Source organism: Bacillus sp. PS95, assembly GCF_037963565.1.
Taxonomy (GTDB): domain Bacteria; phylum Bacillota; class Bacilli; order Bacillales; family Bacillaceae; genus Bacillus; species Bacillus subtilis.
This window is the reverse complement of the sequence record NZ_CP150160.1, coordinates 165,001-280,343: the sequence shown is the minus strand read 5'-3', so window position 1 is coordinate 280,343 and position 115,343 is coordinate 165,001. Positions and strand designations below refer to the sequence as shown.

At 44.0% G+C, this 115,343-nt stretch carries 102 protein-coding genes, 11 tRNA genes, 8 rRNA genes and 8 pseudogenes (2 of these 129 only partly in view); 40 read left to right on the top strand and 89 right to left on the bottom strand.

Annotated features, from left to right (window positions below; genetic code table 11):
- From mphK to glnK, 9 genes are all read right to left on the bottom strand, one after another.
- Nucleotides 1–201, bottom strand: partial view of a macrolide 2'-phosphotransferase MphK gene (gene mphK, locus NSQ12_RS01585; protein ID WP_088467501.1) — the 5' end (the start) only. It extends 720 nt beyond the left edge of the window; 201 of the gene's 921 nt are visible here — the first part of the coding sequence; the start codon lies at nucleotides 199–201; the stop codon falls past the left edge of the window.
- A 278-nt stretch (nucleotides 202–479) separates the two neighbouring features.
- Nucleotides 480–2,012, bottom strand: a complete 1,533-nt coding sequence (gene garD / locus NSQ12_RS01580; protein ID WP_144500908.1) for a galactarate dehydratase — start codon at nucleotides 2,010–2,012, stop codon at nucleotides 480–482.
- A 90-nt stretch (nucleotides 2,013–2,102) separates the two neighbouring features.
- Complete coding sequence (locus tag NSQ12_RS01575) at nucleotides 2,103–2,804, bottom strand: FadR/GntR family transcriptional regulator (RefSeq protein WP_003246338.1); 702 nt, start codon at nucleotides 2,802–2,804, stop codon at nucleotides 2,103–2,105.
- Between the two features lie 69 nt (nucleotides 2,805–2,873).
- The gene (gene gudD, locus NSQ12_RS01570) at nucleotides 2,874–4,241 is read right to left on the bottom strand and encodes a glucarate dehydratase (protein WP_003234816.1); all 1,368 of its coding nucleotides are present in this window, start codon (nucleotides 4,239–4,241) and stop codon (nucleotides 2,874–2,876) included.
- A 36-nt stretch (nucleotides 4,242–4,277) separates the two neighbouring features.
- The gene (gudP, locus tag NSQ12_RS01565) at nucleotides 4,278–5,645 is read right to left on the bottom strand and encodes a glucarate transporter GudP (RefSeq protein ID WP_339175726.1); all 1,368 of its coding nucleotides are present in this window, start codon (nucleotides 5,643–5,645) and stop codon (nucleotides 4,278–4,280) included.
- Between the two features lie 84 nt (nucleotides 5,646–5,729).
- A complete protein-coding gene (gene gucD / locus NSQ12_RS01560) occupies nucleotides 5,730–7,196 on the bottom strand; it encodes an alpha-ketoglutaric semialdehyde dehydrogenase GucD (protein WP_088467500.1) in 1,467 nt (488 codons plus the stop codon).
- Nucleotides 7,197–7,225: 29 nt separating this feature from the next.
- Complete coding sequence (gene kdgD, locus NSQ12_RS01555; protein ID WP_003246372.1) at nucleotides 7,226–8,152, bottom strand: 5-dehydro-4-deoxyglucarate dehydratase; 927 nt, start codon at nucleotides 8,150–8,152, stop codon at nucleotides 7,226–7,228.
- 227 nt (nucleotides 8,153–8,379) lie between these two features.
- Entirely contained in the window at nucleotides 8,380–9,324 is a 945-nt protein-coding gene (gene glnL, locus NSQ12_RS01550) for a glutamine utilization two-component system response regulator GlnL (protein WP_080528873.1), read from the bottom strand.
- Nucleotides 9,325–9,334: 10 nt separating this feature from the next.
- A complete protein-coding gene (gene glnK / locus NSQ12_RS01545) occupies nucleotides 9,335–10,567 on the bottom strand; it encodes a two-component system sensor histidine kinase GlnK (protein WP_153940022.1) in 1,233 nt (410 codons plus the stop codon).
- Between the two features lie 301 nt (nucleotides 10,568–10,868).
- On the opposite strand from glnK, the gene NSQ12_RS01540 reads away from it, so the two are divergent.
- The 4 genes from NSQ12_RS01540 to mmuP all read left to right on the top strand — a co-directional run bounded on the left by NSQ12_RS01540 (nucleotide 10,869) and on the right by mmuP (nucleotide 15,914).
- Nucleotides 10,869–11,852, top strand: a complete 984-nt coding sequence (locus NSQ12_RS01540; RefSeq protein ID WP_014475676.1) for a glutaminase — start codon at nucleotides 10,869–10,871, stop codon at nucleotides 11,850–11,852.
- 22 nt (nucleotides 11,853–11,874) lie between these two features.
- On the top strand, nucleotides 11,875–13,311 hold the full coding sequence (locus tag NSQ12_RS01535) for an alanine/glycine:cation symporter family protein (protein ID WP_003234831.1): 1,437 nt from the start codon (nucleotides 11,875–11,877) through the stop codon (nucleotides 13,309–13,311).
- Nucleotides 13,312–13,434: 123 nt separating this feature from the next.
- Nucleotides 13,435–14,382, top strand: a complete 948-nt coding sequence (gene mmuM / locus NSQ12_RS01530; RefSeq protein ID WP_339175723.1) for a homocysteine S-methyltransferase — start codon at nucleotides 13,435–13,437, stop codon at nucleotides 14,380–14,382.
- A 119-nt stretch (nucleotides 14,383–14,501) separates the two neighbouring features.
- Nucleotides 14,502–15,914 carry an S-methylmethionine permease gene (gene mmuP / locus NSQ12_RS01525; RefSeq protein WP_015715174.1) on the top strand — a complete coding sequence of 471 codons (1,413 nt, stop codon included), beginning with the start codon at nucleotides 14,502–14,504 and terminating at the stop codon, nucleotides 15,912–15,914.
- 36 nt (nucleotides 15,915–15,950) lie between these two features.
- Here mmuP and NSQ12_RS01520 read toward each other — a convergent pair whose 3' ends face one another.
- From NSQ12_RS01520 to gamR, 3 genes are all read right to left on the bottom strand, one after another.
- The gene (locus NSQ12_RS01520; protein WP_019712566.1) at nucleotides 15,951–17,021 is read right to left on the bottom strand and encodes a branched-chain amino acid aminotransferase; all 1,071 of its coding nucleotides are present in this window, start codon (nucleotides 17,019–17,021) and stop codon (nucleotides 15,951–15,953) included.
- Nucleotides 17,022–17,230: 209 nt separating this feature from the next.
- Entirely contained in the window at nucleotides 17,231–17,506 is a 276-nt protein-coding gene (locus tag NSQ12_RS01515; protein ID WP_038428307.1) for a DUF1648 domain-containing protein, read from the bottom strand.
- A 33-nt stretch (nucleotides 17,507–17,539) separates the two neighbouring features.
- Nucleotides 17,540–18,247, bottom strand: a complete 708-nt coding sequence (gene gamR, locus NSQ12_RS01510) for a transcriptional regulator GamR (RefSeq protein WP_003234841.1) — start codon at nucleotides 18,245–18,247, stop codon at nucleotides 17,540–17,542.
- A gap of 218 nt (nucleotides 18,248–18,465) precedes the next feature.
- On the opposite strand from gamR, the gene nagB reads away from it, so the two are divergent.
- From nagB to gltP, 3 genes are all read left to right on the top strand, one after another.
- The gene (nagB, locus tag NSQ12_RS01505) at nucleotides 18,466–19,215 is read left to right on the top strand and encodes a glucosamine-6-phosphate deaminase (protein WP_339175720.1); all 750 of its coding nucleotides are present in this window, start codon (nucleotides 18,466–18,468) and stop codon (nucleotides 19,213–19,215) included.
- 20 nt (nucleotides 19,216–19,235) lie between these two features.
- A complete protein-coding gene (ptsG, locus tag NSQ12_RS01500) occupies nucleotides 19,236–21,131 on the top strand; it encodes a glucose-specific PTS transporter subunit IIBC (protein WP_173613872.1) in 1,896 nt (631 codons plus the stop codon).
- 144 nt (nucleotides 21,132–21,275) lie between these two features.
- Entirely contained in the window at nucleotides 21,276–22,520 is a 1,245-nt protein-coding gene (gltP, locus tag NSQ12_RS01495) for a glutamate-aspartate/proton symporter GltP (protein WP_014478694.1), read from the top strand.
- A 35-nt stretch (nucleotides 22,521–22,555) separates the two neighbouring features.
- Here gltP and NSQ12_RS01490 read toward each other — a convergent pair whose 3' ends face one another.
- From NSQ12_RS01490 to purT, 11 genes and pseudogenes are all read right to left on the bottom strand, one after another.
- Nucleotides 22,556–23,524 carry a rhodanese-related sulfurtransferase gene (locus tag NSQ12_RS01490; RefSeq protein ID WP_003246287.1) on the bottom strand — a complete coding sequence of 323 codons (969 nt, stop codon included), beginning with the start codon at nucleotides 23,522–23,524 and terminating at the stop codon, nucleotides 22,556–22,558.
- 199 nt (nucleotides 23,525–23,723) lie between these two features.
- Complete coding sequence (locus tag NSQ12_RS01485; RefSeq protein WP_003246240.1) at nucleotides 23,724–24,611, bottom strand: AraC family transcriptional regulator; 888 nt, start codon at nucleotides 24,609–24,611, stop codon at nucleotides 23,724–23,726.
- Nucleotides 24,612–24,718: 107 nt separating this feature from the next.
- Nucleotides 24,719–26,058: pseudogene (locus NSQ12_RS01480) on the bottom strand (erythromycin esterase family protein).
- A 105-nt stretch (nucleotides 26,059–26,163) separates the two neighbouring features.
- Nucleotides 26,164–26,442 (bottom strand): hypothetical protein, encoded by a 279-nt coding sequence (locus tag NSQ12_RS01475; RefSeq protein ID WP_339175717.1) that lies wholly within the window; start codon nucleotides 26,440–26,442, stop codon nucleotides 26,164–26,166.
- Between the two features lie 54 nt (nucleotides 26,443–26,496).
- Nucleotides 26,497–27,288: a phosphatidylserine decarboxylase gene (locus tag NSQ12_RS01470; protein WP_080528866.1), complete on the bottom strand. Its 792-nt coding sequence runs from the start codon at nucleotides 27,286–27,288 to the stop codon at nucleotides 26,497–26,499.
- The gene (locus NSQ12_RS01465; RefSeq protein WP_003234861.1) at nucleotides 27,281–27,769 is read right to left on the bottom strand and encodes a DedA family protein; all 489 of its coding nucleotides are present in this window, start codon (nucleotides 27,767–27,769) and stop codon (nucleotides 27,281–27,283) included. The genes NSQ12_RS01470 and NSQ12_RS01465 overlap by 8 nt, the downstream gene beginning before the upstream one ends.
- Entirely contained in the window at nucleotides 27,760–28,293 is a 534-nt protein-coding gene (gene pssA, locus NSQ12_RS01460) for a CDP-diacylglycerol--serine O-phosphatidyltransferase (protein WP_009966430.1), read from the bottom strand. Before pssA ends, NSQ12_RS01465 begins: the two co-directional genes overlap by 10 nt.
- A 195-nt stretch (nucleotides 28,294–28,488) precedes the next feature.
- Nucleotides 28,489–29,379 (bottom strand): enantioselective carboxylesterase CesB, encoded by an 891-nt coding sequence (gene cesB / locus NSQ12_RS01455; RefSeq protein ID WP_046160009.1) that lies wholly within the window; start codon nucleotides 29,377–29,379, stop codon nucleotides 28,489–28,491.
- Between the two features lie 165 nt (nucleotides 29,380–29,544).
- Nucleotides 29,545–29,943 carry a YbfJ family protein gene (locus NSQ12_RS01450; protein WP_038428303.1) on the bottom strand — a complete coding sequence of 133 codons (399 nt, stop codon included), beginning with the start codon at nucleotides 29,941–29,943 and terminating at the stop codon, nucleotides 29,545–29,547.
- Nucleotides 29,906–30,847 carry an extracellular metalloprotease Mpr gene (mpr, locus tag NSQ12_RS01445; RefSeq protein WP_046160008.1) on the bottom strand — a complete coding sequence of 314 codons (942 nt, stop codon included), beginning with the start codon at nucleotides 30,845–30,847 and terminating at the stop codon, nucleotides 29,906–29,908. Before mpr ends, NSQ12_RS01450 begins: the two co-directional genes overlap by 38 nt.
- Before the next feature lie 143 nt (nucleotides 30,848–30,990).
- Nucleotides 30,991–32,160: a phosphoribosylglycinamide formyltransferase 2 gene (gene purT / locus NSQ12_RS01440; RefSeq protein WP_256683523.1), complete on the bottom strand. Its 1,170-nt coding sequence runs from the start codon at nucleotides 32,158–32,160 to the stop codon at nucleotides 30,991–30,993.
- 215 nt (nucleotides 32,161–32,375) lie between these two features.
- On the opposite strand from purT, the gene NSQ12_RS01435 reads away from it, so the two are divergent.
- A complete protein-coding gene (locus NSQ12_RS01435) occupies nucleotides 32,376–33,203 on the top strand; it encodes an AraC family transcriptional regulator (protein WP_003246321.1) in 828 nt (275 codons plus the stop codon).
- A complete protein-coding gene (locus NSQ12_RS01430; RefSeq protein ID WP_339175713.1) occupies nucleotides 33,200–34,120 on the top strand; it encodes a DMT family transporter in 921 nt (306 codons plus the stop codon). The genes NSQ12_RS01435 and NSQ12_RS01430 overlap by 4 nt, the downstream gene beginning before the upstream one ends.
- A 256-nt stretch (nucleotides 34,121–34,376) precedes the next feature.
- Here the strand turns inward: NSQ12_RS01430 and NSQ12_RS01425 are convergent, their stop codons facing one another.
- From NSQ12_RS01425 to NSQ12_RS01415, 3 genes are all read right to left on the bottom strand, one after another.
- Nucleotides 34,377–35,627, bottom strand: coding sequence for an MFS transporter (locus NSQ12_RS01425; protein ID WP_087614845.1), 1,251 nt, complete (start codon nucleotides 35,625–35,627; stop codon nucleotides 34,377–34,379).
- A complete protein-coding gene (locus NSQ12_RS01420) occupies nucleotides 35,624–36,541 on the bottom strand; it encodes a helix-turn-helix domain-containing GNAT family N-acetyltransferase (RefSeq protein ID WP_089172442.1) in 918 nt (305 codons plus the stop codon). Before NSQ12_RS01420 ends, NSQ12_RS01425 begins: the two co-directional genes overlap by 4 nt.
- A gap of 91 nt (nucleotides 36,542–36,632) precedes the next feature.
- Nucleotides 36,633–36,881, bottom strand: coding sequence for a YbeF family protein (locus NSQ12_RS01415; protein WP_003234879.1), 249 nt, complete (start codon nucleotides 36,879–36,881; stop codon nucleotides 36,633–36,635).
- 296 nt (nucleotides 36,882–37,177) lie between these two features.
- On the opposite strand from NSQ12_RS01415, the gene glpT reads away from it, so the two are divergent.
- Both glpT and NSQ12_RS01405 read left to right on the top strand, forming a co-directional pair.
- Entirely contained in the window at nucleotides 37,178–38,512 is a 1,335-nt protein-coding gene (gene glpT / locus NSQ12_RS01410) for a glycerol-3-phosphate transporter (protein WP_003246460.1), read from the top strand.
- A gap of 98 nt (nucleotides 38,513–38,610) precedes the next feature.
- Entirely contained in the window at nucleotides 38,611–39,492 is an 882-nt protein-coding gene (locus tag NSQ12_RS01405) for a glycerophosphodiester phosphodiesterase (RefSeq protein ID WP_089172441.1), read from the top strand.
- Nucleotides 39,493–39,538: 46 nt separating this feature from the next.
- Here NSQ12_RS01405 and NSQ12_RS01400 read toward each other — a convergent pair whose 3' ends face one another.
- On the bottom strand, nucleotides 39,539–41,158 hold the full coding sequence (locus NSQ12_RS01400; RefSeq protein WP_003246447.1) for an APC family permease: 1,620 nt from the start codon (nucleotides 41,156–41,158) through the stop codon (nucleotides 39,539–39,541).
- A 267-nt stretch (nucleotides 41,159–41,425) separates the two neighbouring features.
- Between NSQ12_RS01400 and NSQ12_RS01395 the strand changes: the two genes are divergently transcribed.
- Nucleotides 41,426–41,686: a hypothetical protein gene (locus NSQ12_RS01395; RefSeq protein ID WP_003234883.1), complete on the top strand. Its 261-nt coding sequence runs from the start codon at nucleotides 41,426–41,428 to the stop codon at nucleotides 41,684–41,686.
- Between the two features lie 40 nt (nucleotides 41,687–41,726).
- Here NSQ12_RS01395 and cypC read toward each other — a convergent pair whose 3' ends face one another.
- Entirely contained in the window at nucleotides 41,727–42,980 is a 1,254-nt protein-coding gene (cypC, locus tag NSQ12_RS01390; protein ID WP_326145564.1) for a fatty-acid peroxygenase, read from the bottom strand.
- 172 nt (nucleotides 42,981–43,152) lie between these two features.
- Here cypC and blaOXA point away from each other — a divergent pair, with 172 nt between their 5' ends.
- Nucleotides 43,153–43,956: a class D beta-lactamase gene (gene blaOXA, locus NSQ12_RS01385; protein WP_339175710.1), complete on the top strand. Its 804-nt coding sequence runs from the start codon at nucleotides 43,153–43,155 to the stop codon at nucleotides 43,954–43,956.
- Nucleotides 43,957–43,982: 26 nt separating this feature from the next.
- Here blaOXA and NSQ12_RS01380 read toward each other — a convergent pair whose 3' ends face one another.
- The 4 genes from NSQ12_RS01380 to NSQ12_RS01365 form a co-directional block, all read right to left on the bottom strand.
- Nucleotides 43,983–44,174 (bottom strand): DUF5370 family protein, encoded by a 192-nt coding sequence (locus NSQ12_RS01380; RefSeq protein WP_003234886.1) that lies wholly within the window; start codon nucleotides 44,172–44,174, stop codon nucleotides 43,983–43,985.
- A gap of 16 nt (nucleotides 44,175–44,190) precedes the next feature.
- Entirely contained in the window at nucleotides 44,191–44,439 is a 249-nt protein-coding gene (csgA, locus tag NSQ12_RS01375; RefSeq protein WP_003234887.1) for a sigma-G-dependent sporulation-specific acid-soluble spore protein CsgA, read from the bottom strand.
- A 111-nt stretch (nucleotides 44,440–44,550) separates the two neighbouring features.
- Complete coding sequence (locus tag NSQ12_RS01370; RefSeq protein WP_015252942.1) at nucleotides 44,551–45,939, bottom strand: amino acid permease; 1,389 nt, start codon at nucleotides 45,937–45,939, stop codon at nucleotides 44,551–44,553.
- A 308-nt stretch (nucleotides 45,940–46,247) separates the two neighbouring features.
- The gene (locus NSQ12_RS01365) at nucleotides 46,248–47,432 is read right to left on the bottom strand and encodes a DUF4885 domain-containing protein (RefSeq protein WP_230488394.1); all 1,185 of its coding nucleotides are present in this window, start codon (nucleotides 47,430–47,432) and stop codon (nucleotides 46,248–46,250) included.
- A 131-nt stretch (nucleotides 47,433–47,563) separates the two neighbouring features.
- Between NSQ12_RS01365 and NSQ12_RS01360 the strand changes: the two genes are divergently transcribed.
- A complete protein-coding gene (locus NSQ12_RS01360; protein ID WP_167407800.1) occupies nucleotides 47,564–48,421 on the top strand; it encodes a hypothetical protein in 858 nt (285 codons plus the stop codon).
- Nucleotides 48,422–48,506: 85 nt separating this feature from the next.
- Nucleotides 48,507–49,277, top strand: coding sequence for a protein kinase (locus NSQ12_RS01355; protein ID WP_129133851.1), 771 nt, complete (start codon nucleotides 48,507–48,509; stop codon nucleotides 49,275–49,277).
- Here NSQ12_RS01355 and NSQ12_RS01350 read toward each other — a convergent pair.
- The 4 genes and pseudogenes from NSQ12_RS01350 to NSQ12_RS01335 form a co-directional block, all read right to left on the bottom strand.
- Nucleotides 49,262–49,521 (bottom strand): annotated as a pseudogene (locus tag NSQ12_RS01350) (hypothetical protein). The gene NSQ12_RS01355 and the pseudogene NSQ12_RS01350 sit on opposite strands and share 16 nt — an antisense overlap.
- A gap of 58 nt (nucleotides 49,522–49,579) precedes the next feature.
- Nucleotides 49,580–50,566 carry a two-component system sensor histidine kinase YbdK gene (gene ybdK / locus NSQ12_RS01345; protein WP_186437843.1) on the bottom strand — a complete coding sequence of 329 codons (987 nt, stop codon included), beginning with the start codon at nucleotides 50,564–50,566 and terminating at the stop codon, nucleotides 49,580–49,582.
- Entirely contained in the window at nucleotides 50,563–51,234 is a 672-nt protein-coding gene (gene ybdJ / locus NSQ12_RS01340; protein WP_003234895.1) for a two-component system response regulator YbdJ, read from the bottom strand. The genes ybdK and ybdJ overlap by 4 nt, the downstream gene beginning before the upstream one ends.
- A 1-nt stretch (nucleotide 51,235) precedes the next feature.
- Complete coding sequence (locus NSQ12_RS01335) at nucleotides 51,236–52,213, bottom strand: alpha/beta hydrolase (protein WP_087614230.1); 978 nt, start codon at nucleotides 52,211–52,213, stop codon at nucleotides 51,236–51,238.
- 131 nt (nucleotides 52,214–52,344) lie between these two features.
- Here NSQ12_RS01335 and NSQ12_RS01330 point away from each other — a divergent pair.
- A pseudogene (locus NSQ12_RS01330) lies at nucleotides 52,345–52,491 on the top strand (MerR family DNA-binding transcriptional regulator); the annotation flags it as partial.
- Between the two features lie 106 nt (nucleotides 52,492–52,597).
- Here the strand turns inward: NSQ12_RS01330 and NSQ12_RS01325 are convergent.
- The 10 genes from NSQ12_RS01325 to adaA all read right to left on the bottom strand — a co-directional run bounded on the left by NSQ12_RS01325 (nucleotide 52,598) and on the right by adaA (nucleotide 62,423).
- Nucleotides 52,598–52,951, bottom strand: coding sequence for a hypothetical protein (locus NSQ12_RS01325; protein ID WP_029317260.1), 354 nt, complete (start codon nucleotides 52,949–52,951; stop codon nucleotides 52,598–52,600).
- Between the two features lie 207 nt (nucleotides 52,952–53,158).
- On the bottom strand, nucleotides 53,159–54,331 hold the full coding sequence (locus NSQ12_RS01320) for an MFS transporter (RefSeq protein ID WP_339175703.1): 1,173 nt from the start codon (nucleotides 54,329–54,331) through the stop codon (nucleotides 53,159–53,161).
- 126 nt (nucleotides 54,332–54,457) lie between these two features.
- Nucleotides 54,458–54,760, bottom strand: coding sequence for a metalloregulator ArsR/SmtB family transcription factor (locus NSQ12_RS01315; protein ID WP_003234907.1), 303 nt, complete (start codon nucleotides 54,758–54,760; stop codon nucleotides 54,458–54,460).
- Nucleotides 54,761–55,222: 462 nt separating this feature from the next.
- On the bottom strand, nucleotides 55,223–55,585 hold the full coding sequence (locus tag NSQ12_RS01310) for a DUF2294 domain-containing protein (protein ID WP_015715144.1): 363 nt from the start codon (nucleotides 55,583–55,585) through the stop codon (nucleotides 55,223–55,225).
- A gap of 57 nt (nucleotides 55,586–55,642) precedes the next feature.
- Nucleotides 55,643–55,933 carry a DUF6407 family protein gene (locus NSQ12_RS01305; protein WP_015252954.1) on the bottom strand — a complete coding sequence of 97 codons (291 nt, stop codon included), beginning with the start codon at nucleotides 55,931–55,933 and terminating at the stop codon, nucleotides 55,643–55,645.
- Between the two features lie 63 nt (nucleotides 55,934–55,996).
- Nucleotides 55,997–56,524, bottom strand: a complete 528-nt coding sequence (locus NSQ12_RS01300; RefSeq protein ID WP_087614228.1) for a carbonic anhydrase — start codon at nucleotides 56,522–56,524, stop codon at nucleotides 55,997–55,999.
- Nucleotides 56,525–56,600: 76 nt separating this feature from the next.
- Complete coding sequence (locus NSQ12_RS01295) at nucleotides 56,601–59,213, bottom strand: YbcC family protein (RefSeq protein WP_339175700.1); 2,613 nt, start codon at nucleotides 59,211–59,213, stop codon at nucleotides 56,601–56,603.
- 14 nt (nucleotides 59,214–59,227) lie between these two features.
- Entirely contained in the window at nucleotides 59,228–60,745 is a 1,518-nt protein-coding gene (locus tag NSQ12_RS01290) for an NADH dehydrogenase subunit 5 (RefSeq protein ID WP_198879016.1), read from the bottom strand.
- Nucleotides 60,746–61,261: 516 nt separating this feature from the next.
- The gene (gene adaB / locus NSQ12_RS01285) at nucleotides 61,262–61,801 is read right to left on the bottom strand and encodes a methylated-DNA--[protein]-cysteine S-methyltransferase (RefSeq protein ID WP_029317265.1); all 540 of its coding nucleotides are present in this window, start codon (nucleotides 61,799–61,801) and stop codon (nucleotides 61,262–61,264) included.
- Nucleotides 61,788–62,423 (bottom strand): bifunctional transcriptional activator/DNA repair enzyme AdaA, encoded by a 636-nt coding sequence (gene adaA, locus NSQ12_RS01280; protein ID WP_339175697.1) that lies wholly within the window; start codon nucleotides 62,421–62,423, stop codon nucleotides 61,788–61,790. Before adaA ends, adaB begins: the two co-directional genes overlap by 14 nt.
- A gap of 272 nt (nucleotides 62,424–62,695) precedes the next feature.
- Between adaA and alkA the strand changes: the two genes are divergently transcribed.
- Nucleotides 62,696–63,607: a DNA-3-methyladenine glycosidase II gene (gene alkA, locus NSQ12_RS01275; protein ID WP_339175695.1), complete on the top strand. Its 912-nt coding sequence runs from the start codon at nucleotides 62,696–62,698 to the stop codon at nucleotides 63,605–63,607.
- A 280-nt stretch (nucleotides 63,608–63,887) separates the two neighbouring features.
- Here the strand turns inward: alkA and NSQ12_RS01270 are convergent, their stop codons facing one another.
- The 12 genes from NSQ12_RS01270 to NSQ12_RS01215 form a co-directional block, all read right to left on the bottom strand.
- The gene (locus tag NSQ12_RS01270) at nucleotides 63,888–64,028 is read right to left on the bottom strand and encodes a hypothetical protein (RefSeq protein WP_129092894.1); all 141 of its coding nucleotides are present in this window, start codon (nucleotides 64,026–64,028) and stop codon (nucleotides 63,888–63,890) included.
- Nucleotides 64,029–64,074: 46 nt separating this feature from the next.
- Complete coding sequence (gene glmS / locus NSQ12_RS01265; protein WP_015252962.1) at nucleotides 64,075–65,877, bottom strand: glutamine--fructose-6-phosphate transaminase (isomerizing); 1,803 nt, start codon at nucleotides 65,875–65,877, stop codon at nucleotides 64,075–64,077.
- A gap of 433 nt (nucleotides 65,878–66,310) precedes the next feature.
- On the bottom strand, nucleotides 66,311–67,657 hold the full coding sequence (glmM, locus tag NSQ12_RS01260) for a phosphoglucosamine mutase (protein ID WP_198879015.1): 1,347 nt from the start codon (nucleotides 67,655–67,657) through the stop codon (nucleotides 66,311–66,313).
- Between the two features lie 18 nt (nucleotides 67,658–67,675).
- Nucleotides 67,676–69,130 (bottom strand): CdaA regulatory protein CdaR, encoded by a 1,455-nt coding sequence (cdaR, locus tag NSQ12_RS01255; protein ID WP_024571951.1) that lies wholly within the window; start codon nucleotides 69,128–69,130, stop codon nucleotides 67,676–67,678.
- Nucleotides 69,123–69,944, bottom strand: coding sequence for a diadenylate cyclase CdaA (gene cdaA, locus NSQ12_RS01250; RefSeq protein WP_003223651.1), 822 nt, complete (start codon nucleotides 69,942–69,944; stop codon nucleotides 69,123–69,125). Before cdaA ends, cdaR begins: the two co-directional genes overlap by 8 nt.
- A 160-nt stretch (nucleotides 69,945–70,104) precedes the next feature.
- Complete coding sequence (rsiW, locus tag NSQ12_RS01245) at nucleotides 70,105–70,731, bottom strand: anti-sigma-W factor RsiW (RefSeq protein ID WP_038428286.1); 627 nt, start codon at nucleotides 70,729–70,731, stop codon at nucleotides 70,105–70,107.
- Between the two features lie 13 nt (nucleotides 70,732–70,744).
- Complete coding sequence (sigW, locus tag NSQ12_RS01240) at nucleotides 70,745–71,308, bottom strand: RNA polymerase sigma factor SigW (protein WP_014478649.1); 564 nt, start codon at nucleotides 71,306–71,308, stop codon at nucleotides 70,745–70,747.
- Between the two features lie 230 nt (nucleotides 71,309–71,538).
- A tRNA-Gln gene (locus NSQ12_RS01235) sits at nucleotides 71,539–71,610 on the bottom strand.
- Between the two features lie 4 nt (nucleotides 71,611–71,614).
- Nucleotides 71,615–71,699 (bottom strand) — tRNA-Tyr (locus tag NSQ12_RS01230).
- 22 nt (nucleotides 71,700–71,721) lie between these two features.
- Nucleotides 71,722–71,794, bottom strand: a tRNA-Thr gene (locus NSQ12_RS01225).
- Nucleotides 71,795–71,798: 4 nt separating this feature from the next.
- Nucleotides 71,799–71,874, bottom strand: a tRNA-Val gene (locus NSQ12_RS01220).
- A 3-nt stretch (nucleotides 71,875–71,877) separates the two neighbouring features.
- Nucleotides 71,878–71,952, bottom strand: a tRNA-Glu gene (locus NSQ12_RS01215).
- Between the two features lie 179 nt (nucleotides 71,953–72,131).
- Here NSQ12_RS01215 and NSQ12_RS01210 point away from each other — a divergent pair.
- From NSQ12_RS01210 to NSQ12_RS01150, 13 genes are all read left to right on the top strand, one after another.
- Nucleotides 72,132–72,587: a DUF523 domain-containing protein gene (locus NSQ12_RS01210; RefSeq protein ID WP_003234960.1), complete on the top strand. Its 456-nt coding sequence runs from the start codon at nucleotides 72,132–72,134 to the stop codon at nucleotides 72,585–72,587.
- 12 nt (nucleotides 72,588–72,599) lie between these two features.
- Nucleotides 72,600–73,082 carry a GNAT family protein gene (locus tag NSQ12_RS01205; protein ID WP_014475628.1) on the top strand — a complete coding sequence of 161 codons (483 nt, stop codon included), beginning with the start codon at nucleotides 72,600–72,602 and terminating at the stop codon, nucleotides 73,080–73,082.
- A gap of 109 nt (nucleotides 73,083–73,191) precedes the next feature.
- Nucleotides 73,192–74,106: an N-acetylmuramic acid 6-phosphate etherase gene (murQ, locus tag NSQ12_RS01200; protein ID WP_017694928.1), complete on the top strand. Its 915-nt coding sequence runs from the start codon at nucleotides 73,192–73,194 to the stop codon at nucleotides 74,104–74,106.
- A gap of 16 nt (nucleotides 74,107–74,122) precedes the next feature.
- Entirely contained in the window at nucleotides 74,123–74,974 is an 852-nt protein-coding gene (locus tag NSQ12_RS01195; RefSeq protein ID WP_015252968.1) for a MurR/RpiR family transcriptional regulator, read from the top strand.
- Between the two features lie 25 nt (nucleotides 74,975–74,999).
- Entirely contained in the window at nucleotides 75,000–76,367 is a 1,368-nt protein-coding gene (locus tag NSQ12_RS01190; RefSeq protein ID WP_003234968.1) for a PTS transporter subunit EIIC, read from the top strand.
- 56 nt (nucleotides 76,368–76,423) lie between these two features.
- The gene (gene amiE, locus NSQ12_RS01185; protein ID WP_163138463.1) at nucleotides 76,424–77,749 is read left to right on the top strand and encodes an N-acetylmuramoyl-L-alanine amidase; all 1,326 of its coding nucleotides are present in this window, start codon (nucleotides 76,424–76,426) and stop codon (nucleotides 77,747–77,749) included.
- A 27-nt stretch (nucleotides 77,750–77,776) separates the two neighbouring features.
- Nucleotides 77,777–79,705, top strand: a complete 1,929-nt coding sequence (gene nagZ / locus NSQ12_RS01180) for a beta-N-acetylhexosaminidase (RefSeq protein WP_163138464.1) — start codon at nucleotides 77,777–77,779, stop codon at nucleotides 79,703–79,705.
- Nucleotides 79,706–79,718: 13 nt separating this feature from the next.
- Nucleotides 79,719–80,963: an exo-beta-N-acetylmuramidase NamZ domain-containing protein gene (locus NSQ12_RS01175; protein ID WP_120027719.1), complete on the top strand. Its 1,245-nt coding sequence runs from the start codon at nucleotides 79,719–79,721 to the stop codon at nucleotides 80,961–80,963.
- A gap of 190 nt (nucleotides 80,964–81,153) precedes the next feature.
- Nucleotides 81,154–82,743: a bacillibactin transport transcriptional regulator Btr gene (gene btr / locus NSQ12_RS01170; protein WP_163138465.1), complete on the top strand. Its 1,590-nt coding sequence runs from the start codon at nucleotides 81,154–81,156 to the stop codon at nucleotides 82,741–82,743.
- Between the two features lie 90 nt (nucleotides 82,744–82,833).
- Nucleotides 82,834–83,787, top strand: coding sequence for an iron ABC transporter substrate-binding protein FeuA (feuA, locus tag NSQ12_RS01165; protein WP_015252974.1), 954 nt, complete (start codon nucleotides 82,834–82,836; stop codon nucleotides 83,785–83,787).
- A gap of 18 nt (nucleotides 83,788–83,805) precedes the next feature.
- The gene (locus tag NSQ12_RS01160) at nucleotides 83,806–84,810 is read left to right on the top strand and encodes an iron ABC transporter permease (RefSeq protein ID WP_043858238.1); all 1,005 of its coding nucleotides are present in this window, start codon (nucleotides 83,806–83,808) and stop codon (nucleotides 84,808–84,810) included.
- A complete protein-coding gene (gene feuC, locus NSQ12_RS01155; RefSeq protein WP_003234980.1) occupies nucleotides 84,803–85,813 on the top strand; it encodes an iron ABC transporter permease FeuC in 1,011 nt (336 codons plus the stop codon). Before NSQ12_RS01160 ends, feuC begins: the two co-directional genes overlap by 8 nt.
- Nucleotides 85,810–86,562 (top strand): alpha/beta hydrolase, encoded by a 753-nt coding sequence (locus tag NSQ12_RS01150; RefSeq protein WP_163138466.1) that lies wholly within the window; start codon nucleotides 85,810–85,812, stop codon nucleotides 86,560–86,562. Before feuC ends, NSQ12_RS01150 begins: the two co-directional genes overlap by 4 nt.
- Nucleotides 86,563–86,571: 9 nt before the next feature.
- Here the strand turns inward: NSQ12_RS01150 and NSQ12_RS01145 are convergent, their stop codons facing one another.
- Nucleotides 86,572–87,492 (bottom strand): bile acid:sodium symporter family protein, encoded by a 921-nt coding sequence (locus tag NSQ12_RS01145; RefSeq protein WP_010886390.1) that lies wholly within the window; start codon nucleotides 87,490–87,492, stop codon nucleotides 86,572–86,574.
- A 145-nt stretch (nucleotides 87,493–87,637) separates the two neighbouring features.
- On the bottom strand, nucleotides 87,638–89,074 hold the full coding sequence (locus NSQ12_RS01140; RefSeq protein ID WP_163138467.1) for a SulP family inorganic anion transporter: 1,437 nt from the start codon (nucleotides 89,072–89,074) through the stop codon (nucleotides 87,638–87,640).
- A gap of 307 nt (nucleotides 89,075–89,381) precedes the next feature.
- Here NSQ12_RS01140 and NSQ12_RS01135 point away from each other — a divergent pair.
- Nucleotides 89,382–89,807 (top strand): annotated as a pseudogene (locus NSQ12_RS01135) (MFS transporter); the annotation flags it as partial.
- Between the two features lie 37 nt (nucleotides 89,808–89,844).
- Here the strand turns inward: NSQ12_RS01135 and rrf (NSQ12_RS01130) are convergent.
- The 10 genes from rrf (NSQ12_RS01130) to NSQ12_RS01085 form a co-directional block, all read right to left on the bottom strand.
- Nucleotides 89,845–89,960 (bottom strand): 5S ribosomal RNA (rrf, locus tag NSQ12_RS01130).
- Between the two features lie 55 nt (nucleotides 89,961–90,015).
- A 23S ribosomal RNA gene (locus NSQ12_RS01125) occupies nucleotides 90,016–92,943 on the bottom strand.
- A 170-nt stretch (nucleotides 92,944–93,113) separates the two neighbouring features.
- Nucleotides 93,114–94,663 (bottom strand): 16S ribosomal RNA (locus NSQ12_RS01120).
- Nucleotides 94,664–94,851: 188 nt separating this feature from the next.
- Nucleotides 94,852–94,967, bottom strand: a 5S ribosomal RNA gene (rrf, locus tag NSQ12_RS01115).
- 55 nt (nucleotides 94,968–95,022) lie between these two features.
- Nucleotides 95,023–97,950: ribosomal RNA gene (locus tag NSQ12_RS01110) — 23S ribosomal RNA — on the bottom strand.
- A gap of 170 nt (nucleotides 97,951–98,120) precedes the next feature.
- Nucleotides 98,121–99,670, bottom strand: a 16S ribosomal RNA gene (locus NSQ12_RS01105).
- Together the 16S, 23S and 5S rRNA genes with 4 tRNA genes alongside form the textbook arrangement of a ribosomal RNA operon.
- A 171-nt stretch (nucleotides 99,671–99,841) precedes the next feature.
- Nucleotides 99,842–99,917, bottom strand: a tRNA-Ala gene (locus tag NSQ12_RS01100).
- An 8-nt stretch (nucleotides 99,918–99,925) separates the two neighbouring features.
- Nucleotides 99,926–100,002 (bottom strand) — tRNA-Pro (locus tag NSQ12_RS01095).
- Between the two features lie 27 nt (nucleotides 100,003–100,029).
- A tRNA-Arg gene (locus NSQ12_RS01090) sits at nucleotides 100,030–100,106 on the bottom strand.
- A 31-nt stretch (nucleotides 100,107–100,137) separates the two neighbouring features.
- Nucleotides 100,138–100,212: transfer RNA gene (locus NSQ12_RS01085), tRNA-Gly, on the bottom strand.
- Nucleotides 100,213–100,609: 397 nt separating this feature from the next.
- Here NSQ12_RS01085 and NSQ12_RS01080 point away from each other — a divergent pair.
- Nucleotides 100,610–100,825 (top strand): annotated as a pseudogene (locus NSQ12_RS01080) (carboxymuconolactone decarboxylase family protein); the annotation flags it as partial.
- Between the two features lie 310 nt (nucleotides 100,826–101,135).
- On the opposite strand, the gene NSQ12_RS01075 reads toward NSQ12_RS01080, so the two are convergent.
- On the bottom strand, nucleotides 101,136–101,492 hold the full coding sequence (locus tag NSQ12_RS01075) for a hypothetical protein (RefSeq protein ID WP_029318131.1): 357 nt from the start codon (nucleotides 101,490–101,492) through the stop codon (nucleotides 101,136–101,138).
- 692 nt (nucleotides 101,493–102,184) lie between these two features.
- Between NSQ12_RS01075 and NSQ12_RS01070 the strand changes: the two are divergent.
- Both NSQ12_RS01070 and NSQ12_RS01065 read left to right on the top strand, forming a co-directional pair.
- A pseudogene (locus tag NSQ12_RS01070) lies at nucleotides 102,185–103,898 on the top strand (T7SS effector LXG polymorphic toxin).
- 5 nt (nucleotides 103,899–103,903) lie between these two features.
- Nucleotides 103,904–104,188: a hypothetical protein gene (locus tag NSQ12_RS01065; protein ID WP_033885405.1), complete on the top strand. Its 285-nt coding sequence runs from the start codon at nucleotides 103,904–103,906 to the stop codon at nucleotides 104,186–104,188.
- A gap of 612 nt (nucleotides 104,189–104,800) precedes the next feature.
- On the opposite strand, the pseudogene NSQ12_RS01060 reads toward NSQ12_RS01065, so the two are convergent.
- Together NSQ12_RS01060 and NSQ12_RS01055 are read right to left on the bottom strand one after the other, a co-directional pair.
- Nucleotides 104,801–105,088 (bottom strand): annotated as a pseudogene (locus tag NSQ12_RS01060) (phage portal protein); the annotation flags it as partial.
- Nucleotides 105,058–105,198, bottom strand: coding sequence for a phage terminase small subunit-related protein (locus tag NSQ12_RS01055; protein ID WP_080265386.1), 141 nt, complete (start codon nucleotides 105,196–105,198; stop codon nucleotides 105,058–105,060). The gene NSQ12_RS01055 and the pseudogene NSQ12_RS01060, both read right to left, overlap by 31 nt.
- 182 nt (nucleotides 105,199–105,380) lie before the next feature.
- Between NSQ12_RS01055 and yosA the strand changes: the two genes are divergently transcribed.
- On the top strand, nucleotides 105,381–105,500 hold the full coding sequence (gene yosA, locus NSQ12_RS01050) for a YhzE/YjcZ family sporulation protein YosA (protein ID WP_004399362.1): 120 nt from the start codon (nucleotides 105,381–105,383) through the stop codon (nucleotides 105,498–105,500).
- Nucleotides 105,501–105,590: 90 nt separating this feature from the next.
- Here the strand turns inward: yosA and NSQ12_RS01045 are convergent, their stop codons facing one another.
- The 12 genes and pseudogenes from NSQ12_RS01045 to NSQ12_RS00990 all read right to left on the bottom strand — a co-directional run bounded on the left by NSQ12_RS01045 (nucleotide 105,591) and on the right by NSQ12_RS00990 (nucleotide 111,682).
- The gene (locus NSQ12_RS01045) at nucleotides 105,591–105,842 is read right to left on the bottom strand and encodes a hypothetical protein (protein ID WP_339175684.1); all 252 of its coding nucleotides are present in this window, start codon (nucleotides 105,840–105,842) and stop codon (nucleotides 105,591–105,593) included.
- Nucleotides 105,843–106,034: 192 nt separating this feature from the next.
- Nucleotides 106,035–106,475 carry a hypothetical protein gene (locus NSQ12_RS01040; protein WP_339175682.1) on the bottom strand — a complete coding sequence of 147 codons (441 nt, stop codon included), beginning with the start codon at nucleotides 106,473–106,475 and terminating at the stop codon, nucleotides 106,035–106,037.
- A 45-nt stretch (nucleotides 106,476–106,520) separates the two neighbouring features.
- Nucleotides 106,521–107,546, bottom strand: a complete 1,026-nt coding sequence (locus tag NSQ12_RS01035; protein ID WP_339175681.1) for a DNA cytosine methyltransferase — start codon at nucleotides 107,544–107,546, stop codon at nucleotides 106,521–106,523.
- Between the two features lie 10 nt (nucleotides 107,547–107,556).
- Nucleotides 107,557–108,078, bottom strand: coding sequence for a ParB N-terminal domain-containing protein (locus tag NSQ12_RS01030; protein WP_339175680.1), 522 nt, complete (start codon nucleotides 108,076–108,078; stop codon nucleotides 107,557–107,559).
- 28 nt (nucleotides 108,079–108,106) lie between these two features.
- The gene (locus NSQ12_RS01025; protein ID WP_116316732.1) at nucleotides 108,107–108,628 is read right to left on the bottom strand and encodes a hypothetical protein; all 522 of its coding nucleotides are present in this window, start codon (nucleotides 108,626–108,628) and stop codon (nucleotides 108,107–108,109) included.
- A gap of 248 nt (nucleotides 108,629–108,876) precedes the next feature.
- Complete coding sequence (locus NSQ12_RS01020; RefSeq protein WP_339175678.1) at nucleotides 108,877–109,383, bottom strand: hypothetical protein; 507 nt, start codon at nucleotides 109,381–109,383, stop codon at nucleotides 108,877–108,879.
- 261 nt (nucleotides 109,384–109,644) lie between these two features.
- A complete protein-coding gene (locus NSQ12_RS01015) occupies nucleotides 109,645–109,812 on the bottom strand; it encodes a hypothetical protein (protein WP_033885256.1) in 168 nt (55 codons plus the stop codon).
- A gap of 190 nt (nucleotides 109,813–110,002) precedes the next feature.
- Entirely contained in the window at nucleotides 110,003–110,362 is a 360-nt protein-coding gene (locus NSQ12_RS01010) for an ArpU family phage packaging/lysis transcriptional regulator (RefSeq protein ID WP_339175676.1), read from the bottom strand.
- A 102-nt stretch (nucleotides 110,363–110,464) separates the two neighbouring features.
- Nucleotides 110,465–110,650: a hypothetical protein gene (locus NSQ12_RS01005; RefSeq protein WP_033885259.1), complete on the bottom strand. Its 186-nt coding sequence runs from the start codon at nucleotides 110,648–110,650 to the stop codon at nucleotides 110,465–110,467.
- On the bottom strand, nucleotides 110,640–110,936 hold the full coding sequence (locus tag NSQ12_RS01000; RefSeq protein WP_250621302.1) for a hypothetical protein: 297 nt from the start codon (nucleotides 110,934–110,936) through the stop codon (nucleotides 110,640–110,642). The genes NSQ12_RS01005 and NSQ12_RS01000 overlap by 11 nt, the downstream gene beginning before the upstream one ends.
- Before the next feature lie 293 nt (nucleotides 110,937–111,229).
- Nucleotides 111,230–111,420 (bottom strand): annotated as a pseudogene (locus NSQ12_RS00995) (helix-turn-helix domain-containing protein).
- Nucleotides 111,421–111,451: 31 nt separating this feature from the next.
- A complete protein-coding gene (locus NSQ12_RS00990; RefSeq protein WP_033885261.1) occupies nucleotides 111,452–111,682 on the bottom strand; it encodes a helix-turn-helix transcriptional regulator in 231 nt (76 codons plus the stop codon).
- A 165-nt stretch (nucleotides 111,683–111,847) separates the two neighbouring features.
- Between NSQ12_RS00990 and NSQ12_RS00985 the strand changes: the two genes are divergently transcribed.
- The 5 genes from NSQ12_RS00985 (at nucleotide 111,848) to NSQ12_RS00965 (ending at nucleotide 114,867) form a co-directional block, all read left to right on the top strand.
- A complete protein-coding gene (locus NSQ12_RS00985) occupies nucleotides 111,848–112,174 on the top strand; it encodes a helix-turn-helix transcriptional regulator (RefSeq protein WP_033885262.1) in 327 nt (108 codons plus the stop codon).
- Between the two features lie 226 nt (nucleotides 112,175–112,400).
- Nucleotides 112,401–113,066 (top strand): hypothetical protein, encoded by a 666-nt coding sequence (locus NSQ12_RS00980; protein WP_033885265.1) that lies wholly within the window; start codon nucleotides 112,401–112,403, stop codon nucleotides 113,064–113,066.
- Nucleotides 113,067–113,152: 86 nt separating this feature from the next.
- On the top strand, nucleotides 113,153–113,413 hold the full coding sequence (locus NSQ12_RS00975; RefSeq protein WP_247471117.1) for an ImmA/IrrE family metallo-endopeptidase: 261 nt from the start codon (nucleotides 113,153–113,155) through the stop codon (nucleotides 113,411–113,413).
- A gap of 270 nt (nucleotides 113,414–113,683) precedes the next feature.
- Nucleotides 113,684–114,118: a hypothetical protein gene (locus NSQ12_RS00970; protein WP_339175672.1), complete on the top strand. Its 435-nt coding sequence runs from the start codon at nucleotides 113,684–113,686 to the stop codon at nucleotides 114,116–114,118.
- A gap of 32 nt (nucleotides 114,119–114,150) precedes the next feature.
- The gene (locus tag NSQ12_RS00965; protein ID WP_339175670.1) at nucleotides 114,151–114,867 is read left to right on the top strand and encodes a site-specific integrase; all 717 of its coding nucleotides are present in this window, start codon (nucleotides 114,151–114,153) and stop codon (nucleotides 114,865–114,867) included.
- Nucleotides 114,868–114,971: 104 nt separating this feature from the next.
- Here the strand turns inward: NSQ12_RS00965 and NSQ12_RS00960 are convergent.
- The 4 genes from NSQ12_RS00960 to NSQ12_RS00945 form a co-directional block, all read right to left on the bottom strand.
- Nucleotides 114,972–115,044, bottom strand: a tRNA-Thr gene (locus tag NSQ12_RS00960).
- 2 nt (nucleotides 115,045–115,046) lie between these two features.
- Nucleotides 115,047–115,121, bottom strand: a tRNA-Asn gene (locus NSQ12_RS00955).
- 45 nt (nucleotides 115,122–115,166) lie between these two features.
- Nucleotides 115,167–115,282 (bottom strand): 5S ribosomal RNA (rrf, locus tag NSQ12_RS00950).
- Nucleotides 115,283–115,337: 55 nt separating this feature from the next.
- Nucleotides 115,338–115,343 (bottom strand): 23S ribosomal RNA (locus NSQ12_RS00945) (it continues 2,922 nt past the right edge of the window).

Here is a 115,343-nt window from a genome sequence, read left to right as displayed (position 1 = left end):
TGCAGATGCTCTTTCCACAACATCACTTCGCCGCGGTTTTCGCAGCACCCATGGCATACCTGTGTCGTCCTTGGCAAATACAACTTGAAAGTCCATTCCGGTTTCATTCAATTGCGCGTTCTCAGAATGAACCGTCAAACCTTGGCTGCGTGCAAGCCCGACAATCTCCGTGATCATCTGTTTTTCGGTAAGGTTTGTCATCCCATTTCCCCTTTCTCATGCTCCGCCCTGAAGGAGAGAGAGGGGATGTTTGGGGGCAGAAAAAAGAAGGCAGGCATCGCCACCCTCTTTTTTAATAACCATATAAGGGCTCATACATAGGCGGATTCATCCCGATTCTCCCGCATTCAGGCGAGAGTTGCTCACTATTGAATTCGTGTCACTCGGAATCTAATGAATGCCATGCTGTAACCCCTCCGTTTCCTATACGTTAATTGTATTTTACATCATATTCCATCTAATCGCTATAAAAAAATGAATCAAGTCACTGGAGCAGGATTAAACAAGCACAAATCATTATGAAGGCCCCAACGGTCTGCCCACGTTTGTTTTCGGCCGCTTGCCACATCCAAAATCGTTCTGAAGATTTCCCAGCCTACGTCTTCGATACTGGCCTCTCCTGTCGCGATTTGGCCGGCATTGATATCGATTAAATCAGCCCAATGCTCTGATAAGGAATGCCGCGTCGATACTTTCAGCACCGGCGCAGCAGCCAGGCCGTATGGTGTTCCCCTTCCTGTCGTAAACACCTGCAGATTCATGCCCGCAGCCAGCTGCAGGGTGCCGCACACAAAATCGCTTGCCGGTGTCGCCGCGAACAGCAGGCCTTTTTGCTTTGCTCTTTCACCAGGGCCGAGCACGCCGGAGATGGGGCTTGTGCCTGATTTCGCTACCGAACCTAACGCTTTTTCCACCACATTGGATAATCCGCCTTTTTTATTGCCTGGTGACGGGTTTGCGCTACGGTCTGCGTCTCCCCGCCGAAGATAGCTGTCATACCACTTCATCTCTTTGATCAGCGATTGTCCGACCTCTTCACTGACAGTCCGCGGCGTTAATAAATGAATGGCATCCCGCACCTCTGTCACTTCAGAAAACAAAACCGTTGCACCTGCGCGAACCAATAAATCAGCCGCATACCCCACGGCAGGGTTCGCCGTCACGCCGGAAAACGCATCACTGCCGCCGCATTGCAGGCCGATTACCAGATCCGAAACAGGGCATGACACCCGGGTTCTGCTGTTCAGCCTGATTAACCGTTCCTCCGCCATTTCCAAAATGGATTGGATCATCGCCGCAAAACCTCGGTGATCCTGGAGCGATAGAATGTCATCATCATTTTCGGAGGCAATTCTTTCCGGGAGGAGCTTTTCACATCCCAATCCGATGACCATTACTTCTCCGCCGAAGTTCGGATGCTTCGCAAGATTTTGAATCGTGCGGATCGGAATGACAGCGTCGGGCGCATTGATCGCCACGCCGCATCCGTATTGATGATGCAGCGGCACAACGTCATCGACATTTGGGTATTTCGGCAGCAGCTCTTCTTTTATTCGTTTGACTGCATAATCCAAAACGCCAACAACACATTGAACACTTGTCGTGATGCCGAGAATATTTTTTGTCCCCGCACTGCCATCCGCATTTCGATATCCTTCAAACGTATAGCCTTCAAGAGACGGCCGCGGCTGCGGCACCCTGTTTGCGAGAGGAAGATCGTCTAACGCCGGAGGAGCGGGCATTCTCACGAGGGCTTCCCGTATCCAGCTCCCGCGTTTGATCGTCTCATCAGCAAATCCGATCACCTCTCCGTAACGCACGATCTCGTCCCCTTGATTGAGATCGGTGAGGGCCACCTTATGGCCTTGAGGAACATCCTCTTCAAGTACGAGCCCGCATGAGAAAACAGTGCCCTTTGGCAGCCCTCCATCATTTACAATAATCGCGGTGTTATCTATTTCATGCACTTTGATGTAAAGGGGGGCTTGGTTCTTCCTGAGGTTCATCGCCATATGAAAATCACTCCTCATATTTTAGTAAGCGTTTTCTAAATTGGTTTAAAAAAACCGCAGCTCTTACGTTTCAACTGCGGTTGCTCACCATTATTTTTCATCCATTCCTTTTAGAATTTTGTCACGGACAAATTTCAGATGCTCATACATGTGGTAATGTGCTTTGTACGGATCTCTTTTGGCAAGGGCGTCGTAGATTTTTTTGTGATATTCGACCGTTACATCTCTCTCCCTGTACGGAATTTGGCTGTCAATTTTCGCATGGGTGATCAGCAGGGACTGAATCATCCCTTCAACGACGGGGTTATTGGCGCTTAACGCAATAATTCGATGGAACTCTTTATCCGCTTCACCATAATGATTGTCAGTGCTGTTGGCAATATCGTCGATCGTCTTCTGCAAACGCTGAAGCTCTTCCTCATTGATTTTTTCCGCGGCAATTGTCACGAGCCCGAGTTCTAGCGCCATCCGCGCTTCAATGATAGCCGGAAGATTATCAGTGGCCAAAGCAAGCATGACGGAAAATGGCTGCATGCCGATTTTATCGTTGAAATATGTGCCCCCTCGTGTTTTTCTCGTAATGACGCCCAGCGTTTCAAGTGAACTGAGTGCTTCCCGTAGCACCGGCCTGCTGACATGCAAAATGTCCATCAGTTCCATTTCTGTCGGCAATTTGTCTCCGGCCCTCAACTGTCCGCTCGATAATAAATGGACAATCCGTTCGATGACCTGCTTGGCTAATGTTTTCCGATTGACTGTATCGACTTTCAAATCCTCTAAACCTTCGTACACGAACAACTCTCCCTTCAGTTGTTCAATTGTAAGACAAAATAGCGGATATGACAATATTTACAATCAAACTTATCGCACAAGACACGGGCGCTTCCGGTCAAATTCCCAGTTGCTGATCAGGAACTGCATTGGGATCGCGTCATTCCGTGCGCCTAAATTCATTTTCCGATAGATCTCATGCGCTTTTTCCACTTGTTCCATATCAATATCGACGCCTAGTCCAGGCTTATCCGGCACCTTGACACAGCCAGAAGAAATCTCAAAAGGCTGTTTCGTTAATCGCTGCCCGTCCTGCCAGATCCAATGGGTATCAATCGCCGTGATCCGCCCCGGAGCCGCTGCTGCCACATGGGTAAACATCGCAAGGGAAATATCAAAGTGGTTGTTGGAGTGCGAGCCCCATGTCAAACCCCAATCATGGCACATTTGCGCAACCCGCACCGACCCTTGCATCGTCCAAAAATGCGGATCAGCCAGCGGTATATCGACCGCGTGGAGCTGAATCGCGTGACCCATTTCCCGCCAGTCAGTCGCAATCATATTTGTCGCAGTCGGAAGCCCTGTCGCGCGGCGGAATTCAGCCATTACTTCACGAGCGGAGTAGCCATTCTCATCCCCGCATGGATCTTCCGCATACGCGAGCACATCTTGCTTTCCTTTGCATAATGCAATAGCTTCCTCTAATGACCATGCCCCGTTCGGATCAAGAGTGATCCTTGCCTCTGGAAAACGTTTCGATAATGCGGTAACAGCTTCGATTTCCTCTTCTCCCCGCAGCACCCCGCCTTTCAATTTGAAATCCTGAAAGCCATAGCGCTCCTGTGCGGATTCGGCAAGACGCACAATGGCCTCCGGCGTCAGCGCTTCCTCATGGCGCAGACGGAACCACGCACAATCTGACTGCTCATCGCTTTGATACGGCAAGGTCGTCCGATTTCGGTCGCCGATGTAAAAGAGGTAACCGAGCATTTTTACTTCATCACGCTGCTTCCCTTCGCCCAGCAAAGCCGCGACCGGTTCCTGAAGAAACTTTCCAAGCAAATCCAACAAAGCCGCTTCCAGTGCGGTGACGGCGTGCACAGTGGTGCGCAAATCAAACGTCTGGTTTCCTCGCCCTCCCCTGTCCTGATCGCCAAACTGCTTTCTGACCGTTTGCAATATCGCCTGGTACGCACCGATAGATTTTCCGACAACAAGCGGCTCTGACAGCTCCAGTGTGCGGCGAATATGCTCTCCGCCAGGCACCTCGCCGACTCCCTGATTTCCGCTGCTGTCTGTTAAGATTACGATATTCCGGGTAAAAAACGGGCTGTGTGCTCCGCTTAGATTCAGCAGCATGCTGTCATGTCCCGCAACAGGAATCACCTTCATTTCAGAAATTGAGGGAATATTCGATCTTTTTTCTTTTTGAACCTGCTCTTGTATCGGTGAACTCATGCATTTTCCTCCCTTTATAAAGCGCTTTCATAAATATTAGACAGGCAACGATTGATCGGGGTCTTGTTCTTGTTTCTTTAACACGACCCGTTTGATCGGCCCGACCAGCAGCAAATAGCTGAGGATCGCCGCAATCGCGTTAGCGCCGACAAACACAAGCGCGCCATTGAAAGATCCAGTGGCATTGACAATGTATCCGATAATAATCGGTGTTGTAATTGAGGCAATATTCCCGAAAGTGTTGAACAAACCGCCGCTTAATCCTGCACATTCTTTCGGAGACGTGTCCGACACGACAGCCCAACCCAATGCGCCGAAGCCTTTTCCGAAAAACGCGAGCGACATAATGACAACGACGAGCCATGCTGAATCTGTGTAGTTACAGACAATCATACTGCAAGACAGCAGCATGCCGGCAATGATTGGCACTTTTCTAGCAAAGGTAAGTGAACGGCCTTTTTTGAGCAAGATGTCTGACACAATGCCCCCAAGCACGCCGCCGGCAAATCCGCACAGCGCCGGCAGGGAAGCGACAAACCCAGCTTCAAGAATAGACATGCCGCGGGCCTGAACCAAATATACCGGAAACCATGTGAGAAAGAAATAGGTGAGAGTCGTAATACAGTATTGCGCGATGTACACGCCAATCAGCATGCGGTTCGTTAACAGCTGTTTGATATACGGCCATTTCGATTCTGTTTCTTGTTTGCTTTTACTGTCATCCATGGAAATCAGCCCGCCGCCCTGTTCGATGTACGCAAGCTCAGCTTCATTAACCTTTGGGTGTTTTTTCGGTTCATACACCGTTTTTAGCCAGATGACAGCCAGAAGAATGCCCGCAATACCCATAACAACGAAGACGGAATGCCAGCCGAAAGAGTGGGTAAGCCAGCCCATTAAAGGAGAAAAAATGACGATTGCGAAGTATTGTGCTGAATTAAAAAAGGCTGAAGCTGTCCCGCGCTCGGAGCTTGGAAACCATGAGGCAACAACTCTGCCGTTTCCGGGAAATGAAGGCGCTTCTGATAAACCAACCAGAAAACGCTGTGCAAACAGCAGGATAATCGCTGTGCCGGCGGAGAAAAAGCCAATCGCCCCTTGCAGCAGCGTAAAAAACGACCAGAAAAAGATGCTTAACGCAATGATAGTCTTTGAACCAAAACGGTCCAGCAGCCAGCCGCCCGGAAGCTGTCCGATGACATAGGCCCAGCCAAAGGCAGAAAAGACATATCCCATGGCGACCGAGTCCAATCCCAAATCATGCTGGACGGAATCTCCGGTGATGGAAAGCGTCGCTCGATCCGCGTAGTTAATAGAGGTCACAAGAAACAGCATAAACACGATGAACCAGCGCACGGACGTTTTTTTGCCCGCCGGTGTAACATTCGCAAAGTCTTTTTTCATAGTATCTTCTCCTTTTCAAAGTAGAGAATCATATGCTGGCTGTGATAAAGCCGGGAAAGAGACGCATGCCTCTTTCCAGCACCATTACGGCTTCACAAAAACGGTTTTAATCGCTGTGAAAAAGTCCTTCGCTGCCTCACCCTGTTCTCGGGAGTGGGAGCTCGACTGCTTCATGCCGCCAAAAGGCGCCTGCAGCTCAACACCTGCGCTTTCTGCATTGATCCTAACCAGTCCGGCATCGATTTCATCAATGAAAGAAAGCATTAGGCCGATGTTTTCCGTGAAAATGGATGCACTTAAACCGAACTTCACATCATTGGCGATGTTCAGCGCCTCCTCCATCGAGTCCACCTTGATCAAGGCGATCACCGGACCGAAAATTTCCTCCTGGGCAATTGTCATCTCAGATGTCACATTGTCAAAGATGGCAGGCTGAACATAATAGCCGTTTTGATACTTTCCGTTCTCCAGCTTTTCTCCTCCTATTAAAAGGGAAGCCCCCTCCTGTTTGCCTTTCTCAATGTATGACAGGCAGTTATCAAGCTGATTCTTGCTGGCAATCGGTCCCATCCAGACATCCTCTTTTAAGCTGTCTCCGATTGTAATATCTTTTGTGCGGTGGAGCAGGTTTTCTTTAAAGCGCTCGTAAATTCCGCTTTGTACGATGACACGGCTTGTCGCGGTGCATTTCTGGCCGGTTGAACGGAAGGCCCCCGTTATGACAGCTTCGGCCGCAGCTTCAAGGTCAGCGTCATCAGCTACGATAACAGGGTTTTTGCCGCCCATCTCAAGCTGGTACTTAGCTCCCCTCGCTAAAGCGGCTTGCCCGATGATTTTTCCGACTTGATTTGAACCGGTAAACGTAACGGCGTTTACACCGTCATGCTCAGCAAGCCCCTGCCCGACAACAGAACCCGGGCCTGTCACCAAATTGATGACCCCTGCCGGGAGCCCCGCTTCCTCAAAGCAGGCAATGATCTTTGCGCATGTCACAGCTGTTTCTGTCGCCGGTTTGATGACAACGGTATTGCCGTATACCAATGCCGGCGCCATTTTCCAAATCGGAATCGCCACTGGGAAGTTCCACGGAGAAATCACGCCGACCACACCGAGCGGAACACGGGTGGTAAACATGAGCGCGTCTTTGTCAGTAGACGGAATGACGTCACCCGTTTTTCGCATGCCCTCTCCGGCGTAATAGCGCAGAATGGCAATCCCCCGGGCTGTTTCTCCCTTCGCTTCCGGCAATGTTTTACCCATTTCACGCGTTGCACAGGCGGCGATTTCCTCCAAGCGCTGCTCCATGATATCCGCTGTTTTGTATAAGTATTGGCCGCGCTCGGCACCCGTCAGCTTTCTCCAAGCCGTTTTGGCTTCATTGGCGGCGGCGACGGCACGTTCCACATCTTCAGCTGTTGAATTCTGTACATATCCGACAATATCATTCACATCGGCAGGGTTTTCGACCTTGACCATATCGCCTGATTGAGACTTAACCCACTCTCCGTTAATAAAGTTGAGGTACGTGTTTTGTTCCGTGATCACAGACATGCCCATTGCCCCTTTCGTGTTTTTTCTGGTCAAACCGTCGCGGCTTTTTTCGGAAAACGGTCAGCCGCCTGCTTCAAAATTGCTTCCAATTGCTGATAATGATCTTTTTCAACCGGGCCGACAGGCGGTCTGGCTGTATTCCTTACATTCAAACCCATGATTTCCATACCGGCTTTAATCAAGGATACGGCGTAGCCTTTTCGTTGTTTGCGAATGTCGTTGATCGGCAGAATCACATGCCGATAGAGTTCCTTCACAAGCTCGTCATTTCCATTTTTCAATGCATCATAGAACATTCGCGAAATATGCGGGATATAATTTGAAATCGCTGAAGAGTAAGAGTGGAACCCGATCGGCAGATAAGCCGGCATCGTCACTTCAGCCATCGGCATTCCGTTGAGCCATCCCAAGCGGTCGCCGATCGTATAGACGAGGTTGATATTCAAATCCATATTTCCTACCCCGTCTTTGACACCGACAAGCTGTTCACATTCGGTCAGACGTTTGATCTGTTCAACAGAGAGAACGGCGTTATCGCGCTGATAAAGAATCGCGTTCAAGTCAGTGCTTTCAATAATCGTTTTCGCATACTGGTACAGCCCCTCCTGTTCGCCATGCACCAAATACGGAGGCAGGATCAAGTAGCCGTCGGCGCCTTTTTTCTCCGACAGCTGCGCCCAATCAAGCGCTGTGCTGAGGTTGCCGCCCACCCCCGTGTAGACCGGCACCTTTCCTCCGGCTGCCGAGACTGCGACTTCCACCATTTGCTCATATTCCTTCTGGCTGAGAGATTGGAATTCACCAGACCCACAAGCGATAAATATCGCTTCCAAGCCCTCATTCAGCAAAAACTCAATGTTTTGAAAAAGAGCTTCTTCCTCCAGTTTTCCTTGTGTGTTAAAAGGAGCAACCGGAAAACCTAAAATTCCAGCGGGTGCTTTTCTGATACGGCTCATCAACATAACCTCCTGTTATTTGTGTATACAGCCTCTATCTGTAAGCGCTTTTATTAATTTTTCTTTCACATCCGCTCCTTCCCCATATATCCTTTTGTTTAATCGTATGACAAATAAACAATAAGTCAATATCTTTATTTTCTGATATTTTATAAAAAAGCGGTAAATCACTGTCCGGCCGGGATTCTGCGCAGCAAAAAAACAGCCTGGTCAGCCGGCTGTTTGGTTTATATCCTTCTTTGTTTCATCGTCTCATGCAAAAGCTTTGCTTCCAAAAAAAACACGTGGATGAATTTTTTCATATTTATTCTAGCAGGTGCAAGGGGTTTTGCATCCTTGGATTGGAGTTCTTTCATTTTCTGGCTGACAACCGGAAAATCAAAGAATTTCGATGCATAGGTTTCAAATTTTGGATTCGAAAAATCAGTTGTGCCCAATGAAGCAAAATGGTGCAGCGAATGGATAATCGCTCTGCGGATACGCTGCTCCGAGGCTTTCATTTCGCGATTGACTTCCGTCTGTGAGGCTCCTGTCCCCAGCTTCCGTACCGCTACTTGGGTGAATATTTGTTTTAGCGAAGGGCTTTGTTTTTCGTGCGGCTCGGATTGCTCGTGTTCTGCTAAATACTGCAGGACCGCCATGAGATCATGTGCGCCGCCTTCTCCCATCATGCCCAGCTCGGACAACAGGAATGTTCCTGCCTCTTTTAAACCGCTGTCACTCTTCTGCTGGGGACGCGCTTTCCGTTCAGTCCGATTGACAAGCCGGCTTAGAGAATGCTGAATGGCTCCAATCGAGTGTTCAAGCTCGATCCGCTCCTTCACCTTTTGGAGAACCGTGACAATTTCAATGCGGTTAATCGGCTTATGGATAAAATATTCGATGCCGAGCGAGTACGCTTCCCCGACCATTTCCTTCGCCTCCACTTGAGAGATCATTACGATTTTGCCGGAGTACGTATTCTGGATCTGACGAATCGTCTCAATGCCGTCTCTTCCGGGCATTAACAGATCGATTAATAAAATATCAATCTGCTTAAATTGCAGCATATGCCCTTCCACTTGGCTTCCGTCGTCTGCTTCACCAGCAGCTTCCCCGAGATCTTCGTCCTCAATGATCTGCCTTAAAATTGACCGCATCGCACGGTCATCATCTGCAATAAAAAAACGCATAGCTTTTGGTTCACCCTTTCTGAATCAAATGCCGGACAGGCAGCCTGATGGCAAACACCACTCCCCGCTGCTGATTATCAAACGTGATATCCCCTTCTAGCTCTGTCACGATTTCCTTTACGTAGGAAAGTCCGATACCCGTAGAAGGCGTGCCAAATTCGTCATATTTTGAAGTAAAGCCCGGGTCAAACACAATGTCTCCGATTTTCTCGGAAATCCCGGGGCCATTGTCTTCCACCTGGAATTCTACCATACTCTCATTTGGCTTACGGAGCCTCAGGCTGACCATTCCCTCTTCATCCATAGCCTCTACCGCATTTGCTGTTAGATTATTAATGATCGAAAGCACGATAAATACGTGATATTCGTCATGCTCTCCCTCGATCGAGCAGTAAAAATCAATCTGCTTCCCTAGTGCTTCAGCGTACTTTTCATTCATTCGAATCACGAGCTGCAGCAAATCAGAAGCCCTCATATAATCTCTCAAACTCTCATTCGAAATCAGTTTTGAAAGCCCTGCGAATATCCGCTGGTTGTCCTTTTTCACTTCATGAATCTCTCCGGCCAGTCTCAGGATTCTGCCGCTCAGCTGAACATCCTTGCCCTTCATTTCCCGATAGAGCTGATACGAATCGTTTGTCACTTTCTCTGTCGTTTTCAATGTCTTTTTTAGGTGCACCGTTTCTTCATATAAATTGGAAACGATCATCAGCATGTGCTCGTGCTGCTGCCTTGTCTGTTTTTCTCTCGATTGTGTTTCATATAGCTTCAGCACACTATAAAAGCTCATCACAATAAATGTGTGAGAAATCGCAATCACCGCAATGTCAGTGTTTTTCTCAGGCGTGACAACCGTATGAAAAATGAGAAATTGCACAGCCAGCTCGACACAATCTGACACAACTTCAATCATAAACCCAATGAAACCGAGCATAATCGGCCGTTCACGGAAACGATTGGCCTTTAATATGGAAAACAGACAGGCGTAAGTCATATAAAAGAAAAAGCCAGACGCTTGATCATACAGAATCGGAGTCAGTCCATTGTGTCCTCCGCCCCATAATTCCAGAAAGACGCGGAAAATGAAAACAGCCGCTCCAGTCAGAAAACCCGGCAGCACAGCGGGCACATGCCGCAACAATGATAAAAAGAAGAAAAAAACCGGTGCCCCAAAGCTGACCCGGAATTCTTCATTGAGGGGATAAAATTTCAGTTCACCGGCCAGCGGCACCGTAATCAGCATGAGAGCCAGTATATATCCGTCTTTTTCAATAAACCGTTCAAGTTTTATGTTGATCACATCCTCGCTTTTTATTTTGGGGAATCGGGAGAAAACCTGCAAATTGCTTTTGACCCAGAACATGAGGTTTTTATAAATCTTACTGCTTATTTTCAAAATGTTTTTGTCGTATTTTGTATGATTCTGTAGTCTCCATTATACAGTAATTATACCTTCCGCTATTATGAAAGCGTTTAACGCCCCTTTAGCCTTCGTTTTGATACACCTCAGTCCTTTAAGAAAAAAATCAGTGAGGAGGAATTCGATGAAAGAATTGATAAAAGAGCACCAGAAAGACATAAATCCGGCGTTACAGCTTCATGATTGGGTTGAATACTATCGCCCTTTTGCCGCCAATGGACAAAGCGCAAACTATATCCCCGCATTAGGAAAAGTCAATGATTCACAGCTCGGCATCTGTGTATTGGAGCCTGATGGAACGATGATACACGCCGGCGACTGGAACGTCTCTTTTACCCTGCAAAGCATTTCAAAAGTGATTAGCTTTATTGCCGCCTGCATGAGCCGCGGCATTCCCTATGTGCTTGACCGCGTAGATGTCGAGCCGACAGGTGACGCCTTTAATTCAATCATTCGGCTCGAAATCAACAAGCCGGGAAAGCCCTTCAATCCCATGATCAACGCGGGTGCCCTCACCATCGCTTCGATCCTTCCCGGAGAATCGGCATACGAAAAGCTCGAGTTTCTTTACTCGGTGATGGAAACTTTGATAGGAAAACGGCCGAGAATTCATGAGGAAGTATTCCGTTCTGAATGGGAAACCGCCCACCGCAACAGAGCGCTGGCCTACTATTTAAAAGAAACAAACTTTTTAGAAGCTGAAGTAGAAGAAACACTTGAGGTGTACTTGAAGCAATGCGCTATGGAGAGCACCACAGAAGATATTGCGTTGATCGGCCTGATCCTTGCTCATGACGGGTATCATCCGATTCGACGCGAGCAGGTGATTCCAAAAGATGTGGCAAAATTAGCCAAGGCATTAATGCTGACGTGCGGCATGTACAACGCTTCAGGCAAATATGCGGCGTTTGTCGGCGTGCCGGCCAAAAGCGGCGTCTCCGGTGGCATCATGGCGCTGGTGCCTCCAAGCGCCAGAAGAGAACAGCCTTTTCAATCCGGATGCGGCATCGGCATTTACGGGCCTGCCATTGATGAATACGGCAACAGCCTCACTGGCGGTATGCTGCTGAAGCATATGGCGCAGGAATGGGAGCTCAGCATTTTTTAAATATGAAAAAAGAGGTGATTGTATGCAGCAAATCCTGGAACATATCGTCGGTATTGCAAATGATCTTTTGTGGTCAAAGCTATTAATTGTTTTGCTCCTTTCTCTGGGAATCTATTTTACGTTCAGGCTTAAGTTTTTACAGGTTCGCATGCTGAAAGAAATGGTCAGGGTATTAAGAGAAGGTGCTGCTTCCCGGTCAAAAAACAGCATTTCTCCGTTTCAAGCCTTTTGCATCAGCATGGCGGCCCGTGTCGGAACGGGAAATATTACGGGCATTGCCATCGCCATTGCACTCGGCGGGCCCGGTGCAATCTTCTGGATGTGGATTATCGCCATTATCGGATCAGCATCCAGCTTTGTGGAAAGCACACTGGCTCAGATTTATAAAGTAAAAGATGTAAACGGCTTCCGCGGCGGGCCGGCGTATTACATGGAAAAAGGGCTGAACAAAAGGTGGATGGGCGCGCTGTTCGCTGTGTTAATCACCTTATCGTTCGGTATCGTCTTCAACTCGGTTCAATCCAATACAGTCAGCCTTGCCTTTGAAAACGCGTTTGGCACAAACCGCCTGACATTGGGACTCATTTTAATTGCTGTATTCGGCACGATTATTTTTGGCGGAGTCAAGCGCATTGCAAAGCTGGCTGAATCCATTGTCGTCGTATTGGCTGTCCTGTATATCGGAGTTGCGTTTTTCGTCATTTTCACCAACATTACGCAGCTGCCAAGTGTGCTTGCGCTAATCGTGAAAAATGCGTTTGGCTTTGACCAGGCCGCCGGCGGGGCTTTGGGCGCGGCACTCATGCAAGGCGTCAGACGGGGAATCTTTTCAAACGAAGCGGGAATGGGAAGCGCACCGAATGCCGCTGCCACCGCCACAACAAGCCATCCCGTCAAACAGGGGCTGATCCAAGCTTTTGGTGTACTGACAGATACACTGGTCATTTGTACAAGCACCGCCTTTATCATCCTGTTTTCGGATGCCTATCATACTCCGGGTCTGAGCGGAATCGCCTTGACACAAGCCTCCCTCAGCTCCCATGTCGGATCATGGGCATCAGGCTTTCTCGCCATTCTGATTTTGTTATTCGGATTCTGTGCTTTAATCGGAAACTATTATTATGGCGAAACCAATATCGGCTTTTTGAACAAAAGCAAAAAACTGATTTTTGTCTACCGTATCGGCGTGCTGGCAATGATCGTGTTTGGCTGTGTTGCCAAAGTCCAGCTCGTCTGGGATCTTGCTGATTTGTTCATGGGTTTGATGGTCGTCGTGAATTTAATCGCTATTTTCTTACTATCAAAGGTTGTTTTTACGGCGCTGAAAGACTATACACGCCAGAAAAAAGCAGGCAAGGATCCGGTCTTTTATAAAGATGTGCTCAAAAACCACAATGGCATTGAGTGCTGGCCGGTTTCAGACACAAAGACTGACACGCACAACAAACAAATATCATAAGAAAAGGGTGTTCAGACATATGGGCTGAACACCTTTCTCTTTTTGCGTTTATTGACAAACACGTAAGCCTCCATTACGATTTTCATATCTTTTTCAAAAAAATCTGAAAGAAAGGTACATTCTATGAATCCTATCCAACACATACTAGATACATACCCGCTTATTGTTCTAGACGGCGCCATGGCGACCGAGCTTGAACGCAAGGGCTGTGATTTGAACGACAGTCTGTGGTCAGCAAAAATCCTGATGGAAGAGCCGGAGCTGATTAAACAAGTTCATACTGATTATTTTGCGGCAGGTGCCGATTGTGCAATCACCGCCAGCTATCAGTCTACATTTGAAGGCTTTGCCGCACGCGGGCTGAGCGAAGCGGAAGCACGCCGGCTCATCGAGTTGTCCGTCAGCATCGCAGCTGAAGCACGTGATGAATTTTGGTCGCTTAAAGAGAACAGTTTGAATCGGCCAAAACCCATCATTGCGGCTTCTATAGGCCCTTATGGCGCTTATCTTGCAGACGGGTCTGAGTATCGCGGCAACTACGCAATATCAGAAGATGAACTGATTGAATTTCATCGCCCCCGGATGAAGGCGCTGATTGAAGCCGGAGCTGATGTATTGGCATGCGAAACGATTCCGTGTCTGACTGAAGCCAAAGCGATTGTTCGGCTGTTGAAGGAATTTCCTGAAACGTATGCATGGATCAGCTTCAGTGCTAAAGACGGCCTGCATATCAGTGACGGAACACCTGCATCTGATTGCGCATCATGGCTTGATGAACACCACCAAATTGCAGCACTCGGCATCAACTGCACGCCGCTTCAGCATATCCCTTCCTTGATAGAGGAGTTAAAAAAGAACACGTCAAAACCGATCATTGTCTACCCGAATTCAGGTGAGCAATATGATCCGGAAACAAAAACGTGGAACGGCGCAGCATGCGCAGAATCTTACGGGGCGAGCGCCCGCACCTGGCATGAAAAAGGAGCGAGGCTGATTGGCGGCTGCTGCCGGACAAAACCCGAAAATATTCAAGAAATTGCGGCTTGGGCCCGCTCTTTAAAAACAACTTGACTTATCGGAATAGTTTGTATATTCTAACTTAAAGCCGGTTCGCCGGAGTCTCGTGTCACTTTCTGACATGAGATTTTTTATTAGGAGGAAATAAATCGCTGATAGAAAGTTGGAAAAAGATGAACTCTGCCCACAACAAGAATGAGACAACCTTTCAGAGAAGTATGAAAAGCCGGCACCTCTTTATGCTTTCCTTGGGAGGTGTCATCGGAACCGGGCTGTTTTTAAGCTCAGGTTATACCATTCAGCAAGCAGGCCCGGCCGGAACGATACTCGCCTACTTAGTCGGGGCCGGCATCGTCTATCTGGTCATGCTATGCCTCGGTGAGCTGTCAGTCGCCATGCCTGTGACCGGCGCCTTTCACACCTATGCAGCCAAATACATAGGGCCGGGCACCGGATTTACGGTTGCTTGGCTGTACTGGCTGACATGGACCGTGGCATTGGGATCAGAATTCACAGCAGCCGGCCTGTTAATGCAGCGCTGGTTCCCCCATACATCGGTTTGGATGTGGAGTGCCGTCTTTGCGCTGTTCATTTTCTTGCTTAACGCATTTTCGGTCAAGTTTTTCGCTGAATCAGAATTTTGGTTTTCCAGCATCAAAGTATTAGCCATTGTATTATTTATTCTTTTAGGCGGCTCTGCCATGTTCGGCATCATCCCGATCAAAGGCGGAGAAGCCGCACCGATGCTGTCCAACTTCACCGCGGAAGGCGGGCTTTTTCCAAATGGATTTGTCCCGATTTTGATGACGATGCTGTCCGTTAATTTTGCCTTTTCGGGAACGGAACTAATCGGAATCGCAGCCGGTGAAAGCGTTGATCCTGACAAGACGATACCAAAAGCGATTAAAACAACGGTCTGGCGTCTCTCACTCTTCTTTGTCGGAACAATTTTTGTGCTGTCAGGGCTGATTCCGATTCAAGATGCAGGTGTCATCAAAAGCCCGTTTGTCGCTGTTTTTGACAGAGTTGGTGTACCATACGCAGCCGATATCATGAACTTTGTTATCCTGACAGCGATCCTGTCAGCGGCTAATTCCGGACTCTACGCTTCTTCCCGGATGCTGTGGTCTTTATCAAAAGAAAAAACGCTTCATCCGACATTTGCAAAGCTGACGTCAAAAGGAACCCCTTTTAACGCGCTGGTGTTCAGCATGATCGGCGGCATTCTGTCGTTGCTGTCCAGCGTATTTGCGCCAGACACTGTATACGTTGTGCTCGTGTCGATTTCCGGTTTTGCCGTCGTTGTCGTGTGGATGGGAATCGCTGCTTCTCAATTCATGTTCAGAAAACGTTATATCGAAGCGGGAAACAAGGTTACTGATTTGAAATACAGAACCCCTTTGTATCCGTTCGTGCCGATTGCAGCGTTCCTGTTATGCCTGGCTTCCGTTGTTGGCATTGCCTTTGATCCGAATCAAAGAATCGCACTCTATTGCGGCGTTCCATTTATGGCCATTTGCTATGCAATATATTATGTAAAAAACCGCAAAAGCGAGCCGGCTGCTGATATGACTTATTCAAAATAAAAAGAACCTGCCTTCAGGCAGGTTCTTTTTCGATTTTCACACTTCCACTGTCCAGTTAAACGGCCCTTTCACCTTGCCAAGCTGAATATCTGTTATCGTTTCATACAGCTTTTTCGAGAGGTCCCCGATTTGCCCGTCTCCTACAATCACCGTTTTTCCATGAATGTTGAGTTCACCGACAGGCGTAACGACGGCTGCCGTGCCTGTGCCGAAGACCTCTGTCAATTCTCCGCGTGCAGAGGCCGCATACACCTCATCAATCGATATTCTCTCTTCACGAACCGGAATGCCCCAGCTTCGAATCAATTCAATCGCAGACGCGCGTGTCACCCCGCTTAAAATGCTTCCGCTTAAAGCAGGTGTGACAGCTTCCCCGTTTATGACGAAAAAGATGTTCATGCTTCCCACTTCTTCCACATATTTCTTTTCGATGGCGTCCAGCCACAGTACCTGGTCATAGCCCAGTTCATTCGCTTTCCGCTGTGCCTGAAGACTGGCGGCATAGTTTCCAGCCGTTTTTGCAAACCCGACTCCTCCGTTGACCGCCCGCACATACTCATCTTCGACATAGATTCTAACCGGCTTCAGCTGATCGTCGCCATAATAGGAGCCGACAGGCGAAAGCACGATCATAAATGTATAGCTCCTGGATGCCTTCACACCGAGACTCGGTTCTGTGGCAATGACAAAAGGACGAATATACAGTGACGTTCCTTTTTTCTTTGGAACCCAATCTTTCTCCAGCTCAACTAATTGTGTCAATGCCTCAAGCACCAGCTCTTCGTCTAAAGGGGGCATGCTCATGCGCTCACACGATCTGTTCAGCCGTTTGATATTTTGATCCGGACGGAACAGGAGCACCCTGCCATCCTCTGTTCTGTATGCTTTTAATCCTTCAAAAACAGCCTGGCCGTAATGAAAAACAGATGAAGACGGATCGAGCGTAAGCGGTGCGTACGGTGCAATTCTTGGATGATGCCATCCAATTCCCTCTTCGTAGTCCATCACAAACATATAATCTGTAAAATATTGTCCAAACCCCAAGGAAGACGGGTCGGGCTTTTCCTTATAATATACAGTTTTTTCTCGTTCAATAAGCTTATTCAATCTAATCAGCACACCTTTCATATAATTGTTTAAATATTCAGTCTTTTTAAGGCTGCAAAAAACATACAGCCCTTCCTTTCATGATACGCCGCTCCACACCGATAAATTTCAGAATATTCTTTAGGATCATCAGCTATTATACACCACATTCATTGTCAGATGAAGCTGAAATTAAAGAAAAACAGCCAGTTTTATTCTGGCTGTTTGATTTAGACCGCTAAACAAAGGACGACAATGTGGCAAATCAGCAAAATATACACTGCGAATACAAATTGCCAATTGATCTTCCACGCCCATGCAAACACCACCATCAAAATAGGCAGCATCACAGTCCCCGCCAGCTTGTTAACCGTCAGATCCGGACTGTTCGCAACATCATAATGAATCGGCATCTGCGTCGGCAGAAAAGGGTAAAATACAATTGAAAGGATGAATGCAGCAATCACTGCTCCCCACAGCACTTTTCCATTCGTAAATAAAAACATAGAACCACCATTCCCTTCTTAAAACACATTGCTTTATGAATGATATGACTGTTCTACGGTGAATTTCGTTCGGTCTCCCCGGGTAATAATTTGCGCATATTCCACCACTTCTTCATTTTTATCATAGGTAAGGGATTCTGATAAAAACGCAGGCGCTCCGACATTGGTTAATAAGTGGCCGCTGATCGTTTCATCGGTTAAAATCGGTTCGATCGATTCCGTGCCCCTGCTGATTTCAATATTGTATTTTGTCCTTAACAACTCAAACAGCGAGCCGGTGCATTCCTCCTGCGCCAGCCCCGGTGCCGCCTTCCAGGGAATATATGAGGTATGATACTGCAAAGGTTCCCCCTCGGCGTATCTGACTCTGACAAGCTTGTTGACAGGTTCATTCTCTTTCATTTTCAAAAGCTCGGCAATGGAGTGATCGGCAGGAATCACCACAAGCTCAAGCACTTTTGATTCAGAACGAAGGCCTCTCATTTGTTCTGCAAAGCTCGTAATCTTATGCGGAATCGGCGTTTGTATTTTTGCCGCCGATACAAATGTCCCTTTTCCTTGAATTCTTTTAATATATCCCTCAAGCTCCAGCTGCTGAAGGGCCAGTCTCACAGTTGTTCTGCTGACATCATATTGTTCGCAAAACTCACTCTCCGTCGGCAGCTGATCATTCGCCTGATATTTGCCCGATTTAATCAACTCAATGATTTTAAACTTGATCACAGAATATAAAGCTGTCATTTCATTCTCCCCATTCTGTATGCAATCCGTTCTTTTTCATTGAGACCATAATACCATTTGCCATCCCAATATGAAAGATTTGTATCCTTCTTTTATAACAAATTTTCAGAAATTAATATTGACAGTTTGATAAGGGCGGTGCTAAATTCGTAATGACAAGTATCATAAATTGGTCATAACAAATATGGTGCTTGTCTATCTCTTTGAGGGGGTGTCACATGAAGATTCTAATCGCCGAGCACTACGAAGAACTCTGTAAGTTAAGCGCTGCCATTATTAAAGAACAAATACAAGCTAAGAAAGATACCGTTCTCGGCCTGGCAACAGGAAGCACACCGGTCGGCTTGTATAAGCAGTTGATTTCAGACTATCAGGCAGGCGAAATTGATTTTTCAAAGGTTACTACATTTAATTTGGATGAATACGCTGGTCTCTCTCCATCTCATCCGCAAAGTTATAACCACTTTATGCATGAGCATCTATTTCAGCATATCAATATGCAGCCTGATCATATTCATATCCCGCAAGGAGACAACCCGCAGCTTGAGGCGGAATGCAAAGTATACGAGGATCTCATCCGCCAGGCGGGAGGCATTGATGTCCAAATTCTCGGCATCGGCGCCAATGGCCATATCGGTTTTAATGAACCGGGATCTGATTTTGAAGACCGGACACGTGTTGTGAAGCTCTCGGAAAGCACGATACAGGCAAATGCCAGATTCTTCGGCGGTGATCCGGTGCTGGTGCCGAGACTCGCGATTTCAATGGGCATTAAAACCATCATGGAATTCAGCAAACATATTGTGCTTTTAGCAAGCGGCGAGGAAAAAGCAGACGCCATTCAAAAGATGGCTGAAGGTCCTGTCACGACAGAAGTACCAGCCTCCATTCTTCAAAAACACAATCATGTAACCGTTATCGCCGATTATAAAGCAGCTCAAAAATTAAAGAGTGCACCATGCTCATAAAACAATAAAAGGAGACTGTCATGTTTAAAAAGGCATTTCAAATTCTGCAGCAGCTTGGCCGCGCGTTGATGACTCCGGTTGCCGTCCTGCCGGCAGCAGGTCTTTTGCTCCGTTTCGGAGACAAGGATTTACTGAACATCCCTATTATAAAGGATGCAGGCGGCGTTGTATTCGATAATCTCCCGCTGATTTTCGCCGTAGGGGTCGCGATCGGATTAGCCGGCGGAGAAGGTGTAGCCGGACTTGCCGCTGTCATCGGATACTTAATTTTAACCGTCACCCTCGACAATATGGGAAAATTACTCGGCCTTCAGCCTCCGTATGAAGGAGCCGAGCACCTGATTGATATGGGGGTTTTCGGAGGAATCATCATCGGGCTTCTCGCCGCCTATTTATATAAGCGATTTTCATCAATCGAGCTGCATCCGGTCCTTGGATTTTTCTCTGGAAAACGCTTTGTCCCGATTATTACTTCCGTCAGTTCATTGGTGATCGGCGTCATTTTCTCATTCGTTTGGCCGCTGATCCAAAACGGAATTAACGCAGCCAGCAGTTTAATTGCCGATTCAACAGTCGGCCTGTTCTTTTATGCAACGATCTATCGTTTGCTGATTCCTTTTGGCCTGCATCATATTTTTTATACGCCTTTCTATTTTATGATGGGAGAATACACAGACCCATCAACAGGCAACACCGTAACCGGAGACCTGACAAGGTTTTTCGCGGGAGACCCGACAGCCGGGCGCTTTATGATGGGGGATTTCCCTTACATGATTTTCTGTCTGCCGGCAGTTGCTCTTGCCATTATCCATACCGCGCGTCCGGAAAAGAAAAAAATGATCTCCGGCGTGATGATTTCTGCGGCGCTCACATCTATGCTGACCGGAATTACAGAGCCGGTTGAGTTTTCTTTCTTGTTCGTTGCGCCCGTGCTCTATTTGATTAACTCTATTCTTGCCGGCGTCATCTTTGTCGTTTGTGATTTATTCCATGTCCGCCACGGCTATACGTTCTCAGGCGGCGGAATTGACTACGTCTTGAACTACGGACTGTCTACAAACGGCTGGGTTGTCATTCCTGTCGGGATCGTGTTTGCTTTCATTTATTATTATTTGTTCCGATTTGCGATTCTGAAATGGAATTTGAAAACGCCCGGCCGTGAGACAGATGAAGACGGTCAGAATGAGGAGAAAGCTCCAGTTGCAAAAGACCAGCTTGCCTTTCACGTGCTGCAGGCCTTGGGCGGACAGCAAAATATCGCTAACCTGGATGCATGTATCACAAGGCTTCGTGTGACCGTCCATCAGCCAAGCCAAGTCAGCAAGGATGAATTAAAACGGCTTGGTGCAGTAGGTGTGCTGGAGGTCAACAACAACTTCCAAGCAATATTCGGAACCAAGTCCGATGCCTTAAAAGACGACATCAAAACAATCATGGCCGGAGGCGTCCCTGCCACCGCCGCCGCGCTGGACACGGTAACTGACAAACCGCAGAAGCCCGATTTCGGTGAGACCTTTATTTATCCGATTAAAGGAGAAACAGTCTCTTTAGGGGATGTGCCTGATCAAGTCTTTTCAGAAAAAATGATGGGCGAAGGATTTGCGATTATACCATCAGAAGGAAAAGTCGTTGCACCTGCGGACGGCGAGATCGTCTCGATTTTTCCGACAAAACACGCCATCGGCTTTATGAGCGCCGGCGGTACTGAAATCCTGATTCATGTCGGCGTTGATACCGTCAAACTGAATGGGGAAGGCTTTGAAGCACATGTCACAAGCGGACAAGCCGTCAAACAAGGCGAACTGCTTCTCACCTTTGATCTCGATTACATCAAGCAGCATGCCGCTTCAGCCATAACACCAGTTATTTTCACAAATACCTCTGAAGAAGATCTAAAGCACATTCAAATGAAGTAAAAAAGTCCCCCCTGCTGCGGGAGACTTTTTCGCCAACATAATGAAAGCGCTGTCAAAATAAAATAACTTGAAAAAAGGTGTTTGCATTTGAATCACGAATGATATGAATATGCCTACATTCTATCGTTCTAAAGGGGGATTCATTTGAAAAAATTAATCGCGTTTCAAATTTTAATCGCTTTGGCTGTCGGCGCGGTGATCGGCCACTTTTTTCCTGATTTCGGGATGGCACTGAGGCCTGTTGGAGATGGATTTATCCGCCTGATTAAAATGATTGTTGTGCCGATTGTATTTTCTACCATTGTCATTGGAGCCGCAGGAAGCGGAAGCATGAAAAAAATGGGCAGTCTCGGCATCAAGACGATCATTTGGTTCGAAGTGATTACAACGTTGGTATTAGGGCTTGGACTTTTATTAGCGAATGTCTTAAAACCAGGTGTCGGGCTTGACCTCTCCCATTTGGCAAAAAAAGATATTCATGAACTTTCCGGCTACACAGACAAAGTTGTTGATTTCAAGCAAATGGTTTTGGATATTATCCCTACAAACATTATTGATGTCATGGCCAGAAATGATTTGCTTGCCGTTATTTTCTTCGCCATTTTATTTGGTGTCGCCGCAGCTGGTATCGGCAAAGCTTCTGAACCAGTAATGAAGTTTTTTGAATCTACAGCTCAGATTATGTTCAAGCTCACGCAAATCGTCATGGTCACTGCTCCTATCGGCGTGTTAGCCCTGATGGCAGCTTCTGTGGGCCAATATGGCATTGAACTCCTCCTCCCTATGTTTAAGCTGGTTGGCACCGTATTCCTTGGCCTGTTCCTGATCCTCTTTGTCCTCTTTCCGCTTGTCGGTCTCATCTTTCAGATTAAGTATTTCGAAGTATTGAAAATGATATGGGATCTGTTTTTAATTGCATTTTCCACCACCAGCACTGAAACCATTCTCCCTCAGCTGATGGATAGAATGGAGAAATACGGCTGTCCCAAACGAGTGGTATCATTTGTCGTTCCCTCCGGCTTGTCATTGAACTGTGACGGCTCCAGCTTATATTTATCGGTTTCTTGTATCTTTCTCGCACAGGCCTTTCAAGTAGACATGACATTGTCCCAGCAGCTGCTCATGATGCTTGTGCTTGTGATGACCAGTAAAGGCATTGCAGCTGTACCCTCAGGATCGCTTGTAGTTCTTCTGGCGACTGCCAATGCTGTAGGACTGCCGGCTGAAGGCGTTGCCATTATCGCGGGTGTTGACCGCGTCATGGACATGGCGAGAACGGGCGTGAACGTACCGGGACATGCGATCGCCTGTATCGTGGTATCAAAATGGGAAAAGGCCTTCCGCCAAAAAGAATGGGTTTCCGCAAACAGCCAAACTGAAAGCATATAGAAAAAAAGAACACCTCAATACGAGGTGTTCTTTTTTTATTCAGCAGCAGCGTGATCTTCTGTTTCAATCGCTGCCAGTCTTGCGTTTACTTCTTCTTCTGTCATATTATGCTCTTTCACATACAGGTTTCTTGGGTTCGTGCGGCATTCGTGGCTGCAGCTGCGCATATATTTATACTCATTTTCCGGTGTGCATATCATTTTTTTATTGCAAGATGGATTTGCGCAGTTCACATAACGCTCACACGGTTCTCCTGTAAAGTAGTCCTTGCCGACAATCACATGCTCGACACGGTTGACAGGCACGCTGATTCTTTCATCAAATACGTAACACTGGCCGTCCCAAAGCTTGCCTTGCACCTCTGGATCTTTTCCGTATGTCACGATTCCGCCGTCAAGCTGTGCTACATCTTCAAAGCCTTGCTTCACCAGCCATCCTGAGAACTTTTCACAGCGTACGCCGCCTGTACAGTACGTTAAAATCTTTTTGCCTTCAAGCATATCTTTGTGTTCTTCGATCCATTCAGGTAATTCGCGGAAGGCTTCGATGTCAGGACGGACCGCACCTCTGAAATGGCCAAGGTCATACTCGTAATCATTACGCGCGTCGATGACAATTGTGTTTGGATCCTGCATCTTCTCATAAAATTCTGCAGGCTTCAAATGCTGGCCTGTTGTTTCGTTCGGATCGACATCATCTTCAAGACGAAGCGTTACAAGCTCTTTTTTATGGCGGACGAAGATTTTTTTGAAGGCATGGCCTTCTGCTTCATCAATTTTAAATACCATGTCCGCAAAACGAGGATCAGCTTTCATCGTTTCCATATATTTTTCAGTCTGTTCAACCGTACCTGATACCGTACCGTTAATTCCTTCAGAAGAAACAAGGATACGGCCTAACAAACCAAGCTCCTTACAAAAAGCCAGATGCTGCTCTCTAAACGCCTCTGGATCTTCAATCGGAACATATTTATAGTAAAGTAATACTCTGTATTGTTTTTCCATGTTTTAAACACCCTGTTCAATTATAGTTAGTTGCTATGCACACTCTTACTATATCATACAGGAAAATGCCGCAAAGATGAACAGATCCGCCCAGACTGATAAAAATAACCAAGCTCTTACAAACCTAAGCAGCACAAGGGTTTATTAAAAACAAATAGTATTTTCCATTAACTTACTAGTAAAAGTAGTTGTCTGAAAACTATTTTTGTAGTTCCTCTTCAAAAGATAAATTTACCGGTTCATCTAAAAGTTCTCCCGGCATTTCAAGGTTTGTTGAAGGAACGCTCTCATCTACCTCTTCAAAAACAACATGATCCATCCACACCTGACCCGGCCCAGATAATTGAACGCCAAAAGATATCACAGCGCTATTTTCTGGGACATCTAAAACGATAGCATAATGATTCCAATTGGTTGTTCCGGTAATAGGTCTGTTGCTCATATTATCAAATTGGAGAACATCATCAGCAGCACTGTCAACCCGCATCCAAAGTGAGGCAAAATGCTGCACCCCCTTTGTTTTGATAAAACTTGATAGACGAAGCCTTTTTCCTAGATAGCGATCTGCTTTGAATTGCTGCATCATCGTCGCAAATTCACCGATATCCTGCACCATCGTTGACTTTAAATACCCTGAAGCTTTTCCCTGATGTACATTTTCCCGGTCAATCCCCATTTCGAATTGGAACGGATGGCTCCCGCTCAATACCCAGCCTTTCATTTTTTTCTCCATGTAAGATTCCTCCTTTTTTGAAGTAAAGCGTTTCATAAATGTTCGGTATGCTCCTGGCGGCATGTGATACATCTTTTTGAACGTCCTCGTAAATGCTTCTTGAGATTCAAACTGATAATACAAAGCAATATCGATAATACGATGATCTGTATAAAGCAAAGCTGCCGCCGCATTCGCAAGACGTCTTAACCGAATATAAGAAGCAACCGACATGCCGACTTCTTTTTGAAAAATCCGATGAAAATGGAATTTTGAAAAGCTTGAAACGTTAACAATATCCTCGTTTGATATTTGCTCATGTAAATGTGATTCAATCCAATTGATTGTTTTCTGGACAGCTTTTTCATAATACATTGCACGCTCCAATCTCCTTTCTGTTTTAGAATAATGGATCACGGATTATATGTTTTGATTATTTTTGCGATATGTAAAAATCCCCTGTTTACCACAGGGGACACCGCTCACTTGATAATGACTGACGGCGTGATATGCTCCAGCCAAATGACACCATCATATTGTTCCTTCAGGATCATCTGCTCTTCCATGTACCCCAATAGAGCGCAGTCCGCGGGGTATACATCCACGAAGTGCCTTTCTTGTTTTTTGTATGGAGAAAATCAACAAAAACAGCCGGTCGGTCCGCCGCTTTCAGCAAAGCTTCAATGCTCCCAGACGGCGGCGGGCTTGTAACCGGCTTAACAGTCTTATTATCGGAGCTATCAAGACTCGCACCTGAGTAAGCATAAATGCCAATCGTATATGTTTGTTTTTTCAGCCGCTCCGGCAAATAATCACCCATGTTAGGGCCGTTTAGCTGTACCCAGTCCTTTATCATCTTCGTATTCTGTTTGCGTAGATGGTAATAGTGGCCCCAGACAATGATTTTCTTTTTCGGATAAAGGGTGTCGGCTACCCACTGAAATTGTTCAGCCATCATGCGGTCTCTCATAAAGAATGAAAAATTCTCAATATTCTCCGGATACTCCTCTAGTTTTTCTTTCATTTCTTCCAGCATATATGTTTCCATTACGTCAATTCTCAGCTGAAGAGAATGCATAAACATCTCATAAGCTTTCGGCTCTTTTGGAAGGTTTTCTTTTAGCTCTGAAGCATGTGTTTTAGTGAACTTGATCAGCTTCTGATAGATTTTCACAAGCTTTTCCTTCTTTTGCGAAAATTCATCAAACGTATTGCTGTCTGTCACTAATGTTGAAAAATCATTTTCTGATTGGGAGAGCAACTCTGCTTTCTCAGGGTCCACCGCTTTTACCCAATGAGTCGCAGCATCATTGAATGAATTCTTCATGCTTTGAATATCAAAACCGGTAAGGATCAGCGGATCGCCTTTCTCTTTTTGCTCTTTCATGTAATCAAACAATTCAACGACATCTTCTGTGTGCCATACAGCGTAAATGGAGTTTTTCATCGTGCTTTTAGGGGTTAATTGGTCCATATTAAGGTAGGATGCATTTGTATCAGGAAAGCCAGACTCAAATGCCAATACATCGTATCCCAGCTCTTCGTGGAGATATTTGATCATTCTGACCTTTGTGGCGTTGATTTCACCAGCGCCGTGTGTCGTTTCCCCTAACTGAACGATTCGTTTTCCTTTCAGCACCTTCTTCAGAAAGTGAAGGTCTTTGTTTGAAGCATTGGAAGCATCCAGTGGCTGTGCATGTCGTTCAATCCATGAATCCCAATATTTTTCTTCAGAAGCAGCACGTGCCGAGACTGAAAAAGAAGAAAACGCCAGACAGACAATCAGCAGCGGCAGAGTCATTCTCACTATCATTCGTTTCAATTCTATCTCTCCTTTTCTGCTAGGTTCTCTAGTCATTACGAGATAGATATAGAAAAAGATTCCTTTTTTCACCAACAAAAAAAAGCTTCTCTGTTGAAAGAAGCTTTAGCTGGATTCTCTCATCACCTGATGAAAGTAAAACCGATACGTATTTCGTAAAAATGTCTCAACCGGAAGCTGCACATCCGCTTGGTATTTGCTGATGATGAATGGAAACCGCTCGATTCCTTTTTCGCGCAAATTGTTCGCTTGTTCATCATCTATTTCCTTCTCTTGCAAAACCGCTTCAACGATCGGCCAGCACACTTCTCGCACTTGCCGCAGGACGGCTTCATCTCCGGTGTTCTGATAATCTGTAATCCAGCTGATGATTTGTTTCTCCATAAGTCTCACCTTTCTTCAAAAAAAGAGGCGCTGCGTTTATGCAAGCTCCTCTTTTTACTCTTCATAACCTATCAGTTCTCCGACTTGGACTTCTTGGCCTTCTGCTAAATGGGCGGACGGCTGGAACGCGTCTTTTTCAAAAATCAAAATGACCGTTGAGCCAAATGAAAAGTATCCCAGCTCTTCGCCGATCTCCAATTCAGTACGGGTATTCGTCTGCACGATAGAATTAATATTCATCGCGCCGACAGGAATCATCAGGAGATTTCGGCTGCCGCTATTCAGCTCGTACACAAACCGGTAATTTTTCGACAGCACATCTTTCCCGTATTTTAAGCCTAGTTGATTTACCGGGTATGAGCGATTTCCAAGCTCGGCCAGCTTTTGATACCTGCAGCTGATCGGAGAATGGAAACGGTGATAATGCCTCGGGCTTAGATACAGCACGACGAAGTAACCGCCATTGTATTGATGGTCTGCGCTTTTACAGCCGGTCAGCTCAGCGAATGAGTAATCTTTTCCCTTCACCGTAAAGGTTTGATTCGGGTTGATGATTCCTACCGTCTGAACTACACCATCAACAGGGCTGACCACCGCATGCGCCTCTTTTGACACAGGGCGCCGCTCCAGATTTATTTGTCGAATGAACAATTCGGACAGCGATCCGTAATCAGCAGCCGTACCGTCCACATCATCCCAATTCAGCCGAAAATGTTTTGAGAAAAGCGGAATGACCGGTTTGCTGATTTTCGACTCGCAAAATCCTTTAATCAGATAGGATGACAAACGATGATTCGTCAGCTCTATCAATGATCGATACAGAATCTTTACAGCCGTATTAAACATGAATAATCCCTATAACCCTTCCGATTGTAATAAAAACAAAGCACCATAAAAAGGCGCCGATTGCAGCAAACGCAACATACGTTTTCAGATCCATTTTGCCGATCCCCGAAAAGTAGCACGTCACATGTCTGACGCCGGGAATAAAATAACCTAAAATAAGAGAATATGGACCGTATTTCTTCATCCATTTTTCCACTTTCATCATTCTTTTTTCTTTTAAGCCGACCCACTTGCCGTACTTGTCAATAAACGGGCGTCCGGCTTTTCTGCCAATCATGTAGCTGATCAGCATACCTAACAAAGCCCCGACAAAACTAATCAATATCGAAAGCTCATAATTCAATACATCGGTATGCGTGAAATAGCCAACAACGGTCATCATCACTTCATCTGGAATCGGCAATCCTACAATTCCTAATACCAGCATCAAAAAAATAGCGAGATAACCGTAATCCGCTATGAGCTGCTGAACTAATTCCATCTCCCAGACTCCAGGTTTTCTGCCGCATGTTTTTTAAAATGAGGGAATTTTATTTTACTCACCATCAAATATGAGAGTCCGCAAGTGCCGATTGCCAGAAGGATCGGGTTATAGGTGAAGCTTAAAATAACGAGACACATGCCCGCAAACGGAATCGGCATACCGATAAACGTCGGGAGCTTGCTTTGTTCAATGTTAAATTTAGAGAGGCGAAGCATTCCGCAAATGCTGTACGTCAATGCGCATAAGATCCCGATAAATGGCAGGGTATACAACGCGACACTGTAAGCAAGCATAGAAGGAGCCACCCCAAACGTAACCAGATCGGCAAACGAATCCAGTTCTCTCCCCATATCAGAAACGGCATTCAGCTTACGAGCAGCCATCCCGTCAAAGAAATCAAGGAACATGCCTGTAAAAATAAAAAGCACTGCTGAATGAATGTTGTGATATAGCAAGGAATGAATCGCCAGCAATCCGCAAATGAAGTTTCCTATCGTAATCATACAGGGGATGTAATTCACAGTGTAACCAAACCTCCAATTGTAAAACCATCTATATTATTTGACGATAGTGATCGAATAGCGTTACAGGAAAAATTTTTCTCCAATAAGCATGATAACATAGAATGCTCACAAAAAAAGCAGCATTCAAATTCTATTATTATACAACATTTGTTACCTTTTGAAAAATGAATGCCAATCTTTTCATGTTCCTTACTATTTTATTCCCCCGCATAAAAAGGACAAGACGCGTTGATTGACGTACTCTGACTGCTCCAGAGATAACAGATGTCCGGCGTTCTTTACGATTTCAGCCTGAATTCCCGGCACCAATACCGAAGCCCGCTCAAAGGCCATTTGCTGATGGTACATGGCCTCGTGCTCACCGAACATCAGCAGTACCGGGACTTGTATCGATTTCAATTCCTGGTCTGTGAACACGTACGGAAAGCCGTTTTCTGTCGGCTTCAGGCTCCTTTGCTCATCCTGCCATTCCACGCCCGCCACAATTTGTCTTTGCAGTAAAGGATGCAGATCATAACTGTCGCCTGTGATCCACTTGATATATGATTCAGCTCCTCTTGCCCCTGTAAGCTCTGCAGCGTATTTATAGACATCCGGATGAAATGAAATAAACGCTTCAGCGGGACTCATAACAACCGCCCGCTCTACTCTTTCAGGCGCGCGGAGTAAGAAATTCACGATATGGGACCCGCCAAGCGAAAGGCCGGCCAGGTGTGCCGTCTCAAGTCCAAGAGAATCAAAGACATCTTTCATCCATTCTGCAAAATCAGCTCTCGTTTCCATGGCTGATGATGGTATACTTTTATTTTTGTCTCCTATTATATCGACCGCATATGTACGAAATTGACTGCTCCACGCTGCGATATTCGGATACCACATCGCAGAGCTGAAAAGGCCTCCGTGAAGCAAAATGAGCGAAGGTGCGTCCTTTGGCCCACTTGCAATGATATGTGTTTTTCCAAAACGAGTAGAAACATAGAATGCTTCCGACTCAATCGGCCACAAAGAAAGGCTTTGATCATATGCCTGGTAAAAGCGCAGACCACTTTCAACCGCGGCAAACTGCATTGAATCTTGTATCATCTTCTTCTTTTTCCTCCGGGTATGATTGATATAAAGGATAACGCCCCTTTTGTCTCGTAAGAAAAAATACCTATTTCTTATTATCTCACATAATAAATTTCCAGTATATAGTTTGGTTTCCTGCAATAAATAAAAAAGGCAGTTCCCTTAAAATCAAGGAAACTGCTATTCTTTGAAGACTAATGGAATGGCATGATCTTTCATATCCTCTGTTAACGAGATGTGATGGGTTACTGATGTTTCACCCTTCGTCAACGCGACTGAGTAATCGCCTTTTCTGCCGGTATCCCATTTGATATCTCCGTTTTTGTCTGTTTTACCGAGTATCTCGCCAATCTCTGTACTCGGCTCCTCATCTGAAGAGGGCGCTTTGACAATCGTCACTTGAACCCCTTCGACCGGCAGCCCCTTAGCATCCTCCACATGAAGAGTGACAGGAATAGTCGTTTCTTTTTGAGAAGAATGCGTCTGCGAACTGCACCCGCATAAAAACAAAATAGACATGAATATGGCTAATTTGCTGTATTTATTGATTTGCCCAATATTGAATATTGTTGAATACATCGTTCGTCACCCTTGTTCCCAAGTTATATGACGATCCTCCGTTCGTGTGAATGGCAATAGCTGTCTGCCCTGTATCACTGTAGTTTCGATAAACAGGCGAGCCGCTTTGGCAGCCGTACGTATCGGTTGTATAGGTCAGCTTATACGTTTCAGCGGAGCGAATCGGCTTTGTATCAGACCACATCGTGCCAAAGGTTTTGTCACACGGGAATCCTGTCACTGACGAGGAAAGGCCCACGGGACTGCTGCTGTTTGTAGTCCGGTAGCCGTACCAGCCAACCGTGTTTCCAGGAGAACCGTTTAATTTAATAGCTCCGTAATCATAATTAGTGTCTTTGCTTTCCGTCCATCCTTTGACGGAGTAAAACATCGTGCCTGAATAAGTACCGTACGGATATGACGAACCATTGCGGCCCGGCGCGGCAGTTATCGTCGAAGCCCATCCATGATCCTGGCTGTACACACAATGTCCAGCCGTGACGACTGTATTTGGATTGACTAAAAATCCGGTACATCCATAAGTGCTTGAAGTGTTGGGATACTTGATTGACAGTTGAACGGTTGCTCTATATGGAAAAGATGTCGTGCTGGAGATTCTGGTGCGTTCATCAGTTCCGATAATGCTCGAAGGCTGTAAGGTTTGAATATTTTTCTCCAGTTCCGTTTGGCCGCCGTATAACGATTTACTTGCTTTTCCGGTTCCCTCATAAGGGGCGGAAACCTGTTCTGCTTTTGACGTTTGGTTTTTCGGGGCATCAGCTTCTTTACCAGTATTCGATACAGAAGTTTGCGGGTTCTCTGCCGCTTTTGCCGGTACGCCAAAAGAAACCGCTGCTGCCAAAGCCAAACACAAAACCGTTAAGTAAGCGAACCATTGTTTTCTGAATCTTGGAACTAATTTCATTTTGTCATCTCCCTCCTTTAGTGTCAACCACCCGTATCGATGGAAGACTTTTACATTATAATCAGGTTTCTGATTCTTATGATAAAACTTTTACGGAGAAAGAAAAAAACAGGCCTTGTCCCATGACAAGACCTGTTCAAACTCTATTTTAAAATTAGCTGGTCCAACGCTTTCTTTGCATTCTCTCTTGCCGTTTCAACTGAATCAGCAGCAGAAAGCGCAACTGCCATACGACGTCCGGCTTTTGTTATCGGCTTTCCAAAGACGCGCACTTGAGTCTTTGGGACTGCCAGTGCGTTTTCCAATCCTTCAACAGTGTAATCCGCTAATTCTTCCGGCGCTTTGAGGGGCCTGCTGGCGCCAGGAGAAAGCTGTGTGATTTCTGTAATCGGAAAGCCGAGAATCGCCCGGACATGCAGCGCAAATTCTGACAAATTTTGCGTCACCAGCGTGACAAGACCCGTATCATGCGGACGAGGAGATACCTCACTGAAATATACCCTATCTTTCGCAAGGAACAGCTCAACACCAAACAGGCCGTATCCGCCAAGCTCATCCGTGATCGTTTTCGCAATATGCTTCGCTTCTTCTATTTGCTGCTCTGTCATATCATGCGGCTGCCACGATTCGATATAATCCCCGTCCTTTTGCACATGACCGATCGGCTCACAAAATGCCGTACCGTTAACCGCACGTACGGTTAAGAGTGTGATTTCTGATTCGAAAGGGATAAACTCCTCAACGATCACGCGGCCGTTTTTCACCCGTCCGCCTTCCATCGCCGTCTCCCAGCAGCTCTCTAAATCCGCTTCAGAGCGGCACACACTTTGGCCTTTTCCAGAAGAACTCATCAATGGTTTAACGACACAAGGAAAACCGATCTGAGCTGCCGCTTGTATAAATTCATCATATGTATTCGCAAATTCATAGCCAGCTGTCGCAAGTCCAAGCGTTTCCGCCGCAAGTCGTCTGATGCCTTCCCGATCCATCGTCAGCTTGGCCGCACGGGCATTCGGGATAACGTGAAATCCTTCCTCTTCAAGCTTCAGCAATTCATCCGTCGCAATCGCCTCAACCTCAGGCACAATCAAATCCGGATTTTCTTTCTCAATGATGGTTCTGATCTGCTCTGGGTCCAGCATATCAACGACATAACTGTTATGCGCGACCTGCATCGCCGGAGCATGCTCGTAACTGTCAACTGCCACCGTCTGTACCCCAAGACGCTGGGCTTCAATCACTACCTCTTTACCTAATTCACCTGAACCTAACAATAAAACCTTCTTTGATTGATACATCTTTGCCCCTCCTATCTGTTCCAAACCATTATAACTGAAATATTTGAAAAATAAATTTTTATTAAAAAAGATAAAATTATTATTGAGGGTTAAAATCTTTTAAATTCTTAAACGAAAGCAGACAAATAACGGTCTGCTTTCTCTATTCCTAAACAGCAACATCATACAAGAAATCCCCCAAAATCATGCTACACTTAATCCAAGACCACCACACCGACAGGAGGCATCCCATGCAAAACGAAACCCGCACACTGCAGCTTGACCCACACCTTCATATAGAAGCCTACCGCTTCAAGGGAATTATGCAGAAGTTCCCGAACCACTTTCACGATTATTATGTGATTGGATTTATTGAAAAAGGGCAACGGTATCTGGCCTGTCAGGATCAAGAATATATCATCAATCCAGGTGATCTTCTCCTCTTTAACCCCCGTGACACGCATAGCTGTGAACAGATTGACGGCCGGACGCTTGATTATCGGTGTATCAATGTCATGCCGGATATCATGGAGAAGGCGGTGAAAGAGATTACTGGCTCCGGGCATCTCCCTTATTTCTCCCAGCATGTGTTATTCCGCCATGAGCTGACAGCCAGCCTGCAGGAATTGCATATTTTGATATCCGAGGAAAAACAAGCTTTGCGTAAGGAGGAGCTGTTTCTTCATCTATTAGAGGAGCTGATCCGCCATTATTCAGATGTCACGTTCCTTAGCAGCGTTCCAGAACCATCAGACGAAGTCAAAATGGTTTGTGAATTTTTAGAAGAGCATTATGCCGAAAATGTTACACTCAATGATTTGAGTGAATTAACAGGCTGGAGCAAGTATCATTTATTGCGTTCATTTACAAAACAAAAAGGCATTACCCCTAATAGCTACATGGAAACAATCCGGATTAATCAAGCCAAAAAACTCCTTGAACAAGGGGTAAGGCCGATTGATGCGGCATTTCAGACAGGATTCAGCGATCAGAGCCATATGACGAAGTTTTTTAAACGGCAGGTGGGGCTGACGCCGAAGCAATACATGAAGATTTTTGAAAAGGAGCTTCACAGATGAACATACAAAGAGAAACTTCGGGGCATATCGCAGCCATTGTGACCATTCTGATTTGGGGGACGACCTTTATTTCGACAAAAGTTCTGCTGGCTGACTTCTCTCCAATGGAAATATTATTTTATCGGTTTTTGATGGGCTTTATCGCTCTTATCCTCGTCCGTCCCAACATGATTCCGTTCAGAAATTGGCGGCAGGAGCTGTTGTTTGCCGGAGCTGGTTTATTTGGCGTAACCTTATACTTTCTATTAGAAAATATAGCTCTCACCTATACATACGCCTCCAATGTCGGCATGATCGTGTCCATTATACCGATGATCACTGCGGTTTTGGCCCATTTTCTGCTCGAAGGCGAAAAATTGCGTCTGACTTTTTTGATTGGATTTATCTCGGCACTGATCGGGCTTTTATTGATTACGTTTAACGGCAATGTGGTACTGCGTCTAAATCCGCTCGGAGACATCATGGCAGCCGGGGCTGCTCTCGTGTTTGGCGGATACTCGATATTCATGAAAAAATTAAGCGCCTACGAATACCACATCATCGAGCTGACACAGAGAGTATTTTTGTATGGTTTATTGTTTATGGTTCCCGCTTTATTTTTGTTCGACTTCCATTTTGACCTAAGCCGATTTTCATCTGCTTCAAATATACTCAACATGCTTTTCTTAGGGATTGGCGCTTCTGCCCTGTGCTTCGCCACTTGGAATTATTCAGTTGGCGTGCTCGGAGCCGTCAAATCCAGTGCGTATATTTACATGGTCCCGGTTATCACGATCGCCGCTTCTGTCCTGATTCTGCACGAAAACATGACATGGATCGCTCTTCTAGGAGGCGCGCTTACACTTTTAGGCCTCTACATTTCAGAGCTGAAACCGAAAGCGAAGCTGATGGAGAATGGATGTAAAATGGATGCTTAATGTCTAAATTACAGTTTATGGGTAGACGACAGACATCTCACGCTGCGTTACAAATCAACTATTATAAAAATATGTTAAATAGTCTCAACTTCCCAATAGATGTTTGAGGTTTTACGCTTATAATCGTTCAGAACGCTTCAAACAAAAATCCGAAAACGCCCGCATAGTCGGTATGATCGACTTCGTATTAGAACAAAAATACAAAAAAAGCATCTCTGAATAATCCCAAATCAGAGATGCTTATCCTCTGCTCTCATCACTTCTCTACCACAGCCGCACTGTCACGCGTAACCGCAGCTGGCTCCCTCAGCATCATATTCATTACGCTCGCAAGCACGAGCATTCCAATCGACAAATAAAAAGCCAGTGTATACTCACCCGTTACCGTATAGATGACGCCGGGCACATACGCACCTAGTGCCGATCCGATCTGATGGGCGAGTGACAGCCAGCCAATCATGAGGCCGATCGAGTAGTTTTGAAAGTACTGGGTGGCGAGCATTTGAGTCGGTGCTACCGTTGCAAAGTCCACTAATCCAAACAGAATCGCAAAGGCTAAAAGCAAGTAGGGCTCGTGGCTGTAAATAAGAATCACGATCGACAGCGCCCGCACCGCATATAAAAAGCACAGGATTTTCCGGCTGCTCCACCGGTCCGCTACAATTCCGGACAGCAAGATGCCAGCAATATTAAAGCCTGCCAGCAGACTGACAGCAGCACTCGTGACTGTCGTTGAAAAGCCATGATCATGAGAAAACGGAATCAAATGGGTATCCATCAGCCCCACGGTCGTAAATCCACAGATCAAAAACGGAAAAATCAAGAACCAGAATTGCCTCATACGAAACATCCCGGCCACTGAAAGAGCTGTTGTTTTGGGTGCTGTTTCTTTTTCTGATGCAGCCAGTCCGCCTATCGGCTCTGTATTCTTTTCTGAAGGATTGTTCCGAAGCATCAGCAGCGCAGCCGGAAAGACAATCACGATTAACAGCAGTCCCAACACCACAACCGTCAGCTTCCAGCTAAACCAATGGATCAACATGAGTGAGCCGGGAACGAGAAGCATTTGCCCCGCGCCAAAGCCTGCTTCCATGATCCCAAAGGCTAGTCCCCGCTTTTTGCTGAACCAATTGACGACCAATACACTTGCCGCCACATTCGACGCTCCTCCCACTCCAAGCGAGACACCCAGCCCATAAAGCAAAAACAGCTGCCAAGGCGAAGTCACAAGGTATGTTAAGAAAATGCTGACTCCTGTCAGTAACGCACTCCATGCCAAAACAGCCCGGGCACCCCATTTGTCCACAAGCCGACCGATCACAGGCTGTGATATGCCATAAACAATAAAACTCATCGTCGAAATCAGCGAGATGGTGCTTCTATCCATTGAAAATTGCCGTTCCCACGGCTCCACAAACGCACCAAACGACAGCCGCACCCCCTGAACCGCCAATAAGATCAAAAAGGTGACGGAGACGATGATCCACGCATAATGCAGTCTTTTCATGACAGCTCCAAATCCCACCGTTCTTCTGTCAGCTGCTGTCCCCATAATGGCGCTTCTTGTTTTACTTCACTTATCCTGAATCCAAATTTTTCATAGAGCGGACGAGCCTCAGCCATGGTGCTCACCGTCCAAAGGAAAATGCGGTCAAACTTCATGTCTTGGCAGTATGCAATCAGATGCTCCAGCAATTGCGTGCCGAGCCCCCTGCCCCGAAAATCCGCATCAACCAGAAACCATCTGAGCTGGACTGTCTTTTCATCGTGCTTGACCAACCCGACAGAGCCGGCAAATTTCCCGCCGCTTTCCGCAATCCATATTTTTTCGATGTCAGCGTCAAATGTCTCCTGAAGATAAGCTAAAAACGTGTCATCCCAACCGTGAGCCTCCGCGTAAAATTGTCTTTGTTTCTCAATAAGGAGTTGAAGATCCTCCGAAAGAAAATAATCTCTAATCGATATCTCTGATGCTCTGGCAGAAAGCGACTGTGAAAGGATCGCTTCAATCTCTGCCATCGCCTCGGCAAGCTTGTGCTGCTCCTTTTGGTTGATTTCCTTCAGCATCAGTTCTACTTGTTCGTTGGCTTTCTCCTCCAGCTTTTTATAAATCGTTTTTCCTGTTTCTGTGACAAAAATGTAATGGTGGCGGGCGTCATCTTTGCTCCTCTGTTTATAAATCAAATCTTCTTTTTCAAACTGCTTCACAATCCTGCTGACATATCCCCGGTCAAGCCCCAGCTTATCCTGAAGAGCTTTTGCCGTACAATTAGGCGTATTATAAATCTCAAATAAAATCCGTGTTTCTGTTAAGGAAAACGGGCTGTCGTAAATGTGCTCATTAAGGAAACCAAGGACGTTTGTATAAAATCGATTGAACTTTCTGAATTTTAACCCGACAGATGATTCTCTTGTTTTCAAATCAATCCCCACTTTCTAATATCGTTGACTAAAGCAATTATAATCACATATAGTTGCTTTAGTCAACGATATGTTAGAAAGTGAGGTCTTTTTAATTTCCTGATTCCTTCCTTTTCCTTACCACAATCAATGTGATATAGGATAAAGCCAGAGAAACCAAGCTATAGACAACAGCCCATCCCAAAAATGATTGATTAAAAATGGTAAAGGTGAGCACAAGAGAAATCACCAAACTAAGCATTGGCATCAGATACGGGTTTTTACAAATACAGGTCCCGACAATCGATAGCAGCATAATTCCTAACGGTAAAATAAAGAATGCGATATCTAATTCATCCACCTTTAAACAGCCTCCCTCCAGATTTTTATGTTACTAGTAAAAAAATATAATTGCATTTAGTAAAAGGATAATATTTACTTCCCTAAGGCCCAATTTGAAAATTACCCGTTTACATTCGCTCCGGACTATGATAATTTAAGAAAGCGCTATCATGATAAGTTAATAGCTTGGATGGAGATGAGGAGAGCCAGGAATCCAACCCCTTTTGACAAGGGGTGTTTTCTGGCTCTATTTATTTTTTGGGAAAGGAGGCACGCCACACATCCAGCACAAACAGCAAAGGGGGATAATTATTAATGCTTAATATATTTAAACCGGCTCCTCATATTGAGAGACTGGATGATTCAAAGATGGATGCGGCATACAAACGGCTCAGGCTGCAAGTATTCATTGGTATTTTCATTGGCTACGCAGGCTACTACCTGCTGCGGAAAAACTTTGCCTTTGCCATTCCTTATCTGCAGGAACAGGGATTTTCGAAAACAGAACTGGGTTTGGTGCTGGCCGCTGTGTCCATTGCGTACGGCTTCAGCAAATTCATCATGGGAATGGTGTCAGACCGCTGTAATCCGAGATATTTTCTGGCAACAGGCCTATTTTTATCAGCAATCGTTAATATTCTATTCGTTTCAATGCCTTGGGTGACTTCGAGCGTCACCATCATGTTTATTTTTATGTTTATCAATGGATGGTTTCAAGGAATGGGCTGGCCGCCATGCGGCAGGACGATGGCCCATTGGTTCTCCATAAGTGAACGCGGCACAAAAATGTCAATCTGGAATGTCGCCCATAACATAGGCGGCGGTATTCTTGCTCCGCTTGTCACTCTTGGGATCGCGATGTTCGTCACTTGGAAAAGCGTGTTTTTCTTCCCTGCCATCATCGCCATTATCATTTCATTTTTAATTGTTTTATTGGTTCGTGATACGCCTCAATCCTGCGGACTCCCGCCAATTGAAGAGTATCGGAATGACTATCCAAAACACGCTTTTAAAAATCAGGAAAAAGAATTAACAACAAAAGAAATTCTTTTTCAATATGTGTTGAACAACAAATTTCTTTGGTACATCGCTTTTGCCAATGTATTTGTTTATTTCGTGCGATACGGCGTGGTTGACTGGGCGCCTACTTACTTAACAGAAGCCAAAGGCTTTTCTCCTGAAGACTCACGCTGGTCGTATTTTCTTTACGAATACGCAGGCATACCGGGAACGATCTTGTGCGGCTGGATCAGTGACCGATTCTTCAAAAGCCGCCGGGCACCGGCAGGCGTTTTGTTTATGGCGGGTGTTTTCATTGCCGTATTGGTGTACTGGCTGAATCCGGCCGGCAATCCGCTCGTAGACAATATTGCCCTGATCAGCATTGGCTTCTTAATCTACGGACCTGTTATGCTGATCGGCCTGCAAGCGATCGATCTAGCACCGAAAAAAGCAGCCGGAACTGCAGCCGGTTTGACCGGATTTTTCGGATACATCGGCGGATCCGCCTTCGCAAACGCCATTATGGGCTTTGTCGTGGACCGTTTTAACTGGAACGGCGGCTTTATCATGCTGATCTCATCCTGCATTCTTGCCATCGTCTTCTTGGCTTTGACGTGGAATACAGGAAAACGGGCAGAGCATGTTTAAGAAAGACACATAAAAGATTAATAGTTTTCCAACACGCCGTTTACATCCGTTTTTTAATATGAAAGACAGGTAGTGCTTATCTATAAGGAGGAGAAATCATGAGAAAAAATAAAATACTGGCCTTGTTTGTTCTGTCGCTGGGCTTACTCTTATTTATGGTAACGCCAGTGTCGGCAGCGTCAAAAGGAAACCTGCTGTCACCTGACCGTATCCTGACCGTCGCGCACAGAGGGGCTTCTGGATATGTGCCTGAGCACACGATTCTGTCTTACGAAACCGCTCAGAAAATGAAGGCTGATTATATTGAATTGGATCTGCAAATGACAAAAGACGGGAAATTGATTGTCATGCATGACGAAAAACTGGACCGCACCACAAACGGAACGGGCTGGGTGAAAGACCATACGCTCGCAGACATTAAGAAGCTTGACGCCGGTTCTTGGTTTAATGAAGCCTATCCGGAAAAAGCAAAGCCGCAGTACGTCAGCCTTAAAGTTCCTACATTAGAAGAGGTATTAGACCGTTTCGGAAAGCACGCGAACTACTACATTGAAACAAAATCGCCTGACACCTACCCAGGTATGGAAGAAAAACTGATCGCTTCTTTGCAGAAACATAAATTACTAGGGAAGCATTCTAAGCCAGGCCAGGTGATCATTCAATCGTTCAGCAAAGAAAGCCTGGTAAAAGTCCATCAATTACAGCCAAACCTGCCGACCGTTCAATTGCTGGAAGCCAAACAAATGGCGTCAATGACAGATGCTGCCCTGGAAGAAATCAAAACATACGCTGTCGGTGCGGGCCCGGATTATAAAGCTTTAAATCAAGAAAACGTCCGTATGATCCGCAGCCACGGCCTCCTGCTTCATCCTTACACAGTCAATAATGAAGCTGATATGCATCGCCTGCTTGATTGGGGCGTAACAGGAGTGTTCACCAACTATCCTGATCTTTTCCACAAAGTAAAAAAGGGTTATTAAAAGCAAAAAACCTTGCGACAACTATCGCAAGGTTTTCTTATTTATTTTATTCTTTTCCGGCAGCAGCTTCTGACTGTCCATTAAGCAGCTGAGAATTTATCTCTTTCGCATCCTTTAAGTATTCTGTCTGGTAGCCGCTCTTCAGCGCCCACACATAGAATACAAGTGATACCATCGCAATCAGAACCATATCCCAGCCATAATGAATGACATTCAGGCCGCCGAATTTATCACTGCCCAAATAAGAAATGACCATCATGGCCAGCAGATAAAACACCATCCAGACGCCGGCTTTAAAGTTCCGGCCAAACCCTTTCCATTTCGCCTTCGCCTGATAATAGAAATAAATCGGAAGACCGATCAGGATAATAAACAGAACCTGCCCTGTTAACGGCCAGCGCGCCCAATACAGCACCAGTGACGCAAAGATAAATCCAAGCGGCGCAATCACGTTTAAGCCTTTTAAACGAAGAGGCCTGTACAGGTCTTTCCCCGTCCGTCTCAATGTCATAACTGTGATCGGGCCGGTGATATAAGAAATTAACGTAGCAACGGAAATAATTTCCGCTAATACGCCCCACCCTCTGAACAGGAACAAAAAGATGAACGACACAATCAAGTTAAAGAACATTGCTTGTCGCGGAACGCCGTAAATCGGATGAAGCTTCCCGAATATACTCGGCATGTATTTGTTTTTTTCCATTCCGTAAATCATTCGGGACGTTGTCGCCGTATACGTAATCCCCGTTCCAGACGGTGATACAAATGCATCTGCATATAACACAATAACTAGCCAGTTAATATTCAGCGCAATCGCCAGATCAGCAAAAGGAGAATTAAAATTCAGATGGCTCCAGCCGTGAGCAATATCAGAAGGATTCACAGCTCCAATGAAGGCGATCTGCAGCAGGACATAAATCACTGTCGCAACGAAAAGAGAGCCAACAACCGCAATCGGGATTGATTTCCCCGGATTTTTTGCTTCACCCGCCATATTAATCGGGCTTTGGAAACCGTTAAACGCAAAAACGATACCAGAAGTGGCAACCGCCGTCAGCACACTTGCCCAGCCATTCGGCGCAATGCTTTGACCGCCAGTAAAGTTTTCTCCGTGGAATCCGACAAACAGCAAAGCTCCAATCGTAAGACCCGGAATAATAATTTTAAAAATCGTAATTAATGAATTCGCTTTCGAAAATAGATTGACTGTCCAATAGTTCAGCAGAAAATAAATGAGAAGCAATACAGAGGCAAATGCTAGTCCTTCCCCAGTCAGCGTTCCATTCTTCACCAAACCGCTTGTCCATTTCGCCCATTCCCATGGCCAAGAACTCATATATTGAACGGAGGCCACCGCTTCAACCGGAATGACGGACACAATCGCAATCCAGTTGGCCCAGCCCGCAATAAAACCGATAAACGAACCGTGTGAATATTGCGTATATTTTACCATTCCCCCCGCTTCAGGGAACATAGAACCTAGTTCACTATAAGAAAGAGCAATAAATAAAATGACGACCATTCCAATAACCCATGAAATAATAGCAGCTGGTCCTGCTATTTGAGCCGCACGCCAAGCCCCGAACAGCCAGCCTGAACCGATCATCGACCCGAGCCCGACCATCATGAGGGAAAACGTTCCCATTCTTCGATGCAATTGATTCATATCGTAAACACCTTTCATGTATGATGACATTCTCTTACTAATTATATTATTATTCTGATTACTTTACTTTGTCAATATTTATCGAATTTTGACTGAAACGATAATAAGTCAATGTATATTACCTTCCAATACAGGAATGAAGTCACTAGTTTCTTCTTAAATGGAATTTACTGTGAATTCCAATGATAAAAACACAATAGGTTTAGCTATTTCCAAAACGGGAATGATACAGGAAACACTATTCTTAAAATAGAAAGGAGTATCACCATGAAACAAAAGCTGTTACTTTCAGGTCTCGCTGTTTCAACTGTCGGCATCACTTCTTATCTATTAAAAGACCCGTCAAATCGCCAAAAGGCAAGAGAATTCATTCACAGCATGAAGATGAAAATAACAAAACAGCCAGACATGGAAACGTTCCCAGTTGATAAAGCCGGCCACCCTGACCCGCAAGATATCGAGGACAACAAAATGGTTTCAGAAGGCTCCATGTATCCCGTCCAATACTACGATGAAAAAAAGAAGTAATCAAAAAGCTCTCTTCGATAAAGGAAGAGAGCTTTTTAATTTACCTTTTTCGTCTAATTCCGCTCATTACAAAGCCGCTTTCAGGCAATGACGGCATTCTGGCGAGACTGTAATGCAGTGATTGTTCCGGAACATCGTATTCAATCTGATGGACGAGGAAATCCAGGCTCGCTTTCATGACTTCAATTGTAATGCCTTCCCCTGGACAGCGGTGGCCTTTCTCGACGTGCCCCCCGCCTTGAGGAATCATATCAAACGGATTTTCTTCCCGCTCCGCAAATCGTTCCGGCCGGAATTCATCGGGATGATCCCATAGACGAGGGTCGTGGTTCGTTCCATATAAATCAAGCAGCACCGATGTGCCCTTTTTAAACTCACAGTTATTCCATACAAAATCTTTTTTGACAAGCGCCCCTAAAAACGGGCCGAACGGATAATATCTGCGGACCTCCTGCACAAACATTTCTCTTTCCCGGCTGTTTCCAGACCGCAGCCATTCCTTATACTTCGGATGCTCATGAAGCGCCAAAGCTGAAAACACCAGAAAGTAAGAAATGGCGACAATAGGCCGCAGTACATTAATCAGCTCAATGGCTGCCATGCGGGAATCCAGCTGGCTTCCATCTTCTTGTGTGTGAAAAGCCATTTCATGCAGCGCTGTTCCGGGAGTCGTTTTCAGCAAGCCGGCACGAGCATCTTCAATCATGACTTCAATCCACTCTTCCGCACGCGGCCTTGCTCTTCTTCCCTTCCAATGCCGCGGTCCCACAGCACCGAACGCGTCGACCATGTCAATGAAGTCATCCGCTCTCTCTTTGACTTCCGTTTCCTTCAACGGAACACCTGCCCAATAGCACGCTACCCGGCACAGGATTTCTTTTGCTTCTTCAAATAACACAACCTCATCTGCCTTCTCCCATCTTGTGACTGCTGCTCTCCACTCCTCTGTCATCAACTCAGCCAAACGTTTTTGATGCGGCGGTGTCATTAATGATAGAAAAAGCATCTTCCGATGGATATGCGCGCTGCCATCCATTCCCTGAATCGCATTAACACCAAACAGCGATTTCTGCACCCGCTTAGGCAAAGCGTTCTGCCGCTGGAATCGATCCGTATCATAAAACACCTTCGCCGCCTCAGCGCCAGTCATGCAAATAAAGTTTTTTCCCAACAAACGGGCCTGAAACAGATCTGAATTGTAGCGCTCTGTTCTGTTTTTAATAAATAAATACCCTTCCTTCAGCAGTGTCAGACTGTTATCGAGACTTTTGTCATGTGGAATCTGCTCATTCATCCGCTTACCCTGCCTTCCTTTTTACCCTCTATTTTCACGTTATCTTCCGACTATAAACCCAGTAACAGTATTTGTTTACAAAACCAAATTTAAGCGCTTTTTGATTATTTTTTAAAGGAAGAACAAACGAAAGAGAGAAAAGGTAGTTAATCAAAACAAAGGGGAGAACAAAATGAAAAAATGGATATATGTTGTGCTTGTGCTGAGTATTGCAGGAATCGGCGGCTTCTCCGTCCACGCAGCATCATCTGCTCATGAAAAACACTTGAATGTCAGCAGAATGAATGTCGATGACGAATTCATGGATACGGATGGAACCTTCATTCTTCACGATTTACAAAAGGATCAGACATTTGTCTATAACAGAAAACGGGCAAATCAAAGACAAACTCCGCAATCCACCTTTAAAGTCGTGAACGCTTTAATCGGTTTGCAGGTCAAAGCTGTAAGAGATGAATACGATGTTAAACGATGGGACGGGGTCAAGCGTGAATTCGAATCATGGAACCGCGACCATACGCTTGGCTCGGCCATGCGCGAATCCGCAATCTGGTATTATCAGGCATTAGCGAGAGATATCGGCGAGGAAAGAATGAAAACATGGCTTCATACTCTATCTTACGGCAACGAGGATATCAGCGGGGGAATCGACCAGTTTTGGCTGCAAAGCTCGCTCACAATATCTCCGCTGGAACAAGAAACTTTTTTGGAGAAACTGGCTAACGAGGAGCTTCCATTTGACAAGCCGGTAATGAAAACCGTCAAGCGCATGATGATTCAAGAGGAAGGCGATCATTACACGCTCTACGGGAAAACCGGAACTCGCCTGACAGATATGGGATTAGGATGGTTTGTCGGATTCATCAAAACAGAGCATGGCTCTTATGTCTTTGTCACCAATGTCGATGATTCCGGCACAAAAGCCAAAAACATCACCGTGGATATCCTTAAAAAGTATGGCCTGATCACATCCTAAATAAAAGAGCCCTGCACGGCAGGGCTCTAAATCTCATGCTCAAAACAATAATGATTCACAAGCTCTTCAATCAAATCATGATCGGGATATTCCCCGTTAAATTCAAATTCGATTTCTTCCACAAATTCTCCTTGATGGTACACATGGATGGCTCCGTTTTGACGGACAACGCTAAACTCCGGCTGAAATGTATATCCGCTTCGTTCAATTGCTCCCATTTCTTACCCGCCTTTCTCAAAGCAGTAATTCATACACCTCGTTTAATTCCTTGGCCCGTTTTTGATCCTGTTCATTCTGGGCATACTTAATTTCTTTTTCTAATACATGGTTCAAAAAAGACATTTCATTATCATCTAAGTCTTTTACAAATTCCTCTTCATTTGCATAACGCTTCGCCAGCATCTTCTTGCAAATACGCTGGCAGACTTCATTTTCTAGATGATTCGAAAGTGATTCGCGCAAATAACCGAGTGTAACATCCATTTTATGAACACCTTTCCTTCTGCTATCTTTACCCTATAGCTTGCTAAAATAGGGAAAATCCATACGCGAAAAATAAAAAAAGAGACATCCGTGAATGTCTCTTTTTTATCGTTATTCAGCTGCTTGTTCGCTTTTTGTCAAATTGGCCTGCGTGCGTTTGCCAATCCCAAACACATAATAACTAATGACCACAAGCGCTAAGAAAATTACGCCTACAATCAGAGAGATACGAGTATCATCGTTAAACCACATGCCAACCAGAACCATCAGCAAGAAAGCAATCGTCAAATAGTTAGTAAAAGGAGCAAACGGCATTTTGAATGGATGTTTATCTAATGCAGCACCCTTCGCTTTTCTGAATCCGATATGGCTGATCAAAATGATAAACCAAGGAATCATCCCTGGGAGCACGCTTGCGCTGTATACATAGACAAAGATCTTCGGCGGCGCGATATAGTTCAGTACAACACCGACAGCCAAACCGATCAGCACCGCAATTGTGCCATACAGCGGCACACCATTGCGTGAAATCTTCTTAAAGAATTTCGGTGCTTGTCCATTGACACCCAGTGTATACAGCATGCGGCCCGCGCTGAAAATACCGCTGTTACAGCCGGACATTGCCGCAGTAATCACGACAAAGTTAATAATGCCGGCCGCTGCCGTAATCCCGATTTTCGAGAACGTAGACACAAACGGACTTCCGAGTGAGTTGAGCTCATCCCAAGGATACACCGTCACGATCACAAAAATAGCGCCAATGTAGAAAATCAAAATACGCCAGATAATACTTTGAATCGCATTTCTTAGCGTGTTTTGCGGATCCTTTGCTTCACCCGCTGTAATCCCGATCAGCTCAACTCCTTGATAGGCCGCAATGACAAGAGACAGTGCAAAGAAGAAACCTGAGAAACCTCCTGCAAAGAAGCCCCCGTGAGACCACAGGTTCGACAAACCGATCGCATCTCCGCCATTGCCAAAACCGAAGAAAATAATTCCGATTCCCGCAATAATCATCAAGATAATCGTCACGATTTTAATCATCGCAAACCAAAACTCAAATTCCCCAAACGACTTAACAGAAATTAAATTCGCCGCACCAAGAATCACCATTGCCACGATACCAGGTATCCAAGCAGGCAAATCCGGGAACCAATACTTCATATAAGAACCGACAGCGATAATTTCTGACATGCCGACGATAATCCACTGGAACCAGTTGCTCCATGCTGTTATATAACCTGCCATCGGATGAATATATTGATGGCCGAACGTCGCAAAAGAGCCTGTGCTCGGCTCGACATACAGCATTTCACCCATCGCACGCATAATAAAAAAGATAAAAATTCCGCATATTGCATAAGCCAGAAGGACAGATGGGCCAGTCCATGAAATCGTGCTGGCAGAACCCATAAACAAGCCAACACCGATTGTACCGCCCAAGGCGATCATCTGAATATGGCGCGCGCCCAGGCCCCTCTTTAATTCTTTATTTGCCACTCCTCTTCCTCCTCCTAACATAAATGAGAAAACAGCAGACCTGCTTGCCTTCACATGAATCAGCGATAACAATCAGAAAATTCAAACTTAAAATTGTTATATAATCTCCTAAATTACTTATTTCATCATAATAAATTTCTCTGGAAAATACAATTGTTTTTTTCAGGTAAACACCTTTGTTCAGAGTTTTGAATCGTTCACTTCTTTTAAAATCTTTTATATAAAAATAATAAAATTATTTGAATATTGAAATTAATACACCCCTTAGATTCTCATAAAAAATAAGCTGTTCTACATGAACAGCTTACCTAATAATTCACACCCGTTTGACGCTTTAATGCTTCAAGCCACCCGGTATCTCCGGTCCCATAGCTCTTCCTTTGTCCCACATCTCTCAGAGATCCATTGCTGTAATCAATTGATAGGATGAATTCCGGAATGGCATTATACCCGGCTTCCGCGATTTTACTGAGCTCTGAACGATAGTAAGATATAGCATAAGAAGCCGTTTGTTTCTGCACTGGATCTTTTTCAAGTTCTTCTTTATAGACGTCTAATAAGTCACGTCCATCAGGCCTGACATACCGCCCATCAATCACTTCTAAATCCTTTAAATGGTAGCCTGTAACTTCGTACATCTCACGAGCAGCCTGATACTTTTGATAGGCCTCTTCGGAAAATTGTGCTGAATCACTGCTTTGGCTTTTCATGATGTGCAAAAATAGTTCTTTGCTGTTGTCTCCAGATTGCAGCACTTGCTCAATTTGCTTGATCAGATCCTGATCGTCTGTCCCGCTCACCCGCACCTGATAGTCAATCGGTGTGATTGTAAACGTCAGCTCTGTCCCCTCTGGAATATAAATATGGTTTCGATTCAACAGCACTTGCAGCTGCTGGTTAACCTGTCCCCGCTGATACACCTTTTCATTCTCAGCTTCCACTTCCCCATGAAATGTGACATTCCGAAACGCAGCATCCTGAAGGTTATAGTTTTGCGCCTTCCCTTTGAATAACCATTCTGTTTCATTATCGTAAGCGGCCTGTCTTTCTGCAGCTGACAGATCACTTCTGAAATAAGGAGACTTTGAATTTTGGTACTTATCCTTAATATAGCCTAATGGATCAGACTTTGTTTTATTAATCGCATTCATCCTGCTGTATTTTTCATCTAGTATTTTGATTCTGATATCACTCTCAGATTCATAGGGGTTTTGGGATTGAATCACTGTTTCTTCCCCTGTGTCTGTCACTGTTCGATCATTCGCTGATTGATACACTTTGCTGAACGCCCCGCTGTTTCCCGACACGCTGGTTTTAGAATAATTGAACTGATTGATTCCCCCAGTTGAAGATTGTGACTTAAGCCTGCTGTATGCCTTTTCCAGAACTGCCGCTGGATTTTCAGTCGCATTCTCCCGTTTGGCAGGCGCATTCTTGCTCAATATGTTCTGTGCCATCAGCTGAGTGCGGATAAATTGCCGATTCAGACGCATTGAATTCCCTCCCGAGTATTCTCTCTTATTCTTTTTTATCGGCAAAGATAATGTATATATTAACCTCAAAAAACATTTATTTACACCTAAATCGTTATTATGTATGATGGAAATAAAAGGAGGTTGTTTGCATGGTGAAAAAATGGCTTATTCCATTCGCTGTTATGCTGTCTGTCTTATTCACCTTTACGTATTCGGCATCAGCTGTTGGAGTCACTGCTATCACAGGAAACAATTCATTTGATACCGCAATGCCGATCGGTTATTGGAAATATAAAAATATCGATACAACAATACTGGAAGCTGGTCAAGATGAAGCCTATTTCACTTTTACGGCTAATAAGGGAGAAAAAGTATACGTGAGGAGTACATACCAGAGCGCGTATACAGGGATGAAAATTGAAATTTATGATAAGAATAGAATACCTGTTTCTCAAGGGACAGAAGTCATTAACCCTAATACGTTTTCTTCTTTTATTTATGCAAATGCAGACGCCCAAAACACGACAGATACCTTTTATGTGAAAGTGTCACGAGGCACCTATACTGGAAACATGTACTTTACGCTTTCAATTGAAGACCGAATCAAATCAGGCAGCGGAACGTTCCAATTCAGCGGCGTTGCTGAAAATAAAGGAAATACAAGCCTTAGCCCCTCAGGTTCTGACTCCAGCGTGATCAAGGTTGATTTAACAAACCAATCTGGGATACCGCGTGATGCCATTGTAACCAGAGTTCAGACAACCGCCACTCAAACACCAAGCCAGGGAAATACACGCCACCTGATCATGACGAGCGAAAACAACGAATGGCGCCGTGCTCTTGTAAACAGCTCGACTTCAGGGTCTTATGATATCTCTTTGTCAGATCAACTCAGTGTGGCAAAGGTATGGAGTTTTAAATATAATACATTAGCGACAGCCAGATCGGCGATGAGCAACGTAAAAACAAAAATAGATTATGAATACGACGTGACAAAGCAGTTTTAACTTATACCGAGCCGGTTATCCGGCTCTTTTTTATTCTCAGTCTAGAAGGTAAACTATAGTCAGTACAACCAAGGGAAGTGCAGACATGGCATTAAAGCTTCTAAAAAAACTGCTTTTTGACCGCCCTCTAAAGAACGGCGTTATCTTAAATCATCAATACAAAATCGAAGAGTGCCTCGGTATGGGAGGCTACGGTTTGGTTTATTTGTGCACCGATATCCTAACTCAAACACCTTATGTCTTAAAACAGCTTCGGCCGACAAAAGCGAAAAAGGAAAAAGAAAAAGTCCGGTTCCAGCAGGAAATAAAACTTCTCAAAAGCATTCACCACCCGCAAATTCCGGGCTTCATAGATGAGTTCATCATAGACGGACAGGCTTATTATGTCATGCAGTTCATTGAGGGAGAGAATATAGAAGAATTATTATTTTTTCGAAAACAGCCGTTCACAGAGCTTATGGCGTTACAACTGATTTCGCAGCTGCTTGAGATTATAGAATACCTGCATGATCGCCTTATCTTCCACAGCGACATCAGGACGCCTAATATCATCATCAATGACGGCAGGCTCTGCCTCCTCGATTTCGGCCTTGCCAAACAATTGACTCCTGAAGAAATGGAGGAAATAAAGGTACGAAAACAGGATGACTTCTTCGATCTCGGAGAAACGCTGTTATTCCTGCTGTACTCTCAATATAAAGGAAAAAAGAAGAAAAACGGCACTTGGCTGGAGGAATTAACACTGACAAAGGAAGTAACCCTGCTGCTGAAAAGATTATTGGGCATTGAGGAAGAGTATCAGCACACCGCTTCCATTCGCGAGGATCTAAACCGGGCCATTCAATCGGTCACATAAAAAAACCCTTGTCCCAAAAGCGGAACAAGAACTTTTTTGGATTAACTGCTGCTGTAGCTCCGGCGTTTGTAACGATGACTGCCGCCATAACGGTCGTAGTGTCTTCTTTTGCCCGAGCTGCTGTAGCTGCGATAATGTCTGCGCCGGCTGCTGCTGTAATGCCGGTGTCTGCGATATCGGTCACTAGAACTGCTTGAGAGGTACTTAATCGTTTTGATGATTTTTTTAAACATATGCTGTTCACCCCATTTCTTTCTCCCTATTATATAAATTTTATAGGAGAAAGAAAAACATCAGCGGGGTCACTCTTTTGAAAACAAGAACCCCGTTCCGCTATCATTTGTATGCAGCTCATAAGTAATCGCAAGCAGCCTGCATGTATCCTCAATAATCTTTAACCCAAGTCCCTCACTGCTCTCATTCCGATCAAATCCAATACCGTCATCACGAATAAAAACATTGTCATGTTCAATCGTGACTTCCATCTTTTCAGCTTTTGAATGCTTTAACGTAATTTGAAAAATATTATCAAACAGCCTTTGCATCCATAACGCGTTGCTCATCCATATCACATCTTGATCTGCCGCCTTATAGTGCAGCTCAATCCCACTCATACTGTATAAATAATCCCACTTTTTCACCGCTGTTTCTAATAGCTCGTTTAGACGCACTTCTTCATTTACAATATAAGAGCTTTCCAGCGTCTCAGCGGAATATAGATTGAATTCATTGGTTAATTCCGAGATATATTCGATTTGCTGATACAATGATTCGAATACAGCCTGACCATGACATTGGTCTTCCAAATAAAATAACTGCAGCCTGAGAGCCGTTAAAGGTGTATTAATGTCATGCCGCAGTTTTTGCAAAAGCTCCTTTTTGATTTCCTCTTGCTGTCTCAGCTCCAGTTCACGATATGTCGTCCGTTCAATTAACAAATTGACCGACTTGATCAGTTCCCCGATTTCATCAGCACGCTTCACTTCAATTTTATCGGGCACCCTTTGATCACTCGCCAAATGCCGAATGGTTTGATTTAATAGATTGATTTTATGCAACAGAGAATGAATCGACTTTGAAAATAAAAAAGCTAACAATAAGAGTGATATCAAAAATACAACGATCATTGCCGGGTACGCAAACGACCTGTGAAAGGGCATACCATGATTCATCGGTTTAAACATGCTGTCATAAATCACCGACATCAAAACACTTACCGCCAGCAATAGCATTGGAACACTAATGACGGCCGTAAACAATAACAACTGATATTTTGTCTTAAGCTTCATTTCTTCACAACGGTATTCAGCCGATACCCTTCTCCATATATATTTTCAATCATCTCACCCGCTTGATCATTGATTTTAGCTCTAATTTTTTTAATATGCACATTGACAATATTCGGGTTTCTATCTTCGAGTTGCCATAGATATTCAAAGAAATGTTCCTTTGTCAGGATACTGTCTCTATTTTCATATAAATAAAAGAAAATTTTCCGCTCAATCGCAGTAAATAATACCTCATCATGCAGGCTTTCATTGAACACTTTTTTCGTTACCGCATCAATATACAAATGTTTGATTTGCGTAAAGGTCCCATAATGATGCTCAAGCATATTCCGCATTCTTAATAGCAGCTCTCTCGGATCAAAGGGCTTTACCATATAATCCTCGCCGATCTGCAAACCTTGAAGCTTGCTGTCCATGTCATTGCGGGCTGAGAGAAAAATAACCGGAATGCCCAGCCCCAGCTTTTTGATTTTTGCAGACATTTGATACCCGTCTTCACCCGGCAGCATCACATCCATAATGACCAAATCCACCTTCTGAATCACCGAAAGCACATCCGCTCCATCTGTTTTCCATATCACACGATATCCCTCACGCTGCAAAATCTTTTGCAGCAAATCACCAATCATCACATCGTCCTCAACGATTAAAATACGATAACCCTTCATCCTAGCGAACCTTTCTCATAAACTCCATGGAAAGTTTATATATTTGATCAGGCTGATATAAATAAATACTGTGTGTTCCCCTCAGTTCCTTTATATCGGCAGTATTGAATTGAGCCGCAAACGCTTCATAGTCTTTTCGGTTTTGTATAGCATACTTTGAATGTCTATTTTGGTCAGAGACCGCATCTAAAATCAAGACGGGAGTTTCCTTTGGCGCCGGCAGATTCACAGATTTGCTGCCGTTTTGGTAAGACTGTAAAAGCTCATGCTCCATATCTGCATTAAAAAATTGCTTAAAGTTAATGGCTTTATAGATTTCTTTTTCTTCATCAGTTAAAAACGACTGCCGAATCACCTCAGGATTATATACAGCGGAAGGCATAAACCGATGAAAACCAATCGAGGTTAACAGGTGGAACCCTCTCACTTTCAATCTGTCAACTCCGCTCAATTTATACGTGACGTACTGCTGGGGCAATCCAATATCCATCGCAATAATGGCCTTGATTTCCTTAGGATATTTCTGTGCCCAATACATCGCTTCAATCCCGGATATCGAATGAGGCATTAAAATATAAGGAGGCTTATTTCCGCTTTTCATAAGCGCTTTCCTCGTCTGTTCCAATACTGTATCAATATCTCTGTCATCGTGAGACACTTCACTGTATCCATAACCTGCCCGATCTACAACAGCAATCTTATTTTCTTTTGAAAACTTGCTGTACAGCCCCTTCATTTCATAAGCAGGCGCAGCAATCCCCGAACCGGACATAAACACAAACGTATCCTTCCCGCTTCCCTCTTGATACACATTCATCTTTTTCCCGTCAACATCGACTACTGTGCCTTTACCTTTCAGCAGTGCCGCCTCCTTATTTAGCTGGAAATGGTGATAAATAAATACCGAGACGCATACAAGCAAAACCAAAGCAGCCAAGCTGACAAAAACAATTTTCAGGACTTTCCATAATGTTTTCATATGATGCTCCTTTCACCGTGATACTGAAAGGATACGGTATGAAAATAAATAACTGATTAACTTTGGAACAGTTTTATTTTCACATTTAACTTTGCCCTTACGGAAAGGTGTACATTTGGAGCATAGAGGTGATCACTCGGCTATCGATCGGCGAATTTTCAAAGATATGCAAAGTATCAACAAAAACACTGCGATACTATGATGAAATCGGACTCATCCACCCAGAAGACATTAATCCTGAAATCGGAAGGTCTATCCGCAAAGTCCGAGAATTTCTTATACGCAGCCTTCTCCAACCGAGAACGACATTGAGAAGGCTACCGCTTATATCAATCTTTCACAAAACATAATTCAGGGGTATTTAATCTATTTATTCCTATTTATTCACACAACAAAGTCACCACAAAGCTTTTTCTCTTCTTCCTGCTCGATAAACAGATAATTTTCAGGACGGCCCAAAACAGAAAAAAGTGCCAAAAGCAACTTCCAACCTCGAAGCGGACTTCCGCATCTAAACTTCAACACTTCTCCTTCCGCTAAAGTAAACCTCAAAGTTGGGCTTGTACACCAAGCAATCTTCACTTGAATAACATGCTCACCAGGCGGTAAATCAATTCGCAGCCTTCCTCCATCTTTGATAGTTCCCATCTCAGCCCCATCAATTAGCACTGAATACTCTCTCATTTTGTTGATGTACTGCGATGTCCTGCTCATTTCAATGTACGTCTTTTGATTCACGATGACACATCCTCAAAGTAATGATCTTACAGGCGAGAAGCGCTAGAACCCTTCTGCCATACCGTTATTTCCCTTCCTAGTATATTATAACTTGCTGTGCTTCTGCTCTCCGTCGGCAAAAATCCCTTTCAGCTTCAGTGTGCCTTCTACTTGAGCCTATAAAAAAACACCCGCTTGTATAACGAGCGGATGTTAGATCTTTCGAAATTATTGATTGATATCTTTTAGCGCTTGTTTCGGTTGCGAATTGAAAATCAGCAATGATGCAATAATGGCAATCATAACCCCTAACGCACCAACCCAGGTAATCGAGGCCAATGATACGTTTTCCACAAAAACCCCTCCTATTCCTGCGCCGACCGCCATGGCGAATTGCATCATTGACTGATTCATGCTAAGCAAAACACCAGACATTTCCGGTTCTATTGTAGCCAGGTGAAATTGCTGTGTCGGACCGGTGGACCATGCGGCAAACGACCATAATATGAGAATCACCAACACTCCGATATAGGAATGAGTAACAAGTGACAGAAGAATCAGTGTGACGATATGCAACGTCATCCCGCCAACGAGTGTAAAGGGCACTCCCCATTTATCGGTGCTAAATCCCCCAAACTTTGATCCAACTAAACTGGCAATTCCAAATATAAGCAAAACACCGCTAAGCAACTTGCCATTTATACCTGAGATGTTCAAGAGATACGGTGACAAATAAGTGTAAGCAACAGAATATCCCCCGAGCCAGAAGAAAGTGATTGATAATCCCATAGCCACTTTCCGTTTTTTGAAAAGAGCAAGCTGTTGAAGCAAAGGCACAGGCTTATCCCCTTCAGTATGCGGAAGAGTAAAGAAAATAACGACCATTGCGATCAATCCCAACAAAGCAATTGCTCCAAATACAGACTTCCAGCCTAATGCTACTGCTATCATTCTTCCAAGCGGAACACCAATGATTAAAGAAGCGGTAAATCCCATCACGACCGTAGCAATGGCACTTCCCTGCTTCCCTTCCGATGCAATCTTAGCGGCAATCGTTAATGCGGTGACAACCACCACACCTGCTCCCATCGCCATAATGATCCGCGCTGCAATAAACCATCCATAACCAGGCAGTACAAAAGCCAGGACATTACCGAACACAAACAAACCTAGGGCATACATCATCAATTTGCGTCTATCCATACTTGCTGTCAACGCCATAAGTACGGGTGTAGAAAGAGCATATACAAGTGAGAAAATGGTAATAAGCTGGCCCGCGGCAGCTAAAGTGATCCCGAGAGTATGAGCAATTTGATCCAAAATTCCGGAAATGATGTACTCTGAGGTTCCAACTAAAAAGCTGACAATGGCTAAAATATAAATTTTCCAAGTGTTAGACATAAAACATTCACTCCTTAATTATTAATAAACATATCACGAATTATCGATATGTTATTATAAAAAATAAACACATCGTAATATGTCGATATGTATGGTGTAAAAATAAACATCTTTTGATGTTTATTTTTATATCTCTGTTTTAAGAAAGTCAGCAAGTTTCCCAATGGCTTCTTCATCTCTTTTGTAATATGTGTACTTTCCAATACGCTCCGCCTTAATCAAGCCGGCTCTTAAAAGGATGGTAAGATATTGAGAAGCTGTCGATTGCGTCATTTTCAATTTGTCTGTTATTTGACTGACACATACCCCGATTGTGTTCATATCAATCCCTTCATGGGGTGCAAAATGACGATCGGGCTCCTTCAGCCATTGTAAAATTTGCAGCCTTGATTCATTTGATAAGGCTTTGAATACTTCAATTGGTTCCATATGGATTATTATATCGTTATATTCCGATATGTCAATCCGTTTTTTGGATATATTTAATTAAAGCTAATTCCGTGAAATGAAACTGAAGACAGCATATCAATTTTGTTCACCTCTTAAATTTATCATCAAGCTTTACGAAATTGGTCTCATAATCATGTCACTAAACACTTGGGGAAACCCGGCAGGTGACAAGGATGTTTTCAATTAAAATGAATTTAATATTGTTCAAGTGACTAATCACCAGCATCAAATTCATGTATTTAAAATAGATGTAAAAAAACATCCGCTCATAACAACAGCGGATGTTAGATCTTTCGACAGGAATAACAAGTCAGTGTACTATGAATTGACATCTCTTTATGTCCGCTTAGGTTATGAATAAAAAATATTACAACTTATGAATAACCATAATGCCTTCAGCCCTCTGCTGGCTTGAATATCAGTGATCATAAAACATTTACATTAAAGATTTTTCTCTAGATCATTACATAATTTAAATACCATCACTCGTTCACCTGTCCGGGAGCTTAAATCAGTATGAAAACTTTTCACTTTTTCTCCGGTTATTTTTAAGATAATATCCTTAAGGCCTTCTATACCTGATTCGACTAACTCCGAACGAGTTTGTTTGATAGATAACATACCCTCTTTTGATCCACAAACTACATATTCGGCTGGTGTTAAAATCCCTTTTAAATTGACGATGATCATGTCCCGCAGTATATCAGTCTTAACAGATACAGACCCCCGTCCAAGATAATCCTTCTCCCATTGAGTGATGGACTTACTGATCTCTGATTCAATAGAACCCTTAGACTTTTTCATATCTAATACATCTCCTGAGCAAAAAAATTGGCATATTCTATTTGTGATTTCGTCTCATTAATATTCTCTTACAACATATCCTTCATATACACCTTCAATATCCAAATCAGTTTTACCGTTTCTTGTGACCACTATCATTTTGGATAACATATTTTCTTCCATCATAGAGTGGACATGCAAAAATCGAACATTTCCTGAATGGGTTTCCTCAACTTCTTCATAAGACTTTAGATGATAAAAATCAATTGCTTTTCTAATTAGTTTTTTCATACATTCCATATTTTCACGATCAAACGAGTTCATGTCCTCTATTGTTTTCGTGACAAAATCAGTTAAATTAGCGCTCATACAATCTCCTTAGAACTGCTTTCTCCATATATGGATGCGTTTAGAAGTTAAACCTGCATTTCATCATGACAAGCAATGATCAGGTAAGGCTTGAACTGTTTTAACATCAGGAACCTCCACGATTGAGGGTTTTCCATCCTTATGATGAACGAATAAACCTCTAACTTTAACATATGACGGCACTAGGGGATGATGTCGAATCATATCAACACTTTTTTCAATGGTGTCACTGCTATTTTCATTTAGCCATTCATCGACCGTACCACCTAAAAATTCAGGCTTGCAATTTTGAAAGAGATAATCCAATGTTTGTATTTTATCTTTCATTGTTTCAAGTTGAGTTAGTCCATTACCTGCGGAAGTCTTCTTATCTTTTGTTCCTACTACAAAAATCTCCTCAACATCTTCCTGGTAAATCGCAAAAATAACAGACCTCATGATTTCTCCATAAGGATGTGAAATACCGGCACCATAGCTTTGTATAGTCAACATATTCTCTGCAGAAGTGTTAGTCGCTTCTTGTAAAATAGGCTCCAAACCGTTTTCAATATCCGTCAAAAATAATACTTTTTTATTTTGGTTTACATTCATACAGCACACCTCTTCCTTATGTTTATCATTTTTATTTTGAATAACAAATCCATTTGATAAATGTTTAGATTCATCATTACCAGCTTTCCCAACATCCTTCTGGATCAATATTAGCCAGTCGGACCCATCCATTTTGAACTTTTTGCAGAAATGCTGAGTCATGATTTAATAACCGTTCTACATATTCTCTAGGTGCTTGGATGAGTATCAATAAACGAAGAGGAGAATGATAGGCCTCGTGATCTGATTCCATGACGGATTGCCAAGGCAGTCCGGCTAACAAGTCGCTTGCATTCCCCTGCATAACGCCGAGACCTGCAGTAACGGTTTGAGTTGCTTTATTTCCGCTGCCATAATAATGAGGTGCTACCGTTGATGCGTAATATTGTAAATTAATCCATTGGGCTACAGTTCCAGGTCCTGCAATAATATTTGCTAGGAGTTCACCGCTTTCATCCTGCTTCCAATCATAATTATGGAGAAAGGCTCTGCCTTCCAAATCACAATCCTGAGTTAGTTCACGTTTACCGATAATAAAGGCGGCATTACGAGCCAGTCCCCATTCCGGACGTATCTCACTCCAATCTTCCGCAAATCGGTTTGCCTCAGCCTTCGGATTTTTTAGCTTCGATTGGAAATTCGGTAATTGGGCTAGACGTTCTGCGTTTACATGATGTCTCACTTTCGGCATAACGGCTTCAATTTGTTCAAATGCTTCTTGTGCAGCTTCGGAAAGCTCTGGTACATAAAGCCAATGTAATTCATCCACCGTTGTATTATGTTCAGCTGCCGCAAAAACCGTATCCTCAGGGATTTTAATTCCTTCAGTTAAAAGAACTTCTCGTACCTCTGATAGATTACATAAAGCAGCTAAAACTCTTGCATTGAATCCACCGGCCGCTCCACCGCAGGCACCACAATCAAGGGCTGCAGAATAAGGATTATTAGTACTTTGACTGCCATGCCCGCAAATCACGACCAATGGTGCGATGTTCTCTGTTAACCCCATCATTTTTAATGCTTGGCGAGCATAGTTCACTTTTTCTTCATCAGTAAAACCCACAGGTATTTCTGCCTCTGTAGCATCATGATGAAGCGAGAGTTTTGTATCAGGTTTGCGCAACCAAGCCTCACGGAGATTACGAATGAAACGACCCGCCTTTCTTGGCACAAAGCTACGGGCTGCCATTTGCAGAGTAAGCCAAGGTCCGCTTAGCTCAGGCAGTAGTAAGCTCGAAAGCGCATTCTGCTTCATCGTTTTAAAGGTATGGCTTAAAGAATGAATTGCTTGCTTCCGTTGATTGTATTTTTTGAATACATCCTCATCTGCGAACTCTTTTATTTTATTTTGCGGTTTTTGTATGATCGGCAAGGAAGCATGACTGTGTTTACTGCCAAGTTCACAAGTTGCAATCGGCACCCCGAAGAAACCAGCAATACCAATCGTTTCAAACGGGCCTTCTTTTTCTAGTTGACGACGAAAAGGTTCTGATCGTACATCGATGCAGAATGCTAATTGAGCTAATGCAGATTTTTTACGGCCGGTTTCACGTTGTTTCGAGATAATCTTCTGGCTTAATCGATCAGTGTACGTTTGTTCCCAAGCTTCTAACCAAAGTTTCTTGCGAAGTTTCTCATCAAAGCTGTAGGCAAATGATAAATATTCGTTTTGTTCAATGGCCGTCATCTGTGACCATTCTTCTAATGTAAGCCCACCCCAATGAATCCAAGCTGCTATAAGGGGAGCAATTGAAATTGTTTTCTTAGATCGTTCATTCAAAGGTAAGTATGGCTTTATAAGAGCCCACTCCATGGATATTCGAACCGCTAAGTATTCTGTTAGGAGTGCATGTTCGTGGCTCGATTGCTGGGAGCGCCAAAGCATCATCCCTGCCCATCCAGGTAATGAAAGTAAATGACCTTCAAGATAAGTCTGGATTTCTGACTCTGGGATTTCTAGTGCGAATAAAGCTTCTTGTAAACCCAAATGTGCCTCTTTCGGCCAACCCTTTACCCTATCTCGCTGCTTTTTGCTAAGTGCTGGATCATATTGAATGAGATGCTGCCAAGCACGATAGAAACCTTCCTCACGATTAGGCATTGTCCAGCCTGCTTGAGAGTCATCAAGATATAATTTACTCCACTTAATGACATGATGATCTAGTATATTGACTAGCCTTTCACCATCTTGATTCTCTATATGCGAACTTAGTGGCTGCATAAACACATTCTCGATATGATTCAATCCACTACATTCACCTACTAATTTCTCCAGCTCATGTGATGATAAAAGGTCGGAAGGCAGGGGATCTAACTTTAATGCAGCATGACAAAATCGCTCTGCCACGTCCCGTGGGATGTGATAGGAATGTGAATCAAGCCAACGCTGCAGCCCCATTTCCACAAAATCTTCATCAATCTCACCTTTATTCTTTGCTGAACGGATCATAGACGCACTAGGGTATATATCAACATCGCGAGTGTTTTTCAACCAACTTGCAACCTGATCAAAAGGTTGGTTTTCAAGTCCCATCCACGGATTACGTGCAGCAAATGTAGAAATAGGCCAAAGTGGCGCAATCACTCGGCTGGCAGATGTAATGAAAACGTTAAGATCCCTTTCTTGAACATCAATATCTGTATCTATCTTTTTTACATTATCTTTCGTTAATACGGATGTAATGCCCATCTCAGATTAGCTCCTTATGAAATATATTGTTTAAGGTAGTCTGGGTGACTCTCTACTGACTTTGGTTTTGCTTCACCTAATCGAACTAACCAAAGATAGAGTACCGCGAAAAAAACGGAAGAACGATGACGAGCAACCCACGTACCTAAAGCACTGCCAAATAGTAAGAGACATACGACAATCATGACAGCTGACATTGGAGGTTGAACACTTTGAAAAATGGTTGTATGCAGCCACTTATAGAAAAGGTGATGAATGATAAAATATACGAGGGCTGCTCCTCCTAAAACAGTTAAGCCGGCAATTCGGCCAATTCGGCCCTCTCCAAAAGCGACAAGCTGAGTCCAAGAAACGGACAATGACCACCCTAAGATCAGCGCACTGATTAAGTGATACCCGTCCCCAGGAGCAGTGAGCCAAAAAGCAACACCTATAACTAAGGATAAAATCCGACCAGCCATGGCCCATAAATAGGATGTTCTTTCATTAGTGCGAGCCGATACTTCATGACGCCCTACTGCTGAACCAGCTTGTAGAAACAACGTAGCTTTGAATAAACCATGTAAAATAAGATGAATAATGGCTGCTATATAGGCGCCTAATGCACACTGAATGAGCATAAACCCCATTTGTCCAATCGTGGAGCCTACTAACTGGCGTTTATAATCAACCTGGACTAAACTAATTCCAGTTCCAATCAATACAGAAATGCCAGCAAGCAGAAGTAAGATAATCGAAGCGATACCACCATGAAATAGAGGTGAAAATCGAGTTAGTATTATTCCTCCAGCATTTACTAAACCTGCATGCATAATTGCAGAAACTGGGGTTGGAGCAACAATAGACTCAACCAACCATCTTTGGAACGGCCATTGAGCTGCAGGAATGATCACCGCCAGTACAATCAATAGCTGAATCCCTGTTCTCTCCCATTCTCCCAGCCCAGCTAAACTTTCATTTGTTACAACCAATAATAACTGCCATTGACCTGTGGCATGAAAAAGCCACATCATCGCAAAAAACAAAGAAAACCAACTTAACAAAAATAACCGGCCAGAAATTTTGGCTGCTTCACTAGCCACTTGCCAAGCACTGTTTAACCTTATAAGTAAGGTTAAACCAACAAGAGTTGCTCCCCAAAATAGAACCATCAAACGGAGATCACCACTTAACCATGTCATTGAAGCAGCTCCTGTTGTGAAAGTAAAAAGCGTAAAATATTTTCGATAAGATCGATCCCCCATTAAGTAACGTACAGAAAAACGCTGAATGATGAATCCAATTGCAAGAACAAAGAAAGTCATTAAACAAGCTAAGGAATCTAAGTGCCAAGGGCCAACATTTCCACTCACACCACTATTGGCAAGAATCAGTAAGGAAACCAAAAGTGGTAAAGCCAAGATCCCAATATGAATGCGAACAAAACTCAAGGGTACTCGCGGATGTAAAAACAATAGTCCACTAATCCCAGAAGTCATAAGCATAATAAAAAATAATGTTAATAATGATGACAAACTCAGCGAAACTAACATTCTAAATTCTCCCTTTTTTAAAACTCATTATTGGTCAAAAGACCTTTCAATCAGATCATATTTGTCTATTATTTATTTCAATTTTTATTTATCTCTATTTTTTTCCAACAAAAAAGCCGACAACTTCAAAATTTCAATGATTATGTTAGATCATTGAATCCTGAAAATTGTCGGCTTCACTTCAACTAACTTCAGCGAAGTTTTTTGAAGTGCTACCTTATTATTGGTCTTTACTTTATGCTATGTTTTCATTTCCTTTAATATAGTCCTGATTATCAAATAAATCGACTCATGTTCTTCCTTTTTTATTAGGATACTTTTTCATCCTATCAATATTTAAAATTAAATATGAAAAGAATGCTAAAGGCCTACATATTTTAAAAGGAAAAATAAACATCTGCATCGATTATTAAGTTACGTATAAGATATGCTAAATTTTAAAAGTTGTCAAGTTTATCAGTAAACTGGTCTTTACTTTCCTCTAAAAGAATCCAACCCATTATAGATGATTCACTTTCAATGAGGAACATCCATTTCAGATGAAGCTCGCTTTTCCAGATCGAGGAGCAGTGTCTTCATTTCGAATCCGCCCCGAAAGCCAGTTAATGAGCCATTCTTTCCTATTACACGATGGCACGGTACAGTAATTAATACCGGATTAGCCCCAATAGCCGCACCTACAGCACGAACAGCTGCTGGTTTATTTATATCATTTGCAATGTCGGAATAGGATTTCGTCTGTCCATAAGGAATTTCACAAAGTGCATTCCAGACGGCTAGCTGAAATTGCGTACCGGCGTACTCAACTGGAACAGTAAAGTTTTTCCGCTTTCCTTCTAGATATTGAGTGATTTCAACGGCATAGGGTTCAAGCTTATCATCATCTTCAACAAGAAGACTTCCCGGAAAGCGTTTCCTAGCCCATTCGAACAATTCCTCGATTGGTTTGTTCTGTGAACCTACAAACACAAGCCCCTTTAAAGTTGAAGCAATATAAAAATTCCAATTCTTGAACATTAGTAAAGACCAATAAAGGGTTGGTTTATTTGTTTCCATTGTACGTTTCCTCCATTTTACTCATTTGACGAAATTGTGCTGGTGTCTGTCCAGTTTTCTTTTTAAATAAAGTAATAAAATAAGGCGCGTTAGCTATACCCACACATATAGCGATATCTCCAATCGCTTTATTTGTCTGAATCAAATACTTTTTAGCCGTGTGTACTCTAACTTGTTGTATATACTCAACCAGCGTAATACCTTTAATCTTTTTAAATGTTCGATGCATATGATACGGACTCCCATGACAAATATCTGCTAACGATTCTAGCGTTAATTTTTCTGTGAAATTTTTATCAATGTATTCAGTAATTAAATCAACCCATTCGCTATCAGGCATTTTTTCATTAGTGGGCTTGCATCGTTTACAAGGGCGAAAATTTGCGCGGAGAGCTTGTTCTGCGTTTGGAAAAATACATACATTTTCTTTTTTCGGAACACGAGATTTACAGGATGGTTTACAGAATACCCCTGTCGACTTTACAGCGTAGAAAAATTGATTATTATACGCTGCATCATTATTTATAATTGCTTGCCACTTTTCATCTGTTATCATTTCTGCATCATTCGAAATTCTATGCTCATGGCTCTCTTTATGTCCGTTATTGATACTATCCGGCATTTATCTCACCTCTCCTTACAATGCTCATCTAATTCAGTTTGAATTGAATCCCAATTTAAATTTTCGACACGCGTTTTTTATATCTTGGGCCATTTTTATCTACTCCCGTTTAGCATTCTTGATAACTACACTATAACCTCATAAATAGAAAAAAATAAGGTGGTTAGAATGTAATAGCAAGATAACAAAATGAGTAAAGATGATTATGTGATAAACTAATTTCAACCAGCGTGAGTTTTCTTATAATTATTTAAGATAAGGAGAAAGAAAAAGTGGCATGGCATGAAGTCAATGATGTTATCGTCATTACATTACCTGAAATATTCGACATGAATGCGAACCTAGGCTACCTAACCAGGGAAAAAAATGAATGCATGTATGAAATAGAGAACAATATCATTACAAAAGTTATAGCCATTGGGAAAATTCGGTCCTTAGTGCAGGTAAGCGTAATCAATAATAAACAAATGATTGTTCAATTCCTAAACGATTCTAGACCTGTTGAGCAGTGGAAACGGGAAGAGATTGTAAAATATATTCATGAATGGTTTGATCTTGATAACGATTTAACTCCATTTTATGAAATGGCAAAAGCAGATCCATTACTTAAAATGCCTGCCCGAAAATTTTATGGGTTGCGAGTGATCGGCATTCCCGATTTATTTGAAGCTTTATGTTGGGGAGTTTTAGGGCAACAAATTAACTTAGCCTTCGCGTACTCCTTAAAGAAGCAATTTGTAGAAGCATTTGGCGATTCTATTGAATGGAATGGTAAAAAGTATTGGGTGTTCCCACCGTACGAGCGAATTGCACGGTTAACCCCTACCGACCTGGCAGATATTAAAATGACGGTGAAAAAAAGTGAATATATCATTGGAATAGCCAGATTAATGGCAAGTGGAGAATTATCGAGGAAAAAATTAATGAAAATGAACTTTAAAGATGCTGAAAAAAACTTAATTAAAATACGAGGAATCGGTCCTTGGACAGCCAATTATGTTCTAATGCGCTGCCTTAGGTTCCCGACAGCTTTTCCAATCGATGATGTGGGTCTAATTCGTTCGATAAAAATATTACGTAATATGAATCGAAAGCCTACGAAAGATGAAATCTTAGAAATATCGTTTTCATGGAAAAAATGGGAGTCATACGCTACCTTTTATTTATGGCGTGTCCTTTACTGAATCATTTCAACTTAAACCGGAATGTACTCAATAAAAAAAGGATGAACTTTAAAACCTAATCTCACAAGTACATTGTAAGTGCGACTTCTAGAATTCTTTTGCCTTTATTAATTGACAATAAAAAAACACGTTATCATTCCAATAGGCTCTTCGATTTTCGGATTTCTAGCATGCTAAATTCCAACTGCTATCAAAAGCGTATCTTAATGAGGAACTGCTCTCTTATATCTGTATTAACATTAGAAAACTCAGTTAGGCAAAAGCAGTTTCTCTCCAAGTCTTAATGACTTTTAACCTCGTTAACCGACCTAATGTGGAAACATCTTAAATCTATAGCCATGGCCGATAGATAGTCGAGTCCTGTACCATCACCTTCTTTAATCCATTTTTCCACTGTAGACGTTCTTTCTCTTTTGGACATAAAAACACCCCTTTAGACAATCTTATCCAAAGGGGTTAAACATTTATTACTCCACAGTAACACTCTTCGCAAGGTTACGCGGTTTATCAACATCACAGCCGCGATGCAGTGCAGCATAGTAAGCGATCAGCTGCAATGGAACAACAGATACCAACGGAGCAAGCGCTGGGTTTACTTCCGGCAGTACGAATCTGTCATCCGCATCGTCTAGGCCTTTCAGTGAGATGATGCATGTGTTTGCTCCGCGAGCGGCAACTTCTTTGACGTTTCCGCGGATGCTTAGGTTTACGTGCTCTTGAGTTGCCAGTGCGAATACTGGTGTTCCTTGTTCGATCAAGGCAATCGTTCCGTGCTTTAGCTCACCGCCGGCAAAACCTTCTGCCTGGATGTAAGAAATCTCTTTCAGCTTCAGTGCGCCTTCGACACATACGAAGTAGTCAAGGCCGCGTCCGATGAAGAAAGCGTTTCTGGATACAGTCAGGTATTCACGGGCGATCATTTCCATTTCGTCTTTCTGGTCGCATAGAGCTTCCATTGCGTTTGCAGCGATACCGAGTTCTTTGACGAGGTCAAATCCGATATCGATGCCGTTTTTGTCAGCAGCCACAGAAGCAAGAACCGCAAGAACTGCAATTTGTGCAGTGTATGCTTTCGTTGACGCAACAGCGATCTCAGGGCCTGCATGAAGCAGCAATGTATAGTCAGCTTCACGAGAAAGCGTTGATCCAGGTACGTTTGTGATTGTCAGGGCTTTGTGTCCGAGTGCTTTGACTTGAACGAGAACCGCGCGGCTGTCTGCTGTTTCTCCGCTTTGAGAAAGGAAAATGAAGAGCGGTTTCTTAGACAGAAGCGGCATGTTGTAGGAGAATTCACTCGCTACATGCACTTCAACCGGCACGTTTGCCCACATTTCAATATATTGTTTACCGACAAGTCCTGCATGGTAGCTTGTTCCGCAGCCAATGATATAGATGCGGTCCGCTTCCGCTACAGCGGCAGCGATATCGCCAGGCACAGACAGCTTGCCGTTTTCATCTTGATACGTTTGGATGATTTTGCGCATAACAACAGGCTGCTCATCCGTTTCTTTCAACATGTAGTGAGGGTACGTGCCTTTTTCGATATCACTGGCATCAAGCTCAGCAATATAAGACGCACGTGTAATCACGTCACCATCAAGGTTTTTGATGACAACTTGGTCATCAGTGACGATAACCATTTCTTTATCCATCAGCTCTACGTATTCGTTGGTTACTTGAAGCATCGCCATTGCATCAGATGCTACGACGTTGAATGTATCTCCAAGACCTACTAATAGAGGGCTTTTGTTTTTCGCTACAAAAATCGTTTCTCTGTTGTCGTTATCGAATAAAGCAATTGCATAAGAGCCTTTTAACAGTGTAAGTGTTTTGCGGAACGCTTCTTCTGTCTCAAGTCCTCCATTGACGAATTGCTCGATTACTTGAACGACTACTTCTGTATCGGTGTCACTTTTGAGCTCTACATCTTGCAAATACTCTTGCTTCAGCTGAACATAGTTCTCGATCACGCCGTTATGAACAAGTGTAAAGCGTCCCAGTGCGCTTTGATGCGGGTGAGCGTTCAGATAGCTTGGTTCGCCGTGTGTAGCCCAGCGAGTATGCCCAATTCCGGCTTTCGCTTCTACATTGGCATCCACAACTTCACGAAGATCTGCAATGCGTCCTTTTTCTTTGAACACATGGATTCCCTGTTCGTTGGCAACAGCAATACCAGCAGAGTCATAACCGCGATACTCAAGCTTCTCTAACCCTTTTAATAAAATTTCCTTCGCATCAAGCTGACCGATATAACCTACGATTCCACACATATTTTTCTTCCTCCTAAGATTGTAAAAGGAGACGAAGAAAGTCAAATTTCAAGGGGACTTTCAATCGTCCCCTCCTACATGTTTTTTGGAAGATCATGTGATTTCTCTTTGTTCAAGGAGTCACCCCCTTGGTTTGAAGAAATCCTTACGGCTGTGATCTGCACACTCAGCCGGGAGGCATCCGCCGAAAATTCGATAACCTCCATCCTCGTCAACTAAGCCTTTTTCCGGGCGCTTAGTTCGGGCGCTATAATTATAGGTAAAGCAATAATCCCGTCTTCTTTTCCTATTGAGAAAATAAGAACAAGACAAGCTTGATTTTACAACATGTGGCATAAACGGTCAATTGTTTTTTAAACAACTTTGCCGTATGTCTCACAATTATCTTATGTAAACCTCGCTTGTCTTGTTCACTCTCTGATAATAGACTTCGTTACTCTAATCCCATTTCTGACCGGACGACTTCAACAATGCGATTGACATACTCATCGCACAGCTCTTTCGTCTTCGCTTCAGCCATGACACGGACGAGCGGTTCAGTTCCTGAAGGGCGCACCAAAATCCGGCCGTCGCCGTTCATTTCTTTTTCAACTTCAGAAATAACTGCTTTTACTGTTTCATTTTCTTCAACTTTATATTTATCAGTCACTCTCACATTGACTAACAGCTGCGGGAACTTCTGCATTTCAGCTGCAAGCTCTGACAGCGGCTTGCCTGTGGCTTTCAAAGTGTTCATCAGCATAATAGCAGACAATAATCCGTCCCCTGTCGTGTTGTAATCAAGGAAAATAAGATGTCCTGACTGCTCTCCGCCGACGTTGTAGCCGTCTTTTTTCATTGCTTCTACTACGTAGCGGTCGCCGACAGCTGTCTGTACGCTTTTGATGCCTTCTTTTTCGAGCGCCTTATAGAAGCCGAGGTTGCTCATCACGGTTGAAACCAAAGTATCATCCTTTAAACGGCCCTCTGATTTCAGGTGTTTTGAGCATATGTACATGATTTGGTCGCCGTCTACAATATTTCCTTTTTCATCTACAGCAATCAGGCGGTCGCCGTCACCGTCGAACGCAAGACCGAGATCCGCGTTTTTCTCTTTGACAAACGCGCTGAGCGCTTCGGGATGAGTCGAACCGACGCCGTCATTAATGTTTAATCCGTTCGGGGAAGTCCCCATTGTAGAAACATCTGCATCTAAATCAGCAAACAGGTGTGTCGCCAAGGATGACGTTGCGCCATGGGCACAGTCCAATGCCACATGAATGCCTGTGAAATCTTCATCAGCTGTCTGTTTTAAGAATTGCAGATATTTTTGTCCGCCTTCAAAATAATCGTTTACAAGTCCAAGGTCTGCTCCGACAGGTCTTGGCAGCTTATCCTCAGGTTCGTCCATCAGGCGCTCAATTTCAGCCTCTTGTTCATCAGAAAGCTTAAATCCATCTCCCCCAAAGAATTTGATGCCGTTATCCTGCACCGGGTTATGAGAAGCGGAAATCATGACGCCCGCCTCTGCATCCATCGCTTTTGTCAAATAAGATACACCTGGTGTAGAAATGACACCCAGGCGCATGACTTCTGCGCCAATGGATAAAAGTCCGGCGACAAGGGCTCCCTCCAGCATATGGCCGGAGATGCGTGTATCGCGGCCTATCAGCACCTTTGGACGTTGTTTGTCTTTTGTCAGCACATAACCGCCGAAACGTCCGACTTTAAAGGCCAGCTCAGGTGTAAGCTCACTATTGGCGACACCTCTTACACCGTCTGTTCCAAAATACTTGCCCATTTTATAATCGCTCCTTTTTTATTCCGATGAGGATTGTGAATTCGCAGTGGATTCATCCTCATCCTGATCTTGGTTTTGATCTTTATTTTCGTCTTGGTTTTGATCGTTGTTGTTTTTATCAGTGTTCTTTGTATCTTCTTGCTGATTGTTCTTTTGATCATTTGTTTGTTTATCTGTGTCATCCTGGTTCCCTGATGTATTGCTGCTGTTATCATTCGTTGATGTATTGCTTTTCTTAGACGTCAGCTTGATTTTGGCGTTTTTCCGCCCCAAGGACCAAGTTACATTCTGTGGCCCGTTCACTTCAAGCTTCACGCTATGCTCCCCGTCCTCTAAATCTGAAACATTCACATACAATTCAATATCTGATTTTTTCAGTTTATTTATATTCGTGGGAGAGCCTTTAGCCGTTACATCTATCGCTTGTGATTCAGGATCAAGAAATTCAATGTTTTGTGAGCTGCTCAGCCCTACAGTCTTGATAGGGACATTCTCGAACTTCTGATCCGCTTCACTGTCGACTTCTATATGCAAAGTCACCTTTGACGGTGAGATTTTTTTGACACCGTCAGGAAGCGGAATATCTGCCTCGATATCGGAATCCTTGTTAATTTTACTTAAATCTAAGCTGACGCCGTCAATAAATTCAAGAGAATCCAACACATCCTGTGAGCCGTAAACCGTTACCTCACTGGGGCTGGATTCAATATTCGCTATGCTGACACCGTCAGGAAGGCTTCCTGTCCGTTCAATTTTAAAGGGCACTTTTTTACTCGGGCTTGTCACCGGAACCGTAATCTTGATGACCGAGGGCTCCACGTCGACAGGAAGCGCGTTTCCGTCTTTATCATAGACAGTCACTTTCGCTTCCTTTTCAATCGTTTCATCTGCGTTTTCCAAATTCACTGAAGCTTTTACAAGAGAAATATTATCGATGACATTTTTCGATCCGGTAATCTGCACATTTTTCGGACTGACAATCGGCTGCTCCGGAGAATAGCCTTTTTTCATCTTGCTTTTGTTGTAGTACTCCACTTCTACGGGAAAACTTTTGGTCGTCCGTTCCTGAATGGTCACTGTCGTAACAGACGGATTAATTGAGATTGTCAGCCCATCCGACACGTTTTTGGCCTTAAGCTCAACCTTATGTGTGCCGGTTTTCAAATGTTCCATATCAGCATATATTTCAAAGTTTTTGGTCTGCCGAGCCTTTTTCACGGCGCTTGTCGAGCCTTTTATCGTGACATTAACCGTTTGCGGAACACCCGTCACGACGTAATTTTCATCATCATAATACGCTTTAACCGGAATATCAGTCAGAGTTGCTTCATCAGTTGTTGATGTCGGAAAGAAAGATTCACCCGGTTTTTTGGGAGTCGGTGCTTGGTTGCTGTTAACCGCCACATAAAGCAAGAGCGCGAAAAGCAGAGCAATGATTTTCACAGCCCAGCGGTTGTTTAAGAATTTATCCATTTTTCTTGCCCCTCCAATACCAGCGGTTAGAAGAAGTGTCTCTGGTGTTTTTCTTAAACTCGGCTTCAAGCATTTCTTTCAGCGCTTCTTCTGTAAGCTCTCTGTGAAGGTCGCCGTTCTTTGCCACACTGACGCCGCCGGTCTCTTCAGACACAATAATCGTCAAACTGTCTGTTACTTCACTGATACCGACAGCCGCTCTGTGCCGCGTGCCCAGTTCTTTTGAAATAAACGGGCTCTCAGAAAGCGGCAGATAACAGGCGGCCGCGGCAATTTCATTATTTTTCATAATCACCGCACCGTCATGAAGCGGGGTGTTTGGGATAAAAATATTGATCAGCAGCTCAGAGCTGACTTTGGCATTTAGTGGTATGCCAGTCTCAATATAATCCCCCATTCCAGTATCCCGCTCAATGGTCAGCAGGGCGCCTATACGGCGTTTCGCCATATAATTGATTGCTTTTGTAATGGCCTCAATCGTTTTCTGCTGCGCTTCTTCAACAGGCGTGCCGCTCCTCGAAAAAAAGCGGCCGCGGCCTAACTGTTCAAGCGCTCTTCTCAGCTCAGGCTGAAAAATAATAATAATTGCTAAAAATCCCCATGTTATCGCTTGGTCCATCAGCCATTGAAGTGTGCTGAGGCCCAAATATTGGCTGGCCATACGAACAAGCACGATGACTACAATTCCTTTTAACAGCTGAACCGCTTTCGTGCCGCGTATCACCATAATCAATTTATATATCACATACCAAACAAGGAGAATATCAACGGCATTGCCGAGGTACTGCAAAAAAGGGATATCCTCAAAAGCCATTTCCTCGTCCTCCAAGATTTCAGTCATTTCGTATTTTGTGTTTTACGTGTTACGCATATGTACTTTACATAGCGAGCCCATTATACCACATTTCGATTTAGCAAGTGAAATGTGCCAGCCCTCTCAGCCCGCAAAAAAAGAGCAAAGCGGCTAACGCGCTTTACTCTTCTCCCTTCGGACTGAATGCATCGAGTACACTTTTCCCCGCAGACTTCATCTTGTACCATGTCCAATCGAATAATTGATTGATTTCTTCAATCTGACCGGTGACTTGTCCAGCAGAGGCCATATACTTTTCGCCGTTTACGACGGTTACATCCCCGTCTATTTTGCCTTTAATAATCAGCTTGCCGTTTTTAACAGTGACATCACCTTTGACCGTCTCACCTTCTGGCACGGTCACAGTATGGTTATGAACCACAAGATTCGGCTGCTTGGACACGCTGAAATTGTGGTCATTATGCCAGCTGTTAAAAAAACCCCCGCCCATCAAAATGATGAATACCGCAGCAGCTGCGATAACGGGATGGGATCTGAACCATCTTTTTACAGAAGCTCTTTTCTTCTCCTTAGGCAATTTTGCCATGACATTAGCGGTAAAATCCGCGGGGGCTTCGACATGCGATGTGCTCCGTACGAGCGCTATGGATTTCTCCATCTCGTAAAAATGCTTTCTGCATTTCTCGCATGTCTCCAGATGTTTATTTAATACGTGTTCATCTTTTGGAAGGATATCTCCATCAAGATGCATATGCATAAGCTGCACAATTTGTTCAGGACAGCTCATTTCATCACCCCACTTAAAGATCCCTTAATTGTTTTCTAAGAGCCTCTCTGCCTCTGTGAATCCGCGTTTTCACAGTCCCCACAGGAATATTTAGAATCTCCCCGATTTCAATTAATGAGAGTTCGTCAATATACTTTAATACGATGACTGTTCTGTATTTGTCAGGAAGCTTTAAAATTTTCTGCTGTATCGTGTTTGAGAGCTCCAGCGACACAACTGCATCTTCAGGCAAAACACCATCTGCGGCGATTTGAGAATACATGGTCAAGCCTTCCGTACCAGCCACCTCTGCATCGAGGTAATAATCCGGCTTCTTTTTGCGAATGCGGTCAATGGTCAAATTGGTCGCGATTCGATAAAGCCAAGTTGAAAATTTCCGGTTAATATCAAAACTGTCGATATTAACGTACGCTCTGATGAAAGCTTCCTGTGCAATATCCTCCGCCTCATGCACATTGCCAAGCATACGGTAGCAAAGCTGATAAATTTTATCTTTATAAATATCTACGATGTCCGCAAATGCATTCTGGTCGCCTTTTTTGACTTGTTTAATTCTTTTTTTAATCATCATTTCCATATTTATCTAACCTCTGCCTTCACCGGTCTGTATGTATACGAGCTTCGTTTCAAAAGGTTTCAATTTTTTTATAAAATAAGTTTATCAAATTTTTGGCAGGGTGTAGATGGTAATTCGTGAATAAACTACCTTAACATATTTTTAAAATTATTATACAGACTGAACAGTTAGAAGTTGGAATGATTTTTCCGAAAAGAAAAAAGACACCTTTTGATCAAAGGTGTCTGTGACTGGGCTAGCTGGATTCGAACCAACGCATGACGGAGTCAAAGTCCGTTGCCTTACCGCTTGGCTATAGCCCAATAATGGTGGAGGGGGGCAGATTCGAACTGCCGAACCCTGAGGGAGCGGATTTACAGTCCGCCGCGTTTAGCCACTTCGCTACCCCTCCACATAAAATTTTGAAAAAACAGTGCCGGCAAGAGGACTTGAACCCCCAACCTACTGATTACAAGTCAGTTGCTCTACCAATTGAGCTACACCGGCAAGATGGTGGAGGATGACGGGCTCGAACCGCCGACCCTCTGCTTGTAAGGCAGATGCTCTCCCAGCTGAGCTAATCCTCCAAATGGTGACCCGTACGGGATTCGAACCCGTGTTACCGCCGTGAAAGGGCGGTGTCTTAACCGCTTGACCAACGGGCCGTTGTGTTCTCGTCGAGCTGACAAAAGTTATTATATACAGGTCACCCCCTGTTTGTAAAGAGAAAAATTAAATTTTTTATTTTCAAACTTTTTAACTCCTTTTTTAACTGAAAAAGCCTCCCAACTAAAGCCATTTATTTTATGATAGAGACAAGCAAAGCAAGAGAGGAGAAACCAATATGATACTAGTCAGTTCTTGCCTTGGAGGCATTGAATGCAGATATAACGGCTCTCACGCAGCGTCGGAGAAAATCAGAAAACTAGTCGATGAAAAGAAAGCAGTCATGGCTTGCCCTGAACTTCTCGGCGGCTTCTCTACCCCACGCGAACCCGCAGAAATCATAGGAGGCACTGGCGAGGATGTCCTCAATGGAACAGCGAAAATCGTGACAGCTTCAGGAGAAGACGTCACAGAACTATATATGGAAGGCGCCGCGAAAACATTGGCTTACGCAAAAGAAATCAACGCTTCTGCCGTCATATTAAAAGAAAACAGTCCATCTTGCGGAAGCGGTTTTATCTATAACGGCACATTCTCTGGCAAAAAAATCACCGGCAGCGGAGTAACCGCCGCACTGTTAAAACAAGCGGGCTACCGCGTCATTTCGGAAAACGAGCTTAACGACATATTGTAAGGAGGCCACCCCATGACTCAAGACATTTCTTTATCCTTCTATAAGCCTGAACACTTGCCCGAGCTCCAATCATTCACGCTCACCAACGATGACAAACGCTTTACCTCCCTCCCGAAAGAGGTGCTGTCTCAGGCTCTGGGCATACAGGACCGATACCCGGTTGTCATCTTAAAAGACGACCTTCCAGTCGGTTTTTTCATTTTACATGCATCAAAAGAAACGCTTGCTTCCTATTCTAACAATCCATTTGCTTTACTGCTCAGCTCCCTGTCTTTAAACGCTGTGCATCACGGAAAAGGCTATGCGAAAAAAGCCATGCTTTTGCTTCCCGCTTTTGTGAGCGGATATTTTCCATGGTGCGACGAAATCATCTTGGCCGTCAATCATCTGAACATACGCGCAAAACACCTTTATATGAAAAGCGGGTTCCTTGATAAAGGACGGCGAAGAATCGGGCCGCTTGGAGAACAGTTGATCCTTCATCATTTCTTATAGTCTTAAGTGAAATAAAATTTCAAAAATTTAAAAACATAGTTGAAATATCATAACAGAAATGAATATACTGAATATTGAGATATATCATTTTAAAACAGGGGGCATCCTCATGTCAGAACCATTAAACCTTCACCGTCTCACAACGGAATCACGCAATAGCCAAACAGTTGAAATCCACAAAGCAAACACTCTCGGCATCCTTAAAATGATCAACAACGAAGATATGAAAGTCGCTGCAGCCGTTCAGGAGGTTCTCCCCGACATCAAAACAGCTGTAGACTGCGCATATGAATCGTTTCAAAATGGAGGCCGGCTCATATATACAGGCGCCGGCACAAGCGGCAGACTCGGCGTCATGGATGCTGTTGAATGTCCTCCCACCTACAGCGTAAGCCCAGATCAGGTCATCGGAATCATGGCTGGAGGCCCCGAAGCCTTTTTACAGGCAGCAGAGGGCATTGAAGACAGTGAAGAAGCAGGAGCTGAAGATTTAAGAAACATACAGCTCACTTCAAATGACACCGTCATTGCCATCGCAGCAAGCGGCCGCACACCCTACGCCGCAGGCGCCCTAAGATACGCCCGCAAAGTCGGAGCACACACCATCGCCCTTACTTGCAATGAAAATTCCGCCATCAGCAAGGATGCGGATCACAGCATTGAGGTTGTCGTCGGACCTGAGGCCATTACAGGATCAACACGTATGAAAGCCGCAACCGCTCATAAAATGATTCTAAACATGATATCTACCGCTGTAATGGTCAAAATCGGCAAGGTTTACGAAAACTTGATGGTAGACGTCAACGTCAGCAACAAAAAACTAAAAGAACGCGCCATCAGCATCATCCAAAGCCTTACAAACGCTTCATACGACACAGCCAGATACACTCTGGAACAAGCCGATCATCACGTTAAAACAGCAATCGTCATGCTCAAAACAAGCACAGATCAGAAACAAGCAAAGACATTACTCGATGAAGCAAACGGTTTCATTGACAAAGCAATCGAACATTACCATCCATGATAAGGAGAGAACTAGAATGGCCACAGGCGGTTTAGCGATCATCCAATCAATGAAGCATAAGCTCCCTCCATCCGAGCGCAAACTTGCAGATTATATCCTAGCCCATCCCCACAAAGCAATCGAAAGCACGGTCAACGAAATCAGCGCCTTAGCCAATTCAAGTGACGCTGCCGTCATCAGGCTCTGCAAATCACTCGGTTTAAAAGGATTTCAAGATTTAAAAATGAGAGTAGCGGGCGATCTGGCAAAGCCTACTTTTCAGGGCTACCGGGATATTGTTCCCCACGAGCCGCTGCCCTCCATTTCCGAAAAAACGGCCGGCAATGCCATTCAAGCCATTCAGGATACTTCAGACCTGATGGACTACAAAGAGCTTGAGCGAGCGGTTTCTCTGCTTCTCAAAGCTCATACCGTGCATTTTATCGGCCTCGGGGCTTCCGGCATTGTCGCCAAGGACGCCCAGCAAAAGTGGCTTCGCATTCATAAACAAGCAACCGCGTTTACAGACACTCATCTTGTGGCATCTTTAATCGCAAATGCAGATAAAGACGACATCGTATTCGCCATTTCGTTTTCAGGAGAGACACAGGAAATCATTGAACTGTTTGCCATGGCTAAGGAAAAAGGCATCACAACGATCAGCCTCACACAATTCAGTCAGACATCCGTCTCCGCACTGGCTGATGTCCCTTTGTATACAGCCCATTCCAATGAAGCCTTGATTCGAAGTGCAGCCACTTCCTCCCGCCTCGCCCAGCTTTTTATAATTGATGTTTTGTTTTTAGGCATGGCGGCTGAGCAGTATGAAACGACAACCGGTTATATCGATAAAACGAGAGCAGCCATACAATCTATGAGAATAAAATAAGGCATCTTGAAGGGGAGGGGTTTTAATGAGCAAAGAAAATAACTACCATCATCTCGCACAGAAAATCCTTGAGCTATGCGGAGGAAAATCCAATATTTCTTCATATACGCATTGCATGACACGCCTGCGCATTACGCCTTACGATGAAAGCAAAGCGGATGCTCAGGCTTTAAGAAAGCTTGACGGCGTATTGGGGGTCGTTGAAGCTGAAACCTTACAAATTATCCTCGGCACAGGAGTCGTCAATCATGTTACAGCTGCTTTCTCAAAGCTCGTGTCAGCAGAAGAAGGTGCCGATGTCAAAGAAGCAGCCGCCAAAAAGAAAGCCGATATCAATCGGAAAAATGCCACTCCTTTTAAACTTTTCTTACGTAAAATTGCCAGCATTTTTATCCCTCTTATTCCCGCTCTAGTCGCTTCCGGTTTAATTACTGGGATTACCAAAGCAATTATTCAAGCAGGCTGGCTCTCTGCAGACTCACAAATTGCGATTATCCTGACAGTCATCGGATCAGGGCTGTTCACTTATCTCGGCATTCTCGTCGGTATTAACGCTTCGAAAGAATTTGGCGGGACACCCGCACTTGGGGCTTTGGCCGGGATCTTGATTATCAATCCGGAGATCGCAAAAATCAGTTTATTTGGAGAAGAGCTTCTCCCGGGCAGGGGAGGTCTGATCGGCGTCCTTTTCGCAGCCATATTCATTGCTTACACCGAACAATTTATTCGCCGTTTTATCCCTCAATCACTCGATATCATTGTCACACCCACCGTTTCACTGTTAATCACCGGAATCGTAACGTATGTCGTATTTATGCCTTTAGGCGGATTCATTTCTGATGCCATTACATCCGGCCTTCTGTCCATCCTGGACATCGGCGGCATCGCTGCAGGCTTTATTCTGGGCGCAACCTTCCTTCCTCTCGTCGTAACCGGACTGCATCAAGGCTTGACGCCTGTGCACATGGAACTGATCAATTCAATTGGCAATGATCCTCTGCTCCCTATTTTGGCTATGGGAGGTGCAGGACAGGTAGGCGCGGCCTTTGCCGTTTTCGTGAAGACGAAAAAAACAACACTGAGGAAAGCAATCGCCGGCGGGCTTCCATCGGGACTGCTCGGCATTGGTGAACCGCTTATTTTCGGAGTCACGCTGCCGCTTGGCCGTCCGTTTTTAACAGCATGTTTAGGAGCTGGAATCGGCGGCGCCTTTCAAGCTTATTTTCAAGTAGCCACCATTGCGATTGGTGTCTCCGGACTGCCGCTTTCTTTTCTAGTCCTGCCTTCGCAAATCATCCTGTATATCGTTGGGCTCTTTATTTCCTACGCGGCCGGTTTTTTATTGACCTATGCATTCGGATATAAAGATGAAATGGCTTCTCAGTTCGATTAAATTGTTTCTGTTTTAGGGATAGTAAACGGGATAGAAGCACAGAAAGGGGCTAGCCTGTGAAAACAAAGACACTGTTCATATTCAGTGCCATTTTAACCCTATCGATATTTGCGCCAAATGAAACCTTCGCACAAACAGCAGACAACTTGATTGAGCCGAAAATCATAAATGCAGAAACTGCACAATTCTCGACGAAGAAGCTAAGGAAGGTAGATCAGATGATAGAACGGGATATTGCAGCAGGATTTCCAGGCGCCGTTCTTGTGGTGGTGAAGGATGGACGCATCATAAAAAAAGCAGCATACGGCTACAGTAAAAAGTACGAAGGATCAGAACTGCTGCGCCGTCCGGCCAAAATGAAAACCCGCACGATGTTTGACTTAGCCTCAAATACAAAAATGTACGCAACAAATTTTGCATTGCAGCGCTTAGTCAGCCAAGGAAAACTTGACGTCTATGAAAAAGTTTCTGCATATTTGCCGGGTTTCAAGGATCAGCCGGGTAACCTCATAAAAGGAAAAGACAAGATACGTGTCATTGATGTCCTCCAGCACCAATCAGGGCTCCCATCAAGCTTTTACTTTTACACGCCGGAAAAAGCCGGCAAGTACTATTCCCAAGAACGGGACAAAACGATTGAATATTTGACGAAAATTCCGCTCGATTATCAAACCGGGACAAAACACGTATACAGTGACATTGGATATATGCTACTTGGGTGTATTGTCGAAAAACTCACTGGCAAACCGCTTGATGTCTACACGGAGCAAGAGCTCTACAAACCGCTCAGGCTGAAGCATACCTTGTACAATCCGCTGCAAAAGGGCTTTAAACCGAAACAGTTCGCAGCTACTGAACGAATGGGCAATACACGTGACGGCGTTATTCAATTCCCTAACATCCGCACAAACACGCTGCAAGGAGAGGTGCATGACGAAAAAGCGTTTTACTCAATGGATGGCGTGTCTGGGCATGCCGGATTGTTCTCAAATGCAGATGATATGGCCATACTGCTGCAAGTCATGTTAAACAAAGGTTCATACCGAAACATTTCTTTATTTGATCAGAAAACAGCCGACCTGTTTACAGCACCTTCAGTAACAGACCCGACATTCGCTCTTGGCTGGAGGCGGAACGGAAGTAAAAGCATGGAATGGATGTTTGGCCCTCATGCCAGCAAAAATGCTTACGGGCATACCGGCTGGACGGGGACAGTTACAATTATTGATCCAGCATACAATTTAGGCATCGCATTGTTAACAAATAAAAAGCATACACCAGTTATTGATCCGGAAGAAAATCCAAACGTCTTTGAGGGTGATCAATTTGCAACAGGCAGTTATGGAAATGTCATAACTGCGATTTATGAAGCGATGGAGTGAATGATTAGACGATAGGAGGAAGTTTCTATGAGACCTGTCTTTCCGCTTATCCTTTCAGCCGTTCTCTTTCTTTCATGCTTTTTCGGGGCCAGACAGACAGAAGCCTCTGCATCCAAACGTGCAATCGATGCCAATCAGATTGTCAATCGTATGTCGTTAGATGAAAAACTCGGCCAGATGCTGATGCCTGATTTTAGAAATTGGCAAAAGGAAGGCGAGTCCTCTCCGCAAGCCCTTACAGAAATGAATGATGAAGTCGCCAGCCTCGTCAAGAAATATCAATTCGGAGGCATCATCCTTTTTGCAGAAAATGTAAAAACAACAAAACAAACTGTCCAACTGACAGACGATTACCAAAAGGCAAGTCCAAAAATCCCGCTCATGCTGAGTATTGATCAGGAAGGCGGCATTGTAACGAGGTTAGGGGAGGGCACTAATTTCCCAGGGAATATGGCGCTGGGCGCAGCCAGAAGCAGAATCAATGCGTATCAGACCGGCAGCATTATCGGGAAAGAGCTCTCTGCCTTAGGCATCAATACAGATTTCAGCCCTGTCGTGGACATTAACAATAATCCCGATAATCCTGTAATCGGCGTACGGTCATTCAGCTCCAATCGAGAACTGACATCACGTCTCGGTTTATACACGATGAAAGGGTTGCAGCGGCAGGATATCGCGTCTGCCCTCAAACATTTCCCGGGACATGGAGACACGGACGTTGACAGCCATTATGGACTGCCGCTCGTTTCCCATGGCCAAGAACGGCTTCGTGAGGTCGAACTTTATCCTTTTCAAAAAGCAATTGATGCTGGTGCTGATATGGTGATGACAGCCCATGTTCAATTCCCTGCCTTCGACGACACCACATACAAAAGCAAACTCGATGGATCGGACATTCTGGTTCCAGCTACACTTTCGCAAAAAGTGATGACAGGTCTTCTTCGTCAGGAAATGGGCTTTAATGGGGTCATCGTTACCGATGCGCTCAATATGAAGGCAATTGCAGATCATTTCGGACAGGAAGAGGCTGTGGTCATGGCCGTAAAAGCTGGTGTCGATATTGCATTAATGCCAGCCTCAGTCACTTCAATGAAAGAAGAACAGAAATTCGCACGTGTTATTCAAGCTTTGAAAGAAGCCGTGAAAAACGGGGATATTCCTGAACAACAAATCAACAAATCAGTTGAAAGAATCATTTCCCTGAAAATAAAACGCGGCATGTATCCAGCACGAAACAGCGACAGTACAAAAGAAAAAATAGCCAAAGCCAAAAAAATCGTAGGAAGCAAGCAACACCTGAAAGCAGAGAAAAAAATAGCTGAAAAAGCAGTGACCGTATTAAAAAATGAACAGCACACTTTGCCGTTCAAGCCTAAAAAAGGCAGCCACATCTTAATTGTGGCACCTTACGAAGAACAAACGGATTCAATCGAACAAACCATTCACGATCTCATCAAGCGAAAGAAAATCAAACCCGTATCCCTCAGCAAAATGAACTTTGCCAACCAAGTATTTAAGGCCGAGCATGAAAAACAAGTAAAAGAGGCTGATTATATCATTACCGGCTCCTATGTCGTCAAAAATGACCCTGTCGTCAACGACGGTGTCATCGACGACACAATATCAGATTCAAGCAAATGGGCCACCGTGTTTCCGAGAGCTGTCATGAAAGCCGCACTGCAGCACAACAAACCATTTGTCTTAATGAGCCTGCGCAACCCCTATGATGCAGCTAATTTCGAAGAAGCAAAGGCACTGATTGCAGTCTATGGCTTTAAAGGATACGCAAATGGCCGTTATCTTCAACCTAATATTCCGGCCGGAGTGATGGCGATATTCGGCCAGGCAAAACCTAAAGGCACACTTCCAGTTGACATTCCGTCAGTCACGAAACCAGGGAACACCCTTTACCCATTTGGCTACGGATTAAATATCAAAACGGGAAGACCGCTTTAATAAGGAGGGACACATGAGAAAAACAATATTCGCTTTTCTGACAGGGCTCATGATGTTCGGAACGATAACCGCTGCCTCTGCTTCACCCGATTCAAAGAATCAAACGGCTAAAAAACCTAAAGTCCAGACTGGGATAGACACGCTCTTGCCAGACTATAAAAAACAGCTCAAGGGAAAACGCATCGGACTGATCACCAATCCAACCGGAGTAAACGCATCTCTGAAAAGCAGTGTCGATATTCTTTACGAGAACCCTGATATCAAACTGACAGCTTTATTCGGCCCTGAACACGGCGTCCGCGGTGACGCCCAGGCTGGAGACGAGGTAGGCTCTTACATTGACGAAAAAACCGGGGTTCCCGTATACAGCCTCTACGGAAAAACGAAAAAACCGACTCCAGAAATGCTGAAAAATGTCGATATTCTAATGTTTGACATTCAGGATGTCGGGACCCGTTTCTACACGTACATTTATACAATGGCATACGCAATGGAAGCCGCTAAAGAAAACGGCATTCCATTTATGGTGCTGGACCGTCCGAATCCTCAAGGCGGGAATCATATTGAAGGACCAATCTTAGAACCTGAATACGCCTCATTTGTCGGATTGTATCCCATTCCATTGAAGCATGGGATGACGATAGGCGAATTGGCTTCACTGTTCAACAAAGAATTTAGTATTGATGCTGATCTTACAGTGGTAAAAATGAAACACTGGAAACGAAAAATGGATTTTGACGATACCCGATTGCCTTTCGTCCTCCCTTCGCCTAACATGCCGACGGTGGAAAGCACATTTGTTTATCCTGCAACCGGGCTGATTGAAGGAACAAATATATCCGAAGGGCGAGGGACAACAAAGCCATTCGAATTGATCGGAGCTCCCTTTATCAAAAGCACAGAACTTGAAGAAACATTAAACAGCCTCCATTTGCCGGGCGTTACATTTAGGGCAGCATCCTTCACACCGACGTTTTCTAAACATCAAGGAAAGCTTTGCCACGGTGTGCAGCTCTATGTGACAGACAGAGATAAGTTTGAAGCCGTTAAAACGGGTCTTTCAGTCATTAAAACCATACACGATCTCTATCCTGAGGATTTTGAGTTCCTGTCAACAGGTTCATTTGATAAACTGGCAGGCAACGGCTGGATCAGAACAAAAATTGAAAATGGAACTTCGGTTGAGGACATCATAAACAGCTATGAAACAACACTCCAACAATTCAGCAAAACAAGAAAAAAGTATCTCATTTATTAGAACGGAAGCATCATATGTTACACGTGTAACATATTCTTATTGAACGAAAGACCCTTACTTTTACACATAAGTAAGGGTTTTTTTCATGCTAAAAACCCACCCGCTTTATATAGGAAAACTTTCATTTATTTGGTACAATTTTCATTGAAAATGATTATCAATTGAAAGCCTCTGAAAAGGTGGTCTACTCGTGCAAAATGCAGTGATTTATCAACCAGTACAAATTGAATATCTAAAAAAGACAAGTGATCTCTTCTCAGAACAGCAATTAGCCGATTCATTCGTGCTGATTTTTCATTTAAAAGGAAACGGATATATTTCGATCGGAACAAACACCAATCCTCTGCAAAAAAAGACACTTTATGTTTGTCCGCCTAACGAGACCTTTGGCTTTACGCCAGCAGCCGATGGACATATAGATGCCTGTATAATCAGGCTTCAAAGCTATATCAAGGAAACCGGGCAAGATATTTTCACACCATGCACAAAATCGGAATTAGCCAACCTGAAGCTTATGAATGTTTCACATATCGAAAATCTTGCAGTCCGGCTTCAAGAGCTTGCCGCACTATGGAATGAATCGTCTCAGCTTTCTCAGCTAAAATGTGGGATTGAAGTACAAAGCCTGATTTATGACCTCTTTACTGCCAGTTTATCTGATCAAACGGATACACATTCAGCAATCGAAAAAACAAAACACTATATCGAAACCCATGCCGATACAAAAATCACGCTTGCCCAACTGTCGCAAATGGCAGGAATCAGTGCCAAACACTACAGTGAAAGCTTTAAAAAATGGACAGGACAAAGCGTAACAGAATTTATTACGAAAACACGAATCACAAAGGCAAAACGGCTCATGGCAAAATCAAACTGCAAATTGAAAGAAATCGCACACCAAACCGGTTATCAAGATGAATTTTATTTCAGCAGAATCTTTAAAAAATATACAGGCTGTTCACCTACAAGCTATATGAAAAAACGCCGAAAGAAAATCGCCGCATACGGAAGGGGCACAATGGGCCATCTCATCCCTCTTCACCACATACCTTTTGCGGCCGCTCTGCATCCGAAATGGACGTCTTACTACTATCAGCATTATTCGACAGATATACCCGTCCAGCTTAGTGCATACCGGTTTAATGAAAAGTGGGAAGAAAACCTGTACACGTTATCACAGGCAGAACCAGATGTGATTGTCAGCATGGATTCTATTTCTCCAGAAGAACAAGATCGCCTGAATCGCATCGCAGAAGTCATGTACCTTCCTTCAGAAGAAAGCTGGAGAACCCACTTTCTGCAAACTGCCTCATTTTTAAAGGAAGAGTCCGAAGCAGAAAAGTGGCTAGCGGATTATGACCAGCAGACAACAGCCGCCAAAAAAACACTTCAGCACGTTCAAGGGCTGCGTTTTCTCTTTTTGAGGCTGCATAAGCAAAACTTCTATCTGGCACATAACCGAAGTGTCCGCGAAGTTTTCTTTGGGGATTTAGGATTCAGCTCGGCAACAACGGCTGACACACCTTCAGAACAAGCGATTTCGTTAGAAAATATCGCAAATTACCAAGCTGACTGTATGATGCTTTTTCTTTTTAAAGAGCCGGAGACCATAGCTTACTACCAGCAATTACAGCAGACAGAAGCATGGCAAAACCTAAGCGCGGTACGGAATAACCGTGTTTATCTTCTATCCCTTGATCCGTGGAATGAATACTCAGCTTGCGGGCACGAACGCATCGTTCAGCAAACTGTTTCTTTACTATCCGGAGATTGTCCATGATAAATCAGGAATTTGTCCATGGTGTTATATCTGTTCATTCTCTATAATTCCAATTGATAATAGTTATCAATTGAACAGGAGGCTCTATAGATGAAAAAGATATCTCTTACCTTATTAATCTTGCTTCTCGCGCTGACAGCGGCAGCTTGCGGCAGCAAAAATGAATCAACTGCCAGCAAGGCAAGCGGCACAGCATCTGAGAAGAAGAAAATTGAATACCTTGATAAAACATATGAAGTAACTGTACCGACAAACAAAATTGCCATTACGGGAAGCGTTGAATCAATGGAAGACGCGAAATTGCTTGACGTTCATCCGCAAGGCGCAATTTCATTCTCCGGCAAATTCCCTGATATGTTCAAAGACATCACTGATAAAGCCGAACCAACCGGAGAAAAAATGGAGCCAAATATTGAAAAGATTCTTGAAATGAAGCCAGATGTTATCCTTGCTTCAACAAAGTTTCCGGAAAAAACGCTGCAAAAAATCAGCACAGCAGGCACGACGATCCCAGTTTCTCATATCTCTTCAAACTGGAAGGAAAACATGATGCTTCTTGCCCAGCTGACTGGAAAAGAGAAAAAAGCAAAGAAAATTATTGCAGACTATGAACAGGATCTAAAAGAAACAAAAACAAAAATCAACGATAAAGCGAAAGATTCAAAAGCGCTTGTCATCAGAATCAGACAAGGCAACATTTACATTTACCCTGAACAGGTGTATTTCAACTCCACACTATACGGTGATTTAGGCCTTAAGGCGCCGAACGAAGTAAAAGCTGCAAAAGCGCAAGAGCTGATTTCATTAGAAAAATTAAGTGAAATGAACCCGGACCATATTTTCGTCCAATTTTCTGATGATGAAAATGCAGACAAACCTGATGCCTTAAAAGATTTAGAGAAAAATCCAATCTGGAAAAGCCTTAAAGCAGTCAAAGAAGACCATGTGTATGTCAACTCAGTGGACCCTCTCGCACAAGGCGGCACAGCTTGGAGCAAAGTCCGTTTCCTGAAAGCGGCTGCTGAAAAATTGACACAAAACTAATTCAGAGTAGGTTTTTGTATGTATTCAAAACAGTGGACACGTATCATATTGATTACTTCTCCATTTGCTATAGCGATGTCACTTTTACTTTCAATCCTTTATGGGGCAAAGCATCTTAGCACAGATATTGTTTTTACATCTCTTATTCATTTCGATCCGGGAAACACAGACCATCAAATTATATGGCATTCCCGGATTCCAAGGGCTGCCGGCGCTCTGCTCATAGGGGCAGCCCTTGCTGTTTCTGGAGCGCTTATGCAGGGCATTACGCGCAATTATTTAGCTTCGCCTTCCATTATGGGTGTTTCAGATGGTTCAGCGTTTATCATTACGCTTTGCATGGTTCTGCTCCCGCAATCATCTTCGATTGAAATGATGATATACTCTTTTATCGGCTCAGCGTTAGGAGCGGTGTTAGTATTCGGCCTTGCCGCCATGATGCCAAACGGATTTACCCCCGTGCAGCTCGCCATCATCGGCACAGTCACAAGCATGCTGCTCAGCAGCTTATCAGCGGCCATGTCGATTTATTTTCAAATTTCTCAGGATCTCAGTTTCTGGTACAGTGCCAGACTTCATCAAATGAGTCCGGATTTCCTGAAGCTTGCCGCTCCGTTTTTCCTGATTGGCATTATAATGGCCATTTCTCTCAGCAAAAAGGTAACCGCTGTATCATTAGGGGACGACATTTCTAAAAGCCTAGGGCAAAAGAAAAAAACCATTAAAATCATGGCTATGCTTTCCGTCATCATTTTAACCGGCAGTGCCGTAGCGCTGGCCGGAAAAATTGCGTTTGTCGGGTTGGTTGTTCCGCATATCACGAGATTTCTCGTCGGCTCTGATTACAGCAGGCTGATTCCGTGTTCCTGTATTTTGGGCGGAATCTTTTTAACCTTGTGTGATCTCGCAAGCAGATTTATCAACTATCCGTTTGAAACACCGATTGAGGTCGTAACATCCATTATCGGCGTACCTTTCTTCCTTTATTTAATTAAACGAAAAGGAGGGGAGCAAAATGGCTAAAAAATATGCATTGTTCATCGCTTTGATTCTTGTTGTCAGTTATTTCAGCTTAACGAGCGGATCATTTTCTGTTCGTCCTGCTGAGCTGCTCTCCACTCTTTTTCAAATCGACCCGAATCCGCAGTATGAAATTTTGCTGTTCGATTTAAGACTGCCGCGGGTTGTCATGGCTGCTATTATTGGACTCGGTCTTGGCATTGCAGGCGCTGTTATCCAGGCCATCACGAGAAACGGGCTTGCTGACCCTGGAATTCTCGGAATCAACGCAGGGGCAGGAGCTGGCATTGTAGCGTTTATGCTCTTATTCCAAGGCCAGAAGGAAGTGACATCCATAGCTGCAGCGATGGGAATGCCGCTCTTTGGATTGATAGGCGGGCTCATCGCGGCGATCCTGATTTACATATTTGCATGGCACAGAGGCAATTTAGATTCAGGAAGAATTATTCTGGTAGGGATTGCGATCAATTCAGGATTCAGCGCCCTGTCTTTGTTTTTATCTTTAAAAATGGACCCGCAAGACTATCAAATGGCCATGGTGTGGAAAAACGGAAGCATCTGGTCTGCCAACTGGACGTATATCACAGCCGTTCTCCCATGGATGCTGCTGTTTATACCGATTCTTATCGGCAAATCCCGCCTGCTCGACACCATCCGTTTTGATGAAGACACAGTCAGAAGCCTCGGCATTTCATCAAATAAAGAAAAAACCATCCTGCTCGTAGCCTGTGTAGCAATCATCAGCGCCTGTGTCTCCGTAGCGGGAAGTATGGCGTTTGTCGGCTTAATTGCTCCCCATATCTCACGGAGACTGGCTGGCGTCGAACATCGCTATATCCTGCCACTGAGCGGTTTAATCGGGATGCTTCTTGTGATAAGCGCAGACTTTGCCGGAAAACTGTTTTTTCAGCCCGCAGAAGTGCCCGCAGGCATCATTTTGGCGATCCTCGGAGTTCCTTATTTCTTATATCTGCTTTTCAAGCAAAAAAAGGGGGAGAATGCTTGAAAGGATCTCTTTCAGAACACAAAGCCGGCAACAGGAGGTTCACGCTGTACCTCCCTCCTTCCTACAGCACAGACAGCCGGGAATTTCCTGCTGTTTACGTGCAGGATGGCAGTTCTTTGTTCCAAAACCAAATCGAATTATTAGAAAGCGCATATCAACAGCAAAGGCTCCCTGAACTCGTGCTGATCGGTATCGAACCCGAAAACCGGCTTGATGAATACACCCCTTGGCCGGCTGCATCACTCAGTGATCGGTTCACGGACTTCGGCGGAATGGGATATCACTATCTGTCTGATATAACGAACCAGTTCATTCCGCTAATCGAAGAAAACTGGAACGTCACCAGGGAACCGCAGTCAAGAGGAATGATCGGTGCCTCATTAGGCGGCCTCATCTCAATGTTCGCCATATTAAAATATCCGTCAATGTTCGGGAAAATAGGCTCTATATCAGGTTCATACTGGTACGAGAACGCAGCGGAAACCATTCATATATCTTCTTTAAAGCCCGGCACTGCACGTGTTTTCATGTCTATCGGGAGTGAAGAAGGCCGTGAAAAACAATCCATTCAGCGACATATGCTGAAAAAAACAAAGCAAGTACATCAAAGTCTAAAAGAAAAAGGCTTCACTGAAGACCAGTTGTGTCTTTCAATTGAAAAAGGAGCGGTGCACCACCGCAAGTATTTCTGCAAACAGTTCATCAACGCGCTCGAATGGCTATACGGAAAAAACCGCTCAACCCTATGAGCGGTTTTTTTATGCTTTCTGCAACATTGGTTTTAATTCAAAACGATTCAGCATATAGCCAAACAAAGCAGCCAATATCTGCTGAAACAGCATGCCGATCACAACAGGAACGGCAACCTGAGACGGGAAGAACGTAACGGCAAGAACTGCGCCGGCACTAATATTCCTCATGCCTCCCGTAAATATAAGAGAGACTATTTCCTCTTGCCGCCTTTTCATCATTTTTCCGATCAGCCAAGCAGCGGCATAACCTGTTAACGCGATAAAGAATACCGTTACAGCTATTCCTGCAAATCTCAAATCAATGGATTTGAAATAAGGAGCAATCGCTGAACTGTTAATCGCAATCACTGCCATCAAGCAAAGCTTTGAAAAAGGCGACAGCGCACTGCTCACAAACGCAGTTCTTTCTGGAGATGACATCTGATTAAACAGCATGCCCAAAAAAGAAGGAATCACGACCATTACAATCAGACCTTTCATCATTCCCCACACATCCATGTGAACCTGAGCGCCGGCCAGCAATGAAAGACTCAGCGGTACGATTAGCGGTGACAGCACAGTATCAACTAAAATAATCGAAAGTGTCAAACCGACATTCCCTTTGTACATCGCTGCCCAAATCAAGCTTGTAATCCCCGTAGGAATCACAACAGCCAATGTTAAACCGGTAATCGTCAAAGGATCACCTTTAAATATAAGATGGCCGCTGCCCCAAGCAAAAAGCGGCATGAAAATATGAAGAACGAATAGTGCAAGAATCATAGGGAGAGGGTGAGACAATGCATGTCTCAAAGATTGAAAGTTCGCGCTCAAACTGCCTGCAAACGTAATAAAAGCAAAGATCCAAGGCACAGCCCATTCATACCCATTTAAAAACTGAGACAGCAGCACGCCCAACACCACACTAGTCGGCGTTAACAGCGGCATAACTCTTCCCAATACACGGTTCAGCTTTTGAAGCATCATATGCAAGTCCCCTATTTAAAATTTCTCTTCTCTCTATTATATCAATGCTGCTTAAGTGTATGTTATATAAAAAAGCCCAGGTCTCATTCATCTGGGCTTCTCTATTTTATGCCATTTGTTTCATTAGAGATTTACTCGCTTTATTCAAACCTTTTAACTCAGCTTCAATGCCTTGTTCCTTAAACTTCGCAACAATCTTATCAAGTGCGGCCGCACCAGAATCGTCCCATACGTGAGCTTCAGTTAAGTCAATCACAACCCGCTCAATATCCTCTTGATATATAAACGCATTTGCAAGATCCGTCACTGACGCAAAAAAGATTTGCCCCTTCACTTGATACGTTCTAAGCTTTTGATCCTCTGCATGAGAAACGATTTTCAGCTTCGAGATTTTTGCCACAAAGAACACGGCACTTAAAAGAACACCGACAAATACACCCTTAGATAAGTCATCCGTCACAACAACCGTAACCACAGTCACAACCGTGACAATCGAGTCCGTGAGCGGCGCTTTTTTGAGACCTTTTAAAGAAGACCAATCAAAAGTGCCGACAGACACCATAACCATTACAGCCACTAACGCCGCCATTGGGATTTTCACCACGACATGACTTAACACCGCAATTAAAAACATCAGAAAAGCACCGGCAACAAATGCTGACAAACGTCCGCGACCGCCCGCTTTTGTATTAATGACAGATTGTCCGATCATAGCGCAGCCTGCCATTCCGCCAAAGAATCCAGTCACGATATTCGCAATTCCCTGTCCGCGGCTCTCTTTATTTTTATCACTATCCGTATCCGTCATTTCATCAATAATCTGTGCTGTCAGCAAAGATTCAAGCAACCCGACAAACGCTAAAGCAATTGAATAAGGAAAAATAATTTGCAGTGTTTCAAAGGTAAACGGAACATCAGGGATTAAGAAATGAGGCAATGAACTAGAAATATTGCCCATATCACCAACCGTCCGCACATCCACATGGAAAGTGACCGCAATAATTGTCATCACAATAATCGCCACAAGCGGAGACGGAACAGCAGTCGTAAACCTTGGCAGCACATAAATAATAACCAACGACCCGGCAAGCATCGCATACATGCTCCAAGAAGCACCTTCAAACTGGGGAAGCTGCGCAGAGAAGATAAGGATTGCCAGCGCATTCACAAACCCGATCATCACAGAACGCGGGATGAATTTCATTAATCTTGCAATTTTACTGATACCTAAAATCACTTGAATAATGCCAGTCAAAATCGTAGCTGCAAATAAATACTGAAGCCCATGATCAGCAACCAGCGACACCATAACAACTGCCATTGAGCCTGTCGCAGCTGAAATCATGCCAGGTCTGCCGCCAAAAATAGAAATAATAATGGCTATGCAAAATGACGCATAAAGACCGACCATCGGATCCACACCGGCTATAATAGAAAAGCCAATCGCTTCAGGTATTAACGCTAACGCAACTAAAATGCCAGCAAGAATGTCTTTTCGGATATTCCCGAACCATTGCTGTTTTAATGTAAAACTATTATTCAAATATAACGACTCCTTTTTAGTAAAAAATAAATCCGCACCATATCTATTGTATTGGGAGCTTTTTTTATTTTACGGGAGAAAATGAAAAGAAAAACGACCGGAGAAAACGGGGAAACGTTGAGTATATTGTATTGAGGCAAGGAGTTGTCATACAAAGAGTATCATAATAAATTTTTATCAATTACGCAAGATGATTGCTGAAGAAAAAAATGGCTCAAATATAGTCTGAGACATTTTATCATATCCGGATGAAACCAAGAATCGTTTTAATGACAGTAATATCTTTTCTCTCATTTGGCAACCCGAGCCGGTTTCCGAAAAAATAACCTATCATCATTATCTCAGGCTGATAAATATGAGCGGCCTCATTTAACTCTGTATTTTGGCAATCAATAAAACAGCTTTTGCAGGGATTATTCTTAGTTTTTTCTTAGGACTTATTTATGGCCGGCATGTTCGCCATTATCTTAATTGTCACCAATCAATTTTATCATGGGAAAACAGAACAAACGACAGGCATGCTGCTCGCTGCCAATGGATTGGCGGCACTATCCTGCCAATTGCAGACGGATGGAGTCTGGATGAGTCTCCCGTACAAACTGCATTTTGATTATTTATGACTCTCATGTTGATCATGCTGGGTGATTGTATTGGATTCAAAAGTATTAGAAAACTTAAAAAGCAGAAGCTTTATAAAATGGATACTGATGAAAGCAAATCGGCACAGATATAAAATAAAAAACCCAGCTCAATGAGCTGGGTTTAAGCTTGCTTGGCGGCGTCCTACTCTCACAGGGGGAAACCCCCGACTACCATCGGCGCTGAAGAGCTTAACTTCCGTGTTCGGTATGGGAACGGGTGTGACCTCTTCGCTATCGCCACCAAACAAATTGAGAGTGTTCTCTCAAAACTAGATAACAGGTGTGACATCATTCAAAAATATGGTTAAGTCCTCGATCGATTAGTATCTGTCAGCTCCATGTGTCGCCACACTTCCACCTCAGACCTATCAACCTGATCATCTTTCAGGGATCTTACTTCCTTGCGGAATGGGAAATCTCATCTTGAGGGGGGCTTCATGCTTAGATGCTTTCAGCACTTATCCCGTCCGCACATAGCTACCCAGCGATGCCCTTGGCAGAACAACTGGTACACCAGCGGTGCGTCCATCCCGGTCCTCTCGTACTAAGGACAGCTCCTCTCAAATTTCCTGCGCCCGCGACGGATAGGGACCGAACTGTCTCACGACGTTCTGAACCCAGCTCGCGTACCGCTTTAATGGGCGAACAGCCCAACCCTTGGGACCGACTACAGCCCCAGGATGCGATGAGCCGACATCGAGGTGCCAAACCTCCCCGTCGATGTGGACTCTTGGGGGAGATAAGCCTGTTATCCCCGGGGTAGCTTTTATCCGTTGAGCGATGGCCCTTCCATGCGGAACCACCGGATCACTAAGCCCGACTTTCGTCCCTGCTCGACTTGTAGGTCTCGCAGTCAAGCTCCCTTGTGCCTTTACACTCTGCGAATGATTTCCAACCATTCTGAGGGAACCTTTGGGCGCCTCCGTTACCTTTTAGGAGGCGACCGCCCCAGTCAAACTGCCCACCTGACACTGTCTCCCCGCCCGATAAGGGCGGCGGGTTAGAAGGTCAATACAGCCAGGGTAGTATCCCACCGATGCCTCCACCGAAGCTGGCGCTCCGGTTTCCAAGGCTCCTACCTATCCTGTACAAGCTGTACCAACATTCAATATCAGGCTGCAGTAAAGCTCCACGGGGTCTTTCCGTCCTGTCGCGGGTAACCTGCATCTTCACAGGTACTATAATTTCACCGAGTCTCTCGTTGAGACAGTGCCCAGATCGTTGCGCCTTTCGTGCGGGTCGGAACTTACCCGACAAGGAATTTCGCTACCTTAGGACCGTTATAGTTACGGCCGCCGTTTACTGGGGCTTCAATTCGCACCTTCGCTTACGCTAAGCGCTCCTCTTAACCTTCCAGCACCGGGCAGGCGTCAGCCCCTATACTTCGCCTTACGGCTTCGCAGAGACCTGTGTTTTTGCTAAACAGTCGCCTGGGCCTATTCACTGCGGCTCTCTCGGGCTTGCACCCTAACAGAGCACCCCTTCTCCCGAAGTTACGGGGTCATTTTGCCGAGTTCCTTAACGAGAGTTCTCTCGATCACCTTAGGATTCTCTCCTCGCCTACCTGTGTCGGTTTGCGGTACGGGCACCTCTCACCTCGCTAGAGGCTTTTCTTGGCAGTGTGGAATCAGGAACTTCGCTACTATATTTCGCTCGCCATCACAGCTCAGCCTTATGGGAAACGGATTTGCCTATTTCCCAGCCTAACTGCTTGGACGCGGATATCCAATACCGCGCTTACCCTATCCTCCTGCGTCCCCCCATTGCTCAAATGGTGAGGAGGTGGTACAGGAATATCAACCTGTTGTCCATCGCCTACGCCTTTCGGCCTCGGCTTAGGTCCCGACTAACCCTGAGCGGACGAGCCTTCCTCAGGAAACCTTAGGCATTCGGTGGAGGGGATTCTCACCCCTCTTTCGCTACTCATACCGGCATTCTCACTTCTAAGCGCTCCACCAGTCCTTCCGGTCTGGCTTCACAGCCCTTAGAACGCTCTCCTACCACTGTTCGAAGAACAGTCCGCAGCTTCGGTGATACGTTTAGCCCCGGTACATTTTCGGCGCAGAGTCACTCGACCAGTGAGCTATTACGCACTCTTTAAATGGTGGCTGCTTCTAAGCCAACATCCTGGTTGTCTAAGCAACTCCACATCCTTTTCCACTTAACGTATACTTTGGGACCTTAGCTGGCGGTCTGGGCTGTTTCCCTTTCGACTACGGATCTTATCACTCGCAGTCTGACTCCCAAGGATAAGTCATTGGCATTCGGAGTTTGACTGAATTCGGTAACCCGGTAGGGGCCCCTAGTCCAATCAGTGCTCTACCTCCAAGACTCTTACCTTGAGGCTAGCCCTAAAGCTATTTCGGAGAGAACCAGCTATCTCCAGGTTCGATTGGCATTTCACCCCTACCCACACCTCATCCCCGCACTTTTCAACGTGCGTGGGTTCGGGCCTCCATTCAGTGTTACCTGAACTTCACCCTGGACATGGGTAGATCACCTGGTTTCGGGTCTACGACCACGTACTCATGCGCCCTATTCAGACTCGCTTTCGCTGCGGCTCCGCATCTTCTGCTTAACCTTGCACGGGATCGTAACTCGCCGGTTCATTCTACAAAAGGCACGCCATCACCCGTTAACGGGCTCTGACTACTTGTAGGCACACGGTTTCAGGATCTCTTTCACTCCCCTTCCGGGGTGCTTTTCACCTTTCCCTCACGGTACTGGTTCACTATCGGTCACTAGGGAGTATTTAGCCTTGGGAGATGGTCCTCCCGGATTCCGACGGAATTTCACGTGTTCCGCCGTACTCAGGATCCACTCAGGAGAGAACGAAGTTTTGACTACAGGGCTGTTACCTCCTATGGCGGGCCTTTCCAGACCTCTTCATCTACCTCGTTCTTTTGTAACTCCGTACAGAGTGTCCTACAACCCCAAGAGGCAAGCCTCTTGGTTTGGGCTAATCCCGTTTCGCTCGCCGCTACTCAGGGAATCGCATTTGCTTTCTCTTCCTCCGGGTACTTAGATGTTTCAGTTCCCCGGGTCTGCCTTCTCATATCCTATGAATTCAGATATGGATACCACTCCATTACGAGTGGTGGGTTTCCCCATTCGGAAATCTCCGGATCAAAGCTTGCTTACAGCTCCCCGAAGCATATCGGTGTTCGTCCCGTCCTTCATCGGCTCCTAGTGCCAAGGCATCCACCGTGCGCCCTTTCTAACTTAACCGTTAAAAAGAATCACTATGTGATATCTTGTGTTACTAATTGAATGTGATGTCTACTGTTATCTAGTTTTCAAAGAACACGTTTCGAAGGAATGATCCTTCAAAACTAAACAAGACAGGGAACGTTCTGTTTATAAGACCCAAGGTCTTATATTCCGTATAATATCCTTAGAAAGGAGGTGATCCAGCCGCACCTTCCGATACGGCTACCTTGTTACGACTTCACCCCAATCATCTGTCCCACCTTCGGCGGCTGGCTCCTAAAAGGTTACCTCACCGACTTCGGGTGTTACAAACTCTCGTGGTGTGACGGGCGGTGTGTACAAGGCCCGGGAACGTATTCACCGCGGCATGCTGATCCGCGATTACTAGCGATTCCAGCTTCACGCAGTCGAGTTGCAGACTGCGATCCGAACTGAGAACAGATTTGTGGGATTGGCTTAACCTCGCGGTTTCGCTGCCCTTTGTTCTGTCCATTGTAGCACGTGTGTAGCCCAGGTCATAAGGGGCATGATGATTTGACGTCATCCCCACCTTCCTCCGGTTTGTCACCGGCAGTCACCTTAGAGTGCCCAACTGAATGCTGGCAACTAAGATCAAGGGTTGCGCTCGTTGCGGGACTTAACCCAACATCTCACGACACGAGCTGACGACAACCATGCACCACCTGTCACTCTGCCCCCGAAGGGGACGTCCTATCTCTAGGATTGTCAGAGGATGTCAAGACCTGGTAAGGTTCTTCGCGTTGCTTCGAATTAAACCACATGCTCCACCGCTTGTGCGGGCCCCCGTCAATTCCTTTGAGTTTCAGTCTTGCGACCGTACTCCCCAGGCGGAGTGCTTAATGCGTTAGCTGCAGCACTAAGGGGCGGAAACCCCCTAACACTTAGCACTCATCGTTTACGGCGTGGACTACCAGGGTATCTAATCCTGTTCGCTCCCCACGCTTTCGCTCCTCAGCGTCAGTTACAGACCAGAGAGTCGCCTTCGCCACTGGTGTTCCTCCACATCTCTACGCATTTCACCGCTACACGTGGAATTCCACTCTCCTCTTCTGCACTCAAGTTCCCCAGTTTCCAATGACCCTCCCCGGTTGAGCCGGGGGCTTTCACATCAGACTTAAGAAACCGCCTGCGAGCCCTTTACGCCCAATAATTCCGGACAACGCTTGCCACCTACGTATTACCGCGGCTGCTGGCACGTAGTTAGCCGTGGCTTTCTGGTTAGGTACCGTCAAGGTACCGCCCTATTCGAACGGTACTTGTTCTTCCCTAACAACAGAGCTTTACGATCCGAAAACCTTCATCACTCACGCGGCGTTGCTCCGTCAGACTTTCGTCCATTGCGGAAGATTCCCTACTGCTGCCTCCCGTAGGAGTCTGGGCCGTGTCTCAGTCCCAGTGTGGCCGATCACCCTCTCAGGTCGGCTACGCATCGTCGCCTTGGTGAGCCGTTACCTCACCAACTAGCTAATGCGCCGCGGGTCCATCTGTAAGTGGTAGCCGAAGCCACCTTTTATGTTTGAACCATGCGGTTCAAACAACCATCCGGTATTAGCCCCGGTTTCCCGGAGTTATCCCAGTCTTACAGGCAGGTTACCCACGTGTTACTCACCCGTCCGCCGCTAACATCAGGGAGCAAGCTCCCATCTGTCCGCTCGACTTGCATGTATTAGGCACGCCGCCAGCGTTCGTCCTGAGCCAGGATCAAACTCTCCGATAAAGTAGTTTGACTGACTACGCACATCGCTGTGCGATTTTTTAAAAACTGAATTAACAGGTACGTTTTGTCTTGTTTAGTTTTCAAAGATCATTTTGTTTGTTTGCTTTGTTAAAGCAACTTTATTAGTATACAACGTCACTTCTTCAAAGTCAACAACTTTTTTAAAAAAATTACACTAACGTGCAATTGCTTGGCGGCGTCCTACTCTCACAGGGGGAAACCCCCGACTACCATCGGCGCTGAAGAGCTTAACTTCCGTGTTCGGTATGGGAACGGGTGTGACCTCTTCGCTATCGCCACCAAACAAATTGAGAGTGTTCTCTCAAAACTAGATAACAGGTGTGACATCATTCAAAAATATGGTTAAGTCCTCGATCGATTAGTATCTGTCAGCTCCATGTGTCGCCACACTTCCACCTCAGACCTATCAACCTGATCATCTTTCAGGGATCTTACTTCCTTGCGGAATGGGAAATCTCATCTTGAGGGGGGCTTCATGCTTAGATGCTTTCAGCACTTATCCCGTCCGCACATAGCTACCCAGCGATGCCCTTGGCAGAACAACTGGTACACCAGCGGTGCGTCCATCCCGGTCCTCTCGTACTAAGGACAGCTCCTCTCAAATTTCCTGCGCCCGCGACGGATAGGGACCGAACTGTCTCACGACGTTCTGAACCCAGCTCGCGTACCGCTTTAATGGGCGAACAGCCCAACCCTTGGGACCGACTACAGCCCCAGGATGCGATGAGCCGACATCGAGGTGCCAAACCTCCCCGTCGATGTGGACTCTTGGGGGAGATAAGCCTGTTATCCCCGGGGTAGCTTTTATCCGTTGAGCGATGGCCCTTCCATGCGGAACCACCGGATCACTAAGCCCGACTTTCGTCCCTGCTCGACTTGTAGGTCTCGCAGTCAAGCTCCCTTGTGCCTTTACACTCTGCGAATGATTTCCAACCATTCTGAGGGAACCTTTGGGCGCCTCCGTTACCTTTTAGGAGGCGACCGCCCCAGTCAAACTGCCCACCTGACACTGTCTCCCCGCCCGATAAGGGCGGCGGGTTAGAAGGTCAATACAGCCAGGGTAGTATCCCACCGATGCCTCCACCGAAGCTGGCGCTCCGGTTTCCAAGGCTCCTACCTATCCTGTACAAGCTGTACCAACATTCAATATCAGGCTGCAGTAAAGCTCCACGGGGTCTTTCCGTCCTGTCGCGGGTAACCTGCATCTTCACAGGTACTATAATTTCACCGAGTCTCTCGTTGAGACAGTGCCCAGATCGTTGCGCCTTTCGTGCGGGTCGGAACTTACCCGACAAGGAATTTCGCTACCTTAGGACCGTTATAGTTACGGCCGCCGTTTACTGGGGCTTCAATTCGCACCTTCGCTTACGCTAAGCGCTCCTCTTAACCTTCCAGCACCGGGCAGGCGTCAGCCCCTATACTTCGCCTTACGGCTTCGCAGAGACCTGTGTTTTTGCTAAACAGTCGCCTGGGCCTATTCACTGCGGCTCTCTCGGGCTTGCACCCTAACAGAGCACCCCTTCTCCCGAAGTTACGGGGTCATTTTGCCGAGTTCCTTAACGAGAGTTCTCTCGATCACCTTAGGATTCTCTCCTCGCCTACCTGTGTCGGTTTGCGGTACGGGCACCTCTCACCTCGCTAGAGGCTTTTCTTGGCAGTGTGGAATCAGGAACTTCGCTACTATATTTCGCTCGCCATCACAGCTCAGCCTTATGGGAAACGGATTTGCCTATTTCCCAGCCTAACTGCTTGGACGCGGATATCCAATACCGCGCTTACCCTATCCTCCTGCGTCCCCCCATTGCTCAAATGGTGAGGAGGTGGTACAGGAATATCAACCTGTTGTCCATCGCCTACGCCTTTCGGCCTCGGCTTAGGTCCCGACTAACCCTGAGCGGACGAGCCTTCCTCAGGAAACCTTAGGCATTCGGTGGAGGGGATTCTCACCCCTCTTTCGCTACTCATACCGGCATTCTCACTTCTAAGCGCTCCACCAGTCCTTCCGGTCTGGCTTCACAGCCCTTAGAACGCTCTCCTACCACTGTTCGAAGAACAGTCCGCAGCTTCGGTGATACGTTTAGCCCCGGTACATTTTCGGCGCAGAGTCACTCGACCAGTGAGCTATTACGCACTCTTTAAATGGTGGCTGCTTCTAAGCCAACATCCTGGTTGTCTAAGCAACTCCACATCCTTTTCCACTTAACGTATACTTTGGGACCTTAGCTGGCGGTCTGGGCTGTTTCCCTTTCGACTACGGATCTTATCACTCGCAGTCTGACTCCCAAGGATAAGTCATTGGCATTCGGAGTTTGACTGAATTCGGTAACCCGGTAGGGGCCCCTAGTCCAATCAGTGCTCTACCTCCAAGACTCTTACCTTGAGGCTAGCCCTAAAGCTATTTCGGAGAGAACCAGCTATCTCCAGGTTCGATTGGCATTTCACCCCTACCCACACCTCATCCCCGCACTTTTCAACGTGCGTGGGTTCGGGCCTCCATTCAGTGTTACCTGAACTTCACCCTGGACATGGGTAGATCACCTGGTTTCGGGTCTACGACCACGTACTCATGCGCCCTATTCAGACTCGCTTTCGCTGCGGCTCCGCATCTTCTGCTTAACCTTGCACGGGATCGTAACTCGCCGGTTCATTCTACAAAAGGCACGCCATCACCCGTTAACGGGCTCTGACTACTTGTAGGCACACGGTTTCAGGATCTCTTTCACTCCCCTTCCGGGGTGCTTTTCACCTTTCCCTCACGGTACTGGTTCACTATCGGTCACTAGGGAGTATTTAGCCTTGGGAGATGGTCCTCCCGGATTCCGACGGAATTTCACGTGTTCCGCCGTACTCAGGATCCACTCAGGAGAGAACGAAGTTTTGACTACAGGGCTGTTACCTCCTATGGCGGGCCTTTCCAGACCTCTTCATCTACCTCGTTCTTTTGTAACTCCGTACAGAGTGTCCTACAACCCCAAGAGGCAAGCCTCTTGGTTTGGGCTAATCCCGTTTCGCTCGCCGCTACTCAGGGAATCGCATTTGCTTTCTCTTCCTCCGGGTACTTAGATGTTTCAGTTCCCCGGGTCTGCCTTCTCATATCCTATGAATTCAGATATGGATACCACTCCATTACGAGTGGTGGGTTTCCCCATTCGGAAATCTCCGGATCAAAGCTTGCTTACAGCTCCCCGAAGCATATCGGTGTTCGTCCCGTCCTTCATCGGCTCCTAGTGCCAAGGCATCCACCGTGCGCCCTTTCTAACTTAACCGTTAAAAAGAATCACTATGTGATATCTTGTGTTACTAATTGAATGTGATGTCTACTGTTATCTAGTTTTCAAAGAACACGTTTCGAAGGAATGATCCTTCAAAACTAAACAAGACAGGGAACGTTCTGTTTATAAGACCCAAGGTCTTATATTCCGTATAATATCCTTAGAAAGGAGGTGATCCAGCCGCACCTTCCGATACGGCTACCTTGTTACGACTTCACCCCAATCATCTGTCCCACCTTCGGCGGCTGGCTCCTAAAAGGTTACCTCACCGACTTCGGGTGTTACAAACTCTCGTGGTGTGACGGGCGGTGTGTACAAGGCCCGGGAACGTATTCACCGCGGCATGCTGATCCGCGATTACTAGCGATTCCAGCTTCACGCAGTCGAGTTGCAGACTGCGATCCGAACTGAGAACAGATTTGTGGGATTGGCTTAACCTCGCGGTTTCGCTGCCCTTTGTTCTGTCCATTGTAGCACGTGTGTAGCCCAGGTCATAAGGGGCATGATGATTTGACGTCATCCCCACCTTCCTCCGGTTTGTCACCGGCAGTCACCTTAGAGTGCCCAACTGAATGCTGGCAACTAAGATCAAGGGTTGCGCTCGTTGCGGGACTTAACCCAACATCTCACGACACGAGCTGACGACAACCATGCACCACCTGTCACTCTGCCCCCGAAGGGGACGTCCTATCTCTAGGATTGTCAGAGGATGTCAAGACCTGGTAAGGTTCTTCGCGTTGCTTCGAATTAAACCACATGCTCCACCGCTTGTGCGGGCCCCCGTCAATTCCTTTGAGTTTCAGTCTTGCGACCGTACTCCCCAGGCGGAGTGCTTAATGCGTTAGCTGCAGCACTAAGGGGCGGAAACCCCCTAACACTTAGCACTCATCGTTTACGGCGTGGACTACCAGGGTATCTAATCCTGTTCGCTCCCCACGCTTTCGCTCCTCAGCGTCAGTTACAGACCAGAGAGTCGCCTTCGCCACTGGTGTTCCTCCACATCTCTACGCATTTCACCGCTACACGTGGAATTCCACTCTCCTCTTCTGCACTCAAGTTCCCCAGTTTCCAATGACCCTCCCCGGTTGAGCCGGGGGCTTTCACATCAGACTTAAGAAACCGCCTGCGAGCCCTTTACGCCCAATAATTCCGGACAACGCTTGCCACCTACGTATTACCGCGGCTGCTGGCACGTAGTTAGCCGTGGCTTTCTGGTTAGGTACCGTCAAGGTACCGCCCTATTCGAACGGTACTTGTTCTTCCCTAACAACAGAGCTTTACGATCCGAAAACCTTCATCACTCACGCGGCGTTGCTCCGTCAGACTTTCGTCCATTGCGGAAGATTCCCTACTGCTGCCTCCCGTAGGAGTCTGGGCCGTGTCTCAGTCCCAGTGTGGCCGATCACCCTCTCAGGTCGGCTACGCATCGTCGCCTTGGTGAGCCGTTACCTCACCAACTAGCTAATGCGCCGCGGGTCCATCTGTAAGTGGTAGCCGAAGCCACCTTTTATGTTTGAACCATGCGGTTCAAACAACCATCCGGTATTAGCCCCGGTTTCCCGGAGTTATCCCAGTCTTACAGGCAGGTTACCCACGTGTTACTCACCCGTCCGCCGCTAACATCAGGGAGCAAGCTCCCATCTGTCCGCTCGACTTGCATGTATTAGGCACGCCGCCAGCGTTCGTCCTGAGCCAGGATCAAACTCTCCGATAAAGTAGTTTGACTGACTACGCACATCGCTGTGCGATTTTTTAAAAACTGAATTAACAGGTACGTTTTGTCTTGTTTAGTTTTCAAAGATCATTTTGTTTGTTCGCTTTGTTAAAGCAACTTTATTAGTATACAACGTCACTTCTTCAAAGTCAACAACTTTTTAAAAACTTTTGGTGGAGCCTAGCGGGATCGAACCGCTGACCTCCTGCGTGCAAAGCAGGCGCTCTCCCAGCTGAGCTAAGGCCCCATAAAAAATGGTCGGGAAGACAGGATTCGAACCTGCGACCCCATGGTCCCAAACCATGTGCTCTACCAAGCTGAGCTACTTCCCGATTTCCCATCTATTCTATTAAAAGATATGGCGCGCCCGAGAGGAGTCGAACCCCTAACCTTTTGATCCGTAGTCAAACGCTCTATCCAATTGAGCTACGGGCGCAATTCAATTTACAATATCCCGTTGGGATAAATGGAGCGGAAGACGGGATTCGAACCCGCGACCCCCACCTTGGCAAGGTGGTGTTCTACCACTGAACTACTTCCGCATCTCGCAATAAAAAAAGCTTTCTCCTTATTGAGAAACCTTGGTAATAATACATTTAATAAAGCTTCCAAGCGTAATCGAACCGCTGACCTCTTCCTTACCACGGAAGAGCAACTTGAAAGTTTATATCCGGTTTCTTAGGACAAAGGTAATTATAGCAGGGTTTTGATAAATGTCAATACGGTTTAGACAAATTTAGAAAGGTGGCGAATAATCGTGTTTGCCACCTTTCTGCCACCCTGGGTAGCGGACACCTAAAATTAAACGAATTAAATAATTCATTAAAATTAAAAATTAGTGCAAAATAAAAAAACATCTATTAATAACATGGCTTCCATCTAACAACTCTCAATGTTCTTGGTAATCCTTCTTCCCACGTTAAATATTTCAGACCATAATTAATTACAATTGCAGCACTCACTACACAAGGTGGCTGTGAACCACAACTACATGTTCATATATATGCAGCACTCAATGTTGGGCTTTCACCAGGTGAGATAGTTGAATCAATATTTCACTGTACGCCTTATACCGGCTTTCTAAGAGTGCTGAATGCAACCTTTGTAGCAAAACGAATTTTTGAAGAGCATAACATTCAAACGATATCCACTTAAAAAATTATAAGCTTTCCCGTTTAGGCGCCAGAGGAACCCTGGCGTTTTATATTATGTTCTACTTTAATGGAAAGAATCGTTTTGAATGATTTGAAAAAGAAGACAGGAAAGAATGAAGAGGATATCCGTGCAACTGTGAAGTATGTTTAAGGTTATTACTATCATTTCTTGTTTATTCTTTTAATTTGATTTAGAACATTTATAAGTTAATGTTCATACTACAATACGGTTTCCTAAGAGCAACCTCAGTTCTACTATCGACCCATTAGCTTAAACGTAAAAAGCACCCGTTTTCAGGTGCCCCAAACAACTATGATATTTTCCTCAATCTATTAGCGCTGAATCCACTGCTTTGGTATGTTTTGACGAGATCGCCCAATCGTACCGAAAAGCCCAAGATGCCGCTGCCCCTGTTCGTTCCACGCGGTACATCATACCAATGTCCGCTCAATTCCACCGCTCCACTCCAATCGTAACTCACTTCCCCTTCTAACACATTGGTCCAATTATGACCACTGCCGTTGTCGCTTAATCCTACCCACCAGACCTTATTGTTATCGAGATGGCGGATGTAGTAAATGCCTCCATCGTCGCCTCGCCAGGTTCCTGTCAAATCGTACGCAGGTTGCCTCCAATGAGTTAATATAGGTACCTGATTGTAGTACATAAGTAGCTCTCCTCTATTGGAATTTTTATTCGTTACAGCATAAGTCCACTACATTTAATACCGAATTCGTTGCCATGTAGTCGCGCCAATTCCACCGGATACCTTAGTCAACCGGTCTCCACTACGGGCGACGACTAAGGTGCCACTGCCCCTGTTCGTTCCACGCGGTACATCGGCCCAATTTCCAGAGATCACCTCTGATCCAGTTTCATCAAACATCCGCATTCCATGAAACACGTGTGTCCAGTGTTGCCCCCTACCGTTGTCGCTGAAGCCTGCCCACCAGACATGGGGGTCATCATGCCGGATGTAGTACACGCCTCCATCGTTGCCTCGCCAGATTCCTGTCATATCCGCTTCCTGCCGAGTCACTTGTGCATCAACAAAAGACTCCCAATCATGCATATGCCTCCAATGAGTTAGCATAGGAACCTGATTGTAGTACATAAATAGCACTCCTCCATTGGAATTTTTGGGTTTATTACACATAACATATGATGAAACATAACAATTGAACCTAGGCAAATGCTGATTTGAGATTATAAATATCGATGATAATCTGATTCAAATAATAGGTTAAATGACACACATCAAATTGATCATTTCGCTTTTTTTAAATGACATTACATTCTGCTTCTACTTTTTCTTATGGTAAAATTTTGTTGAAGCTTTTTAAATGAAAGGATATGATCATGAAAGTATTTGAAGCCAAAACATTACTTTCCGAAGCTGATAACCGCGCAAAGGAATACAAAGATACAAGGAGTCAAATGGTCAAATTAAAGAAAGCCTTCAAATCAGTGGCTGATCTTGATGACAGTGAGTTTTCAGGTAAAGGCGCCAATAACATAAAGGCATTTTATGAAGATCAAGCAGGGATCGCTGACCAGTGGATTGATTTGATTGACATGAAAATCGCATTTCTCACGAGTGTTACTGGCATTCTGGAAGACGCAAGCTTATCGGATGCCTACATAGAAGAATCTTTTTTAGAACACGAGCTGGCTAACGCTTATACCTAAATCAAAATCCATCATGTCAGAACAGAAAAAAGCAATGAAGGACATTCTAAATGACATCAACGACATACTACCGCTAGATTTATTCTCCACAGAAACTTTTAAAGACGAACTCTCTTCAACCGACAACAAACGTACCAAGACTATCAAAAAAAATTATGATATCGATGAAAATTTAACATCTGAATATGCGCTCTCAGAAGCAAATGAACAATTGATTCAAGCTGATTACCAAGCACTCATGAACGCTACATCAAAAGGCAAAAGCGCCTCCCCTATTTACTATAATGCAAAAGCTTATAGGGACAGTGAAATTCATAAGATGACCGAGGATGTAAAAAAACAATCTACTGATTATATTTCCTTCAAAGATCAGCAGGCCGAACAAAGAAGAATTGCGAAAGAACAGGAAGAACTCGCAAATAGGCCATGGTATGAAAAGACCTGGGATGTCGTTTGTAATTTTACGGGGGAAGTCTCCGGATATTATGATTATAAGAGAGCTGCGGATGGTGTCGATCCAGTCACCGGGGAAAAATTAACTGAGGGGCAACGAGTGGCAGCAGGCGCAATGGCTGCGGCCGGCTACATCCCTATAGTTGGCTGGGCTGGAAAATTAGCTAAAGGCGGAAAGGCTGTCTACTCAACGAGCAAAGCCATCTATAGGGCAGACAAAGCGCTCGATATCTATAAAACACCTAAGACATTCCCCGCCCTTCAAAACTCCAGTAAAGGACTCTACGGTCTTGCGTCAGCGAATGGTTTTAGTGAAGCAATAACCGGTCGAGATATGTTCGGGAATAAAATTTCTGAGGAGAGACGTGAAAACAGCTTAAACAGTGCGCTTGCCTCAATTGCTCCAATAGGAATGATTGGTGCAGGTAAAGCATTAAAAATAAATTCTGGTGCAGGTAATCCTTCCAACTTATTCAGAGGAGAAGATTTCCCTTATGCAACAAAAAGACCAAATGGTATCGGTAAATCTCATATTTCACCTGAGACCGGGAACCTTGTCCCCGCAAACAAAAGTGGAATGTATCAAGGCCGTCAGGTAACTGTTACGGAACATATTTTAGGAGGGTATAGGAAAGGTGGAAAATCCAATAGTCCATATACCAGTTTTACAATTAACAAAAAGATAGCAAAAGGTTACGGGGAATATACTATTGAATTAAATATATCAGCTCTACGAAAAGCCATACGTTCTGGAGAACTAAAAGGAGTTGCTATCCTGAATCCAAAACAAATTGAGAGACTTATTAAAAATGACACGAGACAAACAGAAAATTGGAAGAAAAAAGCTCTAAAATGGACTAGTAGAGATACGGAGTATTTTGTTAAAGGTGAGATACCAAAAGAATACTTCAAAATGTTTCCTAAGGAGTGAGGAGTATGTTTCTTTATTATCAAAATGAATGCTTAGGTGAAATAGATGGAGCAACAATAGAAGGGCCTTGGGCTTATGGAAAAATCAAACCTAATGAGAATATGGAAAAATTCAAAGATTTTTTCAGAGCAGTGGTGGATGAAGATGATCCCTCTGCAATTGAGAAGTTTGATGATGCTCTACTAGATGATGATAATTGGTTTATCATCGATGATGAGCAAAAAAAAGTAGGGATTTCTTTACCAGGAATCTACGAAGAAGATAACGAAATAAACTGGAGATGGAGATAAAAACAAAAAGGCCCCCTCATTAAGAGACAGGGCCTTTTTAGTGATGCTTCATTGCATCTTGAATAGTTCGCCCAAAGTTCAAATAAAAATTAAAATTAAGTCCTTTGTTGTATATATTAATTTTAAGAAAAGGAGGGATTTGTGATTTTTTATTACGAAGTAATTTGTATAAGTTGCAGGAAAAAATTTAGAGTATATGAAGGCACATTGAAATATAAGCAAGTTAAAGAAAACATGAATGGAAAATATACTTGTGAAGAATGTGGTCATAACATACGTTTAGAGGCTATAAAAAACTTTTTCAGATAACACTTTTTAAGAATTCACAGTATGTTAACTAGAAAACTCGCAAAAGCCTGATTTAATAGGCTTTCTTTTTTTGCATAAAAAAATACCCCCAGTTTGTTCACTGAGGGCAGGTTTTTAGCTTTAAGCGTCCTTTTTATTCTTATAGGGTACAAAATCCTGAATTGCGTTTGTTCCTGTAAGAACGGTCAGTTTTTGATTAGTAAAGTTTTCTTGAACATAGGCTTTTGCATCTGAAAGAGCCTTATCAGCTTTCTCTTGTGATGCTATTTCTGTCTCAAGCTTCTTCCACCCCTGCCAATTCGCCTTCAGCTCGCTTACTTTTCGATATCTTCTGTTATTCAGAATGACATTATCTATTATCTGAAGCGGTTCATTTAAAGCGGCTCGCAAGGTATATGCCAAGTGAGCCGGCTTCATATTCTCCAAGGTTTCTATGAGTTCAGACATGTGTTGCATATCATCGAAGAACTCAGTGAATTTACGGAAACTAAGGAATTAATTAAGGCGGACTCAGCGCAATCGGCGGATCTCATCGGTGTCACCTGATTCCCGCGGTACGTTCAAAATCTTTTCCCATCGTTCAAGCCCCCACCGACCGCGGAGGATCGAGTATCAGTTGGTGAACGTGGAACACGGGTTCCGCCGCTTTCTTCCCACAGACGGAAGGCTTCATCTCGTTTAGGATCTCGTGGTCTCGGCATTACATCTCACCCACCTCCGGACCTCATAATTAAGTTTGTGTTTGTTTTATATAAATTTTTCTGATGTGTCTGCTGTTACACCTTTAGACAAAATATTCATTTTTTCTTATTTAGACTTACATCTATGTCGAAAGTTATTGTTTGGCATACCTTATACTATCTCTACTAAAGGAGGCGATATCATGGGATTCTACAGCGGATATTCTGGTGGATACTCTGGCGGCGGATACGGAAGCAGCTTCGTATTGATCGTAGTCTTATTCATCCTGTTGATCATTGTTGGTGCTACATTCCTTTACTAATCTTAGAGTAAATCCAAAGCCTTTTGAATCACCTCCCTGTAAACTGCAGACGCCATAAGAAGCTTTTATGGCGTTTTGCTATGTGATTAATTAGTACAAATCTTCATCTTTCTGAAGCTCTATATCAAGCTCTATGAGCTTTTTCAAATCGTCCACAGTATTCACCTTGATATGGCCACTTTGGAAGTCTTTGACCCACTGGGCGATACCTGCTTGAATAATTTTTCGGTATTTCTCTTTTGATTGACTGATGTTCTCTAACAACTCGGCACTATGCAGGAGAAGGAGATTTTCTTTTTCATCACCAGAAAGGGAACATACGTTTCTATTTTCTATTGCCATCCTCCCTGTCCTCCATTACAATATGAGATGAGAGCGTGATATTTTCCCACAACGCGGCCGCGTCTTGATCACGCTCTTTGACAGGGAGTCTATCTCTGTTTTGAAAAGGGAGGGTGTTAGCATCACCCTCTTTTTTTGACAGCAAAAAAGACTGCCTTTTGGTTCAGTGGCAGTCTTTCAGATCAATACTTTTTACTCAAGCTCAAGAGTATGAATTAATGGTACTCCAACACAAACAATTTGCAGTAGCCTATAACTTCCATATGCTACAGGTATATGTACTGTTTGTGGATTATCCGGAGTAGTCGGAAGAACTTCAACAGTCGTATCACCGATATTTTCCCATTGAGCATGACTAGGTTCTACTTTTGCTCTAATTTTAAAATCTCCAATTTTTTTAGAACCAAAACCTGTTTTAATTTTAACTATAGATATCGGTTCTTGTTTAGTAAATAAAATTGTTACTGTGCCAAAACCTCTATTACTAAACCAATAAGTAGCATCTTGATTATCCTTTATAAAATTTACTGGATGATCTACATGGCTAAAATCAGCATCAAGAGTAACATCGTCTGGCAATGGTCTGTACTGTGACCAAGATAAATTAATATCAGTTGGATAAGAGTTATTCATAGCTTTATCACCTCCTCACTTCATTAATTTCCATTTATTTGTAATTTATACATTTTTAAACCACTGTTTATGAATCTGCTTCGCTATCCCCTTCATCATTAAAGGCGGCACGCTCATACCACAAACATACTGCACTGAAGCGTCCATAAAATCATAATCGAGAGGAAAAGACTGCATCAATATAATGTCTCGTTCAGAGATATAATAAGGCTCGTCATAACGAACAAAGACAGAACCGCTTGCAAGTGTAGGCGGCACCAGGCTGTTTTTCACTAAAATCGTATTGAAATTAGATTCTTTCCCTTCTGTCCTTTTCGTTATATCACCTATGTTGCTATCTGATGGTTTTCTCTTCACCCATCTCCGATACAATTTTGATGTCTCTTTCAATCTGGATCCACGCCCACTCCTAAACTCTTTATAAGGGATAGGCCGCTCATTAAACGAGAGCTTTAACTGAGGTAAGTTCAGATCTTTTCTCCGGCCAATAAAAAAGACCCGCTCTCTTCTTTGCGGGACTCCCATTGTGGCAGCATTCAACAAAAACACCTGAACGTCATACCCGATTTCTTTCGCTCTTTCTATTACAAGCTTCACATACCCTTTCGCTTTGCCAATGATCATGCCTTTCACGTTCTCGGCTACAAAGGTTTTCGGCTTCAGTCTTTCAACTGCATCCAGGTAATCAAAAAATAAATCATCGAGCGACTGCTTAGCCTGTCCCTCTCTGAAAGCTTTTTCCTTTCCCCAAGCATCCTCACGATCACCAGCCATTGAAAAAACGCTGCATGGAGGGGAACCATCGAAAATATCCAAATCGAATAATTCCTCCGGCAGATCGTCCAATTTGTTGAATTTCCTGATATCCATTAAAAACGAGTATTTAGGATTGTGATTCTTTCTATAGATTTTCATCATTTGCGGATCAATTTCACAGTTTCCGAGAAGGTTATATCCAGCAAGCTTGTAACCCATGGAGGAACCGCCACCACATGAAAACGCACTAAAAACCTTCAATCCGTTCTGCTCAACATTTTTCAGATCAGACAGATACCATCTATAACTGTTCATTATTGCCCACCTACTCATTGAAAGAGAACCCGCATTTAGGACAGGTATGTTCAAATTGGTCCTCCTCGTAATCATCGAGATTAATCTCATGATTATCGGTAACTTTCCCGCCGTTCCCTGCATGTTCTGTCAGATCTTCTAAAATACTTTCTAGTTCGCCTTCTGAAAAGCCGGTGAAGGACAGGTCAAAATTATTCTCTTCCAGCTCTCTTAAAACTTGTTCGAGCTTGTACTCATCCCAATCGCCGCCTGTTTTGTTTAGTGCAATATTTAAGGCTTTTTCCTCGTTATCATCGAGATTTACCACCGAAACAGTAAGCTCTGCAGGGTTATTCTCCATATGTATTTTGAACCGCTGATGGCCACCTACAAGGTTTCCTGTTCTTTCGTTCCAAACAAGCGGCTCGACATTACCGAACCGTTCAATAGATGCTTTTATTCTTTCATAATCGGGATCGCCTGGCTGAAGATCAATCCGAGGATTGTAGGGAGCGGGGTTAATCTTTTCTACTGGTATAGATCTAATATCCATATTGTTTCGCCTCCAAATAAAAAAGCACTCATCTAATATTGAGTGCTTTGGGTTCTAATTCTCTATTAGCAGCTTTTTTCTCAGTTTTTTCAAGTTCAGCTGTTTCAATTTCAGTAAGACATTCTTCCAAGATTCGTTTATAACCATAACTCTTACTTACATTACTAAAATAAATCCCTCTAAAAAGTAGGAATAACGCAAACAAGAGAAAAATAAAAAATAGTACACTAACAAGAATAAAATTTTCTTGGGCCATACTCCTCCCAGACGTAAAGTTATTTAATGCGGTAAAAAAAACAGTTAAGATAACACCATATAATGCAAAATAAGATGTATGCCAAATATTTGTGTCTTTATTTATATGAATAGAATCTTCTAAAATCCCGATGGAAACTTCAATCTCTTTTTTACCCAAATTAGACCTTACCTGCTCCTTATATTTTTCTCTAGTGGAAAAATTCTCATAATAAACCTTTTTCACCTTCTTTCCTTCAATTTCAATTGACTCTAAATATTCAATTACATACTTAGATTTATAAAACTTCCTCATACTATCACCCCCCATTATTATATCGTAGTCACCTTCAATTTTTTTACAGAATAACAAGGGTACTTTATTTTGTACTATGCTCGTCGAATTCTACCTCCTACACGTCTGAAGGTGTCACGTCTCGTTCCCATGATTTCTTCCCAATCCTGCCTTGTCAAAGGTTCATCTGCCTTTGTTGAGGGACTTAACACTTTTTTAAGCTGCTATTTCGTGTCAGCAGATAAAACGTCTCTCATCTTCATCTTTCATTACTCCTTGCCGAATAAGCACCGCCTTACGCTATTCGCTTTTATTAATTTGTGGCCCGCCGATTTCCCTGGAGGTAAGCAAAGAAAATGGAGAGCCGGTTTAAAGACTTTCCTTGCAAGCGGGATCTCACCGCTTGCGTTCCCCGTGACTATCGCGCGCAATACTGCATAGACTCCAGCCGCTCCTCCTGTGAAGCTAACGACCTTCATAGTCATTCGATACATCCGAGTGCACACTTGATAAAGGAAAGGTGCGTCTCCTGGTTTGGCCATAAAAAAACGGCCACTAATCAGCTGTACAAATTCCCATGTACAAAAGATCAGCGTCCGTAGGTATCTCCTTTTTGGACTGTTATTTACGTTCGTTTTCTTGTTTCTATCGTATGACAAATTGAGCATTGAAAAACCACCTATCGGGTCGATTTCTTCAGCACTTACAGAATTAATACCAACACTAGACACAAAGAACCCTGCAACAATCGCACCAACAAAGAATATTTTTTTCATTCCCTTTTCCCCCAAATGAATCATTTTATTTTTTCAATCGATTTAACAGGTACTTCCGGTGGATTGAGAATTAAATCAATCCGTTGAACAGTGACAAAGACGACAGAAAAAATCAAGGAACAAAGAAAGGTTAGTAAAAGTATTTTCCACCAATTTAAGTTATTCATCATCTCTCCCTCTTTTCTTAATTGGTAATATTACCTATTTCCAATATTAAACACTTTTAGGTAGAAAGTACAGGGGGAAAAAGGGAACATTTTGTTAAAATCCTTGAAGCGTATAGGTCAAAAAGATAAACACCACAATTATGGTTACAACAATAATTGCTTCTTTAGAATAATTTTTGTCATCTTCTTGCCCTTGTTTCTTCTTTTTAATTTCTTCTCTATACTTTTGTTGAACTTCTTTCTTCTTATCATTCGTTTTCATGATTAAACCCCTTTGAATCCAATTTGATTTAGATTCATTATTCCATCCCCCCTTTCAATTTATTGCAATTTTAACGCGCAACAATTAAGTACACCAGTGTAAAAAGCCTCGGCTATTATCCTACTAATGATCACTCGCAATTGTAGATCTTAATACAGAGTTGACGTCTAAGGGCACAAAAAAACAGCCCTTAGATTATTCCAAGAGCTGTTGCAATAGCGTTGATAGCATGCTTCTTTAACATATAAAATTTATCCGATTTAATGCCAAGCTCCATATAAATATCAGTATCTGTTCTTTGCTTGGGTGAGAGGTATTTCATCCTCACGATCTGTAATTGAAGTTCATCCAGGCAATTCTCTAAAGCTCTATCAATTTGCTTAACTTTCAGATCGTTATATTCGGTGCTTTTCCGCAGCTGGAGGAATAACCCAACGACTCCCTTTTCCTTTTGCTCTTTCCTATTCTCCGCTTGAATTTTTAGTGATCTATACGTTTTCAGTTCTTTAATAACAATATTCCGAACTTCTTTTTCATTAACTTCAGGCAAAAATGACAGTTGCCTGCTGCAGTCACAAAGTACCTCCTTTTTGAAATAGAAAAGGACACTTTATTTATAGCCACCGCTAAAATTTTTGTCCGCAATGTGTATTTAATTTAAAAATGATTTATATTTTATAAATACTGGATTGTCTTCACGGTAAACTTCTGCCCATCCACCAATTAGTTTGTCGTTAGAAAGCTTGATTGCGCCTTCCAAATCAACCATTTTGCCTTCACGCTCAAAGATAATTCCAGCCTTAAAGCCTTGAAATTGTTCGTTGTCCTCAAGAAGCACCTTTGATTAACCCCCTCGTTAAAAGCTTCATTTTATGCTTGCCCCACATCTTCACCCATGAAATTGAGTATTCCTTACATAGAACAACGATTAGCTGAGTTAAAGCTGTTATGACGTCTAAACATTCCTGAATCGATTTCTCAATCATTTTTGTATCTGACAAAGTTTTAGTATTGACTGAAATATGTTCGACTGAATTTTGTAGTGCGTCTAGGGCTTCTGTCATTTGTATCTTGGATTGAACAAGAAGGTTCACCCTGTGCAAATCAGCTGTTTCCCCATCCAAGATTAAAGGTCCCCAGCCTGTATAATCAGAAGCAGCTTCAAGGGCAGGCCGGGATCATTATGTTTCTCAGCAAAATACTGGGCCACCTCCGGCTGTACTTTGTGGCGGCCGCATTCCTGATGAGATACAGTGAAAGAAATAATTCATCGTCCATAGATAACTGCTGTTGTGTAAGTTCCGCCTCTTTACGAGCGCTTTTTAGTGCTTTCGGTGCTCTACCAAATTTCACTTTAAACCTCTCCTTTATCTACCAAATTTCTTCCTTTCAATTGGTAAACTTTAGTTAGAAGCGGTTATACTAACTCTTTCATGCTGTTTTGTTCCTGCTTTTTGATCCACTCATTAAGAGAATCAACACGAAAGAAAATTTTCTTTCTAACTTTGAAATGAGGAATCTGACCATTTCTAACCATGATATAAATTGTTTCCTTATGAACCCCCAAAAGTCTGCGGCTTCTTGAGGGGTTAGAGCAGTTCGATTCAATGTAAATACCTCCATTTAAGCGGAGTCCTGATTATGAAACCTGTGGTTTATATCCTGTCAAAAAAATAGTCCAATCAAGACCTAATACCGGAGCAAGTTTCATAGCTACAGAAGGTGATGGTTGTCTCTCACCTCTCTCAATCAAACCATAGTATTGACTGGTGATTCCAGCCTTAGAAAGATCAGCAACTTGTTTCTGACTAAGGTTCCGGTCTTTTCTAGCTTTAATTAAATATTGAGTAAGAGCAGATGTCTTTTTCAAATCATCACCTCCTTTTTGTAAACTGTTTGTTTCTACGCTGTTAATAATAAAAGAAATCTATAGTTTCTTTCAACTCTTTTATGAAACTTTTAGTTTCCTTTTGTTTACGAAACTAATTGTTTCTATATAATAATTGTCAAAGGCAAATAAAGTGAGGAACCTACTATGTTTGGAGAACGTTTAAAAAAATGCCGTACCTCCAAAGGATATAGCCAGCAACAGATGGCGGATTTCTTAGGAATTACGAGACAAGGATATGGGAAGTATGAGATTGGTAAGGCTGAACCTGATTTAAAAACCCTTACTAAATTAAGCAATATATTAGGAGTTTCAACTGACTTTCTTCTAAAAGGCACACATGCACAAATTGATCTCGATGAAATTTTAAATGATCCCGAGACCTTAATTGCTGGCCGTGATGCTACGATTTCGAAAGAGCAAGCTAAAGAACTCTTGTATTACCTTTTGAAAAAAGAGTTCGACGAACAATAGGAGCTATTCTTTATTCATAATTCTTCTTCTGGTAAAACATTTGTTTAATAAAAAGAAACCTAAGTGTTAAATAAAACTTTTTGCACACCCTAAAAACATAGATATATCAAGGGTTTATGGCTGATGCACACTGTAAAACAAACTGTTTAACATTCATTGAGTTAAATGAAAGATAAAGAAAAGTTAAATCATCAAAGAGTGTATTCATATTGAGGGGGACAATTACTTGCAGCTTTCCAAAAAAAGAATCTTATTACTTTTATTGTTTATGATGAGTTTATACTTAACTGCTTGCAGCTCTTCTGATTCGTCAAACGAGGCAAACAATAAAGAGGACACAGCAGACGAAAATCAGGAAGATACATATCAAACAGGAAACAACCGTTCTTTAACTAAACCCGGTCAAAAGTACAAAGAAGATACTGGGGAGATTGTTGAATTAAATAAAATAAAGAATCCAGATAAACATATCGATATTTCACCTCTTAAAGTGACAATAGACGATATAAAAGTGTTAACTCGCACAAATATTCCTAGCGACACTCTGCAGATGTATGAACTGAAAGTCGCCAAACAGCTTGATGAACCTTTAAGTTACATTCAAATAACTGTTACAGCTGAAAATACAGGAGATGCGCTTGTAAAATGGAAAGGGATTTCTATGGTCATCCCAAACACAAAGGAACAAATAGAAGTAGATAAAAATAACCTTATGGAGAATGGACCACATGATATCTACGGGAACGCTAAAGATGAGTACACAATAGGAGTTATATATGACGGGGATCCAGAAGAGATAAATTCTTTGACTCTTGTTCTGGGAGATACTTATGATAGCGAATCATATAAAACTATAACAAACGAGAAGACTATTAAATTAGATATAAACTAAATATAGTATTTAAGCTCTTTAGGGAGCTTTTCTTTTCAACACAAAAACGAACATAAGTTTGCGTTACGTTAGTAGGAGGCTTTATCTTGTATCAATTATCACTTCTTGAAGATCGAATCAAGACAATATATACAGGTATTGGAATTGCTGATCCGGTTACATGGGACTTGGAACTAATTGCAGATAGGTTAAAAATAATAGTCCATTACAAAAACCGTTCATCTGTAGCAGTAAAACTGCTGGGAATGGCTTGTATTATTCTTGATTCGCGATTATCTAAAAAAAAGCAGTGGGAAGACTTTTCCCATGAACTGTGCCATCACATAAATCATGTAGGTGTTCAATAAAAATTACCCCCACTCTTTAGAGAATTACAGGAGAATCAAGCAAATGCATTTATGTATCACTTTGCTGTACCTAGCTTTATGCTGAAAAACATCAAATTACCGGTAACCAAGCGAGAATCTACAAGTCTCATATCTGATTCATATCTGATCTTTTTCAGGTTACACATCCTTTTGCGGAAAAAAGATTGGATATGTACTTCCGTAAGTTATTCAGCTTTAAGTACCAATCATTCATGATTCAAAAGAATAAAGAAAGGGAGAAAATTTTATATGCCAACAATTGAAAAAAGAGGCGAAAAGTCATTTCGATTAGTTGTTGATATCGGTACAAAGAGCAGGCGTAAAAGAAAGGTCAAAACAATTAGAATAGAGGATCCAGCTTTATTAAAAACCACTAAAAAGCTGTGCAATTACCTGGTGAGTGAATGGTATAAATTCAAAACAGAAGTTGAAGCCGGCGCTTATATCACACCACACAAACGAACATTCAATATGTTCATAGAGGACTGGGAGAAAAAATATGCCCTGGATCATCTCGATGATAAAACTCGTGAAACTTATGAATATATTTTGGGGAAAGAAATACAACCCTATTTTGGAGACATGTACTTAGACGAGATTCAGCCGATTCACATATTAAATTTCTTAGAAGAATACCAACGAGAAAATGATGTCTCAACATCAAGCATTCATGCTAGATATTGAATCATTAGAGATATCTTAGGAAGAGCAGCTGAGTGGAAGATTATAAAAGAAAACCCTGCAGAGAATGTAAAGCGGCCAAAACAAAATACAATGAATATGAAATTTATACTGAAGAAGAAATAAAGGAAATCTTTATACTATTAGATGAACACGCTCCATTGAGGAACAGAGTTATGATTAAATTTGCTTTTACAGGTGGATTTCGTAGAGGAGAACTATTAGCAATCGATGAAACAGATTTATTTTTTGATACTAATGAAGTCAGAATTGATGAGTCTTTACAATATACAAAGAAGAGAGGTTATCGGTTTAAAGATCCTAAAAGTAACTCTTTCCGTAAAGTTACGATGCCGCCTGATGTAATGCAAGAAGCAGCCATTTTGCTACGGGAGATCAAGAAGAATAAATTACTGTTGGGTGAACTGTGGAGAGGAACAGATAAGCTTTTGTTATTTGCTGGGGATATGGGACAACCGCAGTATCCAACCTCACCTAATACCTGGTGGCAGAGATTCACTAAGAGGCACAACATCAAGCCAGGACGTCTTCATGATATGAGACCCTCACACGCAACAATGTTGATAAATCAAATTGGGAAAGTACCTGGATTAAACATTAAAGCTATTTTTCAGAGGCTTGGCCATGCTAACGTCCAAACCACATTGAATATTTACACTCATGCTAACCGTGAATCAGATATTTTAGTTGCTGATGCAATCAATAATATATTTAAAACGGGGACATTTTAGAGAGATTCTCTAATTTGCCACCCGTATGACACCCACATATTTAGACAAAAAAATAACAGTTCCATATTTCGCGGAAACTGCATAAGATCAACGTATTTTAGATAAGCTTCCAAGCGGGCTCGAACCGCTGACCTCTTCCTTACCATGGAAGTGCTCTACCTGCTGAGCTATGGAAGCAATGGCTCCGCAGGTAGGATTCGAACCTACGACCGATCGGTTAACAGCCGATAGCTCTACCACTGAGCTACTGCGGAATAATATAAAGCTTCATAAACAAACATGGTAGAATTAATAAATCTGCTTGGCGGCGTCCTACTCTCACAGGGGGAAACCCCCGACTACCATCGGCGCTGAAGAGCTTAACTTCCGTGTTCGGTATGGGAACGGGTGTGACCTCTTCGCTATCGCCACCAAACAAATTGAGAGTGTTCTCTCAAAACTAGATAACAGGTGTGACATCATTCAAAAATATGGTT

Coding starts and splice junctions, on each gene's coding strand:
- garD (WP_144500908.1), bottom strand. CDS start 2,012: ATGGCGATGAACCTCAGGAAGAACCAAGCCCCCCTTTACATCAAAGTG.
- gudD (WP_003234816.1), bottom strand. CDS start 4,241: ATGAGTTCACCGATACAAGAGCAGGTTCAAAAAGAAAAAAGATCGAAT.
- gudP (WP_339175726.1), bottom strand. CDS start 5,645: ATGAAAAAAGACTTTGCGAATGTTACACCGGCGGGCAAAAAAACGTCC.
- gucD (WP_088467500.1), bottom strand. CDS start 7,196: ATGTCTGTGATCACGGAACAAAACACGTACCTCAACTTTATTAACGGA.
- kdgD (WP_003246372.1), bottom strand. CDS start 8,152: ATGAGCCGTATCAGAAAAGCACCCGCTGGAATTTTAGGTTTTCCGGTT.
- glnL (WP_080528873.1), bottom strand. CDS start 9,324: ATGCGTTTTTTTATTGCAGATGATGACCGTGCGATGCGGTCAATTTTA.
- glnK (WP_153940022.1), bottom strand. CDS start 10,567: ATGCTGATTACGGTGCCGCTGGCCGGTGAACTGAAATTTTATCCCCTC.
- NSQ12_RS01540 (WP_014475676.1), top strand. CDS start 10,869: ATGAAAGAATTGATAAAAGAGCACCAGAAAGACATAAATCCGGCGTTA.
- NSQ12_RS01535 (WP_003234831.1), top strand. CDS start 11,875: ATGCAGCAAATCCTGGAACATATCGTCGGTATTGCAAATGATCTTTTG.
- mmuM (WP_339175723.1), top strand. CDS start 13,435: ATGAATCCTATCCAACACATACTAGATACATACCCGCTTATTGTTCTA.
- mmuP (WP_015715174.1), top strand. CDS start 14,502: ATGAACTCTGCCCACAACAAGAATGAGACAACCTTTCAGAGAAGTATG.
- NSQ12_RS01515 (WP_038428307.1), bottom strand. CDS start 17,506: ATGTTTTTATTTACGAATGGAAAAGTGCTGTGGGGAGCAGTGATTGCT.
- gamR (WP_003234841.1), bottom strand. CDS start 18,247: ATGACAGCTTTATATTCTGTGATCAAGTTTAAAATCATTGAGTTGATT.
- nagB (WP_339175720.1), top strand. CDS start 18,466: ATGAAGATTCTAATCGCCGAGCACTACGAAGAACTCTGTAAGTTAAGC.
- ptsG (WP_173613872.1), top strand. CDS start 19,236: ATGTTTAAAAAGGCATTTCAAATTCTGCAGCAGCTTGGCCGCGCGTTG.
- NSQ12_RS01490 (WP_003246287.1), bottom strand. CDS start 23,524: ATGGAAAAACAATACAGAGTATTACTTTACTATAAATATGTTCCGATT.
- NSQ12_RS01485 (WP_003246240.1), bottom strand. CDS start 24,611: ATGTATTATGAAAAAGCTGTCCAGAAAACAATCAATTGGATTGAATCA.
- NSQ12_RS01475 (WP_339175717.1), bottom strand. CDS start 26,442: ATGGAGAAACAAATCATCAGCTGGATTACAGATTATCAGAACACCGGA.
- NSQ12_RS01470 (WP_080528866.1), bottom strand. CDS start 27,288: ATGTTTAATACGGCTGTAAAGATTCTGTATCGATCATTGATAGAGCTG.
- NSQ12_RS01465 (WP_003234861.1), bottom strand. CDS start 27,769: ATGGAATTAGTTCAGCAGCTCATAGCGGATTACGGTTATCTCGCTATT.
- cesB (WP_046160009.1), bottom strand. CDS start 29,379: ATGATACAAGATTCAATGCAGTTTGCCGCGGTTGAAAGTGGTCTGCGC.
- NSQ12_RS01450 (WP_038428303.1), bottom strand. CDS start 29,943: ATGTATTCAACAATATTCAATATTGGGCAAATCAATAAATACAGCAAA.
- mpr (WP_046160008.1), bottom strand. CDS start 30,847: ATGAAATTAGTTCCAAGATTCAGAAAACAATGGTTCGCTTACTTAACG.
- NSQ12_RS01435 (WP_003246321.1), top strand. CDS start 32,376: ATGCAAAACGAAACCCGCACACTGCAGCTTGACCCACACCTTCATATA.
- NSQ12_RS01430 (WP_339175713.1), top strand. CDS start 33,200: ATGAACATACAAAGAGAAACTTCGGGGCATATCGCAGCCATTGTGACC.
- NSQ12_RS01425 (WP_087614845.1), bottom strand. CDS start 35,627: ATGAAAAGACTGCATTATGCGTGGATCATCGTCTCCGTCACCTTTTTG.
- glpT (WP_003246460.1), top strand. CDS start 37,178: ATGCTTAATATATTTAAACCGGCTCCTCATATTGAGAGACTGGATGAT.
- NSQ12_RS01405 (WP_089172441.1), top strand. CDS start 38,611: ATGAGAAAAAATAAAATACTGGCCTTGTTTGTTCTGTCGCTGGGCTTA.
- NSQ12_RS01400 (WP_003246447.1), bottom strand. CDS start 41,158: ATGAATCAATTGCATCGAAGAATGGGAACGTTTTCCCTCATGATGGTC.
- NSQ12_RS01395 (WP_003234883.1), top strand. CDS start 41,426: ATGAAACAAAAGCTGTTACTTTCAGGTCTCGCTGTTTCAACTGTCGGC.
- cypC (WP_326145564.1), bottom strand. CDS start 42,980: ATGAATGAGCAGATTCCACATGACAAAAGTCTCGATAACAGTCTGACA.
- blaOXA (WP_339175710.1), top strand. CDS start 43,153: ATGAAAAAATGGATATATGTTGTGCTTGTGCTGAGTATTGCAGGAATC.
- NSQ12_RS01380 (WP_003234886.1), bottom strand. CDS start 44,174: ATGGGAGCAATTGAACGAAGCGGATATACATTTCAGCCGGAGTTTAGC.
- csgA (WP_003234887.1), bottom strand. CDS start 44,439: ATGGATGTTACACTCGGTTATTTGCGCGAATCACTTTCGAATCATCTA.
- NSQ12_RS01365 (WP_230488394.1), bottom strand. CDS start 47,432: ATGCGTCTGAATCGGCAATTTATCCGCACTCAGCTGATGGCACAGAAC.
- NSQ12_RS01360 (WP_167407800.1), top strand. CDS start 47,564: ATGGTGAAAAAATGGCTTATTCCATTCGCTGTTATGCTGTCTGTCTTA.
- NSQ12_RS01355 (WP_129133851.1), top strand. CDS start 48,507: ATGGCATTAAAGCTTCTAAAAAAACTGCTTTTTGACCGCCCTCTAAAG.
- ybdK (WP_186437843.1), bottom strand. CDS start 50,566: ATGAAGCTTAAGACAAAATATCAGTTGTTATTGTTTACGGCCGTCATT.
- ybdJ (WP_003234895.1), bottom strand. CDS start 51,234: ATGAAGGGTTATCGTATTTTAATCGTTGAGGACGATGTGATGATTGGT.
- NSQ12_RS01335 (WP_087614230.1), bottom strand. CDS start 52,213: ATGAAAACATTATGGAAAGTCCTGAAAATTGTTTTTGTCAGCTTGGCT.
- NSQ12_RS01320 (WP_339175703.1), bottom strand. CDS start 54,331: ATGTCTAACACTTGGAAAATTTATATTTTAGCCATTGTCAGCTTTTTA.
- NSQ12_RS01315 (WP_003234907.1), bottom strand. CDS start 54,760: ATGGAACCAATTGAAGTATTCAAAGCCTTATCAAATGAATCAAGGCTG.
- NSQ12_RS01310 (WP_015715144.1), bottom strand. CDS start 55,585: ATGAAAAAGTCTAAGGGTTCTATTGAATCAGAGATCAGTAAGTCCATC.
- NSQ12_RS01305 (WP_015252954.1), bottom strand. CDS start 55,933: ATGAGCGCTAATTTAACTGATTTTGTCACGAAAACAATAGAGGACATG.
- NSQ12_RS01300 (WP_087614228.1), bottom strand. CDS start 56,524: ATGAATGTAAACCAAAATAAAAAAGTATTATTTTTGACGGATATTGAA.
- NSQ12_RS01295 (WP_339175700.1), bottom strand. CDS start 59,213: ATGGGCATTACATCCGTATTAACGAAAGATAATGTAAAAAAGATAGAT.
- NSQ12_RS01290 (WP_198879016.1), bottom strand. CDS start 60,745: ATGTTAGTTTCGCTGAGTTTGTCATCATTATTAACATTATTTTTTATT.
- adaB (WP_029317265.1), bottom strand. CDS start 61,801: ATGGAAACAAATAAACCAACCCTTTATTGGTCTTTACTAATGTTCAAG.
- adaA (WP_339175697.1), bottom strand. CDS start 62,423: ATGCCGGATAGTATCAATAACGGACATAAAGAGAGCCATGAGCATAGA.
- NSQ12_RS01270 (WP_129092894.1), bottom strand. CDS start 64,028: ATGTCCAAAAGAGAAAGAACGTCTACAGTGGAAAAATGGATTAAAGAA.
- glmS (WP_015252962.1), bottom strand. CDS start 65,877: ATGTGTGGAATCGTAGGTTATATCGGTCAGCTTGATGCGAAGGAAATT.
- glmM (WP_198879015.1), bottom strand. CDS start 67,657: ATGGGCAAGTATTTTGGAACAGACGGTGTAAGAGGTGTCGCCAATAGT.
- cdaR (WP_024571951.1), bottom strand. CDS start 69,130: ATGGATAAATTCTTAAACAACCGCTGGGCTGTGAAAATCATTGCTCTG.
- cdaA (WP_003223651.1), bottom strand. CDS start 69,944: ATGGCTTTTGAGGATATCCCTTTTTTGCAGTACCTCGGCAATGCCGTT.
- rsiW (WP_038428286.1), bottom strand. CDS start 70,731: ATGAGCTGTCCTGAACAAATTGTGCAGCTTATGCATATGCATCTTGAT.
- sigW (WP_014478649.1), bottom strand. CDS start 71,308: ATGGAAATGATGATTAAAAAAAGAATTAAACAAGTCAAAAAAGGCGAC.
- NSQ12_RS01210 (WP_003234960.1), top strand. CDS start 72,132: ATGATACTAGTCAGTTCTTGCCTTGGAGGCATTGAATGCAGATATAAC.
- NSQ12_RS01205 (WP_014475628.1), top strand. CDS start 72,600: ATGACTCAAGACATTTCTTTATCCTTCTATAAGCCTGAACACTTGCCC.
- murQ (WP_017694928.1), top strand. CDS start 73,192: ATGTCAGAACCATTAAACCTTCACCGTCTCACAACGGAATCACGCAAT.
- NSQ12_RS01195 (WP_015252968.1), top strand. CDS start 74,123: ATGGCCACAGGCGGTTTAGCGATCATCCAATCAATGAAGCATAAGCTC.
- NSQ12_RS01190 (WP_003234968.1), top strand. CDS start 75,000: ATGAGCAAAGAAAATAACTACCATCATCTCGCACAGAAAATCCTTGAG.
- nagZ (WP_163138464.1), top strand. CDS start 77,777: ATGAGACCTGTCTTTCCGCTTATCCTTTCAGCCGTTCTCTTTCTTTCA.
- NSQ12_RS01175 (WP_120027719.1), top strand. CDS start 79,719: ATGAGAAAAACAATATTCGCTTTTCTGACAGGGCTCATGATGTTCGGA.
- feuA (WP_015252974.1), top strand. CDS start 82,834: ATGAAAAAGATATCTCTTACCTTATTAATCTTGCTTCTCGCGCTGACA.
- NSQ12_RS01160 (WP_043858238.1), top strand. CDS start 83,806: ATGTATTCAAAACAGTGGACACGTATCATATTGATTACTTCTCCATTT.
- feuC (WP_003234980.1), top strand. CDS start 84,803: ATGGCTAAAAAATATGCATTGTTCATCGCTTTGATTCTTGTTGTCAGT.
- NSQ12_RS01145 (WP_010886390.1), bottom strand. CDS start 87,492: ATGCCGCTGTTAACGCCGACTAGTGTGGTGTTGGGCGTGCTGCTGTCT.
- NSQ12_RS01075 (WP_029318131.1), bottom strand. CDS start 101,492: ATGTACTACAATCAGGTACCTATATTAACTCATTGGAGGCAACCTGCG.
- NSQ12_RS01065 (WP_033885405.1), top strand. CDS start 103,904: ATGTTTCTTTATTATCAAAATGAATGCTTAGGTGAAATAGATGGAGCA.
- NSQ12_RS01055 (WP_080265386.1), bottom strand. CDS start 105,198: ATGCCGAGACCACGAGATCCTAAACGAGATGAAGCCTTCCGTCTGTGG.
- yosA (WP_004399362.1), top strand. CDS start 105,381: ATGGGATTCTACAGCGGATATTCTGGTGGATACTCTGGCGGCGGATAC.
- NSQ12_RS01045 (WP_339175684.1), bottom strand. CDS start 105,842: ATGGCAATAGAAAATAGAAACGTATGTTCCCTTTCTGGTGATGAAAAA.
- NSQ12_RS01040 (WP_339175682.1), bottom strand. CDS start 106,475: ATGAATAACTCTTATCCAACTGATATTAATTTATCTTGGTCACAGTAC.
- NSQ12_RS01035 (WP_339175681.1), bottom strand. CDS start 107,546: ATGAACAGTTATAGATGGTATCTGTCTGATCTGAAAAATGTTGAGCAG.
- NSQ12_RS01030 (WP_339175680.1), bottom strand. CDS start 108,078: ATGGATATTAGATCTATACCAGTAGAAAAGATTAACCCCGCTCCCTAC.
- NSQ12_RS01025 (WP_116316732.1), bottom strand. CDS start 108,628: ATGAGGAAGTTTTATAAATCTAAGTATGTAATTGAATATTTAGAGTCA.
- NSQ12_RS01020 (WP_339175678.1), bottom strand. CDS start 109,383: ATGAAAAAAATATTCTTTGTTGGTGCGATTGTTGCAGGGTTCTTTGTG.
- NSQ12_RS01015 (WP_033885256.1), bottom strand. CDS start 109,812: ATGAAAACGAATGATAAGAAGAAAGAAGTTCAACAAAAGTATAGAGAA.
- NSQ12_RS00985 (WP_033885262.1), top strand. CDS start 111,848: ATGTTTGGAGAACGTTTAAAAAAATGCCGTACCTCCAAAGGATATAGC.
- NSQ12_RS00970 (WP_339175672.1), top strand. CDS start 113,684: ATGCCAACAATTGAAAAAAGAGGCGAAAAGTCATTTCGATTAGTTGTT.